Source organism: Roseovarius maritimus (assembly GCF_043355895.2).
GTDB classification, from domain to species: domain Bacteria; phylum Pseudomonadota; class Alphaproteobacteria; order Rhodobacterales; family Rhodobacteraceae; genus Roseovarius; species Roseovarius maritimus.
The window spans coordinates 112,337-224,407 of sequence record NZ_JBHFPF020000004.1 but is presented as its reverse complement, the minus strand read 5'-3'; the positions used below and the strand labels follow the sequence as shown (position 1 = coordinate 224,407).

The 112,071-nt window shown below is 63.9% G+C and carries 106 protein-coding genes and 2 tRNA genes (2 of these 108 only partly in view); 45 read left to right on the top strand and 63 right to left on the bottom strand.

Translation table 11 applies throughout. The annotated features are described in order from the left end of the window. Positions 1-1,244 carry the 5' portion of an argininosuccinate lyase gene (argH, locus tag ACEWPM_RS10670; RefSeq protein WP_393962024.1) on the bottom strand. Its footprint begins 148 nt before the window's first position, so the window shows 1,244 of its 1,392 coding nt (coding positions 1-1,244); the start codon lies at positions 1,242-1,244; its stop codon lies beyond the left edge, outside the window. 21 nt (positions 1,245-1,265) lie between these two features. On the opposite strand from argH, the gene ACEWPM_RS10665 reads away from it, so the two are divergent. From ACEWPM_RS10665 to ACEWPM_RS10650, 4 genes are all read left to right on the top strand, one after another. Further along, positions 1,266-1,877: a TlpA disulfide reductase family protein gene (locus tag ACEWPM_RS10665; RefSeq protein WP_393962025.1), complete on the top strand. Its 612-nt coding sequence runs from the start codon at positions 1,266-1,268 to the stop codon at positions 1,875-1,877. A gap of 95 nt (positions 1,878-1,972) precedes the next feature. Beyond that, entirely contained in the window at positions 1,973-3,136 is a 1,164-nt protein-coding gene (locus tag ACEWPM_RS10660; RefSeq protein WP_393962026.1) for an alpha-hydroxy acid oxidase, read from the top strand. Positions 3,137-3,215: 79 nt separating this feature from the next. Next, positions 3,216-3,881, top strand: a complete 666-nt coding sequence (locus tag ACEWPM_RS10655; RefSeq protein WP_393962027.1) for a DUF998 domain-containing protein — start codon at positions 3,216-3,218, stop codon at positions 3,879-3,881. 3 nt (positions 3,882-3,884) lie between these two features. Beyond that, positions 3,885-4,394, top strand: a complete 510-nt coding sequence (locus ACEWPM_RS10650) for a DUF421 domain-containing protein (protein WP_393962028.1) — start codon at positions 3,885-3,887, stop codon at positions 4,392-4,394. 13 nt (positions 4,395-4,407) lie between these two features. Here ACEWPM_RS10650 and ACEWPM_RS10645 read toward each other — a convergent pair whose 3' ends face one another. Continuing rightward, complete coding sequence (locus tag ACEWPM_RS10645; protein ID WP_393962029.1) at positions 4,408-4,902, bottom strand: GlcG/HbpS family heme-binding protein; 495 nt, start codon at positions 4,900-4,902, stop codon at positions 4,408-4,410. Between the two features lie 70 nt (positions 4,903-4,972). After that, the gene (gene uraH / locus ACEWPM_RS10640) at positions 4,973-5,365 is read right to left on the bottom strand and encodes a hydroxyisourate hydrolase (RefSeq protein ID WP_393962030.1); all 393 of its coding nucleotides are present in this window, start codon (positions 5,363-5,365) and stop codon (positions 4,973-4,975) included. Between the two features lie 346 nt (positions 5,366-5,711). Here uraH and ACEWPM_RS10635 point away from each other — a divergent pair, with 346 nt between their 5' ends. The 7 genes from ACEWPM_RS10635 to ACEWPM_RS10605 all read left to right on the top strand — a co-directional run bounded on the left by ACEWPM_RS10635 (position 5,712) and on the right by ACEWPM_RS10605 (position 14,218). Further along, positions 5,712-6,380: a 50S ribosomal protein L25/general stress protein Ctc gene (locus tag ACEWPM_RS10635; RefSeq protein ID WP_393962031.1), complete on the top strand. Its 669-nt coding sequence runs from the start codon at positions 5,712-5,714 to the stop codon at positions 6,378-6,380. A gap of 164 nt (positions 6,381-6,544) precedes the next feature. Further along, positions 6,545-7,246 (top strand): aminoacyl-tRNA hydrolase, encoded by a 702-nt coding sequence (pth, locus tag ACEWPM_RS10630; protein WP_393962032.1) that lies wholly within the window; start codon positions 6,545-6,547, stop codon positions 7,244-7,246. 27 nt (positions 7,247-7,273) lie between these two features. Then, positions 7,274-7,651, top strand: coding sequence for a DUF2237 family protein (locus tag ACEWPM_RS10625; protein ID WP_393962033.1), 378 nt, complete (start codon positions 7,274-7,276; stop codon positions 7,649-7,651). Positions 7,652-8,191: 540 nt separating this feature from the next. Further along, on the top strand, positions 8,192-8,926 hold the full coding sequence (locus ACEWPM_RS10620; RefSeq protein WP_393962034.1) for a TetR/AcrR family transcriptional regulator: 735 nt from the start codon (positions 8,192-8,194) through the stop codon (positions 8,924-8,926). A 57-nt stretch (positions 8,927-8,983) separates the two neighbouring features. Then, a complete protein-coding gene (locus ACEWPM_RS10615) occupies positions 8,984-9,745 on the top strand; it encodes a SpoIIAA family protein (RefSeq protein WP_393962035.1) in 762 nt (253 codons plus the stop codon). 106 nt (positions 9,746-9,851) lie between these two features. After that, positions 9,852-11,090, top strand: a complete 1,239-nt coding sequence (locus ACEWPM_RS10610) for an efflux RND transporter periplasmic adaptor subunit (RefSeq protein WP_393962036.1) — start codon at positions 9,852-9,854, stop codon at positions 11,088-11,090. Continuing rightward, on the top strand, positions 11,087-14,218 hold the full coding sequence (locus tag ACEWPM_RS10605; protein WP_393962037.1) for an efflux RND transporter permease subunit: 3,132 nt from the start codon (positions 11,087-11,089) through the stop codon (positions 14,216-14,218). Before ACEWPM_RS10610 ends, ACEWPM_RS10605 begins: the two co-directional genes overlap by 4 nt. Before the next feature lie 90 nt (positions 14,219-14,308). Here ACEWPM_RS10605 and ACEWPM_RS10600 read toward each other — a convergent pair. Both ACEWPM_RS10600 and truA read right to left on the bottom strand, forming a co-directional pair. Then, positions 14,309-14,385 (bottom strand) — tRNA-Arg (locus ACEWPM_RS10600). A 42-nt stretch (positions 14,386-14,427) separates the two neighbouring features. Continuing rightward, positions 14,428-15,201 (bottom strand): tRNA pseudouridine(38-40) synthase TruA, encoded by a 774-nt coding sequence (truA, locus tag ACEWPM_RS10595; RefSeq protein ID WP_393962038.1) that lies wholly within the window; start codon positions 15,199-15,201, stop codon positions 14,428-14,430. A 158-nt stretch (positions 15,202-15,359) separates the two neighbouring features. Between truA and ACEWPM_RS10590 the strand changes: the two genes are divergently transcribed. From ACEWPM_RS10590 to ACEWPM_RS10580, 3 genes are read left to right on the top strand one after another with little or no spacing between them, the layout of a single operon-like run. Further along, a complete protein-coding gene (locus ACEWPM_RS10590) occupies positions 15,360-16,787 on the top strand; it encodes a YcjX family GTP-binding protein (RefSeq protein ID WP_393962039.1) in 1,428 nt (475 codons plus the stop codon). Further along, positions 16,784-17,239 (top strand): GNAT family N-acetyltransferase, encoded by a 456-nt coding sequence (locus ACEWPM_RS10585; RefSeq protein ID WP_393962040.1) that lies wholly within the window; start codon positions 16,784-16,786, stop codon positions 17,237-17,239. Before ACEWPM_RS10590 ends, ACEWPM_RS10585 begins: the two co-directional genes overlap by 4 nt. Continuing rightward, positions 17,236-18,249: a YcjF family protein gene (locus ACEWPM_RS10580; protein ID WP_393962041.1), complete on the top strand. Its 1,014-nt coding sequence runs from the start codon at positions 17,236-17,238 to the stop codon at positions 18,247-18,249. The genes ACEWPM_RS10585 and ACEWPM_RS10580 overlap by 4 nt, the downstream gene beginning before the upstream one ends. Before the next feature lie 112 nt (positions 18,250-18,361). Here the strand turns inward: ACEWPM_RS10580 and ACEWPM_RS10575 are convergent, their stop codons facing one another. Continuing rightward, positions 18,362-18,766, bottom strand: a complete 405-nt coding sequence (locus ACEWPM_RS10575; RefSeq protein ID WP_393962042.1) for a group III truncated hemoglobin — start codon at positions 18,764-18,766, stop codon at positions 18,362-18,364. 196 nt (positions 18,767-18,962) lie between these two features. On the opposite strand from ACEWPM_RS10575, the gene ileS reads away from it, so the two are divergent. From ileS to rpsA, 5 genes are all read left to right on the top strand, one after another. After that, complete coding sequence (gene ileS, locus ACEWPM_RS10570; RefSeq protein ID WP_393962043.1) at positions 18,963-21,962, top strand: isoleucine--tRNA ligase; 3,000 nt, start codon at positions 18,963-18,965, stop codon at positions 21,960-21,962. A 104-nt stretch (positions 21,963-22,066) separates the two neighbouring features. After that, on the top strand, positions 22,067-23,230 hold the full coding sequence (locus ACEWPM_RS10565) for a trans-sulfuration enzyme family protein (RefSeq protein ID WP_393962044.1): 1,164 nt from the start codon (positions 22,067-22,069) through the stop codon (positions 23,228-23,230). A gap of 104 nt (positions 23,231-23,334) precedes the next feature. Next, positions 23,335-24,345, top strand: coding sequence for a PAS domain-containing protein (locus ACEWPM_RS10560; protein WP_393962045.1), 1,011 nt, complete (start codon positions 23,335-23,337; stop codon positions 24,343-24,345). A 166-nt stretch (positions 24,346-24,511) separates the two neighbouring features. Further along, a complete protein-coding gene (gene cmk, locus ACEWPM_RS10555; protein WP_393962046.1) occupies positions 24,512-25,123 on the top strand; it encodes a (d)CMP kinase in 612 nt (203 codons plus the stop codon). A 132-nt stretch (positions 25,124-25,255) separates the two neighbouring features. Further along, positions 25,256-27,019, top strand: a complete 1,764-nt coding sequence (gene rpsA / locus ACEWPM_RS10550) for a 30S ribosomal protein S1 (RefSeq protein ID WP_393962047.1) — start codon at positions 25,256-25,258, stop codon at positions 27,017-27,019. A gap of 72 nt (positions 27,020-27,091) precedes the next feature. On the opposite strand, the gene ACEWPM_RS10545 is transcribed toward rpsA, so the two are convergent. The 7 genes from ACEWPM_RS10545 to ACEWPM_RS10515 form a co-directional block, all read right to left on the bottom strand. Further along, a complete protein-coding gene (locus ACEWPM_RS10545) occupies positions 27,092-28,015 on the bottom strand; it encodes a calcium/sodium antiporter (protein WP_393962048.1) in 924 nt (307 codons plus the stop codon). A 140-nt stretch (positions 28,016-28,155) separates the two neighbouring features. Beyond that, positions 28,156-29,034: a dimethyl sulfoxide reductase anchor subunit family protein gene (locus ACEWPM_RS10540; RefSeq protein WP_393962049.1), complete on the bottom strand. Its 879-nt coding sequence runs from the start codon at positions 29,032-29,034 to the stop codon at positions 28,156-28,158. A gap of 1 nt (position 29,035) precedes the next feature. Then, positions 29,036-29,791 carry a 4Fe-4S dicluster domain-containing protein gene (locus ACEWPM_RS10535; RefSeq protein ID WP_393962050.1) on the bottom strand — a complete coding sequence of 252 codons (756 nt, stop codon included), beginning with the start codon at positions 29,789-29,791 and terminating at the stop codon, positions 29,036-29,038. Next, positions 29,788-29,979 (bottom strand): hypothetical protein, encoded by a 192-nt coding sequence (locus tag ACEWPM_RS10530; protein ID WP_393962051.1) that lies wholly within the window; start codon positions 29,977-29,979, stop codon positions 29,788-29,790. Before ACEWPM_RS10530 ends, ACEWPM_RS10535 begins: the two co-directional genes overlap by 4 nt. Continuing rightward, positions 29,976-32,825 (bottom strand): molybdopterin oxidoreductase family protein, encoded by a 2,850-nt coding sequence (locus tag ACEWPM_RS10525; protein WP_393962052.1) that lies wholly within the window; start codon positions 32,823-32,825, stop codon positions 29,976-29,978. The genes ACEWPM_RS10530 and ACEWPM_RS10525 overlap by 4 nt, the downstream gene beginning before the upstream one ends. 128 nt (positions 32,826-32,953) lie before the next feature. Next, entirely contained in the window at positions 32,954-33,532 is a 579-nt protein-coding gene (locus tag ACEWPM_RS10520; RefSeq protein WP_393962053.1) for a DUF1523 family protein, read from the bottom strand. Between the two features lie 11 nt (positions 33,533-33,543). Continuing rightward, positions 33,544-33,810 (bottom strand): hypothetical protein, encoded by a 267-nt coding sequence (locus tag ACEWPM_RS10515; protein ID WP_393962054.1) that lies wholly within the window; start codon positions 33,808-33,810, stop codon positions 33,544-33,546. A 191-nt stretch (positions 33,811-34,001) separates the two neighbouring features. Between ACEWPM_RS10515 and ACEWPM_RS10510 the strand changes: the two genes are divergently transcribed. Then, complete coding sequence (locus ACEWPM_RS10510) at positions 34,002-34,454, top strand: NUDIX hydrolase (RefSeq protein ID WP_393962055.1); 453 nt, start codon at positions 34,002-34,004, stop codon at positions 34,452-34,454. Between the two features lie 181 nt (positions 34,455-34,635). Here ACEWPM_RS10510 and ACEWPM_RS10505 read toward each other — a convergent pair whose 3' ends face one another. Continuing rightward, complete coding sequence (locus ACEWPM_RS10505; protein WP_393962056.1) at positions 34,636-35,844, bottom strand: aminopeptidase P family protein; 1,209 nt, start codon at positions 35,842-35,844, stop codon at positions 34,636-34,638. A gap of 145 nt (positions 35,845-35,989) precedes the next feature. Between ACEWPM_RS10505 and ACEWPM_RS10500 the strand changes: the two genes are divergently transcribed. The 3 genes from ACEWPM_RS10500 (at position 35,990) to ACEWPM_RS10490 (ending at position 39,731) form a co-directional block, all read left to right on the top strand. Beyond that, positions 35,990-36,997: a P1 family peptidase gene (locus ACEWPM_RS10500; protein WP_393962057.1), complete on the top strand. Its 1,008-nt coding sequence runs from the start codon at positions 35,990-35,992 to the stop codon at positions 36,995-36,997. A 69-nt stretch (positions 36,998-37,066) separates the two neighbouring features. Continuing rightward, positions 37,067-38,170: a transporter substrate-binding domain-containing protein gene (locus ACEWPM_RS10495; protein WP_393962058.1), complete on the top strand. Its 1,104-nt coding sequence runs from the start codon at positions 37,067-37,069 to the stop codon at positions 38,168-38,170. 91 nt (positions 38,171-38,261) lie between these two features. Further along, complete coding sequence (locus tag ACEWPM_RS10490; RefSeq protein WP_393962059.1) at positions 38,262-39,731, top strand: NAD-dependent succinate-semialdehyde dehydrogenase; 1,470 nt, start codon at positions 38,262-38,264, stop codon at positions 39,729-39,731. An 84-nt stretch (positions 39,732-39,815) separates the two neighbouring features. On the opposite strand, the gene ACEWPM_RS10485 is transcribed toward ACEWPM_RS10490, so the two are convergent. The 6 genes from ACEWPM_RS10485 to ACEWPM_RS10460 all read right to left on the bottom strand — a co-directional run bounded on the left by ACEWPM_RS10485 (position 39,816) and on the right by ACEWPM_RS10460 (position 46,041). Then, complete coding sequence (locus tag ACEWPM_RS10485) at positions 39,816-40,283, bottom strand: Hsp20 family protein (protein ID WP_393962060.1); 468 nt, start codon at positions 40,281-40,283, stop codon at positions 39,816-39,818. A gap of 138 nt (positions 40,284-40,421) precedes the next feature. Beyond that, positions 40,422-41,174 (bottom strand): trypsin-like serine peptidase, encoded by a 753-nt coding sequence (locus ACEWPM_RS10480; protein ID WP_393962061.1) that lies wholly within the window; start codon positions 41,172-41,174, stop codon positions 40,422-40,424. A 44-nt stretch (positions 41,175-41,218) separates the two neighbouring features. Then, entirely contained in the window at positions 41,219-42,037 is an 819-nt protein-coding gene (locus ACEWPM_RS10475) for a trypsin-like serine peptidase (protein ID WP_393962062.1), read from the bottom strand. Positions 42,038-42,098: 61 nt separating this feature from the next. Beyond that, complete coding sequence (gene glcF, locus ACEWPM_RS10470) at positions 42,099-43,427, bottom strand: glycolate oxidase subunit GlcF (RefSeq protein ID WP_393962063.1); 1,329 nt, start codon at positions 43,425-43,427, stop codon at positions 42,099-42,101. Beyond that, positions 43,427-44,548: an FAD-binding protein gene (locus ACEWPM_RS10465; protein WP_393962064.1), complete on the bottom strand. Its 1,122-nt coding sequence runs from the start codon at positions 44,546-44,548 to the stop codon at positions 43,427-43,429. Before ACEWPM_RS10465 ends, glcF begins: the two co-directional genes overlap by 1 nt. A 53-nt stretch (positions 44,549-44,601) precedes the next feature. Beyond that, entirely contained in the window at positions 44,602-46,041 is a 1,440-nt protein-coding gene (locus tag ACEWPM_RS10460) for an FAD-linked oxidase C-terminal domain-containing protein (RefSeq protein WP_393962065.1), read from the bottom strand. Between the two features lie 110 nt (positions 46,042-46,151). On the opposite strand from ACEWPM_RS10460, the gene ACEWPM_RS10455 reads away from it, so the two are divergent. Beyond that, positions 46,152-46,523 carry a hypothetical protein gene (locus ACEWPM_RS10455; RefSeq protein WP_393962066.1) on the top strand — a complete coding sequence of 124 codons (372 nt, stop codon included), beginning with the start codon at positions 46,152-46,154 and terminating at the stop codon, positions 46,521-46,523. A 21-nt stretch (positions 46,524-46,544) separates the two neighbouring features. On the opposite strand, the gene ACEWPM_RS10450 is transcribed toward ACEWPM_RS10455, so the two are convergent. Genes ACEWPM_RS10450 through ACEWPM_RS10435 form a run of 4 tightly spaced genes read right to left on the bottom strand, consistent with a single transcriptional unit; the run spans position 46,545 to position 53,252 of the window. Next, on the bottom strand, positions 46,545-48,587 hold the full coding sequence (locus ACEWPM_RS10450) for a hypothetical protein (RefSeq protein WP_393962067.1): 2,043 nt from the start codon (positions 48,585-48,587) through the stop codon (positions 46,545-46,547). Beyond that, positions 48,584-51,331, bottom strand: a complete 2,748-nt coding sequence (locus ACEWPM_RS10445) for a DUF4159 domain-containing protein (RefSeq protein WP_393962068.1) — start codon at positions 51,329-51,331, stop codon at positions 48,584-48,586. The genes ACEWPM_RS10450 and ACEWPM_RS10445 overlap by 4 nt, the downstream gene beginning before the upstream one ends. Then, positions 51,328-52,218, bottom strand: a complete 891-nt coding sequence (locus ACEWPM_RS10440; protein ID WP_393962069.1) for a DUF58 domain-containing protein — start codon at positions 52,216-52,218, stop codon at positions 51,328-51,330. Before ACEWPM_RS10440 ends, ACEWPM_RS10445 begins: the two co-directional genes overlap by 4 nt. Then, positions 52,218-53,252: an AAA family ATPase gene (locus ACEWPM_RS10435; RefSeq protein WP_393962207.1), complete on the bottom strand. Its 1,035-nt coding sequence runs from the start codon at positions 53,250-53,252 to the stop codon at positions 52,218-52,220. The genes ACEWPM_RS10440 and ACEWPM_RS10435 overlap by 1 nt, the downstream gene beginning before the upstream one ends. A gap of 71 nt (positions 53,253-53,323) precedes the next feature. On the opposite strand from ACEWPM_RS10435, the gene ACEWPM_RS10430 reads away from it, so the two are divergent. Together ACEWPM_RS10430 and ACEWPM_RS10425 are read left to right on the top strand one after the other, a co-directional pair. Beyond that, positions 53,324-53,908, top strand: coding sequence for a DUF1285 domain-containing protein (locus ACEWPM_RS10430; RefSeq protein ID WP_393962070.1), 585 nt, complete (start codon positions 53,324-53,326; stop codon positions 53,906-53,908). A 133-nt stretch (positions 53,909-54,041) separates the two neighbouring features. Continuing rightward, the gene (locus tag ACEWPM_RS10425) at positions 54,042-55,427 is read left to right on the top strand and encodes an aminotransferase family protein (RefSeq protein WP_393962071.1); all 1,386 of its coding nucleotides are present in this window, start codon (positions 54,042-54,044) and stop codon (positions 55,425-55,427) included. A 155-nt stretch (positions 55,428-55,582) separates the two neighbouring features. Here the strand turns inward: ACEWPM_RS10425 and ACEWPM_RS10420 are convergent, their stop codons facing one another. From ACEWPM_RS10420 to ACEWPM_RS10405, 4 genes are all read right to left on the bottom strand, one after another. Next, entirely contained in the window at positions 55,583-56,188 is a 606-nt protein-coding gene (locus ACEWPM_RS10420; RefSeq protein ID WP_393962072.1) for a hypothetical protein, read from the bottom strand. Between the two features lie 33 nt (positions 56,189-56,221). Then, on the bottom strand, positions 56,222-56,356 hold the full coding sequence (locus ACEWPM_RS10415) for an aa3-type cytochrome c oxidase subunit IV (protein WP_393929410.1): 135 nt from the start codon (positions 56,354-56,356) through the stop codon (positions 56,222-56,224). 90 nt (positions 56,357-56,446) lie between these two features. After that, positions 56,447-56,902, bottom strand: a complete 456-nt coding sequence (locus ACEWPM_RS10410) for a DUF6173 family protein (RefSeq protein ID WP_393962073.1) — start codon at positions 56,900-56,902, stop codon at positions 56,447-56,449. Then, positions 56,899-57,969, bottom strand: coding sequence for an MBL fold metallo-hydrolase (locus ACEWPM_RS10405; protein ID WP_393962074.1), 1,071 nt, complete (start codon positions 57,967-57,969; stop codon positions 56,899-56,901). Before ACEWPM_RS10405 ends, ACEWPM_RS10410 begins: the two co-directional genes overlap by 4 nt. A gap of 85 nt (positions 57,970-58,054) precedes the next feature. Here ACEWPM_RS10405 and ACEWPM_RS10400 point away from each other — a divergent pair, with 85 nt between their 5' ends. Next, positions 58,055-58,996 carry an L-threonylcarbamoyladenylate synthase gene (locus ACEWPM_RS10400; protein ID WP_393962075.1) on the top strand — a complete coding sequence of 314 codons (942 nt, stop codon included), beginning with the start codon at positions 58,055-58,057 and terminating at the stop codon, positions 58,994-58,996. Between the two features lie 3 nt (positions 58,997-58,999). On the opposite strand, the gene ACEWPM_RS10395 is transcribed toward ACEWPM_RS10400, so the two are convergent. From ACEWPM_RS10395 to ACEWPM_RS10380, 4 genes are all read right to left on the bottom strand, one after another. Beyond that, a complete protein-coding gene (locus ACEWPM_RS10395; protein ID WP_393962076.1) occupies positions 59,000-59,197 on the bottom strand; it encodes a Trm112 family protein in 198 nt (65 codons plus the stop codon). After that, positions 59,194-59,838: an LON peptidase substrate-binding domain-containing protein gene (locus ACEWPM_RS10390; protein ID WP_393962208.1), complete on the bottom strand. Its 645-nt coding sequence runs from the start codon at positions 59,836-59,838 to the stop codon at positions 59,194-59,196. Before ACEWPM_RS10390 ends, ACEWPM_RS10395 begins: the two co-directional genes overlap by 4 nt. Positions 59,839-59,901: 63 nt before the next feature. After that, a complete protein-coding gene (locus ACEWPM_RS10385) occupies positions 59,902-60,816 on the bottom strand; it encodes a tetratricopeptide repeat protein (RefSeq protein ID WP_393962077.1) in 915 nt (304 codons plus the stop codon). A 137-nt stretch (positions 60,817-60,953) separates the two neighbouring features. Further along, complete coding sequence (locus ACEWPM_RS10380; protein WP_393962078.1) at positions 60,954-61,742, bottom strand: exodeoxyribonuclease III; 789 nt, start codon at positions 61,740-61,742, stop codon at positions 60,954-60,956. Between the two features lie 314 nt (positions 61,743-62,056). On the opposite strand from ACEWPM_RS10380, the gene ACEWPM_RS10375 reads away from it, so the two are divergent. Continuing rightward, the gene (locus tag ACEWPM_RS10375; RefSeq protein ID WP_393962079.1) at positions 62,057-62,422 is read left to right on the top strand and encodes a hypothetical protein; all 366 of its coding nucleotides are present in this window, start codon (positions 62,057-62,059) and stop codon (positions 62,420-62,422) included. A gap of 172 nt (positions 62,423-62,594) precedes the next feature. Here the strand turns inward: ACEWPM_RS10375 and ACEWPM_RS10370 are convergent, their stop codons facing one another. Further along, positions 62,595-63,281 carry a response regulator transcription factor gene (locus ACEWPM_RS10370; RefSeq protein WP_393962209.1) on the bottom strand — a complete coding sequence of 229 codons (687 nt, stop codon included), beginning with the start codon at positions 63,279-63,281 and terminating at the stop codon, positions 62,595-62,597. 179 nt (positions 63,282-63,460) lie between these two features. Between ACEWPM_RS10370 and ribA the strand changes: the two genes are divergently transcribed. After that, positions 63,461-64,564: a GTP cyclohydrolase II gene (gene ribA / locus ACEWPM_RS10365; RefSeq protein ID WP_393962080.1), complete on the top strand. Its 1,104-nt coding sequence runs from the start codon at positions 63,461-63,463 to the stop codon at positions 64,562-64,564. Between the two features lie 66 nt (positions 64,565-64,630). Here ribA and ACEWPM_RS10360 read toward each other — a convergent pair whose 3' ends face one another. The 3 genes from ACEWPM_RS10360 to ACEWPM_RS10350 form a co-directional block, all read right to left on the bottom strand. After that, positions 64,631-65,365 (bottom strand): glutamine amidotransferase, encoded by a 735-nt coding sequence (locus ACEWPM_RS10360; protein WP_393962081.1) that lies wholly within the window; start codon positions 65,363-65,365, stop codon positions 64,631-64,633. Next, a complete protein-coding gene (polA, locus tag ACEWPM_RS10355) occupies positions 65,362-68,157 on the bottom strand; it encodes a DNA polymerase I (protein WP_393962082.1) in 2,796 nt (931 codons plus the stop codon). The genes ACEWPM_RS10360 and polA overlap by 4 nt, the downstream gene beginning before the upstream one ends. A gap of 90 nt (positions 68,158-68,247) precedes the next feature. Beyond that, positions 68,248-68,427 carry a zinc-finger domain-containing protein gene (locus ACEWPM_RS10350; RefSeq protein WP_393962083.1) on the bottom strand — a complete coding sequence of 60 codons (180 nt, stop codon included), beginning with the start codon at positions 68,425-68,427 and terminating at the stop codon, positions 68,248-68,250. A 75-nt stretch (positions 68,428-68,502) separates the two neighbouring features. Between ACEWPM_RS10350 and ACEWPM_RS10345 the strand changes: the two genes are divergently transcribed. Next, positions 68,503-69,432: an ABC transporter ATP-binding protein gene (locus ACEWPM_RS10345; RefSeq protein ID WP_393962084.1), complete on the top strand. Its 930-nt coding sequence runs from the start codon at positions 68,503-68,505 to the stop codon at positions 69,430-69,432. A gap of 4 nt (positions 69,433-69,436) precedes the next feature. Then, entirely contained in the window at positions 69,437-69,805 is a 369-nt protein-coding gene (locus tag ACEWPM_RS10340; RefSeq protein WP_393962085.1) for a cupin domain-containing protein, read from the top strand. Here ACEWPM_RS10340 and ACEWPM_RS10335 read toward each other — a convergent pair. The 3 genes from ACEWPM_RS10335 to ACEWPM_RS10325 form a co-directional block, all read right to left on the bottom strand. After that, positions 69,797-70,150 (bottom strand): antibiotic biosynthesis monooxygenase family protein, encoded by a 354-nt coding sequence (locus tag ACEWPM_RS10335; RefSeq protein WP_393962086.1) that lies wholly within the window; start codon positions 70,148-70,150, stop codon positions 69,797-69,799. The two genes, ACEWPM_RS10340 and ACEWPM_RS10335, sit on opposite strands and share 9 nt — an antisense overlap. Continuing rightward, positions 70,147-70,527 carry an HIT domain-containing protein gene (locus ACEWPM_RS10330; RefSeq protein WP_393962087.1) on the bottom strand — a complete coding sequence of 127 codons (381 nt, stop codon included), beginning with the start codon at positions 70,525-70,527 and terminating at the stop codon, positions 70,147-70,149. The genes ACEWPM_RS10335 and ACEWPM_RS10330 overlap by 4 nt, the downstream gene beginning before the upstream one ends. Positions 70,528-70,648: 121 nt before the next feature. Then, entirely contained in the window at positions 70,649-72,226 is a 1,578-nt protein-coding gene (locus ACEWPM_RS10325) for a DUF5928 domain-containing protein (protein ID WP_393962088.1), read from the bottom strand. A 149-nt stretch (positions 72,227-72,375) separates the two neighbouring features. Here ACEWPM_RS10325 and ACEWPM_RS10320 point away from each other — a divergent pair, with 149 nt between their 5' ends. Further along, entirely contained in the window at positions 72,376-73,194 is an 819-nt protein-coding gene (locus ACEWPM_RS10320; RefSeq protein WP_393962089.1) for a sulfotransferase family protein, read from the top strand. Positions 73,195-73,454: 260 nt separating this feature from the next. Here ACEWPM_RS10320 and ACEWPM_RS10315 read toward each other — a convergent pair whose 3' ends face one another. Together ACEWPM_RS10315 and nth are read right to left on the bottom strand one after the other, a co-directional pair. Beyond that, positions 73,455-74,441 carry an adenosine kinase gene (locus ACEWPM_RS10315; RefSeq protein WP_393962090.1) on the bottom strand — a complete coding sequence of 329 codons (987 nt, stop codon included), beginning with the start codon at positions 74,439-74,441 and terminating at the stop codon, positions 73,455-73,457. Further along, positions 74,438-75,082 (bottom strand): endonuclease III, encoded by a 645-nt coding sequence (gene nth, locus ACEWPM_RS10310; protein WP_393962091.1) that lies wholly within the window; start codon positions 75,080-75,082, stop codon positions 74,438-74,440. Before nth ends, ACEWPM_RS10315 begins: the two co-directional genes overlap by 4 nt. A 108-nt stretch (positions 75,083-75,190) precedes the next feature. Here nth and ACEWPM_RS10305 point away from each other — a divergent pair, with 108 nt between their 5' ends. From ACEWPM_RS10305 to ACEWPM_RS10275, 7 genes are all read left to right on the top strand, one after another. Next, positions 75,191-76,027, top strand: coding sequence for a methylated-DNA--[protein]-cysteine S-methyltransferase (locus ACEWPM_RS10305; RefSeq protein ID WP_393962210.1), 837 nt, complete (start codon positions 75,191-75,193; stop codon positions 76,025-76,027). 121 nt (positions 76,028-76,148) lie between these two features. After that, entirely contained in the window at positions 76,149-76,817 is a 669-nt protein-coding gene (locus ACEWPM_RS10300) for a YiaD family glycine zipper/OmpA-like lipoprotein (protein WP_393962092.1), read from the top strand. Between the two features lie 66 nt (positions 76,818-76,883). Then, entirely contained in the window at positions 76,884-77,351 is a 468-nt protein-coding gene (locus ACEWPM_RS10295) for a GNAT family N-acetyltransferase (protein ID WP_393962093.1), read from the top strand. A 59-nt stretch (positions 77,352-77,410) separates the two neighbouring features. After that, positions 77,411-78,517: a 3-isopropylmalate dehydrogenase gene (gene leuB, locus ACEWPM_RS10290; RefSeq protein WP_393962094.1), complete on the top strand. Its 1,107-nt coding sequence runs from the start codon at positions 77,411-77,413 to the stop codon at positions 78,515-78,517. Between the two features lie 90 nt (positions 78,518-78,607). Continuing rightward, a tRNA-Pro gene (locus tag ACEWPM_RS10285) sits at positions 78,608-78,684 on the top strand. Between the two features lie 84 nt (positions 78,685-78,768). After that, positions 78,769-78,975 (top strand): tRNA-specific adenosine deaminase, encoded by a 207-nt coding sequence (locus ACEWPM_RS10280; protein WP_420768018.1) that lies wholly within the window; start codon positions 78,769-78,771, stop codon positions 78,973-78,975. 45 nt (positions 78,976-79,020) lie between these two features. Continuing rightward, the gene (locus ACEWPM_RS10275; RefSeq protein WP_393962096.1) at positions 79,021-79,263 is read left to right on the top strand and encodes a tRNA-specific adenosine deaminase; all 243 of its coding nucleotides are present in this window, start codon (positions 79,021-79,023) and stop codon (positions 79,261-79,263) included. Here the strand turns inward: ACEWPM_RS10275 and ACEWPM_RS10270 are convergent. The 7 genes from ACEWPM_RS10270 to hemP form a co-directional block, all read right to left on the bottom strand. After that, complete coding sequence (locus ACEWPM_RS10270; protein WP_393962097.1) at positions 79,242-79,511, bottom strand: cytochrome C oxidase subunit IV family protein; 270 nt, start codon at positions 79,509-79,511, stop codon at positions 79,242-79,244. The two genes, ACEWPM_RS10275 and ACEWPM_RS10270, sit on opposite strands and share 22 nt — an antisense overlap. 2 nt (positions 79,512-79,513) lie before the next feature. Then, positions 79,514-80,071, bottom strand: a complete 558-nt coding sequence (locus tag ACEWPM_RS10265) for a cytochrome c oxidase subunit 3 family protein (protein WP_393962098.1) — start codon at positions 80,069-80,071, stop codon at positions 79,514-79,516. A gap of 53 nt (positions 80,072-80,124) precedes the next feature. After that, positions 80,125-81,195, bottom strand: a complete 1,071-nt coding sequence (locus ACEWPM_RS10260) for a DUF1513 domain-containing protein (protein ID WP_393962099.1) — start codon at positions 81,193-81,195, stop codon at positions 80,125-80,127. 4 nt (positions 81,196-81,199) lie between these two features. Further along, a complete protein-coding gene (locus tag ACEWPM_RS10255; protein WP_393962100.1) occupies positions 81,200-82,216 on the bottom strand; it encodes an imelysin family protein in 1,017 nt (338 codons plus the stop codon). Then, the gene (locus ACEWPM_RS10250; RefSeq protein WP_393962211.1) at positions 82,217-83,698 is read right to left on the bottom strand and encodes a di-heme oxidoreductase family protein; all 1,482 of its coding nucleotides are present in this window, start codon (positions 83,696-83,698) and stop codon (positions 82,217-82,219) included. It abuts the gene before it with no gap. Between the two features lie 207 nt (positions 83,699-83,905). After that, on the bottom strand, positions 83,906-85,168 hold the full coding sequence (locus ACEWPM_RS10245; protein ID WP_393962101.1) for an imelysin family protein: 1,263 nt from the start codon (positions 85,166-85,168) through the stop codon (positions 83,906-83,908). Positions 85,169-85,200: 32 nt separating this feature from the next. Further along, positions 85,201-85,368: a hemin uptake protein HemP gene (hemP, locus tag ACEWPM_RS10240; RefSeq protein WP_393962102.1), complete on the bottom strand. Its 168-nt coding sequence runs from the start codon at positions 85,366-85,368 to the stop codon at positions 85,201-85,203. A 406-nt stretch (positions 85,369-85,774) separates the two neighbouring features. Between hemP and ACEWPM_RS10235 the strand changes: the two genes are divergently transcribed. Next, complete coding sequence (locus ACEWPM_RS10235) at positions 85,775-86,782, top strand: 2-hydroxyacid dehydrogenase (RefSeq protein ID WP_393962103.1); 1,008 nt, start codon at positions 85,775-85,777, stop codon at positions 86,780-86,782. On the opposite strand, the gene pbfA is transcribed toward ACEWPM_RS10235, so the two are convergent. The 4 genes from pbfA to ACEWPM_RS10215 are packed head-to-tail and all read right to left on the bottom strand — an operon-like array spanning position 86,773 to position 92,080. Beyond that, positions 86,773-88,140 (bottom strand): (R)-1-hydroxy-2-aminoethylphosphonate ammonia-lyase, encoded by a 1,368-nt coding sequence (pbfA, locus tag ACEWPM_RS10230; RefSeq protein ID WP_393962212.1) that lies wholly within the window; start codon positions 88,138-88,140, stop codon positions 86,773-86,775. The two genes, ACEWPM_RS10235 and pbfA, sit on opposite strands and share 10 nt — an antisense overlap. A gap of 53 nt (positions 88,141-88,193) precedes the next feature. Beyond that, complete coding sequence (gene phnY, locus ACEWPM_RS10225; RefSeq protein WP_393962104.1) at positions 88,194-89,642, bottom strand: phosphonoacetaldehyde dehydrogenase; 1,449 nt, start codon at positions 89,640-89,642, stop codon at positions 88,194-88,196. Further along, positions 89,642-90,886: a phosphonoacetate hydrolase gene (gene phnA, locus ACEWPM_RS10220; RefSeq protein ID WP_393962105.1), complete on the bottom strand. Its 1,245-nt coding sequence runs from the start codon at positions 90,884-90,886 to the stop codon at positions 89,642-89,644. Before phnA ends, phnY begins: the two co-directional genes overlap by 1 nt. A gap of 15 nt (positions 90,887-90,901) precedes the next feature. Further along, complete coding sequence (locus tag ACEWPM_RS10215) at positions 90,902-92,080, bottom strand: 2-aminoethylphosphonate--pyruvate transaminase (RefSeq protein WP_393962106.1); 1,179 nt, start codon at positions 92,078-92,080, stop codon at positions 90,902-90,904. 120 nt (positions 92,081-92,200) lie between these two features. Here ACEWPM_RS10215 and ACEWPM_RS10210 point away from each other — a divergent pair, with 120 nt between their 5' ends. Beyond that, positions 92,201-93,064, top strand: coding sequence for a LysR substrate-binding domain-containing protein (locus ACEWPM_RS10210; RefSeq protein ID WP_393962107.1), 864 nt, complete (start codon positions 92,201-92,203; stop codon positions 93,062-93,064). Here ACEWPM_RS10210 and ACEWPM_RS10205 read toward each other — a convergent pair. The 9 genes from ACEWPM_RS10205 to rpsT all read right to left on the bottom strand — a co-directional run bounded on the left by ACEWPM_RS10205 (position 93,061) and on the right by rpsT (position 106,416). Beyond that, positions 93,061-95,073, bottom strand: a complete 2,013-nt coding sequence (locus ACEWPM_RS10205) for a putative 2-aminoethylphosphonate ABC transporter permease subunit (protein WP_393962108.1) — start codon at positions 95,071-95,073, stop codon at positions 93,061-93,063. The two genes, ACEWPM_RS10210 and ACEWPM_RS10205, sit on opposite strands and share 4 nt — an antisense overlap. Positions 95,074-95,076: 3 nt before the next feature. After that, positions 95,077-96,192 carry a putative 2-aminoethylphosphonate ABC transporter ATP-binding protein gene (locus tag ACEWPM_RS10200; protein WP_393962109.1) on the bottom strand — a complete coding sequence of 372 codons (1,116 nt, stop codon included), beginning with the start codon at positions 96,190-96,192 and terminating at the stop codon, positions 95,077-95,079. A gap of 89 nt (positions 96,193-96,281) precedes the next feature. Beyond that, on the bottom strand, positions 96,282-97,301 hold the full coding sequence (locus ACEWPM_RS10195) for a putative 2-aminoethylphosphonate ABC transporter substrate-binding protein (RefSeq protein ID WP_393962110.1): 1,020 nt from the start codon (positions 97,299-97,301) through the stop codon (positions 96,282-96,284). Between the two features lie 195 nt (positions 97,302-97,496). Then, positions 97,497-99,170 (bottom strand): Na/Pi cotransporter family protein, encoded by a 1,674-nt coding sequence (locus tag ACEWPM_RS10190; protein ID WP_393962111.1) that lies wholly within the window; start codon positions 99,168-99,170, stop codon positions 97,497-97,499. A gap of 218 nt (positions 99,171-99,388) precedes the next feature. After that, entirely contained in the window at positions 99,389-101,806 is a 2,418-nt protein-coding gene (gene gyrB, locus ACEWPM_RS10185) for a DNA topoisomerase (ATP-hydrolyzing) subunit B (protein ID WP_393962112.1), read from the bottom strand. A 96-nt stretch (positions 101,807-101,902) separates the two neighbouring features. Beyond that, positions 101,903-103,006 carry a DNA replication/repair protein RecF gene (gene recF / locus ACEWPM_RS10180; RefSeq protein ID WP_393962113.1) on the bottom strand — a complete coding sequence of 368 codons (1,104 nt, stop codon included), beginning with the start codon at positions 103,004-103,006 and terminating at the stop codon, positions 101,903-101,905. 44 nt (positions 103,007-103,050) lie between these two features. Next, the gene (gene dnaN, locus ACEWPM_RS10175) at positions 103,051-104,169 is read right to left on the bottom strand and encodes a DNA polymerase III subunit beta (protein ID WP_393962114.1); all 1,119 of its coding nucleotides are present in this window, start codon (positions 104,167-104,169) and stop codon (positions 103,051-103,053) included. Between the two features lie 127 nt (positions 104,170-104,296). Continuing rightward, the gene (dnaA, locus tag ACEWPM_RS10170; RefSeq protein ID WP_393962115.1) at positions 104,297-105,667 is read right to left on the bottom strand and encodes a chromosomal replication initiator protein DnaA; all 1,371 of its coding nucleotides are present in this window, start codon (positions 105,665-105,667) and stop codon (positions 104,297-104,299) included. Positions 105,668-106,152: 485 nt separating this feature from the next. Further along, the gene (gene rpsT / locus ACEWPM_RS10165; RefSeq protein ID WP_393929311.1) at positions 106,153-106,416 is read right to left on the bottom strand and encodes a 30S ribosomal protein S20; all 264 of its coding nucleotides are present in this window, start codon (positions 106,414-106,416) and stop codon (positions 106,153-106,155) included. Positions 106,417-106,661: 245 nt separating this feature from the next. Between rpsT and ACEWPM_RS10160 the strand changes: the two genes are divergently transcribed. Continuing rightward, positions 106,662-107,735: a Hint domain-containing protein gene (locus tag ACEWPM_RS10160; RefSeq protein WP_393962116.1), complete on the top strand. Its 1,074-nt coding sequence runs from the start codon at positions 106,662-106,664 to the stop codon at positions 107,733-107,735. On the opposite strand, the gene ACEWPM_RS10155 is transcribed toward ACEWPM_RS10160, so the two are convergent. Beyond that, positions 107,698-108,474, bottom strand: coding sequence for an enoyl-CoA hydratase (locus ACEWPM_RS10155; RefSeq protein WP_393962117.1), 777 nt, complete (start codon positions 108,472-108,474; stop codon positions 107,698-107,700). The two genes, ACEWPM_RS10160 and ACEWPM_RS10155, sit on opposite strands and share 38 nt — an antisense overlap. 82 nt (positions 108,475-108,556) lie before the next feature. Next, positions 108,557-109,408 carry a bifunctional DNA-formamidopyrimidine glycosylase/DNA-(apurinic or apyrimidinic site) lyase gene (gene mutM, locus ACEWPM_RS10150; protein ID WP_393962118.1) on the bottom strand — a complete coding sequence of 284 codons (852 nt, stop codon included), beginning with the start codon at positions 109,406-109,408 and terminating at the stop codon, positions 108,557-108,559. A 160-nt stretch (positions 109,409-109,568) separates the two neighbouring features. Between mutM and ACEWPM_RS10145 the strand changes: the two genes are divergently transcribed. The 3 genes from ACEWPM_RS10145 to ubiB all read left to right on the top strand — a co-directional run. Continuing rightward, positions 109,569-110,423, top strand: coding sequence for a hypothetical protein (locus ACEWPM_RS10145; protein ID WP_393962119.1), 855 nt, complete (start codon positions 109,569-109,571; stop codon positions 110,421-110,423). 90 nt (positions 110,424-110,513) lie between these two features. After that, the gene (gene ubiE / locus ACEWPM_RS10140; protein WP_393962120.1) at positions 110,514-111,257 is read left to right on the top strand and encodes a bifunctional demethylmenaquinone methyltransferase/2-methoxy-6-polyprenyl-1,4-benzoquinol methylase UbiE; all 744 of its coding nucleotides are present in this window, start codon (positions 110,514-110,516) and stop codon (positions 111,255-111,257) included. 3 nt (positions 111,258-111,260) lie between these two features. After that, positions 111,261-112,071 carry the 5' portion of a 2-polyprenylphenol 6-hydroxylase gene (gene ubiB, locus ACEWPM_RS10135; protein WP_393962121.1) on the top strand. 725 nt of this gene lie beyond the right edge of the window, so the window shows 811 of its 1,536 coding nt (coding positions 1-811); it begins with the start codon at positions 111,261-111,263; its stop codon lies off the right edge, out of view.

The following is a 112,071-nucleotide window of genomic DNA, read 5'->3' as shown; positions in this document are numbered from 1 at the left end:
TCCTCAAGGCTCAGATCCGGCAGGTCGCAGCCCTTCTTCTCGGCTAGCGCTACCAGTGATCCGGTGACGTGATGCGCCTCGCGGAAGGGCATGTTCAGCACCCGCACCAGCCAGTCGGCCAGATCGGTCGCGGTGGAGAACCCTGTCGCTGCGGCGGCCTCCAGCACTTCGCGGTTCGCGCTCATGTCGCGCACCATGCCCTCCATCGCGGCAAGGGCCAGCATGAGGTTGTCGGCGGCGTCAAAGACCTGCTCCTTGTCCTCCTGCATATCCTTGGAATAGGCCAGAGGCAGCCCCTTCATCACCAGCGTCAGCGCGACATTGGCGCCAAAGATGCGCCCGATCTTGGCGCGGATCAGCTCGGCGGCATCGGGATTCTTCTTTTGTGGCATGATGCTGGAGCCGGTCGAGAAACGATCTGACAGCGCCACGAAACGGAACTGCGCCGAGGACCAGATGACCAGCTCTTCGGCCATGCGGCTGAGATGCATGGCGCAAATGCTGGCCGTGCCCAGAAACTCCAGCGCGAAATCCCGGTCGCTGACAGCGTCGAGCGAATTGGCGCAGGGCCGGTCAAAGCCCAGCGCCTCTGCCGTCATGTCCCGGTCGATCGGAAAGCTGGTTCCGGCCAGCGCGGCGGTCCCGAGAGGGCATTCGTTCATCCGCGCCCGCGCGTCGCGCACGCGGCTGAGGTCGCGGGCGAACATCTCGACATAGGCCAGCATATGATGGCCCCATGTTACCGGCTGCGCCACCTGCAGATGGGTGAAGCCGGGCATGACCCAATCCGCGCCCGCCTCGGCCTGCGACACAAGCGCGCGCATCAGCGCCTCGAGCGCCGTCTCGCAGGCATCCAGCTGATCACGCACCCAGAGGCGGAAATCCGTCGCCACCTGATCATTGCGCGAGCGGCCCGTATGAAGGCGGCCCGCAGGCTCGCCCACAATCTCCTTGAGGCGCGCCTCGACATTCATGTGAATGTCCTCCAGCGCCGCCGAAAAGACGAAATCGCCCGCCTCGATCTCGGCCAGAACGGCATCCAGCCCTTCCGTCATCGCGCGTGCATCACTATCTGTAACGATGCCTGTGGCCGCCAACATGGCAGCATGGGCCTTCGATCCGGCGATGTCTTGTGCCGCCATCCGCTTGTCGAACCCGATCGAGGCGTTAATTGCCTCCATGATCGCATCGGGTCCGGCGGCGAAACGGCCGCCCCACATCTGGTTCGAGGTTTTGTCTGCCATGCCTGCCCCTTCGGAGGTTTTATGCGTCTGTCACGTTCCACTCTGCTTTATCCCGCCGCTGCCCTCGGTGCAATCGCGGCAGGCCTTTTCATCGCCCTCGGAGGCGTGGCGGATGGGGCAGGCACCGCCCCGGCACGCGATTACTCGGCCCTTGCCGCCGGTCTGGACGGCGACATGAAGAAGCTGAATTTCCATGAGGAGCCCAAGGCGATCTCAACCGCGAGCTTCATCACCGAAGACGGCGGCGAGGCCACGCTGGCCGATTATGAGGGCAAGTATATCCTGCTGAATTTCTGGGCCACCTGGTGCGCGCCCTGCCGCAAGGAAATGCCGATGCTATCCGAGCTGCAGACCGAATTCAGCGGCGAGGGTTTCGAGGTGGTCACCTTGGCCACAGGGCGCAACGCGGTGCCCGCCATCGAGGGCTTCTTTGACGAGATCGGCGTGACCAATCTGCCGATGCACCGGGACCCCAAGCAGCGTGTGGCGCGCGACATGGGCGTTCTGGGCCTGCCGATCACGGTCATTATCGATCCCGAGGGGCGCGAGGTCGCGCGCCTTCAGGGCGACGCGCATTGGAGCAGCGACAGCGCCAAGGCACTGATCTCGGGGCTGAACGCCGCGCCCGAGTGAGGCACCCCGGATGTTTGCATAAATATCCGCGCCCATTGCGGGCGGGGTATTTCTGCCGCTAAGACAGTGTGCATACGCACTGCCGGAGGCGCATCATGCCCGTGATCACCAATATCCAAGACCTCAAGGACATCTACCGCCGCCGCGTGCCGCGCATGTTCTACGACTATTGCGAATCGGGCAGCTGGACCGAGCAGACCTTCCGCGCCAACACGAGCGATTTCAACGAGATCCTGTTGCGCCAGCGCGTCGCCATCGACATGGCCGGGCGCAGCACGGCCAGCCAGATGATCGGGCAGGACGTCTCGATGCCCGTCGCGCTCGCGCCGGTAGGTCTCACCGGCATGCAAAGCGCCGATGGCGAGATCAAGGCCGCCCGCGCCGCCGAGAAATTCGGCGTGCCCTTCACGCTCAGCACCATGTCCATCTGCTCGATCGAGGACGTGGCCGAGAATACCGAGAAGCCGTTCTGGCTGCAGGTCTATACGCTGCTCGATGACGACTACATGCAGCGCCTCTTCGACCGCGCCAAGGCCGCCAAATGCTCGGCAGCGATCATCACGGTTGATCTGCAGATGCTGGGCCAGCGCCACAAGGATATCAAGAACGGCCTTTCCGCCCCGCCCAAGCTGACGCCGCGCAGCATTGCCAACATGGCGACCAAGGCACGCTGGGGCCTCGAGATGCTGGGGACCAAGCGTCGCAGCTTCGGCAATATCGTGGGTCATGTGAAGGCGGTCAAAGACCCCTCCGATCTGGCGACCTGGACCAACGAGGCGTTCGACCCCTCGCTCGACTGGGACCGGATCCGTCAGTTCCGCAAGATGTGGGACGGCCCGCTGATCATCAAGGGCATCATCGACCCGCGCGATGCCAAGGAAGCGCTGAATGTCGGAGCCGACGCGATCATCGTCAGCAACCATGGCGGGCGGCAGCTGGATGGCGCGCTCAGCTCGATCCGGGCGCTGCCGCAGATCATGGACGCCGTGGGCGACAAGATCGAGGTGCATCTCGACAGCGGCATCCGCTCGGGTCAGGACGTGCTGAAGGCGCTCGCGATGGGCGCGACCGGCACCTATATCGGCCGCGCCTATATCTATGGCCTCGGCGCGATGGGCGAGGCGGGCGTGACCCGTGCGCTTGAGGTGATCCACAAGGAGCTGGACGTCTCGATGGCCTTTTGCGGGCACCGCGACATCCGCGGCGTGGACCGCGATATCCTGATGATCCCCAAGGGGTTCTCGGACGGCTGGGAATAGGCCGCCCGCGCCGGCACCGGAACGATCCCCCCGCCCCCGCGTTATCCGCCATTACGCAACTCATAAGGGGAAGATCATCATGCCGACCAAGGGCACGCCTCAGGGCCGCCTTGACATTGCCCCGACGAGTGAGCGGCCTTGGCTCCTGATTGTTTGCGGGCTTCTGGGCCTCGGGGGATGCGCGTCCCTCATCATCGGCACGCTTGTCGCGCCGATCTACGTGCCGAACCACGACTGGATCTCGGACACGATCAGCGATCTGGCGGCGGGGCGCTGGGAAATCCTGATGGATGTCGCCCTCTACGGCTTTGCCGCTGGGCTCATGGCCACGGCGCTCGCCGCCGCGCACGCGCATCTGGGCAAGGCCGGATGGAGCGTCGGCGTCATGTCCCTCAGCCTGCTGGCGGCGGCCGTTGTCATCATCGGCGCGCGCAACGAGTATGGCGACAACGACAATGAGGGTGTCGTCGTGCATATCTACATCGTCTACGCGATGGGCGCGCTCTTTGCGCTGCTGAGCGCCGTGATGCAGGCCGGGCTCCGCACTTCGGGCCATGTGCGCGCGGGGTGGTGGATCATCGCGCTTGGCATCGGCTGGGTGGTGATGTCACCCGTCTTCCTGATGTCCGCGACCTCGGTGGATGGTCTTCTGGAGCGTATCCTCGGGCTGTTTGCATGCGGCATGGTAACTGTTTTGTCTCTGGTCTTCCTGCGGCGGGGCATGCACAGCCGCAACGAGGTGTAGCGCATGGAATACGTCGCCATCATCGGGCAGACCCTTCTCGCCGTGGTCGCGGTCATCGTGCTGGCCCGGTTCAATGGGCTGCGCTCTTTTTCCAAGATGTCGAGCTTCGATTTCGCGCTGACCATCGCTGCGGGCTCGGTTCTGGCCACCATGATGACCAGTGCCAAAACGCCTTGGCCGGGTCTCGTGGCTCTGGTAACGCTCTTCGCGGCGCGCTTTGTCATATCGCTGCTGCGCGAGCACTGGAGGCCGGTCAAATGGCTTACGGACAACACGCCGCTGATGCTATACTACGAAGGCGAGCTTTTTGAGGAGAACCTCACCCTGGCACGCGTGACCGAGGACGAGTTGCGAAGCAAGCTGCGGGAGGCAAATGCCATACGCGAGGGCTGCGTGCGGGCGATCGTTCTGGAAGCAACGGGCGATGTCAGCGTCCTGCATGGCGAAACGCTCGACACCGATCTGCTGAAGGGGGTGTCATGGGGCCGGGTTACGCCGCCCCCATTGGAATGACGGTGAGGAACGATCAAAGGCCGACATTCTCAATGGCCTGAACGGCACATGCCTCGTCATTCGCCGAGCCGCCGGCACCCGCGACGCCGACCGCGCCGATGGTTTCGCCATCGACCGTGACAGGCACACCACCCCCCAGCAAAAGCAGTTCGGAGACCGTATTGAGGTTCCGGGAGGCCGGATCATCCGCCGCCCGCTGACCCAGCGCACCGCTTTTCGACTTGGTCGAAAGGGACGTGAAAGCCTTGCGCTGCGCAGCCACGGTATTATGCGGGCCGACATTGTCGCCGCGCTGCAAGGCCACCAGATTGCCGCCGCGATCAACGACAGCAACGACGGCATTCTGATCAATCTCGGCGCAGGCCGCGATTGCTCCGCTGGCCAACTGGTTGGCCAGTTCCAGCGAGAGGGTCTTCTGGCTGAGCACCCCGCCATCCCGCGCCAACGCCATGGGCGCTGTCAGGCCCGCGATTGCAGCAAATGCGCCTGCTTTAAACAAACTGTTCATCTTGATCTCCTTTAAGGACGCGTTCCGGAATAGTGGCGCCCGGCGCTGGCCGGGCGCTGAATGCGGCGGCTCAGTTGCCCAGATACGTGGAATAACCAAAGGGATTGATCAGGATCGGGATGTGGTGATGCTCGCGCTCGGCGTCCTGGATATGGAACGTGACGCTGATCTGCGGAAAGAACGGATCATCCCCCAGCGCCTCATAGCCCGACACATCGAAATTCAGACGATACAGCGCAACTTCGGTTTCGATGCCAAAACCTTTGACGCGCCCGTTTTCGGCGGTCTCGCCGCTGCCGATCTGCGTCCATTCGCCGTTTTTCTGCATCTCGAGCGTGACAGGGATGCCCGCGCCGCCGGTGCCGGTCGTCGTGTTCAGAACGTGTGTCGACAGATCGCCAGCAAGGGCGGCACCGGATAGCGACATCGCTGCGCCGGCGATGAGCAGTGTTTTGGAAAGCATGGAAATTCCTTTCTTTCGGACACCCCAGACGAGGGCACGCCACGTAGCCCGCCACCAGCCGGACTGGCCCGTTTGCAACAAGTCTCCGGCGTTCAGAGACGGTGATATGATTAGGCTTTCGGCCAAGTCCGCAGGACGCCATCCTGCTCTGGCCAGGGGCTGACCTAACCGATCGCGCCGCGCCGACAACAGCGCTGCGCGCTTTGCTTCACCGGATCACGCCGATATGACTCGGCGTGAGCAACGGAATCGCCCTTCACATTGCCCCGCAGATCCTCTATGCGGGCGGCTTCACGCGGGGCTACAGCCTTGGAGGAGCCCCGCCCTTATCTTATGGAGACTACACATGGCTGGAGAAATTCCTGATCTTCACGCCCAGGAACGCACGGGGACAGGCAAGGGCGCCGCTCGTGCCGCACGCCGCGAGGGCATGGTTCCGGGTATCGTTTTTGGTGGTGACAAAGATCCGCTGCCTATCAACATCCCTTTCAACGTGCTGCTCAAGCGGCTCAAGCAGGGCCGTTTCAAGTCGACCCTGTTCAACCTGAAGGTCGAAGGCCAGGAAGACGTGCGTGTCATCTGCCGCGACGTTCAGCGCGATGTGGTCAAGGACCTGCCGACGCATCTGGACCTGATGCGCCTGCGCCGCACGACCAAGATCAACCTGTTCATCCCGATCGACTTTCAGAACGAGGAAGATTGTCCGGCGATCACCAAGGGCGGCGTCATGACGACGATTCGCGGCGAAGTCGAGCTGCTGGTGACGGCAGGCGACATCCCCGAGACGCTGACCGTGGACCTGAGCAAGCTGGAGAATATCGGTGACACGATCACGATTTCCGATATCGAGCTGCCCCAGGGCGCAGAGCTCGTGATCAAGGATCGCGACTTCATGATCTGCAACGTCTCGGCCCCGTCGGCCCTGAAGTCCGACGCCGAGGAAGAGGACGAGGCAGCCGCTGACGAAGTCCCGACGATCGAGCAGGAAGACGACATCCCGCCGGCCGACGAGTGATTCCGGCCGCGTCCGACATGGGCGTGGGAGAATGCAGCAACGCGGCGCCGGTTCCGGCGCCGCGTTTTGTCATCCGGTGAATGCCTCGGCGGGCCTCCGATCTGATTGATCGCACGGCCCCGAACGCGTAGGTTCGCCAGCGAGACAGATCCGAAAGGCACCCCATGCTGATTTTTGCAGGGCTGGGCAATCCCGGCGCGAAATACGCCGGGAACCGGCACAATATCGGCTTCATGGCGCTGGACCGGATCGCGTCGGATCACGGGTTTGGCCCGTGGAAGGCCCGGTTTCAGGGGCAGACCGCCGAAGGCAGGTTGGGCGATAATAAGGTTCTGCTTCTCAAGCCCGAGACCTTCATGAATCTCAGCGGCCAGTCCGTGGGCGAGGCTATGCGCTTTTTCAAGCTGGAGGCGCCGGACATCACCGTCTTTCACGACGAAATCGACCTCGCCCCCGGCAAGGTGCGCGTCAAGGATGGTGGCGGTCACGCGGGGCATAATGGCCTGCGGTCGATCCATCAGCATATCGGGCCGCATTACACCCGTGTGCGCATGGGAGTCGGGCATCCGGGCCACAAGGATGCCGTGCCGGGATACGTCCTGCATGATTTCGCCAAGGCCGATCAGGACTGGCTGGATGACGTTCTGCGTGGCTGCAGCGACGGCGCGCCGCATTTGGCGGCGGGCGACAATGGCAAGTTCCAGAATGCCGTGGCCCTGCGCACCGCGCCGCCGCGCTCTTCCGGCGGGACGAATGGCAAGGCGCAGAAACCGGCCGCCCCTGACCCCGCGCCCAAGCCCGAGCCTGAACCCCAGCCCGAGGACACCCGCAGCGCCTTGCAGAAACTGGCCGACAGGTTTCGCTGACGGTCTCGCCAAGAAAGGGACGATACGATGGAAAAAGAACCTTCAGTGAACGTTCTGGGCACCGCTCTCAGCCCGTGCTCGTCGCGCGACCCGGTCACCGGTTTCTTTCGCGATGGCCATTGCAACACCTGTGCCGAGGATCGCGGCAGCCACACCGTCTGTGCCGAGATGACCGCCGAATTTCTCGCTTTTTCGAAATATGTCGGAAATGATCTCAGCACGCCCAGGCCGGAATTCGGCTTTGCCGGATTGCAGCCGGGGGATCAGTGGTGCCTGTGCGCGGCGCGCTTTGCGCAGGCCCATGACGAGGGTTGCGCGCCGCGCGTCCACCTTGCCGCCACACATCAGCGCGCGCTCGATATCGTGCCTCTTGCTGTCTTGCGCCTCCACGCATCCGACGGCTGATCGGCCGGCAAGTCCCCCTTAAAGGAGCCTTGTTCAAAGCCCTGGACATTTGCGAGGCTGAACAGCAACAACCCAGCCATCGTGGCCGTCACGTCGGGCGAGCTGACCGCAGTCAGAGACCACGCAATCGCGAAACCGAAGATCATCACGAAGGTGATCGCCCAATCTTGGAACCGATCGCGCTTTCGCACGTCTAGGCTATGACAACCTCGCGCACCCAAAGTTGACGGCTCAACCGTGCCGTCATCCGTATCGGCCGACCGGCATCCATCGCACCGTTTTGTAATCTTCTGCAAAGCAGCCGAGCCGCTCTGGGTCTAGCACTGAGGTCACCGAGCAGGCCGCTCCCACGTGGCTCCGGGTAGAGCTCGCCAGAGTGACAAACTTCAATACAGGCGGTTGGTCAGCAACGTTTGCCTGGCACCCAAGCGCCGGGTCATTTCCATGAAAAGCGCCGTATTGGCCTGCGACCGGGAACTTATCTTGAAGATCACCGTTCATGTCCTACATACCGACCGTCGGTTGGTAACAGGAGGCGATATGTCGGATAGCGTGAAAATCCCGGTCAAACAGGCATCCAAGCGCACGCGCATGGCGCCGGAAATGCGGCGCGCGCAGCTTCTGGATGCGGCGCAAGGGCTGTTTTTTACCCGCGGCTGGGATGATGTGACGATTGCCGATGTGCTGTCCGAGGCCGGAATTTCCAAGGGTGGCTTCTATCACCACTTCACCGCAAAGGAGGACCTTCTCGATGGCGTGGTCGAGCGTTTTACCCATGAAGCCCTAGCCGCGGCAGATGTCGCCCGCGCCGAGACGACAGGCGATGCGCTGAAGCGGTTCAACGCGTTCCTGGCCGAGTCGAGCCGCTGGAAGGCCGAACGTGGCCAGCAGATGAAATTCTTCCTCGATGCCATGCTGCAACCGGGCAACGACATCCTGTTTCAACGCATCTCGAATGCCTCCACCGCCGCGGCCAAGCCGGTGCTGCGCAGCATGATTGCGGATGGCGTGACCGAAGGGTGCTTTGACGTGCCGGATATCGACCTTGTCACCGAGACGATCCTGGCCTGTTCGCATGGCCGCCGGCCGGTGATCGAAAAAGCGATCCGCGCCGCCGAGGCCGGGAAGCTGTGCGAAGGGGCGAAGATCCTCGATGACCGGATGGTTGCCGAGGGGGCGCTGATGGACCGTCTTCTGGGGCTGCCGATGGGCAGTATCGCGCTCTCCAATCCGAAGGAGTACCGACTCATGCTGCAGGCCATCGTGGATGGCTGAGACGTGTTGGAATCGCAGCAGGCCCCGATCCAAAACTGAAAACGGAAAGGATACATCATGATCACGGTCAAGGAATTGAAGCCCAATGTGTACGAGCTGACGCTGGAAGGCGTGCTGGAGAAATCCGACATCGAGACAATGGAGCGCGAGTTGACACCGGCGCTCAAGGGGGACGGCCCGCTGGGCCTGATCGTGCGCGCCGAAGGGTGGAGCGATATCACCGCAGACGCCATTGCCGAGGACATGAAGTTCGAATTCGGCCTGCTGGCCCAATGGTCCAAGGTCGCCCGGATGGCGCTGGTCAGCGATCTTCAGGCTTTCGCGGCGCTGATGAAATGGGTGGACCCGATCCTTCCGATGATCGAGATGAAAAGCTTTGGCAGCGACGGTGTGGCGGCGGCCGAGGCGTTCGTATCGGACCTGCCTGCCAAGACAGGTGCCGGGTCCGGCCGCGGTGCGACTCTTCTGTCCGACGGCTCGGACGGGGTGATCGCCTACGAGATCGACGGCCCGATCACGGCCGAGGACTTGGACAAGGTGATGGCGCCGCTTGAGCCCTACCTCAAGGGCGACAAGAAGATCGACCTTCTCGTGCGAATCAAGAGCTACGAGGGTTTTGATCCGTCGATCCTGACGGATGGCTCCTTCATGGGGTCCAAGATCGGGGCAATCTCGCATGTGGGTCGCTATGCCATTATCGGCGCGCCCGAATGGATGGCCACGATGGTCGGCTCGGTCGGGGCGATCATGCCCTTCGAGATGCGCATGTTCGATCATTCCGAAGAAGATGCCGCCTGGGCCTGGGTTCGCCGCGCCTGACCACCCTTTCCGCCCGGCTCAACCATGCCGGGCGGCAGATCCCTCTGACCGCAATTCGGACCGGGCATGTGCCCGCACAGGGCACGTGTCCCAAGGAGATCATACGATGACCGAGGCCAATACAGACGGGCGTAGGCCCCTCTCGTTCGAGAGCGACAAAGGATCGGCCCGCTCCAGATGGGTGGCCGGCGGGCTTGCCGTCGCCGTCATCGGATGGATGGGCAGCGGTTATATCATCCCGTCCGACAGCGCGCCCGCGCCCTCGGGCGGCGCCGTCACGCGCAAGGCCGTCACCGTTGCGGTCCGCCGCTCGGTCGCCGAGCCGGTGCAGCAGGTCTTTGCCGCCGAGGGCCAAGCCCTGCCAGACCGCGACACCATGATCCGGGCCGAAACCTCAGGCCTGATCGCCGAGCTTCTGGTAGACAAGGGCGCCGAGCTGGAGGCTGGACAGGTCATCGCGCGGTTCGACACCGCCGCGCGCCTGTCCGACCTGACCCGCGCCGAAGAAGAGATGAGCCGTGCCCAGCGCGAATTCGACAACGCCAGCGCCCTGGTAGAGCGCGGCATCGCCACGGTGGACCGCGTGACCGAGGCGCGCGCGGCATTGGCCGCGGCCCGTGCCGGCGTGACCACAGCCGAGGAAGCGATCGAGAATACCGAGATCCGCGCGCCGTTTGCCGGACAACTCGAGGTGCTGGAAATCGATACGGGCGAATATGTCGCGACGGGCACCGAAATCGGCCGGATCGTGGACAACACGCCACTCACGATCCGCATCCAGATCCCCCAGCAGGCGCGCGGCGACATCGAGGTCGGCCAGAGCGCCGAGGTGTCCTTTATCACAGGTGCCGCGGGCCGCGGCCAAGTCACGTTCGTCGGCACCAGCGCAGATGCCGAGACGCGCACCTTTCTGGCCGAGGTCGAGGTGCCCAATGAAGGCGGTGCGATCCCTGCGGGCATCAGCGCGCAACTGCGCATCCCCACGGGCGAAATGACCGCACATTTCGTGTCCCCCGCCATCCTGTCGCTGGACACTGACGGAACGCTGGGGATCAAGACAGTGAACGACCGAAACGTGGTGGAATTTCACCAGATCGACATCGTGCGCGCGCAGACCGATGGCATCTGGGTGTCGGGCCTGCCCGATGAGGCGCAGATCATCTCGATCGGTCAGGGTTTCGTCAATGATGGCGAGGCGGTCGATCCGCAGCCCGAGAGCGGCGTTGAGGCGGCAGATCAGCAAGAGCCGGTGCCCGGCGCGCCGGATGTTCAGTCCGAGACAAAGGCCAGCGGCCAGATCACCATGTCCGAAAACGGCACTGATGGCACGGAGACGACCCAATGAACGGTATCATCGACGCGGCCTTCAGCCGCAGCCGCGTGGTGGTCATGGCCCTGATCATGATTCTCGCCGTGGGCACCTATGCCTATGTCACGATCCCAAAGGAATCGTCGCCCGAGATCCCGATCCCGATCTTTTACATCTCGACCACGCTCGACGGGATCTCGCCCGAGGATTCCGAGCGCCTGTTGGTCGAGCCGATGGAAACCGAGCTGAGCGCAATTTCCGGTCTCAAGCAGATGATCGCGAATGCCGGCGAAGGCTATGCGAGCCTGCAACTTGAATTCGACCCCGGTTTCGATGCCGACGACGCGCTGGACAAGGTCCGCGAGGGGGTTGACCGCGCCCGGCCCGAATTGCCCGAGGATGCCACCGACCCGGTCGTGACCGAAATCAACACCGCCCTTTTCCCCATCCTCACCGTCATCCTGTCCGGCCCCGTGCCCGAGCGCACGCTCAATTCGCTGTCCGAGGATCTGTCGGACCGGATCGAAGGCCTGACCGGCGTGCTTGAGGTCGATGTGGGCGGCGCGCGCGACGAGCTCTTGGAAGTTCTGATCGATCCCACCGTCTTTGAGACCTACAATATCAGCTTCGAAGAATTGATCAGCCAGATCAATCGCAACAACCGCCTGATCGCGGCGGGCGCCATCGAAAACGGCGCGGGGCGCATCGTGCTGAAGGTGCCGGGCCTCATTGAGGATGCCGAGGACGTCATGAACCTGCCCGTGAAGGTGCGCGGCGATACCGTCGTGACCTTCGGCGACGTGGCCACGATCCGCCGCACCTTCGAGGACCCCACCGGTTTTGCCCGCATCGACGGTCAGCCGGCGCTGGCGCTCGAGATCAAGAAACGGTCCGGCGCCAACATTATCGAGACCGTCAGCGCCGTGCGAGGCCTGATCGAGGAAGCCAAAGCGGACTGGCCCGAGAGCGTCGATATCAGCTACATGCAGGACGAGAGCGAGCAGGTCGAGACCATGCTCAGCGATCTGGAGGCGAATGTGATCGCCGCCGTGATCCTCGTGATGATCGTCATCGTCTGGGCGCTGGGCATCCGCTCGGCCCTTTTGGTGGGCCTTGCCATTCCGGGCGCCTTTCTGGCGGGCGTCACGGGGCTCTGGTTCATGGGCTACACGATGAACCTCGTCGTGCTCTTTTCGCTGATCCTCGTAGTCGGGATGCTGGTCGATGGCGCCATCGTCACGACCGAGCTGGCAGATCGTCGCCTGCAAGAGGGCGATGCGCCGAAAGCTGCCTATGCGTTCGCCGCAAAGCGGATGGCTTGGCCCATCATCGCCTCCACCGCGACAACGCTGTCTGTGTTTTTTCCACTGCTGTTCTGGACCGGGACCGTGGGCGAATTCATGAAGTTCCTGCCGATCACGGTCATCCTGACCCTGACTGCCTCGCTTTTCATGGCGCTGATGTTCATCCCCGTGGCCGGCGGCCTCATCGGCAAGAAGCCGCCCCAGTCCGCCAAGGACAAGGCCACTCTGCACGCGGCCGAGAAGGGTGATCCGCGCGATCTGGGCGGGTTTACCGGCGGCTATGTCAAACTGCTGCAATTCGCAATCCTGCGCCCCTGGGCGACGTTGCTGATGGCAATTTCCTTCCTGCTCGCAGGCTTTGGCGCCTATGGCCAGTTCGGCAACGGCATCAGCTTTTTCCCGTCGATCGAGCCGGAATTTGCGCAAGTGCAGGTGCGCGCCCGCGACAATTTCTCGATCTTCGAGAAGGACACGCTGGTCCGCCGGGTCGAGGAACGGCTCTTTGACTATGACGAGATCGCGTCGGTCTATGCCCGCTCGGGTGGGTCGAATCAGGATGCGGCGGATCTGATCGGCACGGTCCAGATCGAGTTCACCGAATGGGACACGCGCCGAGCCGCTGCGGTGATCGGCGAGGAAATCCGCGCCGACATGGCGACCATTCCGGGCATCGACGTTCAGGTACAAACCGCCTCCTCCGGCCCCTCGGCGGGCAAGCCGATCAATCTGCGCATCCGTGCGCGCGCCCCCGAGGCGCAGGCCGACGCGGTCGAGAAGATCCGCGGCGCGATGACCGATATCGGCGGCTTTACCGATGTGACGGACACCCGCCCCCTGCCGGGCGTCGAGTGGCGCATTTCGGTCAATCGCTCCGAGGCCGCGCGTTTCGGCGCCGATGTGTCGACCCTTGGGCAGGCCGTCCAGCTGCTGACGCGCGGCATCACCGTGGCCGACTACCGCCCCGACGGCGCCGATGGCACGGTCGATATCAACGTGCGTTTCCCCGCAGATGAGCGCACGCTGGAAGAGCTTCAATCCCTGCGCGTGCCGACCTCCACGGGCCTTGTGCCCATCTCGAACTTCGTGACGTTCGAACCCAGCCCCCGCAGTGGCACCATCACCCGCGTCGATCAGCGCCGCGTCATCACCATCGAGGCCAATGTCGCCCCCGGCGTGCTGGTCAACGATCAGGTCACAGCGCTGCAATCGGCCATCGGCAATATGGCTCTGCCGGACGGTGTCGAGGCCAGTTTTGCGGGCGAGGCTCAGGACCAGACGGACTCGATGATCTTCCTTGCCGGGGCCTTTGTGACCGCCATCATGCTGATGTTCATCATCCTCGTGATCCAGTTCAACAATTTCTACCAGGCCTTCGTCGTCATGAGCGCAATCATCTTTTCCATCGCGGGCGTCCTCTTTGGCCTCATCGTCACGGGCCGCCCGTTTGGCGTGGTCATGGGCGGCATCGGGGTGATCGCGCTGGCCGGGATCGTGGTGAACAACAATATCGTGCTGATCGACACCTATAATGATCTGAAGAAGGCCGGCCTCTCACCGCTCGAGTCAGCCCTCAGAACCGGCGCCCAACGTCTGCGCCCCGTGGTGCTGACCTCGGTCACGACCGCGCTGGGCCTCATGCCCATGGTACTCGGCGTGAACCTCAACTTCTTCACGCGCGAAATCGTTTATGGCGCGCCGTCCACGCAATGGTGGACCGAGCTCAGCTCGGCCATCGCCGGCGGGCTGGTGATCGCGACCGTTTTGACCCTGATCGTGACACCCGCCATGCTGATGCTGGGCGAGAAAATCGCGCGCCGGGCACAGCCAGCAGGCAAGGCTGCCACCGAACAACCGGCCTGACGCCTCGTTGCGCGAGTCCTGCGCGAAAATCAGCCGCTCTGCCTCTGGAAGGTTGCAGGGCGGCGGGGCTTTGCCACGCGTCAATGCATCTGGCGATCCCTCGAGGACTCGAACCCCGAACCTGCTGATTAGAAGTCAGCTGCTCTATCCAGTTGAGCTAAGGGACCGCGCGGCCCTTCTCTAGCGCCGAGGCGCGCCCAGCGCAAAGGCTAATCCGCGCCGAAAGGCTCCTCAGGATAGCCTACACCGGCAAGGTAGAGCCCCTGGGGCGGGCAGACTGGCCCGCAGGCCGCGCGGTCCTTCGCATCGAGCGCTGCGCGCACGTCGCCCGACGTCCACGCACCGCGCCCCACACGCTCAAGTGTGCCGACGATACTGCGCACCTGGTTGTGCAGGAAGGACCGCGCGCGCAAGCGAAACTGCAACTCCGCGCCGCCCGGCCCTTGGACACGGTCGATCCGGATCTCATCCAGAGTCTTGACCGGGCTGGCCGACTGGCACATGGCCGACCGGAACGTGGTAAAGTCATGCAGGCCGATCATATGCGCGGCGCCCGCGCGCATCGCATCTTCGTCCAGATCGTGCGGCACCTGCCAGACCAGCCCCTTGTCATGTGTCACCGGTGCGCGCCGCATCACGAGGCGAAAGAAATAGCGCCGCTCCACAGCAGAAAACCGCGCGTGCCAATCCGCTTCCACCTCGGCGCAATCGACGATGGCCACCGGCTCAGGCTTCAGATGATAATTCAGCGCTTCCATCAGTCTGAAAGGCGCCCAGGGCTTCGACAGATCGCAGTGCGCCACCTGCCCCAGCGCATGCACGCCCGCATCGGTGCGCCCGGCGGCGGCGATGGTGTGCGGCCCCGCCTCCAGCCGCGTCAGCGCATCCTCAATCGCGCCCTGAATGGATGGCTGGTCGCGCTGGCGCTGCCAGCCCGCGAAGGGAGCCCCGTGATACTCGACTTTCAAAGCAAATCTCGGCATGGCGCCCGACTTACGCCAAATGCTGGCCCTGTGAAAGCGCTCGGGGCTTTCACCGTTCTATAAATACGCTCGCCGAAGGCGATCCGGACCCTTCCACTGGAATCCAACCGATCCCGCGGTTATCTATGAGCGCAAGGCATTACGGAAAGGGCCGCGCATTGGGCATATCGAACCTGGCAGACGGCCTTACCCGCGGGGCCGAGCGAATCTCCGGCACCGTTTCCGAGACGTTTTTCGAGCCCGTGATCCGCATCGGCGTGACCGGCCTTGCCCGCGCGGGCAAGACGGTATTCATCACCTCCCTCGTCGCCAACCTGCTGGAGCGGGGGCGCATGCCCGGCCTTGCCGCCGCGGCCGAGGGTCGCATCAGCGCCGCCTTCCTGCAGCCGCAGCCCGACGATACGGTGCCGCGCTTCGATTTCGAGCATCACCTCGATGCGCTGACTGCGCCGGTGCCGCATTGGCCCGAAAGCACCCGCACCATATCCGAGCTGCGCCTCAGCTTGCGCGTGCGTCCCACCGGCCTTTTGGCGGGACTGTCCGGGCCGCGCACGGTGCATGTCGATATCGTGGATTATCCCGGCGAGTGGCTGCTGGATCTCTCCCTGATGGAGAAATCCTACACCGAATGGAGTGCCGCCGCGCTGGAGGCGATGCAGCGCCGCGACATCGCCGCAGAGTACCTTGCGCACGAGGCCGTCGCCGATGGCGCGGAAACCTGGGAAGAGCCGCAGATCAGGGCGCTGGCCGAAAGTTTCACCGTCTATCTGCACGCGGCGCGCAAAAAGGGCCTCAGCGGCATCGCGCCGGGCCGGTTCCTGTTGCCGGGCGACATGGCTGGATCGCCCGCGCTGACCTTCGCGCCAATGCGGAGGCCCGAGAGCCCCGCGCGCCGCAGCCTCTGGCGCGAGATGGAGCGGCGCTATGACGCCTACAAATCGCAGATCGTCGCTCCATTCTTTCGCGATCACTTCTCAAAGATCGATCGGCAGATCGTGCTGATCGATGCGCTGGAGGCGATCCATGCGGGGCCGCCCGCTGTGGCCGATCTACAAGACACGATGGCCGATATCCTCAGCGCCTTTCGCCCCGGTCGCAACGCGTTCCTCAGCCGCATCTTCTTTGGTCGCCGCGTCGAGAAGATCCTCTTTGCCGCGACCAAGGCCGATCACCTGCACCATTCGCAGCATACCCGTCTGACCGCCTTCATGGAGGCGCTGACGGGCGAGGCCCGCGCGCGTGCCGATTTTCAGGGCGCACAGACCGCGTCCCTGGCGCTGGCCTCGCTGCGCGCGACGGTCGAGGAAGTACGCGAGCATGAGGGCGAGCACCTCGATTGCGTGCGCGGCACGTTGCAAAACCCTGACGGATCGCGCGGCAAGGAGGCGGCCTTCTACCCCGGCGCGCTCCCCGACAGCCCTGCCAGCCTGATCGCCTCGGCGCGTCAGGGGCATGACACATGGCTGGACCGTGACTACCAGATCATGAAATTCGCGCCTGCGAGCCTGCAGCTGAAACCGGGCATGGGCCCGCCCCATATCCGCCTTGACCGCGCGGCACAGTTCCTGATCGGGGACCGGCTATGAACGCCCCGGCGCCCTTTCGCGCGCGCATGTGGCACGTGCCGCAGATGGCCGCGATCCTTTGGGGGTTTGGCCGCCGCACGGCTTGGCTGCCGCGTGTGCGCCCCTACCGAACGGATCTGCGCGTGATGGCGCGGATCACACGGGCGGGATGGGTGCGCGTGCTGCATGACATGCGCGGGCCTGCCGCCTTCATCGCGCGCGATGGCACGCAGGTCCATGCGCTTTACGTGCACCCGCGCGCACAGGGTCGCGGGCTGGGACGGGCGCTATTGGATGATGCCAAGCGCGCGGCGCCCAAGCTGGAGCTGTGGGTGGCCGAGGCCAACGAGACCGCGCGCGCCTTCTACACTGCGCAGGGCTTTGCCGAGACTCGGCGCAGCGACGGCGCGGGCAATGACGAGCGCCTCCCCGATATCCAGATGCTCTGGCAGAGTGAAAGGCGCGTTCAATGACCCGCCCCAAAGGCCCCGTTCTGTTCGATCTCGATGACAGCGCCCCCCGCGCCACTCCGTCCGAGGCGCCCCCGGTGCCCGACCCGGATCTGCCCGAGTCGCCATATGGCAACCCACGGGGCGCCGCGATGCAGACCGCTGCGGTTCTGGCCGCGCGCCGCCCGTCGCGGATGGCGCGGCTTTTCTGGGGGCTGGTCGGCACGCTTCTTGGCGTGGCGATCTCGCTGGCCGCTTGGGATTTCGCCACCGGCCTCATCGCGCGGGTGCCGATGCTGGGCTATGCGGTCACCGCGCTCATCGCCGCGCTGCTGATCGTGCTCATCGTCATCGCGATACGCGAAATGGCCGCCTTTGCCCGGCTTGGCCGGATCGACACTCTGCACCGCCGCGCCGATGCCGCCCTCGCGTCCGAGGATCTGCTCGCCGCCCGCGCGCTTACCGATGATCTGGTCGCGCTTTACAAAGGACGTGAGGATACCCGCTGGGGTCGCACCCGGCTGGCCGAGCAACGGGGCGATCAGTTCGACGCGAGTGCGCTTCTGGCGCTGGCCGAGGCCGAATTGCTGACGCCGCTCGATGCCGCAGCGTTGCGGCAGGTCGAGGGCGCGGCGCGGCAGGTCGCCGCCGTCACCGCGCTGGTGCCGCTGGCGCTGGCCGATGTGATCGTCGCACTCAGCGCCAATATCCGCATGATCCGCCGCATTGCCGAGATCTATGGCGGCCGCTCGGGCACGCTCGGCAGCCTGCGCCTCACCCGTGCGGTGATGACGCATCTCGTGGCCACCGGCGCCGTGGCCGTGGGCGATGACGTGATCAGCTCGGTCGCGGGCGGCAGCCTTCTCAGCAAGGTCTCGCGCCGCTTTGGCGAGGGCGTCGTGAATGGGGCGCTAACCGCGCGTGTCGGCGTCGCCGCCATGGAGGTCTGCCGCCCCCTGCCCTTCTCGACCGGCAAGCGCCCCAAGGTGCGCCGCATCATCACCACGGCGCTCAGCGGGCTCTTTCCCAGCTAAAGCGTTTCGCCGTTAACCTGAGATATCAGATAAAAGGCGATACGCGCGCAACATTGATGCGCGTCGCGCGGGTATCGCGAAAATCAGTGATTCAGGTTTTCCGCGAAACGCTTTAGCGCAGGTTCGGCACCCCGCCCTGCGGCGCGCGCATCTCCAGCCCGATTTTCAGAGCGCGCCCGATCCGGTGTGCCAGCGCCGACCAGCGCCGCGCCGTCTCCTCGGGCAACTCCTGCATCAGCACAGCGTCGAACAGGTCAAGCCAAATGGCGAAATGATCACCCCTCACGTCGCCCGCTTGTTTATGCACCATCATCGGATTGCCGTCATAGGACCGCTCGCGCAGGATGGCATTGGCCCAGAAGCGCGTGATCTTCTCCTCATGCGCCGGCCAGTCGCTGACATGCGCGGCAAAAACCGGCCCCAGCACAGGATCGCGCCGAACCTGCGCATAGAACCGCGCGACGACGCGCGCGATGTCCTCGCGGCTTACCTCGAATTGTGCCAACGGGTTCGTCATATGCCGCCTCTCCTTTCGCCCTCTGGACGCGGGGCCGCGCCGCCCCTATAACGCCGCCATGATGCGTTTCATTGCGATCATCATTCGAATTACATGCCCGGCGCTCTGAGACCTGAGCCGCCGGGAAGAAGGCGTTCGAGCCATTCGCGCCGCCCCCTCATATCCTGCCCAAGACCCGAGATAAAGGACGCCCGAAATGTGCGCCGACACCGTTGATACAACGCCCGAATACAAACATACGCTGAACCTGCCGCAGACCGATTTCCCGATGCGCGCCGGCCTGCCCAAGCGCGAGCCCGAATGGCTGGCCCGCTGGGAAGAGATCGGCATCTATGACCGCCTGCGCGAGAAGGCAGAGGGCAGAACGCCTTTCACCCTGCATGACGGCCCTCCCTACGCCAACGGGCATCTGCATATTGGCCACGCGCTGAACAAGATCCTCAAGGATATGGTGGTGCGCAGCCAGCAGATGATGGGCTTTGATGCGCGCTACATCCCCGGCTGGGATTGCCACGGCCTGCCCATCGAGTGGAAGATCGAAGAGCAATACCGCGCCAAGGGTCTGAACAAGGACGAGGTCAACATCGTCGATTTCCGGCAGGAATGCCGCAAGTTCGCCGATGGTTGGATCGACATCCAGCGAAATGAATTCAAGCGCCTCGGTGTCACCGGCAACTGGGAAAAGCCTTACCTCACGATGGATTTCCGCGCCGAGCGGATCATCGCGGAGGAATTCCAGAAGTTCCTGATGACCGGCACGCTCTATCAGGGGTCCAAACCCGTGATGTGGTCGCCCGTCGAGAAGACCGCGCTGGCCGAGGCGGAGGTGGAATATCACGACAAGGAAAGCTTCACGATCTGGGTGAAGTTCGAGGTCTTGCAGGGCGTTGACAATGGCGATGGGAAACTTTGGCCTCGCGAATTGGCGTCAGGACGAGCATACGAGCGCACTCCTCAAGCAGCCTCACCTGACCTAATCGGCGCCAACGTCGTTATCTGGACCACCACCCCCTGGACCATCCCGTCGAACAAGGCGGTCGTCTACGGCGCCAACTACGAATACGGCCTCTACGAGGTCACGGACACGCCTGACGAGTGCTGGGCCGCCCCCGGCGACCGCTTCCTTCTGGCCGACAAGCTGGCGGGCGAGGTGTTCAAGCGGGCCCGCCTCGACGAAGGCATGTGGAAACGCGTGCGCGGTGTCACGTCCGAAGAACTTTCGCATCTGTCGCTCAAGCACCCCCTCGCCGGCGCGGACGGCTCCGAAGGCGAATGGGACCAGCCCCGCGATTTCCGCGCAGCCGATTTCGTCACCGACGAGGAAGGCACGGGCTTTGTCCACTGCGCGCCCTCGCACGGCATGGAGGAGTTCGAGCTCTACCGCGATCTCGGCCGCCTGCAGGAGGTCATCACCTATAACGTCATGGACGATGGCAGCTTCCGCGCGGATCTGCCCTTTTTCGGCGGCACCTTCATCCTCGACCGCAAGGGCAAGGAGGGCAACGCCAACAAGGCCGTCATCGACAAGCTGACCGAGGTCGGCGGCCTTCTGGCGCGCGGCAAGATCAAGCACAGCTACCCCCACAGCTGGCGCTCCAAGGCGCCGATCATCTATCGCAACACGCCGCAATGGTTCGCCGCCATCGACCGCCCCGTGGGCGACGGGCAGGACACTTACGGCAAGACGATCCGCGAGCGCGCGCTGACCTCCATCGACGAGCTGGTGACATGGACCCCGCAAAAGGGCCGCAACCGCCTTTATTCGATGATCGAGGCGCGCCCCGACTGGGTGCTGTCGCGCCAGCGCGCCTGGGGCGTGCCGCTCACCTGCTTTACCCGGAAAGGCGCCAAGCCCACTGACGAGGGCTTCCTGCTGCAAAACGAGCAGGTCAACGCCCGCATCCTCGAGGCCTTCGAGGCCGAGGGCGCGGATGCTTGGTACAAGGACGGCGCCAAGGAGCGGTTCCTGGACGGCATCGTCGACCCCGAAGACTGGGACAAGGTCGACGACATTCTCGACGTGTGGTTCGATAGCGGCTCCACCCACGCGTTCGTGCTGCGCGACCGCGAGGACGGCTCGGAGGACGGGCTGGCCGATCTCTACCTGGAGGGTACCGACCAGCATCGCGGCTGGTTCCACTCGTCCATGTTGCAGGCCTGCGGCACGATCGGCCGCGCGCCCTATCGCGGCGTGCTGACCCATGGCTTCACGCTGGACGAGAAGGGCAACAAGATGTCCAAATCGGTCGGCAACACGGTCGCCCCCGAGGACGTGACCAAGCAATACGGCGCCGATATCCTGCGCCTCTGGGTTGCCCAGTCGGACTACACTGGCGATCTGCGGATCGGACAGGAAATCCTCAAGGGCGTGTCGGACAGCTACCGCCGTATGCGTAACACGATGCGCTACCTTCTTGGCGCGCTCGCGCATTTCGAGGAATCCGACCGGATCGAGCCTTCGGAGATGCCGGAGCTCGAGCAATGGGTTCTTCACCGCCTGGCCGAGCTGGATACGCGCGTGCGCGAGGGCTATGCCGCCTATGACTTCCAGGGCGTGACGCAGGCGCTTTTCAACTTCTGCACGCTGGACCTTTCGGCCTTCTATTTCGACGTGCGCAAGGATGTGCTCTATTGCGACGGCGACAGCACGCGGCGCCGGGCCGCGCGCACCGTGCTCGACCTCTTGTTCCATCGCCTCACCACATGGCTTGCCCCCATCATGGTCTTCACGATGGAGGAGGTCTGGCTCGAGCGTTTCCCCGGCGAGGGCTCGTCCCTGCACCTGCACGACATTCCCGAGACGCCGCAAATCTGGCTGAACCCGGACCTCGCCGCCAAATGGGCCGGTATCCGTCAGGCTCGCCGCACTGTGACGGCGGCGCTTGAGGTCGAGCGCACCAACAAGGTGATCGGCTCCTCGCTCGAGGCGGCGCCGCTGGTGCATGTCACGGATAGCGGGCTGCGCGAGGCGCTTCAATCGGTGCATTTCGAGGATGTCTGCATCACCTCGGCGATCGGCATCCGCGAGGGCGATGCCCCCGAGCAGGCCTTCCGCCTGCCCGAGACCGAAGGCATCGGCGTCATCTTCCGGAAGGCGCCCGGCGAGAAATGCCTGCGCTGCTGGAAGATCCTGCCGGATGTCGGCACGCACGAGCACCTCGGAACTTGCCAGCGCTGCTCCGACGCGCTGGACTGATACGAAATACCGGGCGCGGAGTTTCCCTTTCGCGCCCGGCTTCATCTTGGCAAAACACTCACGCCGAAGGCGTCTCGCCCGGCCATGTCCGCAAAGGCCAGATCATGCCCCAAGACCGCCGCAACATGCCGCTTTCACCGGCCACCCGCCTCGCCCAGGCGCTCCACCATGTCGAGGAACGCACCGGCGCCGTCACCCCCTCGATCCAGCCTTCCTCGACCTATGCGCGCGGCGCCGATTACGCCGCCCGCCAGCCCTATATCTACCGCCGCGACGGCAATGAGACTACTGAGCTGGCCGAGGCCGTCATCAACGATATCGAGGGCGCGGCCTCCACGCTCCTTTTCGCGTCTGGGATGTCGGCGGCCAATGCGGTGCTCGAAGCGTTGCCGATGGGCGCGCATGTCGTGGCGCCCGGCGTCATGTATCACGGCGTCCTGCACCAGCTGCGCAAGCATCATGCCAGCGGGCGGCTTCAGGTCGATTTCCACCCGGCCGGCGATCTGGACGCGATGCGCGCCGCGATGCGCCCCGGCCAGACCGCGCTCGTATGGGTCGAAACGCCCAGCAATCCCGACTGGACCGTCACCGACATCGCCGCCGCCGCTCAGATCGCGCATGCCGCGGGCGCGAAACTGATCACCGATTGCACCGGCACGCCGCCGCCGGGCTGCCGTGCGCTCGATCACGGCGCCGATATATCTTTTCACTCGGCCACCAAATACATGAACGGGCATTCCGACGTCACCGCAGGCTCGCTCGCTGTACGTGAGGTGGGCGAGATGTGGGACGAGATCACGTCGATCCGCACCCTTCACGGCACCGTCCTGCACAGCTTCGATGCGTGGCTTCTGGTGCGCGGCATGCGCACCCTCATGCTGCGCGTCGAGCGGCAGACCGCCAGCGCGCTGGCCATCGCCAAGCACTTCGAGGGGCATCCCCTGCTGCAATCGGTACTCTATCCCGGCCTGCCCGCGCATCCGGGCCATGACATCGCACACCGCCAGACCAGCGGCATGTTCGGCGGCATGCTCTCGATCATCACCAAGGGGGGCGAGCAAACGGCTATCGACACCGCCCGCCACAGCCGCCTTTTCTACCCCGCCACGTCCCTCGGCGGTGTTGAGAGCCTGATCGAACATCGCAAGACCGTCTCGGGCCCCGGCTTTGACGTGCATCCGAATCTTCTGCGCCTTTCGATCGGCATCGAGGATCCGTCTGACTTAATCACGGACCTGGAACAGGCGCTTGCCCTCGCGGAAGGCTGACGGCGCCGGGAACAAAGCACGCACGCACCGGTGCTGCATCGCTTGCACCGGCAGGACGCTTCATCATATAAGATCAGACTTGCTAACTGAATTGGCCTGCCGGAATGTCACTCGATCTCAAGGATGTTGTCAGTCTCTCTCCCGAGACGATCCGCGAAAACGATGTTTTCGCCCATGCCATCAAACATAGCCGCCTGCCCCTTTGCATCACCGACCCGACCAGGCCCGATGAACCGATCGTCTTTGCCAATCAGGCGTTTTGCGATCTTACCGGCTATGACGAAGAAGAGTTCATCGGTCGGAACTGCCGGTTTCTGCAGGGGCCCGAAACCACTAGCGAAAGCGTGGAGGCGATCCGCGTCGCCATAGCTTCGCGCGAGGTGGCGATGATCGAGATCGTGAATTATCGCAAGAATGGCGAGAAATTCATCAACGCGCTTCAGATCGGTCCGATCTACGACGAAGAGGGACAGCTGATCTTCCGTTTCGGCTCGCAACTGGACGTCTCCGAGGCCCGCGCCAAGGAGCGCCGCGAGGCCGAGTTGCGCACGTCGGAATTGCTGCACAGGCTCAAAAATATCGTCAACGTGATGAGCGTCGTGATCAAGATGACCGGGCGCACGGAAACCGATCCCGAGGAATACAGCGAAAAGGTCATCGAGCGTCTTGTCGCCCTCGGTCAGACCCATTTCGACACTCTCACCAGCACCCGGCCCAGCCAGCTGAAATTCGAACATCTGGCGCGCACACTCCTGCTCGCCTATGCTCCGCTGGGTGAGCAGCAGGTTCGCTTCAGCGGTCACGATGTCGACCTGACCGGTGACATGGTCACGTCGCTGACGCTCTTGCTGCATGAACTGGCGACGAATTCAGTCAAGCATGGCAGCCTTGGAAGTGAAACGGGGCGGGTCGATCTATCATGGTCCCTGACCGAAGCGGACGAGTTTCAAATGGTCTGGCACGAGGTCGGCGGCCCCGAGGTCACGCCCCCCACAAGGGAGAGCGGCGCGGATATCGTCTCCAAGCTGATCGCCGCATCGAATGGTGCGCTTCACTTCGATTGGCTGACGGACGGTCTGGTCGTGACCCTGAACCTCCCGATGGACGAAGGCTAGGCTACGCGCGCTACCCGGAACCGCCGCGACCCGGCTTTTTCTCGATAGAAAACCCCATGGCCCGCCGCCGCCGGCACGCAGGCGATTCATATTTTTCAGCCACGCTTGAGGCCGGAGCAGCGTTGCAGTACCCATGCAGCGGACGCAGCGGCAAAGGCATTGGGCTATGGCATTCACGATCGCGATCGACGGTCCGGCAGCGGCGGGCAAGGGCACGGTCGGACGCAGGCTGGCTGCGTATTTCGGCTTTGCCCATCTCGATACCGGGCTGCTCTATCGCGCGACTGGACGGCGCATGCTGGACGGCGAGGGCGCGGTCGAGGCGGCGCGCGCGCTGCAGCCAAAGGACTTGGAAGCGCCAGATCTGCGCACTCCCGAAGTCGGACAGGCTGCCAGCCGCGTCGCCGCAATCCCCGAGGTGCGCCAGGCGCTTGTCGATTTTCAGCGGGCCTTCGCGGCGCGCGCGGGTGGCGCCATTCTGGATGGGCGCGATATCGGCACTGTCATCTGCCCCGATGCCGACGTGAAGCTCTACGTGACCGCGTCGGACGAGGTGCGCGCAGCGCGGCGCTTGGCCGAGCTGACCGGCACCGGCCACGATGTCACCTATGAGTCCGTGCTGGCCGATCTGCGCCAGCGTGACGCCCGCGACAGCGCCCGCGCCGCCGCGCCACTCAAACCCGCCGAGGATGCCGTGCAACTCGATACATCGCGCCTGACCATCGAAGAGGCCGTGGCCGCCGCCATCGCCGAGGTCGAGCGCGTCCAGCAGGGCTAGGCCCCCGCCTGCCCTTGCCAATCAAGCAGTTTACCCGTATACGCGCGCCTGTCACCAAGGCGATACCTATCGCGATTCCGAAAGTACCCGAGCAGGGCCCGGCTTCCCCCGCGGCCTCTTTCGGGTTTTCGCATGTTGCCTGACCAACGAAACCCCAAGACCGGCGGAGACAACCGCACGGCCCGAAAAACCCATAAAGGAACCCGAGACCACATGGCTCAAGATACATCTATGGAGGAATTCGAAGCCCTCTTGAACGAAAGCTTCGAAATGGACACGCCCGAAGAGGGCACAGTCGTCAAGGGCAAGGTCATCGCTGTCGAAGCGGGCCAGGCCATCATCGACGTAGGCTACAAGATGGAAGGCCGCGTCGATCTCAAGGAATTCGCGAACCCCGGCGAGCAGCCCGACATCAATGTCGGCGATGAAGTCGAAGTGTTCCTGCGCTCTGCCGAAAACGCGCGTGGCGAAGCCGTCATCAGCCGCGAGATGGCGCGCCGCGAAGAAGCATGGGACCGTCTGGAAAAAGCATATGCCGCGGAAGAGCGCGTCGAAGGCGCCATCTTCGGCCGCGTCAAGGGCGGCTTTACCGTCGATCTCGGCGGCGCCGTGGCCTTCCTGCCCGGCTCCCAGGTCGATGTGCGCCCCGTGCGCGACGCCGGCCCGCTCATGGGCCTCAAGCAGCCGTTCCAGATCCTCAAGATGGACCGTCGCCGTGGCAACATCGTTGTATCGCGCCGTGCGATCCTCGAAGAGAGCCGCGCCGAGCAGCGCGCCGAAGTCATTGGCAAGCTGACCGAGGGTGACAATGTCGATGGCGTCGTCAAGAACATCACCGAGTATGGCGCATTCGTCGACCTGGGCGGTGTGGACGGCCTTCTGCACGTTACCGACATGGCATGGCGCCGTGTGAACCACCCCTCCGAGATCCTGTCGATCGGCGAGACGGTCAAGGTGCAGGTGATCAAGATCAACAAGGAAACCCACCGCATTTCCTTGGGCATGAAGCAGCTGCAGGAAGATCCGTGGGACATGGTTGCCGCCAAGTACCCGCTGGAATCGACCCATACGGGCCGCGTCACGAACATCACCGATTATGGCGCGTTCGTCGAACTGGAGCCCGGTGTCGAGGGTCTCGTCCACGTCTCGGAAATGTCCTGGACCAAGAAGAACGTGCATCCCGGCAAGATCGTGTCGACCAGCCAGGAAGTCGAAGTCATGGTCCTCGAGATCGACCAGGCCAAGCGCCGCGTGTCTCTGGGCCTCAAGCAGACCATGCGTAACCCGTGGGAAGTCTTTGCCGAGACGCATCCCGAGGGCACCGAGGTCGAGGGCGAGGTCAAGAACATCACCGAATTCGGTCTGTTCATCGGCCTCGAAGGCGAGATCGACGGCATGGTTCACCTTTCGGACATCAGCTGGGACGAGCGTGGCGAGGATGCGATCCAGAACTACCGCAAGGGCGATATGGTTCAGGCGGTCGTCTCCGAAGTCGACACCGACAAGGAGCGCATTTCGCTTTCGATCAAGAACCTCGGCGGCGACAAATTCGCCGAAGCGGTTGGTGGCGTGAAGCGCGGCTCGATCATCACCGTGACGGTGACCTCGATCGAGGATGGCGGTATCGAAGTGGAATATGAAGGCATGAAGTCCTTCATCCGCCGCTCCGACCTCAGCCGTGACCGTGCCGAGCAGCGCCCGGATCGCTTCAACGTGGGCGACAAGGTTGATGTGCGCGTGACCAACGTCGATGCCAAATCGCACCGCCTGGGTCTGTCGATCAAGGCGCGCGAGATCGCGGAAGAGAAAGAAGCCGTCGAGCAGTATGGCTCGTCCGACTCGGGTGCATCGCTGGGAGACATCCTTGGCGCGGCGCTGAAGTCCGACAAGGACTGATCTGCCCCACGGTTTGAATTTCGAAAGGCCCCGCAGGAAACTGCGGGGCCTTTTCGTTTACTCGGGATCGCGTCAACCCTGCGCGGCGATGATGTAGCCGATGTAGGCGATCAGCATCGCTACACCCATCACGCGCCCGATCACCGGGCGCAGCAGCAAGAGCGCGGTCAGCGCCAGTGAGGCGGCGATCATCACCGGCAGGTCGAAGCCCAGAAAGCGCGGCGCCACCGGAATGGGTGATATGACTGCCGTCAGGCCGAGAATGCCCAGCACGTTAAAGACGTTCGAGCCGATCACATTGCCGATGGCGATGGCCGATTGGCGACGAAAGGCGGCGATCACCGAGGTCGCCAGCTCGGGTAGCGAGGTGCCCACGGCCACGATCGTGAGGCCGATGAACGCCTCCGACAAACCGAACCCCTGCGCGATGGCCACCGCGCCATCCACCAGAAACCGTGCGCCCAGCATCAATGCGATCAGACCGCCCACCAGCCAGAGCCCGGCGCGTAGGGCGGGCATGGGCGGCGGAAGGCCCGCCTCCTCGTCCGGCACCGCATCGCCGGGCTGCAGATAGGCCCAAGCAAGGTATCCGGCCAGCGCCATGACCAACACTGCGCCCGGCAGACGCCCAACCTCGCCCAGCGCCAGGATGGGCACCAGCGCCAGCGCGGCGCCCACCATCACCGCTGTGTCGCGGCGGAGCGTCGCCCCCGATACCGTGATCGGCCAGATCAGCGCCGTTGTGCCCACGATCAGCAGCACATTGGCGATGTTGGATCCCACCACGTTGCCCAGCGCCACATCCGGCACGCCTCTCAGCGCGGCATCCACGGACACCAGAAGCTCGGGCGTGGAGGTGCCGAAGCCGACCACCGTGAGGCCGATCAGCAGTGGCGAGATGGCCATGCGCCGCGCCAGCCCGACACTGCCCCGCACCAGCGCGTCGCCGCCCAGAAAAAGGCCGATGAGGCCGAGGGCGACGTAAAGATAATCCATGATGGCTCCGTTCAAGTACTGGTGATCGCTTGCAAGTGACAACGCGCCGCGTCGTCTGCAAGGCCCGGTGGAAAATGGATATCCCGCGCTTCAGGCATGATCGGGGTCGAGTATTTTCGGAAAGATGAAAGAGAAGCTACTCAGGCCTGCCGCTCGCCGTAGTAGAGGCCGACGACATGTTCGGCCTCGGCGAAAAAGAGCCAGCGCGAGGCAGCGATGCCGGCGATATGGCTGATGACGGCGATCGCCGCCGTGATATGGCCGCCCGGCAGCCCGAGAAGCATCACCGGCAGCACGTAGCCCAGCGTCAGCGCGATGAGCCGCAGCTTTTGCGCATGACGGCGACCCACCACATGCACGAATTCCCGCAGGAGGTAGTTAGTGCCGGTGTGGGGCGGCTCGAACGCGCGCGGTGTGCCGATGGCGCCAAGGCCCGTGGCGGTTCTCAGGGTCGTGCCCGATCGCGCAAGCGCCCCGTCGCCGCGCACCCACCATGCGATCTGAACGAGCGCCGCGATGGGCAGCAGGATGATGGCCAGCGTCACCTGTCCGGCCATGAGCGCGCCGCCTGCCAGAGAGATCGACAGGTAGAGCGCGGGCGTCAACCATGTATGCCAGCGCGGCACCGGACGCATCTGTGTGTAGATCATTGAGGTGGTGAAGGTGACACCAACGCTGAGCGCCGCGCCAAGCCAGCCAACGGGCGCCCAGCGCTGATCGAAAAAGACGAGGCCCGCGCCGTAAAGCGCCATGATGACAAGCGCCGCCACCGCCACGCAAGCCTCGCGGCTGAGCCAACTGGTGCGCCATTGGGTGAACGCCTTGAGTGCACGCTCGGGGTGGCCGAGATGGAAGGTGGAGGCGATGAGGCCGCCGACGGCGAGCAGGTAGGCGACAGCGAAGAAGATGAAGCCCGACCATCCGGTGGGGACGATCACGCCGCTGCCCAGCCAGAAGAGGAGCCCGAAACCAAGACCCGAAAGCGTGGTGAAGATGATGACGGAGGCAGCAGGATGCATGTCAGAGCTTCGAGAGCGCGCGGTCGAGCCAGGCGACAAAGCCTTTCGGCTCGGTCAAGGGCGTGTCGAGGAAGGGGGCGAGAATATCGGTCAGGGGCGCCTGATCGTGCTGGTCCCGCGGGCGGGGTGGCAGGTATTTGTTGACCGGTTTGGTGCCTTGCTCGGGCATCAGGTCGAACCCGCCACGCTCGGCTGTGAGACGGCTGACATGGCTGTCCGGGTCATTGAGGTCGCCGAAATGGCGCGCACCGGCGGGGCAACTGCGCACGCAGGCGGGGACGCGGTCCACTTCGGGCAGGTTCTGGTTATAGATGCGGTCAACGCAGAGGGTGCATTTTTTCATCACGCCTTCCTCTGCGTCCATTTCGCGCGCGCCGTAGGGGCAGGCCCAGGCGCAGAGGCCGCAGCCGATGCAGTCGGTCTCGTTGACCAGTACGATCCCGTCCTCGGCGCGTTTATAGCTGGCGCCCGTCGGGCAGACGGTGACGCAGGGCGCATCCTCGCAATGCAGGCAGGATTTGGGGAAATGAACGACCTGCGAGGTGCCCTCCTCGGGCTGCACCTCGTAACTGTGCACGCGGTTGAGAAACGTGCCCGTGGGATCCTCGCCATAGGGGCGCTGGTCACTGAGGGGGGCACCGTAATTTTCGGTGTTCCAGCCTTTGCAGGAGATGACGCAGGCATGACAGCCGACGCAGGTGTCGAGGTCGATCACGAGGCCGAGTTTGCGCGGTGAGGGAGGCGGTAGCGAAGTCATGTGCCGGCTCCTGTTGCGCTGGCGGACCGGGGCGCTGCCCCGGACCCCGGGATATTTCCCGCAAGAAGATGCTGGACGGGCCGCCCAGCTGCATCGTCGCCCCAGGTGGCGATGAACCAGATGAAGGACCCGAGGACCAGCGCCACAAAAAGCAGGATCGCAAGAAGGGTGCGCTGTGGTCCACTCATGACCCCGCCTTCCATGCGAGAGTTTCGGGACCCTGACCGACGGGGGACGCCTGGGCCGGAAAGATGGGATGCGCCTCGGACGGAGCGGGCACCTTTTCGAGGCGCACACGCAGGTCAAACCACGCGGCCTGGCCGGTGACGGGGTCGGAGTTGGACCAGCGCAGTCCGTCCCCTTTGAGCGGCAGCAATTCGTGGATGAGGTTATTCAGGAGGAATCCCTTGGTCGTTTCGGGAGCTTTTTCCCTGAGCGCCCAAGCGCCCTTGCGTTTGCCGATGGCATTCCATGTCCAGACGGTATGTGGATTGAGCGCGGCCATGTGGGCCACGGGCACGGTGATCTCGCCATGGGCCGAGGTGACACGCGCCCAGTCACCGTCCTTGAAACCGTGCTCTTCGAAAAGACGGGTCGGCAGGTAGAGCGGGTTGTGTCCGTGAATCTGGCGCAGCCAGGCGTTCTGGCTGCCCCATGAGTGATACATCGCCATGGGCCGCTGCGTGAGGGCGTGGATCGGGAATTCGGCCTCGTCCACATGGCCGTCTTCCAGCGCCGCATGCCAGATGGGTAGCGGGTCCATCGTGGCCTTGATACGCTCACGCAGGTGACTTGGCGGCTGGTGGTCGCCATGCCCCTCGGCGGCCAGTTGAAAGCGACGCATCGGTTCGGAATAAAGCTCGAATATATAGGGTTGGGGCGTGTCGAAGAGGCCGGTGCGGACGGCCCAGTCCTGGTAGGCCATGTTCCACGGCTTGTAGTATTGCGCCTCTTCGGGGATGTTCTGGATGCAGAAGCCGCCGTTCTCGATATAGGTATCGAGCTGCGCCTCGTTGGGGGTGCCGCGCCCGTGGGTCAGGCCGTTCTCGCCCATGCGCCAACCGGCAAGCGGACCGATCCCGGGCTTGCGCTCGTGATGGGTGATGTAATCGGCATAATCGGCGTAGCGCGCGCTGCCGTCCTCATTGACAAATCCCGGCAGCCTGAGCCGCGCGCCGAGATCGCAAAGCACGGACTGAAAGCCGCGCACGTCGCGATCAGGCGTGACTACCGGCCAGCGGATGGCGTCGGCTGCGCCGTTCGGCTCGCTGATTGGCCGGTCGAGGAGCGAGATGCAATCGAAGCGTTCGAGGTAGGTCGTATCGGGCAAGATAAGATCGGCATAGGCGACCATCTCGCTGCTATAGGCGTCCGAGTAGATGATACGCGGGATGATGTACTCGCCGGTCTCATCCGTATCGGTCAGCATCTGTATCACGCCCGACGTGTTCATCGACGAGTTCCATGCCATGTTCGCCATATACAGGAAGAGCGTGTCGATCTTGTAGGGATCGCCCGCATGGGCATTCGAGATGACCATATGCATCAGGCCATGCGCGCTGAGAGGGTTCTCCCACGTAAAGGCCTTGTCGATGCGTGCGGGGCTGCCATCGGGCCTCAGGCAGAGATCCTCGGGGCCGGCAGGGTAGCCCAAGTGCGGGCCGTCGAGCGGCTTGCCGGGGGTGCTGCGCGAATGCGGCTTCGGATGGGCATGCGCCGGCTTGGGGTATGGCGGCTTGAACCGCATGCCGCCGGGCACCTCGACGGCGCCCAGCAGAATCTGCAGCATGTGCAGCGCGCGGCAGGTCTGGAAGCCGTTGGAATGGGCCGAGATGCCGCGCATCGCGTGAAAGCTGACGGGGCGGCCCGTCATGGTCTGGTGTGTCTCGCCGCGGAAATCGGTCCATGCGCGGTCTAGCGTGAAGAAGTCGTCAAATGCCACGCGGGCCAACTCAGCGGCGATTGACTTGATCTTCTGTGGGGTGATGCCGCAACGCTCGGCCACCGCCTCGGGCGTGTATTGCGGATCAAGGTAGCGCTCGGCCATCAGGTGCATGACCGGCCGGTGCGTTATCCCTGCCGCACGGTGGGTCGCGTGCAGATCGGGGCGGATACCCTTAGCGTCGAAGGCGGCCAGCTTGCCGGTGTTGCGGTCGATCACCTGCGGTTTGCCATCCGCATCGCGCAGAAAAAGGCCATGCTCGGGGGATTTGGGATCGCTGTTTATCAAAACCGGGGCGTTGGTGTAGCGTGCGAGGTAATCGAGATCGATCCGGCCCGTGCGCATCAGCTCATGCACCAACGCGAGGATGAAGAGCCCGTCAGTGCCCGGCGTGATGCCGACCCAATCATCGGCCACGGCGTTATAGCCAGAGCGGACCGGGTTGACTCCGATGACGCGCGCGCCCCGCGCTTTGATCTTGCCGATCCCCATTTTGATCGGGTTGCTGTCATGGTCCTCGGCCACGCCAAAGAGCATGAAAAGCTTGGTGTGCTCCCAATCGGGGCTGCCGAATTCCCAGAAGGCGCCGCCCATCGTGTAAATGCCCGCCGCTGCCATGTTGACTGAGCAAAAGCCGCCATGGGCCGCGTAATTCGGTGTGCCGAAATTCTGCGCCCAATAGCTGGTGAAGCTCTGCGACTGATCGCGTCCAGTGAAAAACGCCAACTTCTCGGGCGCCTCGGCGCGCAGGGGGGCAAGCCATTCGGTTGCCAGCGATAACGCCTCGTCCCAGCCAATTTCCTCAAATTCGCCCGATCCGCGTGGGCCGACGCGCCTCAAGGGCGCGCGCAGGCGGGCGGGAGAATTGTGCTGCATGATCCCGGCGCTACCCTTGGCACAAAGGACACCCTTGTTCACAGGGTGATCGCGATTGCCCTCAATATAGGCGACCTTTCCGTCCTTCATGTGCACGTTGATGCCGCAGCGGCAGGCGCACATATAGCAGGTGGTCTTGCGCACCTCGTCCGAAACGGGCGGGCTGAGGTCGAGGTCAGGCTGGCGTTGCGTCACGGCGGGCGTCGAGCCTTTCATCTGGGGCGCCGCGCGGCAGAAGCGGCTATTGGTCAGCCTGATCTAAGCAGACCCGGCCCGCTCTTGTCACGGCCCTTCTGCGCAAGCAGTGGCCGAGGCGGGAACGGCGAAGGGATGACGCTTGGCGATCACCCCCAGCCTTCAGTGAATTCATCCACCTTGCGCTGCTCGCGTCGGGCACGAAACTTGCGCCAGCGCGCCCAGATGCCCCAAACGAAGGCCGCCAATACCGTCAGCAGGATGATGTTGAACCAAGGGATGATGCGCGCGTCCGGCCCCGCGACCGGTTTGACACTCACGGCATTGGGGTAAATCGACAGGAATTCGTTGCGCCAGCCGTAATGCGTGATCGACACCCATTGCGCGACGCTCGCGCTGCGGGTCGAGACAAGGTCGGACGCCTCAGCCTGTAGGTTGGCCGTGTCGAACTTGAAATAAGGCGGCCAGCCCCAGCCGGTATCCTCGTTGCGGTAGATCATCGGCTTTCCATTCTCGAGGAAAGTCTGGATGAAAAATACGTCGCGGTTGGTCGGCGCGCCAGTCTCGGTACTGGGGGGATTGGCCCAGAAGAACGGGTACTCGAAATCCTCGCGGGTCTCATACGTGTCGGTAATGCGCACAATATCATGCTGCGGCAGAGTGTAGTGCAGAAAGGCCAACATGACCGTCCAGAACACACCCCAGAAAACCCATTTCACATAGACCATTCGGGCCCCCCTCAGTTGAAATTCGTCAGGTAGACGATAATCGCCACCACCGTTACCGGCACCACGTAAACGCCTAGGATCAATTTTCGACGCAGGGACGCGTCATATTCTTTCAGACCCGCATCGACAAAGGCGTCCTCGTCGCCCGGCTTGCCCGCAATCAGCCACTCCGCCTCCAGCTTGCCCCGTCGCACCCGGCGCGAATAGATCGACAGCAGAATGTAGATCACCGTCAGGATGATCCCGCCGACAAGGACCAGTTTCAAGAGTGCGACCATGATGCGTGCCCCCGGCTGCGATATGCCTTTGTATGGCGGATCGGGAGGATATGGAAACATCATGTGGTGCGGCGCAGAGCGGTAATGTCGGCGCCGAGCCCGACTTGCAAGACTGCTGCAGTGCCGCCAATGTCTGCTTTACGGGAAAATGAATAGACGCGCCCACGGTCTGCGCGTGAAAGGACGCTCAGATGAACATTGAGTGGCAAAGGGCTGCCGCATATGTGGTCGCGATTGATCTGGAATATCGTATTTTGCTGACTAAATTTGAAAAACCTGGCCACCCTAAATCGGGTGCGTGGACATTGCCGGGTGGTGGCATGGAATGGGGCGAGCAAGCGAGCGAAACTGCGATCCGTGAGGTAAAGGAAGAAACTGGTCTAGAAGCGGAGATAGGGCCCTTACTTGGTGCACAATCAGAGTGGATTGAAGCAAGCGCGTCCGAGTGGGGACAACCCGGTCTCGCACTCCGTTTGATTTTCAAGGCTCGCAATTGCGCTGGAGCGCTCAAGAAAGACTTCAGTGACGATGACACTACGGTGGCCGCCGCTTGGTTCAGGGTGGAAGACGTCCATAGACTGAACAGGGTTGAGGTTGTGGACTTTGGCATTGCCCTAAATTCCGAGAGGGGACTTGCAGACTGATCGCTGGCGATGTCAGCAAGCAGAATTTCACCCCATATCAATGAGGGTCAGTTTTGTCCCGTATGGCGGCCGCTCGCTCGCTTACGTCTCGCCTTGCACGCCCCCTCCCCCCTCGTGCAAACGCTCGCAAAAAAGGGCGGCCCATCACAGGCCGCCCATTGCACATCTTCGGCGTCTGGCCTTAGCCGACGACGTTGAATTCCGGTCCGTAGGGATAGCCGGTGATATCCTCGTTGCCATCCTCGGTGATGATCAGAACGTCATGCTCGCGGTAGCCGCCTGCGCCGGGCTGATCGTCGGCGATGGTCAGCATCGGCTCCATCGAGATGACCATGCCGGGCTCCAGCACTGTGTCGATATCTTCGCGCAGTTCCAGACCCGCCTCGCGACCGTAGTAATGCGACAGGATGCCAAAGCTGTGGCCATAGCCGAAGGTGCGGTATTGCAGCAACTGACGCTCTTCGAGGAAGTCGTTGATCTTGTGCGTGACCTCCGCGCAGGAGACGCCGGGCTTCAAGAGGCTCATGCCGTATTCATGCGCGGCCACGTTCGCCTCCCAGACCTTGAGCGAGGCGTCATCGACCTCGCCCACGAACATGGTCCGCTCCAGCGCGACATAATAGCTTGAGATCATCGGGAAGGTGTTGAGCGACAGGATATCGCCCCGCTCCAGCTGGCGCGCGGTCACCGGGTTATGCGCGCCGTCGGTATTGATGCCTGACTGGAACCAGACCCAGGTGTCGCGGTATTCCGCATCCGGGAATTCCTTGGCGATCTCCATCTCCATCGCGTCGCGTCCCGCCATGGCGACGTCGATCTCGCGGGTGCCGACCTTGACGGCATCCTTGATCGCATAGCCACCCACATCGGCCACCTTGCAGCAGCGGCGAATCAAATCCAGCTCCGCCTGGCTTTTCGCCATGCGCTGCACCATTGTGGTAGGCGCGATGTCGACCGATTTGGACGGCTTGAGGAAGCTGTCCAACTTCGATTTCTGCAGCAGCGTCAGGTGGTCGCCCTCATAGCCGATCACCTTCCCCTCGCCGGAGACGGACAGGATCGCACGCCAGTAATTGTCGCGCTGCCAGTCGGTATAGGTGATGTTGTCGCCGTGGCTGCGGCGCCAAGGCTGGCCCGCGTCGATGCCCGCCGAGATGGTCACGTCCTGATCGGCCGTGACAACAAGGCCGTAGGGACGGCCAAAGGCGCAATAGAGGAAACCGCTGTAATAGGCGATATTGTGCATCGAGGTGAAGACGGCGACATCGACACCCAGATCGGCCATGCGCGCGCGCAGCCCTTTGAGGCGAGCCTCGTATTCGGCGGCCTCGAACTGGAGGGGCGCCTTTTCACCATTGTGAAAGCGGTACATTTCAGGACGTGCAGTCATAGTGAGCCTTTCCTTGACAGAAAGGTCCCGGCGTTCAGGACTGTTGGGATATGCGGCCTGGGCCCGTTGTGCGCGGGCGAGCGGCGCCACCGCTCCGGCTGAAGCTGTTCTTGCCGATCTCGCGGATTTTGGCAAGATGTTTTGCATGATGGATCAATTCTCTTCGGGCGGGTCCGGCCCGCTGAACCTGATCACCGATGTCGCGGGACTGCGTGTCGGCAATGCCTCGGATATCGGGATCAACACCGGAGTGACGGTGCTGACCGCCGACGTGCCCTTTACGGCAGGGGTGCATGTCATGGGCGGCGCGCCCGGCACGCGCGAGACGGATCTGCTGGCTCCCGACCGGACCGTGCAGCAGGTCGATGCGCTGGTGCTTTCGGGCGGCTCGGCCTTCGGGCTCGACGCGGCCTCAGGCGTGGCGGACGCCTTGGCCCTCCAAGGGCGCGGCTTTGCGGTGGGCGATTCGCGTGTGCCCATAGTGCCGGGAGCGATCCTGTTCGATCTGCTGAATGGCGGAGACAAGAATTGGGCCGAGAACCCTTACAAGGGCCTCGGAGCAGAAGCCCTGGCAGCGGCGGGCACCCGGTTTGATTTGGGTAGCAGTGGCGCGGGCACCGGCGCGCTGACGGCAACGCTCAAGGGCGGGCTTGGCTCAGCCTCCTACGTTTTGCCTTCGGGCCACACTGTCGGCGCGCTCGTCGCGGTCAATGCGCTGGGATCGGCCACCGTTGGGACAGGCCCGCATTTCTGGGCCGCCCCGTTCGAGATCGGACGCGAGTTCGGCGGGCTGGGCGCGGCGCAGGACTATGGCGACGTTCACGCGCCGCCCACCAAGATGGGCGGCGGCAACACCACAATCGCAATCGTCGCCACCGACGCGGCGCTCGATCAGTCACAATGCACGCGCCTCGCCACATCGGCGCATGATGGGATGGCACGCGCGCTGCTTCCGTCGCACACGCCGATGGACGGCGATCTGGTCTTTGCCGCCAGCACGGGCGCCCGGCGCCTCAAAGACCCAAGCGAGGCGATGATGCTGGGCCATGCCGCCGCAACCTGCCTTGCACGCGCCATAGCGCGGGCTGTATGGCTGGCGCGGCCCGCCAATGGTGATACTGTGCCCTGCTGGAGCGATCTTCACGGGCGATGACGCATGAACCAACTCCAGAGCGGGCAAGTTTTACCCGTTGTTCGACGAATTGATACGGAGCCTGACGACTTGCCAAGATCCCAACTGCGCCGCCTCACCGCCTGTCTCATCCTTCTCGCCACGAGCATCCTTTCACCGCTAGCCGCCGCCTCCCAGGAGACCGCTGCCGAGGACATCGAGGCCCCGTTGATCGTGGCCACCAAGACGACCCCTCCCTTCGCCTATATGGGCCCTGGGGATGAATGGACGGGGATCGCCATCGACGTGGTGGATGCCGTCGCCGCCGATCTGGGCCGCACCGTCGTATGGCGCGAGGATACGCTGGAGGGTATGCTGGACTCCGTCGAGGCCGGCACCTCCGATGCCGCCGCTGCGGCCATCACGATCACGCCGGCGCGCGAGGCAAATCTGGATTTTACCTTTCCGTTCTACACGACCGGCCTCGGCATCGCGGTAGACCCCGAGGCCGGAAGCGGCTGGATGCAGGTGCTGCGCAACTTCTTCACTTGGCAATTCGCGGTCGCCATCGCGACGCTGTCGGCGGTCCTTCTTTCGGCGGGTGCTGCTGTCTGGGCCTTTGAGCGAGGCCATAACGAGGAGTTTCCCAAGGACGCGGCGCGCGGACTTGGCGACGGGTTTTGGTGGGCCGCTGTGACCATGACGACCGTGGGCTATGGCGACAAGGCGCCGCGCAGTCTGGGCGGGCGCATCGTCGGGCTGATCTGGATGTTCACCTCGATGCTGATCGTCGCCAGCTTTACCGCCGCGATCGCGGCGTCCCTGACGGTGGGCAGCCTTGGCAATCCGATTCAGAGCGTCACGGATCTCAGCGACGTGCGCGTGGGCGTCATCGACGGCACCACCGGCGCCGATGAGATGATCGCCCGCCGGGTGCGCATCGCGCGCTATGACGATGTGGCCGAGGCCTTCGACGCGCTGCTTGCCGGTCATGTCGGCGCAGTGGTGCATGACCGTCCGTTGCTGCAATGGGTGGCCTTGCAGGAGTATGAAAGCGAGGTGCGCGTGCTGGAGGATGCAGTGGGGCGGCAGGATTACGGCATCGCCCTTCAGGCCGACTCGCCCCTGCGCGAGCCGATGAATCAGGCCCTGCTGGAGTATCTGCGCGGCAATCGCTGGGCCGATGTTCAGAACAGATATCTCGGCAATAACTGACGCCTATGGCCGCCAAACGCGCCCAAGGCTGGACAAGACCGGCGCAAGGTGCTTTGGCTTGCGCCAAAATCAACCCGAAAGGATGCATGACATGAGCACGACAGATCTCAAATCACTGCTCAAGGACCCCGGCCTCTTGGCCGACAAGTCCTATGTGAATGGCGAATGGGTCAGCGGCGACAAGACGTTCGACGTGATGAACCCCGCGCGCGGCGATGTCATCGCGCAAATGGCCGATCTCAGCCGCGATCAGGTGGCAGATGCCATCGCCGCCGCCGAGAAGGCCCAGAAGGAATGGGCCAAGTGGACCGGCAAGGAGCGCGCGGCGGTCCTGCGCAAATGGTTCGACCTGATGATGGAGAACCAGGACGATCTGGGCACCATCATGACCGCCGAGCAGGGCAAACCGCTGGCCGAGGCCAAGGGCGAGATCGCCTATGGCGCGTCTTTCGTCGAGTTCTTTGGCGAAGAGGCCAAGCGCGTCTACGGCGAGACCATCCCCGGCCACCAGCGCGACAAGCGCATCATGGTCATCAAGCAGCCCATCGGCGTTGCGGCCTCGATCACGCCCTGGAACTTCCCCAACGCAATGATCACGCGCAAGGCCGCGCCCGCGCTGGCCGCGGGCTGTGCCTTTGTCGGTCGCCCCGCTGCCGAGACGCCGCTGAGCGCCACCGCCCTGGGCGTGCTGGCCGAGCGTGCGGGCATCCCCGCGGGCGTTTTCAACATCGTGACCTCCTCGCGCAGCTCGGACGTGGGCAAGGAGTTCTGCGAGAACCCCGCCGTGCGCAAGCTGACCTTTACCGGCTCGACCGAAGTGGGGCGCATCCTGCTGAAGCAGGCTGCCGATCAGGTGATGAAATGCTCGATGGAGCTGGGCGGCAACGCGCCCTTTATCGTGTTCGACGACGCCGATCTCGATGCCGCCGTCGAGGGCGCGATCATGTGCAAGTTCCGCAACAACGGCCAGACCTGCGTCTGCGCCAACCGGATCTATGTGCAGGCCGGCGTCTATGACGCCTTCGCCGAGAAGCTGAAGGCGGCGGTCGAAAAGCTGAAGATGGGCGACGGCATGGAAGAGGGCGTGAACCTCGGCCCGCTCATCAACAAGGACGCCATCACCAAGGTGCAGGAGCATGTCGCCGACGCCAAATCCAAGGGCGGCACCGTCATTCTGGGCGGCGGCGAGCCTGCGCAGCGCGAAGGCAACTTCCTGCCCCCCACCATCATCACCGGCGCGACGCAGGACATGCAGTTCGCCACGGACGAGACGTTCGGCCCGCTCGCGCCGCTCTTCAAGTTCGAGGATGTGGATGACGTGATCGCGATGGCCAATGACACGATCTTCGGCCTTGCCAGCTATTTCTACGCCAAGGATCTCAGCCGCGTCTACAAGGTGGCCGAGGCGCTGGAATATGGCATCGTTGGTGTGAACACTGGCATCATCTCGACCGAGCTTGCCCCCTTCGGCGGCGTCAAGCAGTCGGGCCTTGGCCGCGAAGGCAGCCATCACGGCATCGAGGATTACCTTGAGATGAAATACATCTGCATGTCGGTCTGAGAAAATTCCCTGAAGTCTCGTTCCGATTTTCTTCTTCAAAGAAAATCATGCGCCCCGCCGGTCCTCCGGCGGGGCGCTGTCGTTTCAGTTCACCGACTTCGCGTCGATCGCATCCTTGTCCGCGCTCTTGCGGCTCTCGATGGCGATGCGGCGGGGCTTCAGCGCCTCGGGGACTTCGCGCACGAGGTCGATATGCAGCATGCCGTCCGCATGGGTCGCGTTCAGCGCGCGCACATGATCGGCCAGCTGGAACCGCCGTTCGAAGGCGCGGGTGGCGATGCCGCGATGCAGATAGGTGCGCTCTTCGCCGTCATCCGCCTTGCGGGCCGAGACGATCAGCGCGCCCTCGCGCAGCTCGACCGACAGATCATCCTCGGCAAAGCCTGCGACAGCGATCGAAATGCGCCACGCATCCTCGCCGGTCTTTTCGATATTGTAGGGGGGATAGGTCGGCTGCGGCGTATCCGCAGTCAGTACGCGGTCCATCATGTCCGCGATCTGGTCAAAGCCGACAGTGGCCCGGTAAAGCGGGGCCAGATCAAAGTTTCGCATGGGTCATCCTCCATTGAGCGATACCATTATGAAATGCCTTCCCATATGGGACAGGCGGTCTTTGCGCGGACCCGTGAGGCGTCCGGCAGTTATTATTTGGGAGAGGCTGAGCCCCGTTTCAAGACCTGCGGCCAGGCTTCATGGCTTGGCGAATTTCGCCCCTGAGGCACCGCCGCCCTGCCCCGTTTCGATCCGGCGTGGGATCGTTCCGGCCGAGCGCGGTGGCTTGCGCAACTCGCGCTTCAGCTCTTCGACGATGGCTGGCAGCGCCATTCCATAGGCCACATCATCCGCACCCGCCGAGATCAGCGACACGATCCGCGCCCGCTGGCCCCGCGCCCGTGCGAAAACAGGCGCCCCGGATGACCCGAAAGTGACGTCGCAATCGAAGGACATCAGGCCCTGCCCGACGCCGGTGATGCCGCAATCGCGCTGCCACGACAGCGCCGCATCGCGTCCCCGTCCATAGCTGACCACACTGACGCGCAAGCCGGTCTTTGCCTCCGCCCCGGCCAGCACGAAGGGGCTAGCCACCGCGGCGGGGATGGGCGCCGCCAGCTTCAACAGGGCAGCATCATGGCGGACCATGTCGGCGGTCGTGCGGCGCGCCGGGCTATAGGCGGGATGCGCCGCGATCCGGACAATACCGCTTTGCGATATGAAGGCATCATCGCGCAGCCCCGCGCGAAAGGTGATCCGCTCGGGCGCGATCAGAGCGCCCGCCTCGTCATAAACGCAATGCGCGGCCGTCAGCACCAGATCAGGCGCGATCAGCGATCCGGTACAATATCCCTTGCCCTCCAGGTCCAGCCTGCCGACCGCCTCCCAGCCAAAGAGATCCTCGCGATCCGTCAGGCGGATCAAGCTGCTGGCTGGCGCGGCAGATGCCATCAACAGGCCGCCCAAGATGAGCGCGGTTATGCCCGCCAGTCTCCTCACGGCTTGGCGAACTTGGCCCCGGTGTTGCGCACCTGGCCGACCTCGGCCATGAACGGGCCTGAGCCTGCGCGCCCGCCCCGTCCGGCGGCCAGCTCGGCTTTGAGCACTTCCAGTGGCAGTTGCAGCTGCGTTCCCAGAGACACCTTCTGACCCTCGACCTCCGCCATGGCCGACACTACTGACACGACGCGCGGCGCGCCGCCATCGAAGGTAAAGATCGGCGCGCCCGAGCTGCCGTAATCCACGTCGCAGGACATCACCAGCACACCTTCCTGCCGGGCCATCACGTCGCAGACCTCCTGCAGGGATGGCGCATCCGAGCGTCCACGCGCATAGCTGACGACACCCACGCGCTGCCCCGGCTCGGGGCGCTCATCGGTGGCGAAGGGCGCAACGCGCGCGTTGCGAATGGGGTGGCGCAGCTCCAGCAGGGCCACGTCGTTGCGCACCCGCTCGGCCGCGACCTCGCCGTCCTGGACGTAGCTGGGATGAACCACGGCCCGCCGGACCCAGCGATAGGCCGAGGCGCGCCCGTTGCGCCAGCCTGCCAGAAACTCGATCTTTTCATGGTCGAGACGCAGGCCCGTGTTGCTGTCGAAAAGGCAATGCGCCGCCGTCAGAACCAGATCGGGCGCGATCAGCGCCCCGGTGCAAAATCCCCGCCCGGCCAGTTCCAGCCGCCCCACGGCTTCCCAGCCGCGCCCGTCATCGCCAGTATCCAGACGCTTTAGCCCGGCCTCCTGCGCATGCCCCACCACCGGCGCGCTACCGAAGATCAGGCCCAGCGTCAGGGCGGTCGTTAGGATGCGCAGCATAGGGTCTCCGGCACTAGAGGGGCAGTCAGCTTAGGCAGGTAGCAACGGTTTAGGGCAGAATTTAGGCGTCTTGAACGTTTCGGCGCAAATCGGGCACGCGTTCGGCATCACTCAGGGTGGGGGGCACCGGGCCGCCGGTCGCCCAGTCCAGAAGCTCGACGGTATGTACCATCGGGATATCCGTTCCGCTGCCGATCTGGATCATGCAGCCGATATTGCCTGCCGCGATCACGTCGGGCGCGCGCGCCTCGATTGCCGCTACCTTGCGCGCCTTCAACTGCTTTGAAATTACAGGCTGCATCAGGTTGTACGTGCCGGCCGAGCCGCAACACAGGTGACTCTCAGCAGGCTCGACCACGTCGAAGCCGGCCTGGCGCAACAGGTCCTTGGGATAGGTCTTGATCTGTTGGCCATGCTGCAGCGAGCAGGCGGCATGGTAGGCCACCGTCAACCCCTTGGGCGCGCCTTCGGGCAGGTCCAGCTGCATCAGTAGTTCGCTGACATCCATCGCAATGCCCGATACCCGCGCCGCATCCTCTGCCAGCGGATCATTACGGAACATATGTCCATAATCCTTGACGGTCGTGCCACAGCCCGAGGTATTGATCACGATCGCATCGAGGCCGCCGCCGTCCATCTCGGCGCTCCAAGCACGGATGTTTTTCGCCGCCGCCTCGTGGCTCTCGCCGGTCTTGCCCATATGATGCACCAGTGCGCCGCAGCAGCCCGCGCCCTTGGCCACCACCACGTCGCAGCCGAGCCGCCTCAGCAGGCGGATGGTCGCGTCGTTGATATCGGTGTTCAGGGCCTTTTGCGCGCAGCCCGTCATCAGCGCCACGCGCTTGCGCCGCGGCGCATCCGCCTCGTGCGTTTGCGGATCGTCATTGCGGCTGACGGGCGGGATGCGCTTCGGCGCCATCTCCAGCATTGCGCGCAGGCGGGCATCGGGCATCAGCCGCGCGAAAGGCCGCCCCATCTTGGCCCCCAAAAGGGCCAGCCGAAAGCGCCCCGGATAGGGCAGGATCCGCGCCAGCATCCAGCGCAGCGCGCGGTCGGACCAGGGCCGCTGGTAATTCTGGTCGATATAGGCGCGCGCATGATCGACCAAATGCATGTAATGCACGCCAGACGGGCAGGTCGTCATGCAGGCAAGGCAGGACAGGCACCGGTCGATATGCTTGACCGTCTTGGCGTCTGGAACGCGGCTGTTCTCCAGCATGTCCTTGATCAGGTAGATGCGGCCACGTGGGCTATCGAGTTCATCGCCAAGGATCTGATAGGTCGGGCAGGTCGCCGTGCAGAACCCGCAATGCACGCAAGCACGCAGGATCTGGTTCGAGCGTTCGACATCCGGATCGCTCAGTTGCTCGGGCGTGAAATGCGTCTGCATCAGGCGGCTCCTTTCCGGGGGGCCATGAGGCCCGGATTGAAAAGGCCGCGCGGATCGAACCGCGTCCGCAGCCCCGCCTCAAGCGCCGCGACCGGCGGGGATGCGGGGTGGAAAACGCCCAGCCGCGCCTTGGTCTCCGGCGCCGCCCGCATCAGCGTTGCGTAACCGCCGAAATCGCCCAGCGTCGCGCGCAAATCGAACCCTTCGGGCACGCGCAACCAGATCAGGCCACCGCCCCAGTCATAGACCGCCTCGGCGTCCGGCACCCGCGCGGCCAGCGCCGGTCCCTCGGTGGGCCGCGCCGAGACGCGCCAGACATCCCCGCCGCCCTTCAGGGCGGTGACGTCGCGAATGCCCTCCCATAGCGCCACCCCCTCCTCGATCAGGTCCCAGGATCCGAATTCAGACAAAAGCGCCTGAAGCCGCTTGGCACGGTAGGCGACCGACGCTTCAAAACCTTCAAGCCGCAGCAAGGTGCGCGGCGTTTCCACCGCCACATGCGCGGCGCCCGATACTTCGAAGGGCGATCCCAATGCCCGCGAAAGCGCCGCAACGGCGCGCACGTCCTCCAGACCGTCCAGCGCCAGCGTCACCGACGCGCGCGGGATCGGCATCACCTTGAGCGATACCTCGGTCAGCACGCCCAGCGTCCCATGGCTGCCTGCCATCAGCTTGGTCAGGTCGTAGCCGGTCACGTTCTTCATCACGCGCCCGCCATTCTTGACGATGCGTCCCGCCCCGTCGACAAACCGCACGCCCAGCATGAAATCACGGCATGCGCCGACCGCAATCCGGCGCGGCCCCGAGACATTGGCCGCCACGACGCCGCCGATCGTCGGCACGCCCTCGGTGCCAAGCAGCGGGCGGTGATCCATCGGCTCGAAGGCCAGCCTCTGACCGTCTCGCGCCAGTGCCTCCTCAACCTCGGCCAGCGGGGTGCCCGCGCGCACCACCAGCGTCAGTGCCCCCGGCTCGTAGAGAGTGATGCCGGACAGCCCGGCCGTCGACAGAACCTGGCCCGGCGCCGCGCCAAAGCCGCGCGTGCCGCCACCTTTGATGGCCACCGACCCCTCGGCCTCTGCCACCATCCGCGCCAGTTCTTCTTCGGTTTCGGGACGCATCACGTTCTTCTTGCCTCAAATATCCAAAAGACGCCTGCCACGGGGCGCAGGCTCTATTCCGCCGCCATCCGCCGGGCTGCACTCACGCCCAACGGAAACACCTTGGCCGGGTTCAGCAGCCAGCCGGGGTCGAACACATCCTTGACCGCCATCTGGATATCGAGATCCTCGGGCGCGTATTGATAGCTCATCAGATCGCGCTTTTCGATGCCAACGCCATGCTCACCGGTCAGGCATCCGCCCACCTCGACGCAGAGTTTCAGGATCTCGGCGCCCAGATCCTCGCATTTCTCCTGCTGGCCGGGCGTGTTGGCGTCATAGACGATCAGCGGGTGCATGTTGCCATCGCCGGCGTGAAAGACATTCCCCACCAGCAGGCCGAATTCTTCGCTCAACTCGCCGATCCGGCGCAGAACGAAGGGCAGTTGGCTGACCGGAATGGTGCCATCGAGACACATGTAGTCGCCCATCTGCCCCATCGCACCGAAGGCCGATTTGCGCCCCAGCCAAATCCGCGCCGATTCCTCCGTCGATGCGCTCTCGCGCAGGTCCACTGGGTCATGACGGCGCGCAATGTCCAGAATGATCGCCAGCTGCTCGTCGATCTCGGCGGGGCTGCCCTCGACCTCGATAATCAGCAGCGCTTCGCAATCGGGATATCCGGCATGTGCGAACGCCTCGGTAGCGCGGATACAGGGGCGGTCCATGAATTCGATGGCAACGGGCAGAACGCCCGCCTTGATGATGTCGGACACACAGGCGCCCGCAACCTCGTTGCTGCTATAGCCGATCAGCACGGGGCGCGCGCCCTCCGGCTTCGGCAGGATACGCAAGGTCGCCTCGGTCACGACGCCCAGCTGCCCCTCCGAGCCGCAGATGAGACCCAAGAGGTCCAGCCCGCCCGCATCCAGATGCGCGCCGCCGATCTCGGTCACCGTGCCATCCATCAGAACCATCGTGACGCCCAGAAGATTGTTGGTGGTCACGCCGTATTTGAGGCAATGCGCCCCGCCCGAATTCATCGCGATATTGCCGGAAATGGCGCAGGCCAGCTGGCTGCTTGGGTCGGGCGCGTAGAAAAATCCGTGCTCTTCCACCGCGCCGGTGACGGACAGGTTCGTGCGCCCCGCCTCGACCCGGATGACGCGGCTGTCATAATCCGTCTCCAGCACCTCGGTCATGCGCGCGGTGCCCAAAATCACGCAATCGGCGGTGGGCAATGCGCCGCCGGCGAGGGATGTACCCGCCCCGCGGGGCACCACCGGCACGCCCATCTCGTGGCAGACGCGCAGCGCGGCCGACACCTCGGCAGTCGAACGCGGCAGGACAGCGGCCAAGGGTGCACAGTGATAGGCGGCCAGCGCGTCGCATTCATAGGCCCGGGTTTCGGCGGGATCCGAAATGACGGCATCGGCGGGCAGAATCGCGCGAAGGCGCGCGACGATGCGATCCTTGGCAGCGATGATGGCCGCGTCTGGGGCTGGCATATCCATGAGATGTCCTCCTAAGAGTCACGGTATTGTGCGCGCCGCACGGGCGCAAGACACGCGGTTGTCACAGGCGCGTGCGTGCGCGGGCCTCGCACCGGGTATAGAAGGGGCGCATGAAATCGATTCTCGCTCTCGCACTTTCGGCGCTTGTCGCCTTCCTTTCCCCTGTCGCGGCCCTTGCCGAACCGCCTGTCGTGACGGCGGCCTCTGCCCAGCGTGACGGCATGGGATGGCAGCTATCGGTCACGATCCGTCATGACGATACCGGCTGGGATCACTACGCCGATGGCTGGGACGTGCTGTCCGAGGATGGCACGGTGCTGGCCACCCGCACGCTCCATCATCCCCATGTGAACGAGCAGCCGTTTACCCGCAGCCTGCGGCAGGTCATGCTGCCCGATGGTACGCGGCGCGTCTACATTCGGGCGCATTGCTCGCACGGCGATATGTCGGAGCGGCTCACCCCGGTCGACCTTCAGTTCTGACACAAGCCGATTGGCAATCGGTCAGCGCCGCCCCTCGCGCAGCCAAGCCCCTGTAACCAGCGCAGCGATCAGCGCCAGAACCAGCCAGGCGGGCAAAAGCGCGATCTGCGTGACCGAACGCGTCTGATACGCGCCGCGCGGCGTGATTCCCAGCCAGCCGCGCCCGGCGGCGGGGCGGCCCTCGCGTACCTCGCGGATGGCTGGGATGCCGCCCTCGATCGCGCGGATGCCGCCGCCGGTCCCCTCGATCAGCGGCTCCAGTGCCTCGCCGGTGGCGATGGTTTGCTCGAATTCCAGCGGCGCGGCGGGGCCGAGGCCAATCACCGCGCTCTGATCGCCACTGGAGAGGCGATAAAGGCCGATCTGCGGCCCCTCGAAAATGGCCTCGAAGCGACCGGGCGAGACTTCCTCCAGCGGCAATGTAACCTCGGCGCCGTCCGGCCCGGTGATGGTCACGTCCTCCACCTCGTCGCCCAGCGAGCGGCGGACGATGCGCATGGTCTGGCCCGTCGCCTCGGCCCAAAGCGCCTCTTCCTCAAGTTCCGGCTCCTTCATCATCCAATGGGCAAGGCGACGCAGCAGCTCCAGCTGCGGCCCGCCCCCCTCATAACCACGATTCCACAGCCATGCGTGATCCGAGGCCAGCAGCGACACGCGCCCCTCGCCCACGCGGTCCAGTATCAGAAGGGGTGCATCCTCGGCGCCCGACATCAGCACATCGCCGGTCGGCTCCGCGACCTCGATCTGGCGCAGCCAGCGGCCCCATGGTCCGTCATGCATCTGCGTCAGCCCTGCCGTGACCGGGTGACGCGCCCCCAGATCGGAGACCTCCGGGCGATACGCCTCGCTCATCACGCGGGCGGTGGGCGCCGCGGGCACGATCGCCTCCAAAGGAGAGCGATAGAGACTGTTCGCCCCGGCGAAATCTGGCCCGGCGGCAAAAAGGACGGCGCCGCCCTTTTGCACGTAGTCGGCCACGTTATCGAGATAGAGCGCAGGCAGGATGCCGCGCCGCTTATAGCGATCAAAGATGATCAGATCGAAATCGTCGATTTTTTCCAGAAAAAGCTCGCGCGTCGGAAAGGCGATCAGGCTCAGCTCGTCCACCGGGACGCCGTCCTGTTTCTCGGGCGGTCTGAGGATCGTGAAATGCACCAGATCGACCGAGCTGTCGGATTTCAAGAGGTTGCGCCATGTGCGCCCGCCCGCATGCGGCTCGCCCGAGACCAGAAGGACGCGCAGCCGGTCGCGCACACCGTTGATCTGGACCAAGGCGGTATTGTTGCGCGCGGTCAGTTCGCCGTCGCCCTCGGGCGTGACGAACTCCAGCACGTTGCGCCCGCCATGGGGAAGCGCAAGGGGCAACTCGATCGGGCGGCCCACGGGCACTGTAAAGCGCTGCGGCGTCTCGCCATCGACCGAGATGTCCAGCGGCACCTCTGCGTCGCCGGGCGCAGCGCCGCTGTCCTCGATACGCAGGGTCAGCGTGATTTCCTCGTCCAGAATGGCAAAGGCCGGTGCGCCATCGACGATCAGGCGGCGGTCCCAATCCACCTCGCGGCCTGTGTGGACAAGGTGCAGCGGCGCAGGCAGGCCCGGCGCACGCTCCAGATCATGCAGCCGCCCGTCGCTCAGCAGGAACATACCGGCGATACGACCCTGCGGCTCGCTTGCCAGCGCGTCCGAGAGAGCTGTCATAAGCTGCGTGCCGCTGTTGTCGGCGCCATCGGCCACTTGCACGCGCCGCACCTCGACGCCGCGCGCGGCCAGCCGTGCCTCCAGCGTCTCGGCCGCCTGCGCCGTCATATCCGCCCTGTCGGCCAGTTGCTGACTGGCGCTGGCATCTTCGACCAGAATGGCGATGTCGGTCAGATCCTCGCGATCCTCGCGGCTGAGGCTGGGGCCCATCAGCGCCGCCAGGATGACCAGCGCACCGGCGCCCCGCAGCGCCCAGCCCGAAAGGCCGCGCCACGCCGCCAGCGTCAGCGCTGTCAACGCCATGCCAGCCAGCGCGGCGATCAGCCAGACCGGCAACGCCGGATCGAAGACAATCTCGCTCGTCATTGGCCCAGCCTGTCGAGTAGTGCAGGCACATGGACCTGGTCGGATTTGTAATTGCCGGTCAGCACATGCATCACCAGATTGACGCCGAAGCGATAAGCCATCTCTCGCTGCCGCTCGCCCGCATAGCCGCGCCCGACGGGCAGCATCGCGTTGCCGTTCTCGTCCACCGCCCAGGCCGAGGCCCAGTCATTGCCGCCGATCACGACAGGCGTCACACCGTCGTTGAGATTGCGGAAGGGCATGCCAGGCGCTGCTTCGGCATCCTCGGGCGACGCCTCGACCCAGACAGGGCGACCTGAATAGCGTCCCGGGAAATCCTGCAGAAGGTAGAAGCCGCGCGTCAGCACATGATCGCTCGGCACCGGCTCCAGAGGGGGGATATCCAGCGGTGCGGCGATCCGTTGCAGCATCGCCCCATTGGCCGAGGACGCGCCGAAGCCTGCGATATCGGCGTCGCGCGTGTCAAAGAGGATCATTCCGCCGCTGCGCAGATACTCATTCAATTTCGCATAGGCGGCATCCGAGGGGATGGGCTGCGCGGGCGTGATCGGCCAGTAAAGCAGCGGAAAGAAGGCCAACTCGTCGGTTTCCAGATCGACGCCCTGCGGAGATGCAGGCTCGACCGTGCTGCGAAAGAACAGCGTTTGGCCCAGCCCTTCGAGGCCCGCCGCCGCCAGATCATCCGCCGCCGCATCACCGGTGATCACATGCGCCAGCGTCACTTCGCTGGCCAGCGCCTCGGGCGGGCGGGCCTGCGCGGCGGAGGGGTCCGGCAGCAGCAGCGCCGCCGCCAGAAGTGCAGCGGCGCGCGCGGGCAAAAGGCGCCCCGAGAGGCCCAGCGAGGCGAGGATATCGGCGCTGAGCAAGATCAGCGCAGCAGCGAGGAGCCAGCCCGCCAGAGGCGTCTCCTCCTGCCGCTCCAGCCCGATCACGTTCGCGCCTGCGGGCCATGCGGCAGGGGTCAGAACGTCGCCTGCGGCGATCACATTGCGCGCGATACGGCGATCCTCGCCCTCGTAAAGGCCGGGACGCAGATCGGGGCCAAGGGCATCCGACAGCAGCACCTCGCCCGCGACGCCGGGCAGGGTATCTCCGCTGCGGAGGATACCATAGCCGTCCAGCACCTCGGACGGTTGCCATGTGGTGCCCGCCAGCTCTTCAGGCGCGGGCGTGCCGTCATTGTCCGACACCGCCAGCCGCTCCAGCATCTGCACGAAAAGGCCCGAGAGGGGCAGGCTGCTCCACTCGGCATTGGCGGTGACGTGAAAGAGCACGACCTGCCCCTGCCCGATCCGCTTGCGCGTGACCAGCGGCGTGCCGTCGCTCAGCTGCGCGATCACGCGGTCGGCCAGTGTCGGATCAGGCTGCGCCATGACCTGCGCGGTGACGGTCACATCCTCGGGGATACCCAGCCCTGCAAAAGGGCCGTTCTCGGCAAAGGGGGCCAGCGATTTGGGCGCGCCCCAGCTCATCGCGCCACCGACGCTGCGGCCCCCGGCGCGCAGGCGCACGGGCATCAGCGGATCCTCGGACCCGCGCGAGACGTCGCTGGCCGCAAGGCGCGGCCCCGCAAAGCGCACCAGCGTGCCGCCCTCCTCGGCCCAGCTTTGCAGGCCCTCGGCCTCGTCCGGCGACAGCGTGGCGATATCGGCAAGGATGATAGCATCGGGATTAGCTGGCAGAACCTCCATCAGGGCGCCGGTCAGCAGATCCGCCGAGGGCCGCAAGGCGCGCTCGAGGTAGTGCAGCGGCGAGAGCAGTTCCAGCCCCTCGCGGTCCTCACGGCCCGCGATCAGCGCCACCTCGCGGCGGCCGAGCGCATCGCCCACCAGTTGCACAGCGCCCGCATGGCCTTGCCCCGCGATCTCGAACCGGGTGAGGCGCGCGCGCAGTTCGGACGGAAGGCTGAGCGTGCCGGTCGCTTCGCGTGCGCTATCCTCAAAGGTGATCGGCAGGGTGGCCAGAACGCGCGGGGCGCCTGCCGGATCGCGCCCGTGGGCCAGAACCTCGATCTGCCGCGCGGCGCCAGGCGCAAGGCGGTGTGCCGTTAGCTCCAGCGCGCCGCCGTCGCTCTGCGGTGGCGAGAGCGTAACAAGGGGCGCCGCACCCTCGCGAATGGTGACATCGCCCCGCGCCTCCAGCGCCGAGAGCAGCGCGGCCCGCCCGCCCCGCTCCAGCCCATCCGACAGCCAGAGCGTGTCGAATGGACCGTCGGGCAGCAGCGCGGCGGCGCGCTCCATCACCTCCGCCGTCGGCGCCCAAGGCGCGGGCGCCAGGCCCATCAGACGGCTGCGCCACGCATCGGCGGCCTGAAAGGCAGGCGCCTCGGGATCGCTCAACTCTATCACCGCGGCAGTGCGCCCGTCGCGCCCCGCCTCGGCCAGAACGCCGTCCAGCAGGGCGCGCGCGGCGCGATCGTCACGCGCGGCGGCCCAGCTGGCATCTAGCGCGATCAGCAGGGGGCGGTCGCCCCGCGCCGCATCGTCGCTCCGCGGGTTCAGGACCGGCCCCGCCAGCCCGATGATGACCGCCGCCAGTGCCAGCATCCGCAGCAGCAACAGCCACCAGGGCGTGCGATCCGCCGCGCTATCCTCGTCCCGCAGGCCCAGCAGCAGCGCGACACCCGGAAAGCGCCGCCGGACCGGCGCGGGCGGCACCGCGCGCAACAGCACCCAGAGCACCGGGAGAAGCGCCAGCGCGATCAGCAGCCAGGGCGCGGCAAAACCGATGGCACCGATGGTCATCGCGCCCCCTCGCCCAGCATCCGGTAGAGGTGCAAGAGCGCCGACTGCGGGCTGGCATCGGTGTGATGGCAGGCATAGACCCACCCGGTCGCCCGGCAAAGACTGCGCAACGCATCCTTTCGCGCCGCCAGCCGCTCCAGATACCGCTCGCGCAGATCGCTGGCCTTCAGCGTCTCATGTGCCAGCGTGCCGCCAATGGATTCAAATATGGCGCGGCCACGATAAGGGAAACTCTCTTCGGCAGGATCCAGAATCTGAAGCAGAACGCCGCCCACACCCCGGTCGGCCGCTTCGCCCACAGCGCGCTGCACGGCGTCCAGATCACCGAGGAAGTCGGATATGAAGAGCGCCCGCGCCCGTGGCGGCAGGCCGCGTGCGTTGGGCGCGGCATAGTCTTCGCTACCCTCCGCCCCGGTTAGAATCGCTGCCAACCGCGCGATCTGGGCCGCGCCGCGGCGCGGAGGCAGAGCGTGCCCCGAAAGGCCCACACGCTCGCCGCCACGGTCCAGTACGATGGCGGCGGCCAGCGCCAGAAGCTGCGCGCGATCCGCCTTTTCCGGCAGCGCGGCATCGCTGGTAAAGCGCATGGAGGCGGCAGGATCGACCCAGAGCATTACGGTCTGCGCGATCTGCCATTCCCGCTCGCGCACGTATTCCACATCGCTGCGGGCCGAGCGACGCCAATCCACTTGGCGGCGCTGATCTCCCTCCTGCACCGGGCGGTACTGCCAGAAATCATCGCCCAGCCCGGCGCGCCTGCGCCCATGCTCACCAAGCAGGACCGCCCCCGCCAGACGATCCGCCCGCGCCAAAAGCGCAGGCAGGCGCGCAGCCTCGGCCTCGGCTCGCGCGCGCAGATCGGCAGCCGGAAGGGCGGCGGTTTCCATCACGCGGCGGCGGCGCGCGTGTGGCCCAGATCGGCCAGCGTATCCGCGATCAGCGCGCTCAGGCTGTCGCCTCGCGCCCGCGCCGCAAAAGTCAGCGCCATGCGGTGGATAAGCACCGGCTGCGCCATGTCGATCACGTCCTCGGCGCTGGGGGCCAGCCGCCCTTGCAGCAGCGCGCGCGCCCGCACCGTCAGCATCAGCGCCTGCGCCGCGCGCGGGCCGGGGCCCCATGCAACCCTTTCTTGTACGCGCGGCGATGCGCCCGGCTGATCCGGGCGAAAGGCGCGGACAAGATCGAGGATCATGTCCATGATCCCCTCACCCACCGGCATCCGACGTAGCAGCGCCTGCGCCGCGATGAGTTCCGACGCGGTAAAGACCGGCTCGGCCAGATCCTCGGCGGCGCCGGTGGTGGCCAGCAGGATGTCGCGCTCGGCATCGCGGTCAGGATAGGGCACGTCGATCTGCACCAAGAAACGGTCCAGCTGCGCCTCGGGCAGCGGATACGTGCCCTCCTGTTCGATCGGGTTCTGCGTTGCCAGCACATGGAACGGCGCCTCCAGCGAGCGGCTCTCGCCCGCGACGGTCACCTGCCGCTCCTGCATGGCCTGCAAGAGGGCCGACTGCGTGCGCGGGCTGGCGCGGTTGATCTCGTCCGCCATCAGAAGCTGGCAAAAGATCGGGCCGGGGATGAACTTGAACGCACGGCTGCCATCCGCCCCGGTCTCCAGAACCTCGCTGCCGAGGATATCGGCGGGCATCAGATCGGGCGTGAACTGCACGCGGCCCGTGTTCAGGCCCATGACGACGCCCAGCGTCTCGACCAGGCGCGTCTTGCCGAGGCCCGGAAGGCCCACCAGCAGGCCGTGCCCGCCGCTCAGCAGCGCGGCGAGCGAGAGATCCACCACCCGCTCCTGCCCGATAAAGCGCCGCGCCACCTGCGCGCGCGCCTCTGCCAAACGCGATTGCAGCGCGTCGATATCGGCGACAAGGTCGGCGTCATTGGGGCCGGGCTGGCTGTCGGCGCTCTGCATCATGGAAATTCTCCGGATTGGGCTATAGTCTAACACTGAGTGTATAGCGCATGACAAAAATGGCAAAAGCAATGAGCGACCATCCGATCACGACCCCGTCAGCAGACGGCATCGCCGCCGCCGCACAGGCTGCCACCAAGGGCCGCAAACTGCCCCCGGTGCATGACTGGAATCCGCCCTTCTGCGGCGATCTGGACATGCGCATCGCCCGTGACGGCACGTGGTTCTACCTCGGCACGCCCATCGGGCGGCACGCTCTTGTGCGCCTCTTCTCGACCATCCTGCGGCGCGATGGCGATGATTACTTCCTTGTCACGCCCGTGGAAAAAGTGGGTATCACCGTCGAGGACGCGCCCTTCGTCGCCGTCGATTTCGACGTCGAAGGGTCCGGCAAGGACCAGCGCATCACGTTTCACACCAACGTGGATGACAGCGTCATCGCCGGGCCGGACGCCCCGATTCGCGTGGTCCGCGACGAGGAGACGGGCGAGCCGTCGCCCTATGTCCTCGTGCGCCACAACCTGGAGGCGCTGATCGACCGCAAATCCTTTTACCGGTTGGTGGATATCGGCGCGCATCACGAGGGCTGGTTCGGCCTTTGGTCCGGGGGCGTCTTCTTCGGCTTCATCCCCTCGAACGAGTTGACAGACGGCTGAAACGGCGCCGATTTCGCGCGCACGCCAACGCCTCTCTGGACTTATCCCCGAATCGCGGGTCAAGGTGCTATGATGGATCAATAGCCCTGCCCCGGCCGTGACGCGCCGGGCCGCATCTCGATGGAGGACAGACATGGACGGCAAGTTTCAGGACAACGATATCGACAAGGTCGTCGCAGCCGACCGCGCCCATGTGTGGCATCACCTCAGCCAGCACAAACCCTACGAGACGTCCGATCCGCGGATCATCGTCGAAGGCAAGGGCATGCGCGTCTGGGACCAGAAGGGCAAGGAGCATATCGACGGCGTGTCGGGCGGCGTCTGGACCGTGAATGTCGGCTATGGCCGCGAGCGCATCGCCAATGCCGTGCGCGACCAGCTGGTCCAGCTGAACTATTTCGCGGGCTCCGCGGGCTCGATCCCCGGCGCGATGTTCTCGGAGAGGCTGATAGAAAAGATGCCGGGCCTCACCCGCGTCTATTTCACAAATTCCGGCTCCGAGGCCAATGAGAAGGCATTCAAGATGGTCCGCCAAATCGCGCACAAGCGCTATGGCGGCAAGAAGCACAAGATCCTCTTCCGCGAGCGCGACTATCACGGCACCACCATCGCCTGCCTCTCGGCCGGCGGCCAGCCCGAGCGCAACGCGCAATACGGCCCTTTCACCCCAGGCTTCGTCGAGGTGCCCCATTGCCTCGAATACCGCGCCCAATGGGATCTGGAGGGCGAGGAATACGGCCTTGCAGCCGCCAACGCGATCGAAGAGATCATCCTGCGCGAGGGCCCCGACACCGTCGGCGCCATCTGCCTCGAGCCTGTGACCGCCGGCGGCGGCGTCATCGTCCCGCCCGAGGGCTACTGGCCCCGCGTGCAGGAGATCTGCCGCAAATACGACGTGCTCTTGCATATCGACGAGGTCGTCTGCGGCGTCGGGCGCACCGGCACCTGGTTCGGCTATCAGCATTACGGTATCGAGCCCGATTTCGTGACCATGGCCAAGGGCGTCGCCTCGGGCTATGCCGCCATCGCCTGCTGCGTCACGTCCGAGCGTGTTTTTGACATGTTCAAGGAGAATGCGTCCGATCCGATGGACTATTTCCGCGACATCTCGACTTTCGGCGGCTGTACGGCTGGCCCGGCGGCAGCGCTGGAGAACATGAACATCATCGAAGAGGAAGGCCTGCTGGAGAACACAATCCAGATGGGCGACTACATGCTCGACCAGCTGCGCGACCTCAAGGACAAGCACAAGGTCATCGGCGACGTGCGCGGCAAGGGCCTCTTCCTCGGCGCCGAGCTGGTCAAGGACCGCACGACCAAGGAGCCTATGGACGAGAAATCCGTCGCTGCCGTCACCGCAGATTGCATGGCGCAGGGCGCCATCATCGGCATGACCAACCGCTCACTGCCGGGCCTCAACAATACGCTCTGCTACTCGCCCGCGCTGATCGCCACGAAAAGCGATATCGACGAGCTGATCACCGCTACCGACAAGGCGCTGACCAAGGTCTTCGGCTGATCTGAAACCTCTGCCGCCCCTCCGGCGCGGCAGAGGTCAGCCGATCCTTCATCTTGGCAAAAATACTCCAGCCGGAGGCACCAACGCGGCAACCGGCACGAAAAAAATGACGCGCAACCCCCGCTGCGCGCCATTCTCTTGTGTCTCAAGAAAATTCAGACCTTCGACGGGTCCCAAGCGGCCAGAACCTTGGAATTGTCGTCGCTGTCATATTCGTACAGCACTTTTTCTGTCACGCCCGGCAGCTTGCCGAACTCCTCGGCCAAAGCTTTCGGGAACCAAGTCTGGCTGATCTGGCCCGGAAATATCTGCGCAAGGATGCTGGACGTGCTGCGCGAGCATTGCGCCTGCGGCACCGGACCATAGGCTTGGGCCAGCGCCATCGCCTTTTCCGCCTGCGCGGGGGTCACGTCGAGTTCCTGGATCTTGACATGGAATGTCTTGCGCGCGTGAAACCGCGTGTAGACATCCGCGATGCCCGGCGTCACACCAAAAATGACGTCGTGGCGCTCGGGGATCGTCTCGTGCTTGAACGAGCCGGCGGGGTCCCAGATGATCCGCTGCGAGCCATTGATCATCAGCGACGTATGCGCGCCCGCCCCGGAAGTGTTGTTCAGCATGGTGAACAGCGTCAGGCGCGGCGGGCCGTCATGGCGATAGGCAACGCGCGTGATCTCGTCCTTGGTGGCCCAGACGCCCGGCGGCGCCGCACAGCCCGCAAGGGCCAAAATGGCGCAGAAGGCCACGATCATCGCGCGCATGGCGTCACTCCCAAAGACTGCATCCGCTGCCGCTTAGCTGTTGACCAGTGCCATGAAGAGCAGAACGCAAACCGCAAAAATGGCAACACGGGTCGCCCATTTCACAAAAGCGTCGAACGTCTTTTCGTGGTCCTTGATATCCATCTCGCCGTGCTCGTGGTCCGCCATCAGTAGTCCCGTCCTATACATGCCGATTTTTTCGGCTGATTACTTTATTTGCAGCGTGCTGTCACCCTCAAAGCGGGGCGCGGGCACGCCTCACGACTTTTCAAGATCCGCAGCCAGTCGAAATCCAATCCGTTCCGGCTCGGCCTGCGCCCGCGGCTTGGGCAACGCTCGCAGAATGACGCTCAGTTGGCTGACATGCTGCACCAGCTGGGTTTTGCCGCCCGCCGCATCGCTGCCGTAGAACGTCACGATATCTGGGTCGAAATATCCCATACCCTCGATCTTGAGCACACCAGCATCGCCGCCGACAAAGCCCATTGCGACCTCATGCTCGTTATCCAGCGTTTTCTCGAAATTCTGGATATAGAGGATCAGCCGCTCATACGCCCATTCGGCGGAGCTCTTCTCCTCGACGGGTTTGGACTTCATGCTGCTGGGCGCAGCGGCGGCAGGGCTGGAATGGCCCTTGTCCGTGTGTACCTCGTGGCACCGCGGCAACGCGTCGGCCTCGGCGGCTTCGGCGGTGGTCATGATCTCGTCGCTCACATGCGGTCTCCCCTGCGGTGCCACAGCCATGCGCCGTCCTCGCGACGACGGCGTGTGATCCGGTCCAGCTTATGCAAGTGGTTCAGATGTGCAACCGCCTCGACCAGCGCGAGGCCGTATGTGCCCGCATCGATACGGCGCTTGAAGAGCGGGGCAAAGCATTCAGCCGCCGTGCGCGGCTGCTCCAGATGCGCCTCCAGTCGGGTCAGTGCGCCGTGGTGATTCTCGATCAGTTGCCGCATCCGCAGGGGCAGCCCGGTGAAGGGCAGCTTGTGACCGCCCAGCACCAGGTGATCCGCGCGCGCATGATCTGCCAGCCGCCCGCATGCCTCCAGCCATTCGGCTACCGGGTCGGCCTCGGGCTCGGTCGGGTAGACGCCGAGGTTGGGGCTGATCGACGGCAGGATCTGATCTCCGGCAAGGACCAGGTTGCACTCGCGGCTCCACAGGGTCAGATGCTCGGGGGCGTGACCGTTGCCGATGCGCACATCCCAGGTGCGCCCCGCCGCACGCAGGGTGCCTCCCTCTTGCAGGCGCGTATAGCCCACCGGCAAGGGGGCGCAGCTATCGGCGAAATTGAAGGGCCGCGCATCCTTGCGCTCGGCGTAGATCTGCGGATCCATCCCTGCGCTGCGCCAGTACGCCAGCGCCTGCTGCGTCGGGCGGTCTTCGGCATCGAGGATCAGCATGCGCGCCATCAGCCACGCGGTACGCGTGGTGATCAGTTCGGCCCCGAACCGCTCCATCAGCCAGCCGGCCATTCCCACATGATCGGGATGGTGATGCGTGACGATCACCCGCCGTACCGGGCGGCCCTTCAGCGGACCGGCCAGCAGCGCCTCCCAGAGGGCAATGGTGCGGCGCGAATGGACGCCGGTATCGACGACCGTCCAGCCGTCGCCGTCCTCCAGCGCATAGATATTGACGTGATCCAGCGCCATCGGCAGAGGCAGGCGCATCCACAGAACGCCCGGCGCCACCTCGGTCGCGGTTCCTTCCTCGGGCGGCTGGGCCCATGGATAGCGGATGCCGCCTTCGGCCTGTGTCTCGGGGTCGGATCGGGTCATCGGGCCTCCTTGGCAATCGGGCGGCTGCGCTGTAGTCACGGGTTCAGCCATTCCTATCCCCTCCGCGCCAAGGATCCCAGCCATCATGCAGACCCGCGAGCTTGCCACCGACGCCGCCGGGATCGCCGCCGCCGCTGCGCTGATCGCTGAGGGCCAGCTGGTCGCGATGCCGACCGAAACGGTCTACGGCCTTGCGGGTGACGCACGCAATGGCACTGCCGTCGCCCGCATTTTCGAGGCCAAGGGACGGCCCAGCTTCAACCCGCTGATCGTGCATGTCCCCGATATCGAGACGGCCCGGCGCTACGCCGTCTGGAGCGATGAGGCAGACCGCCTTGCGCAGGCCTTCTGGCCCGGCCCGCTGACGCTGGTCCTGCCGCTGCGGGGCGGCTCGGGCCTCTCGCCCCTTGTCACAGCAGGTCAGAGCAGCGTGGCCCTGCGCATGCCCGCGCATCCTGCCGCACAGGCCCTGCTGCAGGCCAGTGGCGCCCCGCTTGCCGCGCCGTCGGCCAATCCGTCGGGACGTATCAGCCCGACCCGGCCCGGCCACGTGCGCGCCGGTCTGGGCGGGCGCATTGCGGCCATTCTGGATGGCGGTGCCTGCGATGTAGGCGTTGAGTCGACTATTCTGGGCCTCACCGGCACGCCCACTTTGCTACGGCCCGGTGGCCTGCCCGCCGAAGCGCTCGAGGCCGCCCTCGGAGGCCCTCTTGCGCTGCACACGGCAGGGGACCAGATAACCGCACCGGGCCAACTCACATCGCATTACGCACCGAGGGCGACGTTGCGGCTGAATGCCGATACTGCGCAAAGCGGCGAAACGCTGCTGGGGTTTGGCGGCACGAAGGGTGCCGCGCTGGATCTGGCGATCTCGGGCGATCTGATCGAGGCGGCCGCAAACCTCTTTGACCATCTCCATCAGCTCGACAAGGACGGCGCCAAGGCTATCGCTGTCGCCCCCATCCCCGAGACAGGACTTGGCCGCGCGATCAATGACCGCCTGCGCCGGGCTGCCGCGCCGCGCTAGGACCTAGTCCAGCGCGCGCGCCTCGCTGGTAAGAAGGATCGGAATGCCCGCCCGGATCGGGAAGGCCATGCCTGCCGCCCGGCTGATCAGCTCATTCGCCTTGGCATCGTATTCAAGCCGCTGATGTGTATGGGGACAGATCAGGGCCTCCAGCATCCGCCGGTCAAAGGCGGGCCCGCTCTCCTGGATCTCATCGCTCATTGCATCATCCCCTCGTCATCTCCGCCGCGCATGGCGAATTCGATCAGCGTCAGCAAGGTCTCGCGCCGCGTGCTCAGAGATGGCGCCTCTAAAAGCGCCTGCTTGTCCTCCGGCTCGAACCCGAGAAGCATCGACAGAGAGTTTATCAAAAGTTCGTCATCCGCTTCCTTGAGGCTGTCCCAGTCGGTTTGCAGGTCCTGCGCCTTAAAGAATTGCGCCAGCGACGCCAGAAACGCATCGCGGTCGAACGCGGGGTCGGCCTCCTCGCCGCCCTGGTCCCGCTCGAACCCTGTCCAGGAAACACGCGCGCGGCGGTAGGGCGTGAACCCCTCGATCTCCTCCAACAGACGAAAACGCGACACGCCGGCCAGCGTCAGCATATAGCGGCCATCCTCGGTCTCGGAGAACTGCGTGACCCGCCCAACACAGCCGATGCTTTGCAAACCCGGCCCCGCGCGGCCCGGCACCTTGTTGGGCTGGATCATGCCGATCAAACGCTCGGGCGTTTTGAGAGCATCTTCCAGCATCGCGAGGTAACGCGGCTCGAACAGGTGCAGAGGCAACCGCGCCCGAGGCAGCAGAAGCGCGCCGGGCAGCGGAAAAATCGGAATGATGTCCGGAAGGTCGATCTTGCGTGTCATGGCCATGCATCTAGCCCGCCCGGCAAACCCGGCAAGCGCGGCCAAATGCCCATGCGCCTATGCTCACGCAAAGATCAGGGAGCTCAGTTTGCGCCGACCGTTCAGCACCACCGGATCGTTCGGCTTGAGCGCATCGAACACGGTGAAGAGCTGCGTCTTGGCGGCTTCGTCATTCCATTCCCTGTCGCGGCGAAAAAGCTCGAGCAGATGGTCGACCGCTTCGGCGCTGCGCCCCTTGGCGGCCAGCGCCTGCGCCAGATCGAACCGCGCCTGGTGGTTGTCCGGATCGGCCTCGACAGCGGCCTCCAGCTCGGCCACGGGGCCCGCATCCTCGCCCTGCCGGGCAAGGGCCAACTGCGCATGGGCGGCCTCGATCTCGGGCTTGCCATGCAGGTCGGCGGGCGCGCCGTTCAGCACCGCTTCGGCCTGGTCCAGATCGCCCGCGGCGATATGTGCGCGCGCCATTCCGCCAAAGGCAGCGGCATTGGTTTCGTCCTCGGCTGCGATGGCGGCGAAGACCTGCAGCGCGCCGGCGGCATCTCCAGCTTCCAGCATCTCGTCGGCGGCGGTAACCGCCTCAGCCAGACCTTCGTCCTCACCGGCGGCGCCGCCCGACGCCTCAATAACCCGCGCGACAAAGGCATCCAGCTCGGAGGCGGGAACATTGCCCTGAAAACCGTCGATCGGCTGGCCCTGCCAGAACGCATAGACGGTCGGGATGGATTGTACCCTCAACTGACCCGCGATACCTTGATTCTCGTCGACATTCACCTTGGCCATGCGCACCGCGCCCTTGGCCTTGGTCACCGCCGCCTCCAGTGCAGGGCCCAGCGTCTTGCACGGCCCGCACCACGGCGCCCAGAAATCGACGATCACCGGCACGGTCTGTGACAACTCCACGACCTCCGCCATGAAATCGGCTTCGGATACGTCCTTGATCAGGTCGGTTGCGGGGGCCTGGCCACCAAGTTCTATCATCTCGTCTCGCCTCGCTCGCTGAATTTCGCGTTGCCTCTTAAATGGCCCGGCGCCCCCGGCGTTGCAAGGCCCGCCGCACCGCGCCCAGGCCGGCTTTCACACTTCCGCGAATGCTGCGGGGGGTGAGCCCGCCACGGTCAAAGATCGAAAGTGGCAAAGACCGGCGCGTGGTCGCTGGGCTGCTCCCACCCGCGCACGGGGCGCAGGATGCGGCTGGAATGGCCCGCGGCGGCGATATCGCCGGTGGCCCAGACGTGATCGAGGCGGCGCCCCTTGTCGGCAGCATCCCAATCCTTGGCGCGGTAGGACCACCAGCTATAAAGCTGTCCGTCGGGGATATCGGCGCGTGTCACGTCGCGCCAATCGCCCGCCTCCATCGCCTCGTTCAGATGCTCCACCTCGATCGGCGTATGGCTGACCACCTTCAAAAGCTGCTTGTGGCTCCAGACATCATCCTCGCGCGGCGCGATGTTCAGATCGCCCACCAGGATCGAGCGCGCGACGCGCTCGCCTCTGGCCCAGTCGCGCATCTCTGTCAGGTAATCCAGCTTTTGCCCGAATTTCTCGTTCACCTCCCGGTCGGCCACATCGCCCCCGGCGGGCACGTAGAAATTGTGGATGGTCACGCCATTCTCCAGCCGCCCCGCAACATGGCGCGCATGGCCAAGGCCCGCGAAATCATGCGCGCCCACATCCTCGATCGGCAGCTTCGACAGGATCGCGACGCCGTTATACCCCTTCTGCCCGCGCGCGATCATGTGGGTATAGCCCAACGCGGCAAAATCCTCGGCCGGGATCTTGTCGACCGGGCTTTTGCATTCCTGAAGGCACAGGACGTCCGGCCCCTCTTCGGTCAAGAGCTTGCAGACCAGCGGCGCCCGCAGCCGCACCGAATTGATGTTCCAGGTGGCAAGGGTGAAAGGCATGGGGCACGCTCCGGTCATTTGAGATGCGCGGACCCTATGCGCAGGGCGCGCCCGCGTCCAGCCGCCTGCCCGGTGGAGCCTTGGGAACTGGCCCCCGCCACGGCCCGTTTCACGATCATGTCCAGAAACCTAACTTCGAAGATATAATGTGACCCTTTGCATAATCCCTGGCCGCCCTCCTGCTGGTCGCCGCGCCAGCGGCCGCGCAGCAGACCGATGGCACGGTCACAAACACGCTCGACCTGAAGGAGCGCACCTGGAACGTCGTAGGCGTAGATGCGCCCGATCCAAGCGCATGGAGCGAAACGGAGGATATGCTGAATGTCCGCATCGTCGCCATTCCCGGTGCCGTAGCGGGAGCGGATGATTCCACCGAAACACTGACGCTGAACTTCACGGCGCATACGGCTGGCACATCGCCGATGGCCGAAGATCTGACCGTCACGCTGACCGGCGCAGGCGACGTTGGAACTCTGAACGCGGCTCCGGCGAATACCGACATCACGGTCAACGCGCTGAGCATCGAGGGCACCGATATGGTCGTCACCGGCAGCTTCGTCGCGGTGCTCAGTGAAGGAAATGACACCGAGCTTGTTTCGGCGGATCGCGACGGCGCCGTAACGATGGATGGCAATTTTCAGGCGACCATCCAGCAGCAGGGAAGCGAGAGCGTAACGTGACCGAAACGCATCTTCGCACCACGCATAAAAAAGACCCCGGCCAAAGCCGGGGTCAGTCCAACAGGGAGGTGCATATGATACATCCGTATATGCGAACGGTTGAGGCGCAGCGCAGGCTGCTGCTAGACAGTTAACACGTAGTCAGGGCGCCCGGTTCCTGAATTTCTTTGCGTCACGGCATCAGGCGATATCCGCCACTTTCCGTAACCAGCAGGCGGGCGTTCGACGGGTTCGGTTCGATCTTCTGGCGCAAGCGGTAAATATGCGTCTCGAGCGTGTGGGTCGTGACCCCCGCGTTATATCCCCAAACTTCGTGAAGCAGGGTATCGCGCGCCACCACGCCATCGGTCGCGCGATAAAGAAACTTGAGTATATTGGTTTCCTTCTCGGTCAGACGGACCTTGCGTCCGCCCTCGTCCACCAGCATCTTGAGCGCCGGTTTGAAGCTGTATGGCCCAAGCTGAAAAACGGCATCCTCGGATTGCTCATGCTGGCGCAATTGCGCACGTATGCGGGCCAAGAGGACGGGAAATTTGAACGGCTTCGTTACGTAGTCGTTCGCGCCCGCATCAAGGCCAAGGATGGTGTCGGCGTCGCCGTCATGTCCGGTCAGCATAACGATCGGGCTTTTCACGCCCTGCTTGCGCATCAGACGGCACAGTTCGCGACCATCGGTGTCAGGCAGGCCGACATCCAGAATGATAAGGTCATAGTTGGAGTCGCGGGCATGTGTCATTGCCTCGGCACCAGTCCCGGCCTCGAACACGTCGAAATCCTCGGTCATGACCAGTTGTTCGCCCAGCGCCTCGCGCAGGTCCTCGTCATCATCGACAAGCAGGATCTTCTTGAGTTGTGCCATCATGGTCTCCTCGCGTTTTATTGATCCTGAGATGAGCGCGCGATGCCCGCGCGGCAAGAAATGCGTCATCAGGATCACGGCCAAGTGTAGGAAAGCCGGCTTTTGTTTCATTTTCCGGCGCAGTTTCATTTCCCGGCGTAAACGATTAGATGAAGGTAAATCCCGAGAGCCGCGTTTCAATGAGCCTGCAACCCGACATCATCCACCTGCTGGCCCGCGCCCGTGCGGACCTCGGCATGGGCCTGCCCGTCGCCCTGGCGGGTAGGCAGGGCGGCGCTATCGTCGCTGCGGCCGAGACACTGGAGGCGCCCCGCTTTGCCAGTCTGCGCGCGCTGGCCGAGCAGAGGGCCGCGCCCCTGTCGCTGACCGTTACCGCCCGCCGGGCCGAGACGCTCAAGGCGCGCGCCTATGATGGCGATCTGGCCCGCATCATCTTGCCGCGCAGCGCAGATCTGGCGTGGGTCCACGCCACCGCCAGCCCCGAAGACGACCTGGCCCATCCCATGAAGGGACCGTTCCAGACGATGCGCGGCGGCGACACCGGCCTCCACCGTCTTGCCCTGTCACTGGCCAAGACGGCGCGGCTCCTGCCCGCCATGCTGGTCCTGCCGCTCGATGATGCCGCTGCCGAGGCACGCAGCGCCAACCTGACGATCCTGCCCGCCGAGGCGGCCGAGGCGGCGATGCGCCTTGCCAGCCCCCCTCGCAACGTGGTCAACGCCCGTGTTCCACTGGCCGCGAGCCATGCGGGCCGCGTCCATGTCTTTCGCCCCGAGGATGGCAGCGAAGAGCACTATGCGATCGAGATCGGCAATCCGCCACGCGACGCGCCGGTTTTGGCGCGGCTGCATTCGGCCTGCTTTACCGGTGACGTGCTGGGAAGTCTCAAATGCGATTGCGGCCCGCAGCTGCGCGCCGCCCTTGCGCAGATGGGCGCCGAGGGGGCCGGGGTGCTGCTCTATCTCAATCAGGAGGGGCGCGGTATAGGCCTTGCGAACAAGATGCGCGCCTATAGCCTGCAGGATCAGGGATTCGACACGGTCGAGGCCAATCACCGACTGGGATTCGAGGATGACGAGCGCGATTTTCGCATCGGCGCCGGCATCCTGCGCAAGATGGGTTTTGGCGCCGTGCGGCTGATGACGAACAATCCCGCCAAGATCGACATGATGCGCCGCTCGGGCGTGGAGGTGGCCGAGCGTGTGCCGCTGATCGTGGGCGAGACCGCGCAGAACAGGGGCTACTTGGCCACCAAGGCGCGCAAATCGGGTCATATGCTGTAGCGGCTGGCGGCGCGCCCTTGAGTATTTTTGCCAAGATGAAGCTGGGGGGCGGCCCCGTGGAACCGCTCAGCCGTAGCGGCGAATGAAGTTGCGCAAGATCAGCTCGGGCGCATGGACATTGGCGGCGCGGCACATCGCGATCAGAGCGCCGGCAGTCTCAGGCGGGAAATAGCCGTGATGCTTGTAGATCTCTATGCGCTCTTCAAAGACGCGCGCATCGGCTTCGGGGTGGAACTGTGTCGCGTAAACATGGCTGCCATGGCGCACCACCTGAAAGGGGCATGTCGGTGACGCGGCGAGGTGCACGCAGCCATCAGGAAGGTCCTCAAGTGCCTCCTTGTGGCCGACGAAGGCGTCGAAACGGTCCGGAACGCCGGCCATCAGCGGATCTGCCCGGCCCGCCTCGGTAAGCGTGCAATCGGCGGTTCCCACGGGCTCGCCATAGCGGCCCTTGCCGACGGGGCCGCCCAGATGCTTGCCCAGAATGCCGATCCCGTAGCAACAGCCGAGGAAGGGAATGTCGCGCCCCGTGATCTGCGGCATGAGGGACATGACGGCATTTTCGATCCGGGCATGCTCGGGGCTTTTCTCGTCAGGCGCATCGCTGACGCAACCCGGCCCGCCGCCGACGATGACGCCGGCATAGTCGGCGGGGTCAAGCGCGTCCGGCAGCGGCTCGGCATCCAGACGGATGCGGTGGGCGCGGGCCGCCTCCAGCCCGCTCTTTTCCAGGAGCGCCGCGAACTCGGCGTCGGACGCGTCCCGCTCCGGGCGCAGTTGCAAGATCAGAAACCGCTTCAATGCGCCTCGGCCCAGTTGGCGCCCTGCCCGGCATCCGCCGTGAGCGGCACACTGAGCTTGACCACCGGCTCGGCGGCGTCCTCCATCACGTCACGGGCAGCTTTGATCACGTCATCGACGGCGCCCTCCTCGACCTCGAACAAAAGCTCGTCATGCACCTGCAAGAGCATCTTGCAGGGCAGCCCCTCGATGGCGTCCGGCATGCGGATCATGGCGCGGCGGATGACATCGGCGGCGGTGCCCTGAATGGGCGCGTTGATCGCCGCCCGCTTGGCGAAACCGGCGCGCGGGCCCTTGGCGCCGATCTCGGGCGTGTGGATCTTGCGGCCGAATAGCGTCTGAACAAAGCCGTGCTTCTTTCCGAACTCCACGGTATCATCCATATAGGCGCGGATGCCTGGGAAACGCTCGAAATAACGGTCGATGAAACCCTGCGCCTCGCCGCGCGGGATGCGCAGGTTGCGGGCAAGGCCGAAGCCGGAGATGCCGTAGATCACCCCGAAATTGATTGCCTTGGCCTGGCGGCGGATTTCGGGGGTCATCTGATCCATCGGCACGTTGAACATCTCGGAGGCGGTCATCGCGTGAATGTCCTGCCCATCGCGAAACGCCTCCTTCAGCGCGTCGATCCCCGCCACATGCGCCAGGATGCGCAGCTCGATCTGGCTGTAGTCGAGGCTGACCAGAACGCGGCCCTCGGGCGCAACAAAAGCCTCGCGAATGCGGCGCCCCTCCTCGCTGCGCACGGGGATGTTCTGCAGGTTCGGATCTGACGAGGCGAGGCGACCGGTGTTGGCCCCCGCCTGCATGTAGGACGTGTGCACGCGCCCTGTCTCGGGGTCGATATGGTCCTGCAGCGCATCCGTGTAGGTCGATTTCAGCTTGGAGATCTGGCGCCAGTCCAACACGCGGGCGGGCAGCTCATGCTCGGTCGCCAGATCCTCCAGCACGTCGGCGCCGGTAGCATAGGCGCCCGTCTTGCCGCGCTTGCCACCATCGAGGCTCATCTCGTCGAAGAGAATCTCGCCCAGTTGCTTGGGACTGCCGACGTTGAACTTGCGCCCGGCCAGCTCGTGAATCTCCTCCTCCAGCTGCGCCATCTTCTGCGCGAAGGCGCCCGACATACGGCTCAGCACATCGCGGTCCACCTTGATCCCGTTTCGCTCCATATGGGCGAGCACGGGAACCAGGGGCCGCTCCAGCGTCTCGTAGACGCGGGTCACTTGCGCGCGGTGCAGCTGCGGCTTGAGCACGGTCCAGAGGCGCAAAGTGATATCCGCATCTTCGGCGGCGTATTTCACGGCGCTGTCCACCGGCACGCGGTCAAAGGTGACGGCGGATTTCCCGGTGCCGAGCAGCGACTTGATGGGGATCGGCGTGTGATTCAGATACCGCTCGCTCAGCGCGTCCATGCCGTGGCCGTGCAGGCCAGCGTGCAGCGCGTAGGAGATCAGCATCGTGTCGTCGAAGGGCGACACCTCGATCCCGTAGCGCGCCAGAACCTTCGCATCGTACTTCATGTTCTGGCCGATCTTGAGGATCGACGCGTCCTCCAGAACCGGCTTCAGCGCGGCCAGCGCGTCCTCCAGCGCCATCTGCCCCTCGGCCAGCGCGGCACCGCCGAAAAGATCGCCCTCCCCCTCGCCCTTATGGGCCAGCGGGATGTAGCAGGCCTGCCCGGGCTGCGTGGCCAGCGACACGCCCACCAACTCGGCCTGCATCTCGTTCAGCGAAGTCGTCTCGGTATCGACGGCGACATAACCCTGCGCGCGGATCTGCTCGATCCAGCGCTCCAAAGCGGCCATATCCTGCACATGCTCGTATTTCGACGGGTCTATCTCGGGCATCTCGGGCGCGCCGGTCTCGGGCGCATCCTGCGGCGTGTCGTCTATCTCGGGTGGCTCGGCACCCATCGCCTCGGCGATGCGCTTGGTCAGGGTGCGGAACTCCATCTCCGCCAGGAAGCCCAGCAGAACCTCTGGGTCCGGATCGCGCACTTCCAGATCATCAAGGCCGAAATCGAGGGGCGTGTTGCAATCGAGCTGCACCAACTGGCGCGACAGGCGGATCTGGTCGGCATGGTCGATCAGCGTCTGGCGCCGCTTGGGCTGCTTGATCTCTTCGGCGCGGGCCAGCAGCGTATCCAGATCACCGTATTCGTTGATCAGAAGCGCCGCCGTCTTGATCCCGATGCCCGGCGCGCCCGGCACGTTATCCACCGAATCCCCGGCCAGCGCCTGCACATCCACCACGCGGTCCGGCCCGACGCCGAACTTCTCCTCGACGCCCTCTACGTCGATCAGACGGTTCTTCATCGCGTCCAGCATCTCGACCCCGCCGCCGACCAGCTGCATCAGATCCTTGTCGGATGAGATGATCGTCACGCGTCCGCCCGCTTCGCGCGCCTGCACCGACAGCGTGCCGATGATATCGTCGGCCTCATAGCCCTCAACCTCCTTGCAGGCGATGTTGAACGCCTCGGTCGCGCGCCGGGTCAGCGGGATCTGGGGGCGCAGATCCTCGGGCATCGCCTCACGGTTGGCCTTGTAGTCGGAGTAGAGTTCGTTGCGAAAGGTATGACTGCCCTTGTCAAAGATCACGGCCACATGCGTCGGCGCATCCGAGCCGTTGTTCCCCTCGACATAGCGCTGCAGCATGTTGCAAAAACCGGACACCGCCCCGATGGGCAGCCCGTCGGATTTGCGCGTTAGCGGCGGCAGCGCATGATAGGCGCGAAAGATGAAAGCCGAGCCGTCGATCAGATGCAGATGGCACCCTTTTCCGAATGACATGGCGATGCCTCCTGCGTGACGCGCCTCAGGTGTTTTTTCTTGGTCCAAATACCCAAATCCCGGCCTTTCAGCCAGCGGGCAGGCAGGTGGTTACACCTTACCCTCGAAATCGCGGTGGATCATCTTGCAGTCGCAATAGGGACACTCGACCCAGCCGCGATCCTTTGGAATCTGCAGCCAGACGCGCGGATGCCCAAGACCGGGCCCGCTGCCGTCACAGGCGATGCGATACTCGTCCACGATTCGCGTCTCTGGCGGTTTGGTCACCATCTGGGCGTTTCCTTTTGCCGGCACTTCCACTACCCCGTGTTTATGATGGAATGGTACGGCAGGGGCAAGGGCACCATGGTAGCGAATGCGATCGAAATACGCGGCCTGCGCAAGACATATGGCGGGACCAAGGGTGCACCGGAAAAAGAGGCGCTGAAGGGAATCGACCTCGATATCCCGGCAGGCTCGGTCTTTGGCCTGCTGGGGCCGAACGGCGCGGGAAAATCGACGCTGATCAACATCCTCGCGGGTCTCGTGATCAAGACGGCGGGCGAGGTCACGATCTGGGGCTTCGATCAGGATGTGAACCCACGGCAAAGCCGCGCAGCCATCGGCGTCATGCCGCAAGAGCTGAACCTCGATCCCTTCTTCACGCCCCGCGCCGCGCTTGAGGTTCAGGCAGGCCTCTACGGTGTGCCGAAATCGCAGCGCCGCAGCGACGAAATTCTCGCGCTGGTCGGCCTCGAGGACAAGGCGCATGCCTACGCACGCACCCTTTCGGGCGGGATGCGCCGTCGCCTTCTGTTGGCCAAGGCGCTGGTGCACAGCCCCCGTATCCTCGTGCTGGACGAGCCGACGGCAGGCGTTGATATCGAGCTTCGCCAGATGCTGTGGGAGAATGTGCGCCGCCTCAATGACGAGGGCATGACGATCATTCTGACGACCCACTATCTCGAAGAGGCCGAGCAGATGTGCGACGAGATCGCCATCATCAACCACGGCGATCTGGTGGCGCGCGACAGCACCACGAACCTCTTGGCGCAACTCGACACGCGCAGCATGGTCATCGTCCCCGATGGCGAGGTTCAGACCCTGCCCGAGGCGCCCGGCATCGAGGTGACGCGCCGGGACGGCGGGGCGCTCGCCTTCAGCTACAGCGCGGGCCAGGTCAGCGCCGAGGCGGTACTGGCCGCCGTGCGTGAGGCCGGCATCCGCATCCGCGACGTGCGGACCGAACAGGCGGATCTGCAGGACGTCTTTCTGGAACTGACCCGGAGCCGGTAAGGCCATGACGCGCAAGCCACATTATATCCGCGCCTCCGATTGGGGCGATGCCAGCGGCCTCTGGAAGGGTCATATCGAGGGGCGTGATCTGGACACGGGCGTCACCGTGCTCTTTTTCTCGACCGATGAGGTCTGCAACGGTCCATCATGGCACGTCCACCCCTATGACGAGGTGTTCATCGTCCGGAAGGGCCGCGCGCGCTTTACGATCGGTGCGGACAAGATCGACGCCGAGGCGGGCGATGTCCTTATGGGCCCGGCAGGCGTGCCGCATAAATACGAAAACCTCGGCCCCGGCCCTCTGGAAATGACGGATATTCACCTGAGCGACCGCTGGATTCAAACCGATCTGGACGACCCCGAGCTAGTCTAGGCTGCGCCCCTCGGGGCCGGAATAGGCCCGCTCGACCCGCGCGACCCGCAGCTGATAATGCGCATACCAGCGCGCGATCCCGAATTTCTGCGCTGCGACATGCTGCGCCTCGGCCTTCCACGCGGCGATGTCGGCTTCGCTGCGCCAGTAGGACACTGTAATCCCGAAGCCATCTTCGCCTCGCACCGACTCTGCGCCAAGGCAGCCGGGCTGCTCATGCGCCAGCGCGAACATCGCCTCGCCCATCGCGGCATAGCCCGCATCGTCCTGCGACAGCAGATTGGTGAAGATCACCGCGTAATAGGGCGGCTGGGGCGTTCGGGCAAAGCCGGCGGCGGCACTCACCGCTTGGCCAGAAGCCCGCCAAGGGGCCGCCCGCCCAGCACGTGCATATGCATATGCGGCACCTCTTGCGAGCCATGCGGCCCCGCGTTGGAGATCACGCGAAACCCGCCCGCCTCATCCGCGCCATGCAGGTCCGAAACCCGACAGACCTCGCCGATGGCACGGGTAAAATCCGCGATCTCGGCATCGCTGGCCTCGGCGGCGAAATGGTCATAGCTGACATAGGCGCCCTTGGGTATCACCAGCACATGCACCGGCGCCTGGGGCGAGATATCCTTGAACGCAAGGCTATGCGCCGTCTCCAGCACCGTGTCATTGGGGATCTCGCCGCGCAGGATCTTGGCAAAGATGTTCTGGTCGTCATATGCGTAGGCCATGTCGCCTCCTCAAAGCGTTTCACCCTAAACTTCAGGCGCCACTAAAGGCGAAACGCGTGCAACGTTCAAGCGATGCAAGTGTTTTGCGAAAGCCTGTGATCCAGGGTTTTCGCAAAGCGCATCAATCGGCAAAAAGATGGTCGGTGCGGGCGATGCTCAGCGCCTGATCTTGCCCGATGCTCAGGAATTTCGAGATCGGGATGGCATTTTCCTCGTCGCTGTCCATCTCGCGCATGATGTAGTGATGCTCAAACTCGGCATCGCGGATCTTGTCGCTCTCGAATGTCGTCTCGCCGCGGATCGTGGGCAGGAGCCGCTCCAGCGTCTCGCCCGAGGTCTGCTCACCCGCGAGGCCGACGCGCATGGCGTGGCCGATCAGATAGTCATCGGTAAAGACACACTGAATTTCCAGAAGCCGCGTTGTCGAGCGGTCGCCGCAGAAATCCTCGAGCAGATCAAGATTGCCGGGGTCCATGCAGACGATCATCCGGTCGGTGTCGTGATAGTCGAACAGCATCCGCATGAGCGCCCGGCGGTGGCGCGTGCGCTTGCCCAGACTGGCCTGAATGCCGCCCAGATCGGGCAGGTCCGTGCCCTCTTCGTTGAAGAGATACTCGGTCGCCGGCACGTTCGTCACCTGCCGGATGCGCTGCAGCAGGCGCTTGGCAACGTGCCATTTCTTGCACACGATGATCATCAGCTCACGGTGCCGGCCCAGCGTGCTCTCGGTCTCCCAAAAGCGGCTGGCAAAGCGGCGCCCGATCCGGCCCCGCCCGGTCAGGAATTTGAAGAGGCTGCGCCCCTCGTTGGAGATCTTGAACTCGGCCTCGCCATCCGAATAAAGCGCGGCCAGCCGTGCCTTCAGCTCGGTCGCCTCGGGGCTGATCTTTCGCGCAAAGAGGAAATCCTGACCAAGCAGCAGATCATAATGGTCGTTGTAGAATGTCTGCGGCATTCCGTAATCGGTGAACATCAGGAATGTCAGCGTGCGCGTTCGTATCTCGGCCTCGGGCACGATATGGCGCACGAGGGTCTGGAAGAACGTCTCATCCGGGATCCACGTGGTGCGGAAGAACCGCATTACGTCGCGCCGTTGCCGCGTGAAATCCAGAATCCACTCAATCGTGCGCCGCCGCAGGCACCACCACTGACTACCGATCTGCACCTGGATGTCGCGCGGAATGTCGCGGCCAAGACCCAGCCGCTGCTGGAGATGAAAGGATGTGTCGAACAGCCACTTGTGTTTGCGCTCGTTGAAGAAATGACGGTAGATCAGCCGCTCTTCCTTCATGCCGGTCTTGATCCAGTCGCTCTCGAAATAGTCGAAACTCTCGATGTAATCGACATCCTCGGCGTCAAGAAATTCATGTGCATAGCGCGCGGACTTGATGGCGGCGCAATCGCCCGACAGCATGTAGAAATGCGTGGCGCGCGGAAAGGCCCGCGCGGCCGCCTCGACCGCCAGCAGCGTCGCCTCGACAAGGCTCCACTCGCCCCAGCCGCATTTGATACGTTTCCTGGAAAAACAGACATTGGGATTGCCTTCCAGCGCCGTCTTGATCTGCTGGAAATGCGCAGGGTTCGCCCGACCGTCAAAATGGATCGAAATGCAATCGCCCGCTGCCGTCAGCATCTCGGCCTGAGCGATGATGGCCGCCGGATCCTTGTGGCACAAAAGTATGTAGGCAATTTTCGCCATATGGGAAACAGACTACCCCTTGTTCCGCAGATTGTTTACAGTGATAATCGTGAACTCGCGTTGATGAAACCGCAATAATCCTGTTTTATCACGATAAAGAAAAATAAGTCCTGAACGGGACATCAGAGGTTAGGCAAAGGGCGGCGATCATGGGATTTCCCGGCACTTGGATGACGACCAGCGAAAGCGTGGTCTATCGTGTGGTGCCGAAATGCGCCTGCTCGACTATCGGCCAGATCATGTATTATTCGGATCACGGCGAATTCTTTGACGGGGATATCCACGACGCCAAGGGCGGCATGCATAAATGGGCGCTCGATGAAAGTCAGCCCCTGATTTCGGCCAATGTCAAATCGCACGAGTCCTACGCCTTTACTTGTGTACGCAACCCCTACACGCGCATCCTCAGCAGCTTTTTCGACAAGATCTGCGGCATCCAGCGCAACGGCAAACGCTACCGGGGCAAGCTGGTCCCGCTTCTGGTGCAGAAATACGGTATCGAGGTGGGCGGCGACGATGGCAAACAAGAATTCGACCAGATCGCCAGCTTTCGCCGTTTCCTGCTGTTCGCGCGCGACACCATTCGCTGGCGTCGTCCGATGGAGCCTGACATCCACTGGTCCGCGATGTCGGGTCATGTCAGCACCTTCATCGTCAATGGCGGCACCTATGACCGTATTTTCTGGACCGAGGCGTTCAACGAAGGCATGCAGAATGTGCTGGCCGCGATTGAAACGCCTCACAAGGTTGACCTGAAGACGATCCCTCGCTTCAACGAGTCCGAAGGCCACGGCCCCAAACGCGCCCACCCGGTCGAGGATTATTTCGACGATCTGTCGATGCATCTGGTCTACGAGATCTACAAACAGGATTTCGAACTATTCAAATACGACTTCGCCGATCCGTCGAACAAGATGCCGACGGGCGAGATCGACCTTGACGAGGTCCATGCCAAGCTGGGCGAGTGATCAGCGCCGCCGCGCCGGTTAAACCGGCGGAAATTGGGTATTTTCACCAAGAAAAGCCACTAAGGCTTTCTTAACCTTCTGCTGTCATGCTGAGAGGCGCGGTACAGGCTGGGGAGCCGATGACCGCCCAAGGAAAAGCCGCGCCCCGCACCGGTTTGCACCTGCGACAGTCGGGCCGACGCCGGAACGGGGCGCGCACCCGTGCTTCGTCTTGGCAAGAAATACTCAAATCTACACGGGGCTCAACGCGCAGGCGACGATCAGATCAGCCCTTCAGCCGCAAAGAGCGCCTTGACGTCCGTCTCGGGCCGCGCGCCATAATGCGCGATGACTTCGCCGGCCGCGATGCAGCCCATACGCCCGGCCACGTGCAGCGGCGCTCCGGTTGCGAGGCCGTAAAGGAAGCCGGCAGCGAACTGGTCGCCCGCGCCAGTGGTGTCCAAGGGGGCGATATGGGTCACCGGCACGTCGATGCGCGCGTCGCCTTGGCGGATGATCACCCCCGCGCCCGAGCGGGTGCACACGACAAGGCCGGTATCCTGCGCGGCGCGGTCCAGCGCTTCGTCCAGCTGGCGGGCCTCGTAGAGCGAGGCCCATTCATGCTCGTTGCCGATGACGTAATCCAGATCGCGGATCAGCGCTCGGAAGTCTTCCCGATGCCGGTCGACGCAGAAAGGGTCGCTGAGCGAGATCCCCGCCATGCCCCCCGCCGCACGGCAAGCGGTGGCGGCGGCGGCAAGCGCGGTCTTGCCCTCGGGCTTGTCGAAGAGATAGCCCTCAAGCAGCAGGAGCCCCGCCTCGTCGGCAACGCCCGTGGGCACGTCATTTGACGTCAGCTCGGTCGAGATGCCCAGATACGTGTTCATTGACCGCTCGCCATCTGGCGAGACGAAGATCATGCAGCGCGAAGTGGGCAATTCGCCCTCGACAGCCGGCGGATTGACGAACTCGGCGCCGAGGCGCGTCAGGTCATGCGCGTAGCTCCGACCCAGCTGGTCGTCGCGCACGCGCCCGACAAAGCCGGTCTGCAGCCCCAGCGCAGCCAGCCCGGCGATGGTATTGGCGACCGATCCACCGGCGCTCTGCGCGCGATTTTCCATCGCGTCATAAAGCACCTCGGCGCGATCCGCGTCGATCAACTGCATCACGCCCTTTTCGATACTCATGCTGTCAAGAAAGGCATCGTCGCTGCGGCAGATAACGTCGACGACGGCGTTTCCGATGCCGATGGCGTGGTATTTTGTCATTGGGTCTTGTCCTCGTAGGGGCATAAATCGCGGATCAGGCAGGTGGGGCACATGGGTTTGCGCGCCTTGCAATGGTAGCGTCCGTGCAGGATCAGCCAGTGATGCGCATGGTTCTGAAAATCGGCGGGGACGTTATCCTCCAGCGCACGCTCGACCGCGACGACATCCTTGCCGGGGCAGATTCCGGTGCGGTTGCCAACGCGAAAGATATGCGTGTCGACCGCCTGCGCGGGCAACCCCCACCACATGTTCAGCACGACATTGGCGGTCTTGCGCCCCACTCCCGGTAGCGATTGCAGCGCAGCGCGCGAATTGGGCACTTCGCCGCCATACTCGTCGACCAGGATCTGGCTCAGCTTCATCAGGTTTTTTGCCTTTTGGCGGTAGAGGCCGATGGTTTTGATATGCTCGGTCACACCTTCCAGCCCCAGATCCAGCATCTTTTGCGGGGTGTCAGCCACGGCAAAAAGGCCGCGCGTCGCACGGTTCACGCCTGCATCCGTTGCCTGCGCGCTCAGCGCGACGGCCACCACCAGTGTAAAGACGTTCACATGCTCAAGCTCGCCTTTCGGCTCGGGCTCGGCCGCGTGGAAACGCTCGAAAATGGCGCGGATCGTATGATAGTCGAGTTGCTTGGCCATAGTGCCGCCCGTAATGGCGCGAATTGCGACAATGCGCAACATTCGGGTCGCGGCAGGGGTGCCCGGCGCCTAGATTGGAGGCAAGCCGAGAGGAGACCTGCCATGACCATGCCAGCAGATCAAAGTTATCACTTCAACGTCATGCGCCGCGCGATCGAGGTGATCGACGCGGGCGGGCCGGGCATGAAGCTGGAGGCGCTGGCGGCCGAGATGGGCATGAGCGCCGCGCATTTTCAGCGGCTTTTTTCCAACTGGGCGGGGGTGTCACCCAAGCGCTATCAGCAGTACCTGACGTTGGGCCATGCCAAGGCGCTGCTTTGCGCACGGCACACAATGCTGGAGGCGGCGGACGCGGCTGGCCTGTCGGGCACCGGGCGGCTGCATGATCTGTTCCTTAGGTGGGAAGCGATGAGCCCCGGCGAATTTGCGCGCAAGGGGGCGGGTCTGACCGTCTATTGGGGGTGGTTCGACAGCCCCTTCGGTCCCGCACTGGTGATGAGCACGGATCGCGGCATCTGCGGAGTCGGCTTTGCCGCCGAGGCGGGGCGTCAGGCCACGATGGACGACCTGACCGGACGCTGGCCGCAGGCGACCTTCGTCGAGGATGCCGAGCGGCTGCGCCCTTGGGTGCTGCAAGCATTCCGCGCAGAGCGGAGCGAAACCGCGCCGCTTCACCTCATCGGCGCGCCCTTTCAGATCAAGGTGTGGGAGGCGCTGTTGCGCATCCCTTCGGGCCATGTCACCACCTATAGCGACATTGCTGGCGCCATCGGCCATCCCAAAGCCGTGCGCGCCGTGGGCACCGCGGTGGGGCGCAATCCGATCAGCCTTTTGATCCCTTGCCACCGCGCCTTGCGCAAATCAGGCGGGCTTGGCGGCTATCACTGGGGCCTGCCGGTCAAGCGCGGCATCCTGGCATGGGAGGCCGCGCGTGCCGAGGCGTGAGGCGCGTGCGCGGATTGCTGCCGATTTTCATGGAAAACTGTATTGGGCATCCCGCCTTGCCTGCCTATAGTCGCGCCAAGCCCGTGTATCAGCGGGCACGTAACAAGAGGCTATTTCCAAGATGATCCGAGCGAGAAAACCCATTCTTTGCGTGGCCGGCGCCGCGCTGATGCTGACCGCCGCCTGCGAAGGCCCCGGCAACCTGCAGGGCACGGGAACTGCCCCGAACCGCACCCAACAGGGCGCGCTGATCGGCGGCCTTGCAGGTGCCGTGACCGGCGCTGCCGCCAGCGACAAGTCCGGCAAGGGCGCCCTCATCGGCGGCGCGATCGGCGCGCTGGGCGGCGCGGCCATCGGTAACGCGCTGGACAAGCAGGAAGCCGAGCTGCGCCGCGATCTGAACAACGACCGCGTGCAGATCACCAATACCGGCGACCGCCTGATCGTGACCCTGCCGCAGGATATCCTCTTTGCCGTCGACAGTGCGGAGGTAAACGGCGCGCTGCGCGGCGATCTCTTTACGGTCGCGGAAAGCCTGCGCAACTATCCCGGCAGCACCGTACAGGTCATCGGACATACCGACAACTCCGGCTCGGCCGCCTATAACCAGAGCCTCAGCGAACGCCGCGCCAATTCCGTCGCGGCTGTGCTACGCGAGGGCGGCGTCGGCGGGGCCCGCATCAATGCATTCGGCCGGGGCGAGGATCAGCCCATCGCATCCAACCTGACGGCAGAGGGCAAGGCGCAGAACCGCCGGGTCGAGATCGTCATCCTGCCGAACCCCCGATAACAAAAGTGCACGAGGCGGTATAATCCCCGCCTCGTGCGCCCTGCCCCTATGATCACGATCCTGCGCATGCGCCCCGGCGACGCCGGCGCCCTCACGGCGCTGATGCACCGCGCCGTGCATGACGGCGCTAGCGCAGATTACTCCCCTCGCCAATTGCACGCATGGTCCCCCGCGCCGATGGAGCCGGGCGCATTCCTTGCGCGCCTCGCCGATGGCCGCGCCGTCTGGGTCGCGTTCGGCGCCGATGCACACGCTTGCGGCTTTGTCGAATTGACGTCGCGCGGGCATATCGACCTCTTTTATTGCCATCCTACTGGCACCGGGACCGGCCTCGCACTCTATGCTGCGCTCGAGCAGGAGGCGCTGGCGCGTGGCCTGCCCCGCCTGACGGTGGACGCCAGCGAGGGCGCGCGCCGTTTCTTTCTGCGCGCGGGTTTTGCTTGCCACGGCAGGCGCAGCGTCTCGCGCGGTGATGTCCCGCTTCACAATTACGCCATGTCCAGGATACTCGGCGCGGGCGCTGCGCTTTCTTGACGCTAGAGCCCCTTCGCTATACCCGATTGCCCAGCGAGATCATGCAAAGGACGCCCCAGATGAGCACCCCTTCCCTTCTTATCCTGGCCGGTGACGGCATCGGCCCCGAGGTCATGGCCGAGGTCACCAAGATCATCGACTGGTATGGCGCCAAGCGCGATATGCCGTTCGATGTCAGCGAGGATCTGGTCGGCGGCTGCGCCTATGACAAACATGGCACGCCCCTGACCGACGAGACGATGGCAAAGGCGCAGGAGGTGGATGCCGTTCTGCTGGGCGCCGTGGGCGGGCCGAAATACGACGATCTGGATTTTTCGGTGAAGCCCGAGCGCGGCCTCTTGCGCCTGCGCAAGGAGATGGACCTGTTCGCCAACCTGCGCCCGGCGCAGTGCTTTGACGCGCTGGCTGACTTCAGCAGCCTCAAGCGCGATATCGTCGCGGGCCTCGACATCATGATTGTGCGCGAGCTGACCTCGGGCATCTATTTCGGCGAGCCGCGCGGCATCTTCACCGAGGGCAATGAGCGCGTCGGCATCAATACCCAGCGCTACACCGAGAGCGAGATCGACCGCGTCGCGCGCGCTGCTTTCGAGCTGGCCCGCCGCCGTGGCAACAAGGTCTGCTCGATGGAGAAGGCCAACGTGATGGAGAGCGGCATCCTCTGGCGCGAGGTCGTGACCAAGGTCCATGCCGAGAGCTATCCCGATGTTGAGCTGTCGCACATGTATGCCGATGCAGGTGCGATGCAGCTTTGCCGCAACCCCAAACAGTTCGACGTCATCGTGACCGACAACCTCTTTGGCGATCTTCTGTCGGACGCCGCCGCGATGCTGACCGGCTCGCTTGGCATGCTGCCCTCGGCCAGCCTTGGCGCGCCAATGGCCAATGGCCGGCCCAAGGCGCTTTACGAGCCGGTGCACGGCTCGGCCCCCGATATCGCGGGTCAGGGCAAGGCCAACCCGATCGCCTGTATCCTCAGCTTTGCCATGGCGTTGCGCTATTCCTTCGATCAGGGCGCCGAGGCCGACAGGCTGGAGCGCGCGGTGGAAAAGGTGCTGGCCGACGGCGCCCGCACGCCCGATCTGATGGGCCCCGATGGCGGCACGCCCCTGACGACGGCCCAGATGGGTGATGCCATAGTCGAGGCGCTGAACGCCAGCCTCTGAGACCACTTCAGGCGCCGGGCCACCCGCCCGGCGCCGCGCATTTGAGGGATTGCAAAGCGCGCCTCCCTCGTCTATCCGTCGCGCCACGGTCGGGCTGTAGCGCAGCCTGGTAGCGCACCTGCTTCGGGAGCAGGGGGTCGGAGGTTCGAATCCTCTCAGCCCGACCAGTTTTCCCAAAATCCTCCTCCTGCCGGAACCGGGCGCGCCCCGCGCCGGTTGGCTTTCATGCCGCCCCCGTGAGGAGAGACATGATGCCCAGCCGCACCGATCATCTGAACCGCTGCATCGAATTGGCCGAAGAGGCGCTGGAGGCCGGGGACGCGCCTTTCGGGTCGGTATTGGTGGATGCGGACGGCCAGGTACTGCGCGAGGCGCGCAACCGCACGCAGACCAATGACGCCACAGACCACCCCGAGATTGCCCTGGCACGCTGGGCCGCGCAGAACATGACGCCCTAGGCGCGCCGCGCGGCGACTGTCTATACATCGGGCGAGCATTGCCCCATGTGTTCGGCCGCGCATGGCTGGGCCGGGCTGGGGCGCATCGTCTTTATCCACTCGACCAGCCAACTGACCGAATGGATGGCGGAATTCGGCGCCGAAAAAGGCCCCGTGACGCAGCTGGGCATCGACAAGATCGTGCCAGGCGTCGAGACCGAAGGCCCGATCCCCGAACTGGCCGGGAAAATGCGCGCACTCCATGCCCGCGCACAGGGTGCAGCGGATCAGAGCGACGGGATCAGGTAAAGCCCCAGCGCCCCCAGCATAAAGAGCGTGAGCGACAGGTTGAAGCCGCGTCGCCATGACGGCGCCTCGGACAGCCCCAAATAGCGAGACAGGATTACGCGTGCCTTCATCAGCGCCAGAAAAAGCACGATACCGCCCGCGATGCGCGCGTCATAACCGGCGGTGATCGCGGCGGCGGCAACGGTGCTGACACCGCTCAGGATCAAGAGCGTCAGCCACGCGCGGGTGAGGATATCGGGGCGCTTCATCCTCATGCCAGAAGATAGATGATCGGGAAGAGCAGCACCCAGACCAGATCGACCATATGCCAGAAGGCGGCCCCCATCTCGATATTGTCCGGCGCGTCGCGCCACGCGACCAGCAGCAAAAGGATGATCCCCGCCACGACATGGGCCGCGTGAAAGCCGGTCAGCAAGTAGTAGAACATGAAAAACGGATGGGTGTCGTAATTGATGCCCTCGGCGGCCTTGCTGGCATATTCGGCGCCCTTGATGACCAGAAACACCGCCCCCAGCATGGCCGCGCCCACAAGGGCAAGCCGCGCGGCACCCCTGCGGGCGACTTGCCGCAGTTGCAGCGCTCGCGCGGCCAGGTATCCGCTGGTGATCAGGACAACAGTGTTGAGGGCCGCGCCGGTTCGGTCAAGATGCTGCTGGGCCTCCGCAAATCCCGCAGGGTCCGTCAGGCGCACCGACAGGAACGCGCCCAGACCCGCGCCAAAGACCAGAAGCTCGCTGATGATCAGCACCCAGATCAGCAGATCGCCGGGCAATTCGTCCAGAATACTTGTCTCAGCCTGCCCGTTCATGGCAGCACTCCTTCGATCGGCGCGTCATCCGCGCGCTGCGCGGGCGCGGTATTTCATAGGGCGACGAGGTGATTGTCCCACATCAGCGCGGCATGCATCATTTTGCTTGGGCCGCCTGCCCCGAGCTGCCAAAGATCCCCGGTGCCCGACGCTACCAAGAGCCCGCCGGGAGAGGGTGCGACACCGCAGGCGTCCGCGATAGGTTCGCTGCGCTGATAGTGCGCGCCGGACGCGCTGTAGGTCTGAACCAGCCCGCCACGCGGCGAGGTCACCGCGACCTCGTGCTGGCCGGCGGCAAAGGCAACGCTGCCGACATAGCCCTGCATGGCGCGCAGGTGCTGCTCGGGCGCCTCGCAGAGGCGGATGGCGGCGCCGCGCCGGTGCAGGCCCAGCAGCGCGCCGCCGTCGTCACCGCCCTGCCATTGCAGTCCGAAGGCCACTTCGCCGCCATGCGACACGGCGATATGCCGGACCGAACCCTTGTGCATGTCGGCCGGCAGCGCGACGGTTTCCACCAGAGCGCCGTCTTCGATGTAACTGAGATTGGGCTGCATGACCGCGATGTTCAGCTTGGTCCGGCCCGTGGCAGGGTGCGTTTCGATCCCGCCATTCGCCACGACCAGCGTATCGCTGCCCGGCATGCGCCGCACTTCGTGCGGGCCGGTCCCGCCGCTGGCGAATTCGCCTGCGCGGGCATAACCGTGATCCGCGTCCCAGATGCCGATCACCCCGCGCGCCGCCTCGTAATCATTCTCGGCCGTGTAGAGCCACCGGCCATCCAGCGAGAACGCGCCATGACCGTAAAAATGACGCCCCTCAGGCGCTGTCAGCTCGGCCTTTTGCTGTCCCGCGGCGCAGTCGATTACCACGGCAAAGGTGCCGGGACGGCGGGCGAAAGCGACCGCCTCGGGCCGTTCGGGATGGGCGGCGGCGGCGTGGCCGCGCCCCGGCAGAGGGATGCGAAACCGCAGCCCCATATCCGCGCCGATCCCGCAAAGTACGAAGCCGCCCCCGGGCAGCCCAGCCGCCGATAGCCAGCGGGGTGCGCCCGCATCGGCCCAAGTTGCGGCGGGAGCCAATCCCGTCGCCAACAGCCCCGCCAGAAAGCCCCGCCTGCTGGTCACCGGATCAGTCCCCGTCCATCGAGTTGAAGCCCGAGGCGACGCCCAGCGCGGGGCCCAGATCGTCGCGCACGATGTCGCGCACGCGGTCAATGGACTGCTGCAGCGATTCGACCCGCAGCCGCGAGGTGGGTTCAGACACACCCGCAAAGACCGGATCCTCCAGCTTGTCCGCATCTGCGCGTGCGGCGCTGAACGCCTCGTTCAGGCGGGCGCGCAGGCCCGGATCGCGCTGGGCAAGGATCGCCGCCAGATCGTTCAGCGAGGTCAGCGACAGCGCGACATTGCGCAAGGACCGCCCGGCGCGCCATGCCTCGGCCTGCTTCGGGCGCGGCTTGTCGAAGGTGCCCAAAGGGCGGCCCAGTCGCGTGTCCGAGGTGAATTCCAGCCCGTATGTCAGCGCCTTGAAGAGCTCCTGCAGCGCTTCGGCCTCGCCGCGATAGGGGCTGCCGTCGCCCGGATTGGTCATCTTGTCGGCATAGCCGCCCTGCCAATCGGCCAGGATCGCATCGGCAAGATTGGCGATATCGGCGGTCATGACCCGCATCAGATCACAGCGATACTGCGCATCGCCCAGCGACTGGATCTCAGGATCGAAGAGCATCATCTCCAGCGCATAATACCCGCGTGCCGCGATGGACACGTCGCTATAGGCCTCGGCGCTGGTCACAATCGGATCCGCGTCCGTGATCAGCGTGCGCAGGGCGCGTGGCGTGATTCCGCGCGTGTCGGGCCAGAAGGCCAGCGCAAAGGCGCGATCATCCACTTCGCCGGGGCCGAAACGCAGATGGCTGACAGCGATCCAGGCATCGAAAGCGGCGTCATAAGCCTCGCGCAGCTTGGGCGCGGTCACATCGCAGGTTTGCGCGCTGGCCTCCTCGAGGCTGTGCGCGCTGTCCGACAGCGCCTCGTAACGGGGCAGGATATGACGCTGGGCCGCGTCGCGCACCGGGTTGGCGGTGCCTTGCGCAAGGACGGCGGCGGGCAGCAGCAGAGCAAGGGCGAAGGTGGCAATGCGGATCATTCAAAGGCTCTCCAGATAGGCGATCAGGGCGGCGCGATCAGCAGGGTCCATCTGCGTAACGGTATCGCGCGCTGTCTGCGCCTCGCCGCCATGCCACAGAATCGCCTCCAGCAGCGAACGGGCGCGCCCGTCATGCAGGAAGTAGGTGTGTCCGCTGACACGTTCCGTCAGACCGATACCCCATAGCGGCGGCGTGCGCCACTCACGCCCGGTAGCGCGCGCCTCCGGGCGGTGATCGGCCAGCCCCTCGCCCATGTCATGCAGCAGCATATCCGTATGCGGCCATATCAGCTGAAAGCTCTGCTCGGGCTGGCCCTCCAGCCGGTGGGTGACGAATTTGGGCCTGTGGCAGGAGGCGCAGCCGGTCTCGTGAAAGACCTGCTTGCCGCGCAGCACCTGGAGATTACCGACGTCGCGGCGGGCCGGCACGCCCAGATTGCGGCTGTAGAAGGTGACAAGGTCCAGCCCGGTATCATCCACCTCGAATACACGCTCGTCCCCATCGCCATGGGGCGCGGTCTGGCAGGCATCCTGAATGGTGGTGCATTCCCCGAACGGGTCGCCAAAGATCGGATTTGAGATGCCGATATCGCCCGCAAAGGCCCCCGCGCTCTGCTCGCGCACAGTGGCCACCCCAGCCTTGAGGCCAAAGCGGCCCAGCATCGGCATGTCGAACTCGGACGACCAGACGATATTGGCGCGCCCTGAAATGCCGTCACCATCCGCGTCATCCGGGTCCGCGTCCGCGATGATATCCGCCGCGGGAATCGCCTCGAGCAGGCCGAGGCCGATCATCTGAGGCGCGACGCGCGGGCTGAGCATCGCCTGCGGGTGTAGCGGTCCATAGCCCAGATCGGCGGCCGTGTAGGTGGGCGCGCGCAGGCTGGCCATCTCGCCGCCCGAGAGGGCGACGGGTATCTCTTCATAGGTGATTTCAAGGCGGTATTCCGCAGGGATGCCCGGCAGCGCGAAGTCCTGCAATTGCGTGCCGTAAGTCGGGTCGGGCGCGGTGCCCAGATACTCTTCGATCTCGCTGATACGGGCGGCCTCGTCGGGGATCGACACGCGCAGGAACATCGAGATCGCAGTATCCTCGGGGCCCTCGGGCGGGTGGCCGCGCCCGTCCTTGATATGACAGCGCTGGCACGAGCGCGCGTTGAAAAGCGGCCCGAGGCCGTCCGAAGCCAACGTCGATGAGGGCGACGAGACCCAGATCTTGCGAAAGAGGCCATTTCCGACCTTGAACTGCAACTCACCGTCGAAAGAGATATTTCCGGACGGGTCGGAAAACGCATCGGCGGTTTCGCGCACGCGCACGGTGGCGCCCCCAGCGGGCAGCTCCTCGAACCGCTCGGGCGCGGTGAAATCCTCGGCCCGGCGGGTCACATCGGCGATGCGCGCCGCCTCAGCGGGTGTGCGCGCGACGATCGGCAGATGCGGCTCGTCCAGCGGGCCAGCTGTGGCGGCGCCCGCCAATCCCATGCCAGCCAGCAAGAGGGCGACGGCCCGCCGATAAGGCCAGCCGGGCCGCGTCCGGGTCAGAGGCATTGGGGTGCGCATGTCTGTCGTCATCCACTTTTCGAACCGGAGCGCATTGCTGTTCGGCCCGGTCGATAGGCCGTCACGCACGCAACCTCAACACCTTGCGGGGCGTTTCCGGACAAGGTCCTTCAATGCCCGTGCGAGTCTTTACTGAAAGACCGCGCCCGGATCGTCGAGGCTGTCCGATCCGGCAAAGGCGATATTCCCCAGATCGAGCGCGTCCACGATCCGCTCGATCGTCTTGGTCTGCGCGATCAGCCCGTCGACACCGCCCATGATCAGCGCCTCGCCCGCATCGTTGCCGCGCGCCAGCATCTGGTCGTAGGAGGTGCCCGCCTCGGCAGCCACCTTGATCGCACCCAACGCGCGCATCGTCGCCGCCAGCCTGGCCTGCATCTCGGCATCCAGCGCGGGATCGATCCCGGCGGTCAGATCGGCCAGCGACGGGCCCGAGACGGTGCTGCCATCGGCGCGCGTGTAGCTGCCCAAGTAAACATTTTGCACACCCAGCCCGTCATAATAGTGGCTGTTATGCGTATTGTCGGAAAAGCAGTCATGCTCTTCCTCGGGATCATTCAGCATGACGCCAAGGCGCATCCGCTCGCCCGCCTGCTCGCCATAGCTGAGGCTGCCCATGCCGGTCAGCATGGCCGAGATCCCGGCATTCTCGTTCTTGGTGACGGCTTCGCGCGCAGCACCGCCCTCGGCCCATTGCTGCGCCATCCAGTCGAGGTCCGAGACCAGCAACTCCGTCGCGGCTGCCAGATAGTCAGCCCGGCGCGCGCAATTGCCGCCCGTGCAGTCATCGCCTGCCGCGAAGTCGGTCCAGGGACGCTGGCCCGCGCCATGATCGGTCCCATTCAGATCCTGCCCCCAGAGCAGGAACTCGATGGCGTGATAGCCGGTGGCGACATTCGCCTCGACGCCATCCGCCTCGTGCAGCGTGTCCGACAGCAACTCGGGCGTGATGTTGCTGGCATCCACCCTCTGACCCGACAACTCGAAACTGGGATTGGCCACGACATTCAGCGCCTTAAGTCCGTTCTCGTCGGATGCACCGCCATAGGCCGCGTCGACATAGTCGATCAGACCCTCGTCCAGTGGCCAGGCATTCACCTGCCCCTCCCAATCATCGACGATCGCATTGCCAAAGCGGAACACCTCGGTCTGCTGATAGGGTACGCGTGCAGCCACCCATGCCTTGCGGGCGGCGGTCAAGGCCTGCGGCGAGGGCGCGTCGATCAGGGCCTTGATCGCATCTTGCAGGCGGCGCGCGGTGGCAGCGCTGTCGGCATACCCGGCGGCGGCGATATCGGCATAGGTGTCCAGCACCTCGGATTTCGTTGCGGCCGTTGCGGGCACGGCCAGCGCAATGCCAAGGGTAGTCGCGCCCAGAAAGAGACGGGTCATGGTTGGGTCCTTGTGTCGTGTTTGCAGGATGCTCATTTGGTCAGAATCAACTTGCCCGCGCGCGTGATGCGCAGGTTATAGACCTTGTCCTCGTAGACAATCCGAGCCTGATCGCCGCCCAGCACGAGATGGCGGGCGTCATAGGTCGGCAGGCTGTCTGCACTGTAATCGATCTGGATTGTCGTGGGTTGATGGGTCATCTCAAGGCCTCCTGCGGCGCGTAAACACGGTCGAACATCCACTCAAGCGTCGCACTCTGACATTTGGCCCCATCGCAGAACTCCTGAACGAATTCGGATGCGTCGGAACGCAACGCGTGATCCGCTTTGGGGTTAGGCGGGAATGGTGTCTGGTCCTGCATGGCGCGCGTCCTGCTGGTTGAACTGATTCTGGCCGGCGCAGGCGCGAATTGCGTTTTCGCAAGGGAACTCCACGTCCAGCCGGTAGCACAATCAATTTTCTGAGTGAATTTATCAGGTATGTCAACCTGACTTTTTTAGTTGGAAATATTTGACTTACTGCACGCCGCGCCGCTGACGAAGCTTGTTTTCTTCACTGGGCGTGAAACGTTACGTTGAGATCACCATTACCTTTAGGATAAATCCCATGAAGATCGTGCGGACCGACGCCGAGTTGCAGACACCTATCACCGACGCCGAATTGCGTGCATCAGGCCACGAGCTAGTCACCCTGCCCGATGGCGTGGATGAGGACAGCCTCATCGCGGCGCTGCAGGACGCAGACCTTCTGCTGATGTGTTACACGCCCATCACAGCGCCCATGATCGAGGCGGCGTCCCGTCTGCGCGGCATCGTCAAGTACGGTGTGGGAATCGACGCCATCGACATTCCCGCCGCAAGGGCTCGCGGCATCACCGTGGTGAATATCCCCGAATATGCCGAAGAAACGGTGGCAGAGGGCGCTTTTGCCCTGATGATCGCGCTGGCAAAAAAGCTGATCCCGCTGGACCGCCAGATGCGTAGCCAAGGCTGGGCCTGGCCCGAGCCGCGCTGGATGGGCCGGGACATCGCGGGCAAGACCGTCGGCATCGTCGGTTTTGGCAAGATCGGGCGCAGCATGGCGCGCATGTGCGCACAGGGATTTCGCGCCGATGTGGTGTGCTACAGCCCGCACACCCCAGCCAGCGACATGGCGGTCGCTGGCGTGCGCCGGGCGCAGACCCTGCCCGAGCTTCTGGCGCAGAGCGATGTTATCTCGATCCACTGCGTTCTCAATGACAGCACCCATCATATGATCGGAGAGGCCGAACTGCGCGCCATGCAGCCCCACGCGCATCTCATAAACGTCTCGCGCGGGGCCATCGTGGACGAGGCCGCGCTGCTGCGCGCGCTGCAGGAGGGATGGATCGCGGGCGCCGGCCTCGATGTGTTCAGTGACGAGCCTTTGCGACGGACAGGCCACATGATCAGCCCGCTCTTTGAGATGGAGAACGTAATCCTGTCGCCGCATCTGACCTTCTACACCGCCGAGGCGATGGAGCGGCTGGAACGCGAGATCCTGGAACGCTGCGCCGAACTGATCGAAGGGCGCCCCGTGCTGATCAAATCCGCCGATCCGCGCCTGGCAGATCAACCGGGCGCGCGTTATGCGTGAGCGGCGGCGTCCAGAACAGCCGCCACGACGATCTCCAGCGCGCGGTCCAGATCGACCTTTAAGATCGTCAGGGGCGGTGACAGGGTTAGCACGCAGCCCTGACTGATCTTGAAGCTGAGACCCGCTTCGAGGCAGGCATAATAGATCCCCTCGGCCAATGCCTGCCCCATCTCCTTGGTGCCCCGGTTCTGCACGATCTCAACCCCGAACATCAGGCCGCGTCCGCGAATGTCGCCGACGATGCGGCACCTCTCCAGCCGGTCGCGCAGAAGGGTCATCGCATAGTCGCCCAGTTCGGCCGAGCGCTCGACAAGGTTCTCGTCCTCGATGATTTCCAGCGTGGTCAGCGCGGCGCGGGCAGTCACCGGGTTTTTCTCATGTGTGTAATGGCCGATGGCAAAATCGCCGCAGACATCCAGGTCGCGCCGCGCCACGCAGGCGGCGATTGGCAATATGCCCCCGCCCAGCGCCTTGCCCAGCGTGACGATATCGGGGATCACATCATCATGCTCGAAGGCGAACATGCGCCCCGTCTTGCCAAGGCCGGTCGGAATCTCGTCGAGGATCAGGAGCGCACCATGCCGGTTGCACGCCTCGCGCACCGATTTCCAAAATCCGGGCGGCGGCACGTAAGGAACAGCCCGCATCGGCTCGGCGATGACAGCAGCCACGTCGCCTTCGCGCTCGAGCACGTATTCGACCATCTTGGCGCAAGCCAGCCCGCAGACATCCGGCCCCGCATGATTATAGGGACAGCGGTAGCAGGCGAAAGGCGCGACATGCTCGGCCCCCGGCATGAGCGGCCCGGCGATATGGCTGCGAAAGGTCGCCTCGCCGCCCACTGATGCCGAGCCCATGCCGGCGCCGTGGAACGCATCCCAGAAACTGATCGTCTTGAACCGCCCCGTCGCCGCCCGCGCGATCTTCAGCGCGACCTCGTTGGCGTCGGACCCGCCGGTGGTGAAGAGCGTCTTGCCCAGATCGCCCGGCGCGATCTCGGCCAGCTTCTCGGCCAGCCGCACGGCAGGCTCGTTGGTAAAGCGGCGCGGAGCGAAGGGCAGCTCGTCCATCTGCCGGGCGATCGCCGCCTTGAGGCGCGGATGCCCATATCCGATATGGTGCAGCGAGTTGCCATGAAAATCCATGAAGCGCCGCCCATCCAGATCCTCGATCCAGATGCCCTCCGCCTTGGCGATGGTGCTGACGCAAGGGCTGCTGAGGCTTTGATGCAGGAACGCATCGGAGTCGCGCTGCAAAAGCGGCGCTGAGCGCGGCCCGATGGATTTCTTGAGCCAAGCCTGCCGTGCGTCCGATGTATTGGACTCGCCTTCGGTATGATACATGCGCCGCTCTTTCATCGTGGTGAAAATACTCACGCCGAAGGCGAAGATTTTTCAGCGAAAAATCCTGGTCACCCCGGCCAGGGCAGCGAATAGGTCTTCACGTTGGTAAAGAACTTCATCGCCTCGATGACACCTTCCTTGACGCCGTTGCCGCTGTCCTTGATCCCGCCAAAGGGCGACATCTCGATGCGGTAGCCCGGCTGCTCCCAGATGTTGCAGGTGCCCACGTTCAGCCCGTTGATATACCCAATCGCCCGGGTCAGATCGTTGGTGCAGACGCCCGAGCTGAGGCCGAAAGGCGTGCCGTTCGAGATCTTCATCACCTCGGCATCGTCATCCGGCACACGCACGATAGGGATGACGGGACCAAAGGTTTCGTCCATCACCAATTCGCTGTCATGCGGCACATGATCGACCACTATGGGCGGTAGCAGCGCGCCGCGCCGCTCTGGATGGTAGAGAATTTTCGCCCCCTGCTCGCCCGCCTCGATCACGCGGTTCTCAAAAATCTCGGCGGCGCGTGCGTGGATCACGCAGCCCAGCTCGGTTTCGGGGTTCATCGGGTCGCCGAACTTGATCTTCTTGGCCTTCTCCAGCACCAGTGGCACGAAACGATCCGCAACGCTTTCCTGCACCAGGATCCGCTTGATCGCGGTGCAGCGCTGGCCGGAATTGCCAGTCGCACCTGCAACGGCGATGACCGCGGCCTTGTCCAGATCGGCATCCGGAAGGTCATTGCATACGATCAGCGGATCGTTCCCGCCCAGCTCCAGCGCCTGGCGCTTGTAACCCGCCTTCGACGCGATCATCTTGCCCACCGGCACGCCGCCGGTGAAGGTGATGATGTCGATATGCTCGTTCACGATCATCTCGTCGCCGATATCCTGCGGCCAGCCGGTGACGATCTGGAACATCTCGGGCGGCAGACCGGCCTCATAGAGGATTTCGGCCAGCGCGATGGCGGTCAGCGGCGTCAGCTCGGTCGGCTTGCACACCATGCAATTGTTCGTGGCAATCGACGGCGCGATCTTGTGGCTGACCATGTTCAGCGGATGGTTGAAGGGCGTGATCGCGGAGATCGCGCGCACCGGCTCGCGCATTGTGTAGATCTTGCGCGCCTTCCCGTTATGCGTGAGATCGCAGGAGAAAATTTCCCCATCATCCACCAGCGCCTGCGCGGCGGCGAATTGATAGACATCCTGCGCGCGTTTCGTCTCGTAGATCGCGTGCTGGTGGCAAATGCCCAGTTCCAGCACCAGCCATTTCGCCAGATACTCTCGCCGCTCGCCAATCAGCTCGCCTGCACGCTTGAGGATTTCGCTGCGCTCGTATCGTGTCAGGCTCGGCGTGTAGTCCGCCGCGATCTGGAATGCGCGGCGCGCATGTTCGGCCTTGCCTGCCGGCACAGAGCCAACGACCTCGTCGGTATATGGGTAGCGCACCTCGATGATATCATCCGCAAAGACGATCTCGCCGCCGATGCGCATCCCCTCATGGCGCTGATCCGCCTTGTCCATCACTGCGCCGCTGCCGTGGTGGCCACGAAGAACGCGTCGAAATTGCGCAGTTCGGGTGCTGTGCTCAGGTCGATCTTGCGGTTGACGATGAAAGGCACTTCCTGCTCGGTCAGGCCGCCATGGCTGCGCAGCGGCTCGTTCAAGGCGGCCAGATCGTGGCGATGCTCGGACGTGCCGATCGTCATGTTCTCGGTCGAAATCATGACGATGTCGCCGATGCGGTCGGCGGGCAGGTCATAGCGAGCGACGGCATCCTCGCGGCTGATGACCTCCAGCAGTTCGTCATGCTTTTGCAGCCGCGCGATAATGTCGGCGCGATCCGCGCCCTCGGGCAGGTAGGCGGTGGCAAAGCCGCCCAGCGCGCCGTGGTGAACGACATAGGGGTCGGTTATGGGCAGAATCACGCGCGCCGCGGCCTCGCCCAGCCACTCGTCCATCAGGTCCTGCACATAGATCACCTGCGGATCGCCATTCGCGTCATGCTTGGGTTTCATCCCGTGATCGGCGGTGACGACAATGGCGGCGCCCATATCGTCGAGCTGGCCCAGATAGCCGTCGAACATCTCGTAGAACGCCTTGGCCTCGGCCTGATCCGGTGAATACTTGTGCTGCACCCAGTCGGTGGTGGTCAGATACATCACGTCCGGCTTCCACTCGCGCAAGAGCTTGACCCCGGCGGCAAAGACGAACTCCGACAGCTCGGCCGAGTAGACCTCGGGGCGCTCCATGCCCAGCCACGCGGCGGCATTGTCCTGCCCATGCTCGGCCTTGGTGGAAGTGTCCGACTTCTCGGCCGAAAAGCACAGCGCGCGGTCCTCGTCGAACTTGAGGCCAGCGCCCAAGAGCGCGCGCAGCTTGTCCTTGGCGGTGACGATGGCGACGCGGGCACCCGCCTCGTAGAATTTCGAAAACACCGTCGGCGCGCGCAAGAAACGCACGTCGTTCATCATCACCTCCTCGCCCGTTTCCGGCTCATAGAGGAAGTTGCCGCAGATCCCATGGACCGATGGCGGGCGACCCGTGGCGATGCTGAGATTGTTGGGGTTGGTGAAGGACGGGATCACCGAATGCGCCAACCTGTCGGTGCCCGTCTCTTTCATGCGCGCGAGGTTTGGCATCAGGCCATCTGCGATGGCCTTGTCCAGATATTCCGGCTCGCACCCGTCGAGGCAGATGGCGATGGCGCAGGTCTTGGGCGCGGGATAGGTGCGGTCATTGGCGGTGACGGATTTCGTAATGTGCATGTGTATTCCTTGACTTCAGGCGGCCAGCTTGGCGCGTTCTTCCAGCGCGATGGCCGGCGGGCGGGCGTCAGCGACGCCCATTTCTTCCAGCGATGCGGCGGCGGCATCCACCACCCGGCGCATCACATGCTCGTCCATCTGACCGATACAGCCGACGCGGAAACTGTCCACGACCGTCAGCTTGCCGGGATAGATGATGAATCCCTTTTCCTTCATCAGCGCATAGAAGCGGTCAAAGACGAAGTTTTCATCCTCAGGGCAAAAGAATGTGACAATGATCGGCGACAGCCAGCGGTCCTTGAGCAGCGTCTCGAACCCGAGGCCGCGCATCCCCTCGACCATCACATCGCGGTTGCGAGTGTAACGCGCGCCGCGCCCCTTTATGCCGCCCTCTGCCTCATGCGCACGCAGCGCTACCAGAAACGCGGCGACCACATGCGTCGGCGGTGTAAAGCGCCACTGCCCGGTCTTTTCCATATGCGCCCATTGCGCATGGATATCGAGGCTGAGCGAATGGGACCGGCCCTTGGCCGCCTCGATCTCGGCCTTGTGCGCGATCACGAAACCGAAGCCGGGCACGCCCTCGATGCATTTGTTGGCGGAGGAGACGAGCGCCTCATACTGGATCTCGGATGGCCTGAGCTCGATCGCGCCGAATGCTGACATCGAGTCTATCAAGAGCTTGCGGCCCGCAGCGTAGACAGCTTTCGAGATTTCCTCGATCGGGTTCAGGATGCCGCTCGATGTCTCGCAATGGATGGCGACGACATGGGTGATGGCGGGATCATCCGCCAGGATCTGCGCCACCTCATCGCCGCGCGGCGGCAGGTAGTCGCCCTTGTCCAGCAAGGTGAAATCGCGCCCCAGATATTCCAGCGTCTGCGCCGAGCGTTTGCCATAGGCGCCATTGGCCAGAACCAGCGCCTTGCCGTCCCGCGGGATGAAGGAGGCCAGCATCGCCTCGACCGCGAAAGTGCCGCTGCCCTGCATAGGCACGCAGTCGAACTCTTCGGCGCCCTTGCCCAGCATTGCCAAAAGGCGGCTGCGCATGTCGCGGGTCATGGCGCGAAAATCATCGTCCCAGCTGCCCCAGTCGCGCAGCATCGCCTCCTTGACGGCGCGCGAGGTGGTCAGCGGGCCGGGGGTCAGCAGGTAGGGCTCGCCCAGATGGGGAGGATCGAGAGGGGCGGTCATAGCGCGAGGCTCCGGAATGGCGATATCAAATCCACGATTGCCGGATGGGCACCCATATGTAAAATTGCAATAATCAATTAATGCATAGGCCGAACCTATGCTGGGAAAAAGGACCGCCCCATGCGCCACAGCCAGTTGCGAGCGTTTCACTACGTGGCCGCGATGGGCGGTTTTTCCCGCGCCGCCGAGGCGCTGTTTCTGACCCAGCCCGCCATTTCTGAGCAGGTGCGCAAGCTGGAGCAGACGCATGACGTCCTGCTTTTCCACCGCGAGCGCAAACGCGTGCGCCTGACGGAGGCGGGCGAGCATCTGTTCCTGCTGACCAAGCAGCTTTTCGAGGTCGAGCAGCGCATCGCAGATTACATGACGGAAACCCGCGCCGCCGCCGAGGGTGAGTTGCGCATCGTGGCCGATAGCGCGCATCACGTGATCGACCTGCTGGGTCGTTTCAGGCAGCGCTATCCCGGCGTGACCGTATCGCTGCGCAGCGGCAATACTGAGGAGATCCTGGCCGAATTGCGCAGCTACAATGCCGAGATCGGCGTCATCGGAGATGCGCCCTCGGGGCCGGACATGGAGATGCTGGACCTGAATGAGACGCCCATCATTGCCTTCGCCGCCAAAGGGCTGCTCGACGATCCTGCCGCGGGAATGACTCTGGCGGAGGCGGCGCAACATCCGCTGATTCTGCGCGAGGCAGGCTCGAAAACGCGCGCAAGCCTTGAAGAGGAGGCGGCGAAGCAGGGGCTGGCCATGTCGCCCGCCATCGTCGCCGAGGGGCGCGAGGCGGTGCGCGAGATCGTCGCGTCGGGCGCGGGCATCGGCTTTGTCTCGCTGGCCGAGTTCGGACATGACACGCGGCTGGTGCAGATCCCGCTGAACGGCGTCGATATCCGCATGCGCGAAACCATCGTGCATCTGGGCCAACGCCGCGAGGTGCGGGTGATCCGCGCCTTCATGGAGTTCGCGCGCCCTGCCTCCTAGCGGGTGCGCCAGGCCTGCGTGCGCCCCAGAATGCCGCGCGATGCGATCAGGTGCAGGATGCGCGCGGTGGCATTGGTGTAGAAGATCATCATCCCCATCGCCGCCGCCGGGGCGATATCACCCGCATCATCCATGTTCAGCACCGCGATGGACGCGAGCGCCGTGTCGGTCGAATAGAGGAACACCACCGCCGACACCGTCGTCATCGCGTTGACAAAGAGGTAGATCGAGATATCGAGGATCGCCGGCAGGCAGACGGGCACGGTGACCCGTGCAAAGAGCTTCATCGTCGGCTGTTTGAGCGAGGCCGAAACGGCTTCGAATTCGCCATCCATCTGCTTGAGCGCGGTGACGGCGGTCAGGTGCGAGACGGTGTAGAAATGCGTCACGGTCGACACGACGAGGATGATCATCGTGCCGTAGATCACGTTCAGCGGGTTCTCGGGGTTGTTGAAGAAAAAGATATAGGCAAGTCCCAGCACCATCCCCGGGATCGCCATGGGCAGCATGGCAAAGCCCTGAAAGATCGCGCGCCCGGTTTTGAACCCCTTGGATTTCTCCACCAGATAGGCGCCAAAGAAGATGACAGCGGTGCCGATCACGGCGGTCAGAAGGCCTAGCTGGATCGAATTGTAATACGCCTCCCAGCCGCCGCCATCCATGCGGTTGAACTGGAAATTCCTCAGACTGAGGCTGAGGTCATAGGGCCAGAACCTGACCAGCGCGGCGAATTGGCAGACCGCGAGGATGCCCACGATGAAGATCCCGACGAGGCTGCAATAGATCAGGAACAGACGGTCCATTTTCGCATCGGGCTTGGGCTGGAACGGGACGGAACGGGCCGAGAGCGACGATACCTGCCGCGCCTGCACCATCCGGTCGATCGCGAAGGCCAGGATTGCCGGGATCACGAGCACGACCGAGACGACCGCACCCATCTCGAAATTCTGCTGGCCGATGACCTGCTTGTAGATGTCGACCGCCAGCACGTTGAACTGCCCACCGATCACCTTGGGCAGGCCGAAATCGGTAATGACGAGGTTGAAGACCACAAAGGCCGCCGAGATCAGGCCGTAACGCGCGCCGGGGATCGTTACCGTCCAGAATGTACGCCACGGGCTGGCACGCAGCGATGTGGCGGCCTCATACAAACGTGCGTCCGAAATGGCGAGCGCGGTCGAGATGATGATGAACGCATGCGGAAAGGTGAAGAAAACCGATCCGATGATGATGCCGATCGGCCCATAGATCGACGCGCCAAAAAGCAGCTCCTTGAGCATGCCCTGATTGCCAAAGAGATAGACCAGCGCGATCCCCGGCAAGAGCGACGGGACGAGGATGGGCATCATCGCGATCAGGCGAAAGAGGCCCTTGAACCGCATGCAGCTGCGGTTCAGCGCATAGGCGAACCAGAAGGCAAGCCCGACCGTGATGACCGTGCTGACCGCCGCAATCCAGAGCGAATTCTTGATCGAATTGGACAAGGCGGGGGTTGAGAAATATTCAGTAAAGTTGCTGATCCCGCGCGATTGCACGGGGCGCAGCGACACGCGCCGGAACGTGTTGCTGTCCAGCTGCTGCCAGTCCGTTCCGGTATAGAGTGTGGAGCCGACGAGGTATCGTCCAGCGTCGCTGCTGTTGCGGATGCGGTATTCGACCGGGCTGCGAAAGCTGAAATCAGGAAAGAACGCCGTGACGCCAAGGCGGCCGTCGGAATTGGTATTCAGATCATCCGGAGTGTAGGCTCCGCTGGCCTCATTCAGCTCCGCGCCGGTCAGGACGGTGCCGTCGAACGTGCCGTCCTCGTCGCTGACCTGAAATTCATAGGCCGACAAATCAAAGCGATAGGTCGACAGAGATTTCGAGAACATCACGTAGAGCGGCATCACCAGCGTAACGATCAGGTAGAGCGCGATCACGATCATGCCGGCGCGCATCAGGATGTCATCATGGCTGAGCTTGCCGCGGATCGCGGGGCCTGCGGGCATCTGGGCGCGGGTTGCGTTCATGCCCTAGCCCTCGTTCGCAGCAAAGACCATGACGCGGCTCTTGGGCAGTTCCACCATCATGTTGCGGCCCTCGCCCAGCTCCAGCCGGCGCACGGCATTCATGGAGAAATTGGCATAGAGTTCGCCCTCACCGAAGCTGCTGCAGGTCAGGCGGCAGCGCCAATAGGAGCCGAGGAATTCCATTTCGGTCACGTCGACATCCAGCGTATTGGCCTGCGTTTCCACTTCGCCCGAGGCGTCCGCCTCGGCGCCGTGGGGGATCACGTCCTCGGGGCGGATGGCGACGATCACGGCCTCGCCAGGCGCAAAACTGTGCGGCGCGGTTTTGATCACGGCATCGCCGCAGCGCACACGGCCCGGCCCGTCAGAGATGGCGTCGAAATGGTTCATGTCACCGATAAAGCCTGCGACGAAGAGCGTGCTTGGATGGCGATAAACCTGCGTCGGGGTACCGATCTGTTCGACCCGGCCGTGGTTGATGACGACGATCCGGTCCGCCATCGACAGCGCCTCCTCCTGATCGTGGGTCACCATGACGGTCGTCACGCCCAGCTTGCGCTGCAGTTCCTTGATCTCGTGGCGCAGATGGACGCGCACCTTGGCGTCAAGCGCCGACAAAGGCTCGTCCAGCAGCAGAAGGCCAGGGTTGGTGGCAATGGCACGGGCAAGCGCGATGCGCTGCTGTTGACCGCCCGAGAGCTGGGCGGGATACTTCTTACGCTGTTCCTCCAGACCGACAAGATCCAGAAGCTCGCTCACGCGGGCGTCGATCTCGGGTTTCTTGCGGCCTGTATTTTCAAGGCCGAATGCGATGTTACGCTCGATCGTGAGGTTCGGGAACAGGGCGTAGGACTGGAAGACAATGCCAAAGTCGCGCTCGGACGGCGGCAGGTTCGACACATCGCGCCCGCCTTGGTGCACCTCTCCGCGCGTTTGCAGATCAAGCCCCGCGATGGCGCGGAGCAGCGTGGTCTTGCCGCAGCCTGAAGGGCCCAGGAAACACACGAACTCGCCCTCGTCTATCTCAAGTGATACGTCGCTGAGCGCAAGGAAATCGCCGAATGATTTCCATAGGTTGTCGATCTTTAGGTAAGAGTTGGCTGCGGTCGCCTCGGTCAATGCGCGCGTCCTTGCGGTGAGAGTGGTATCGATGGGATCACCGAAAATTAGGGGCAGCGCCAGGCACCGCCCCTTGTCGGAAGGATGCTTTACTTTGGCTCGGATTTGCCGTCGTATCGCTTTTGCCATTCTTCCAGGATACGTGCCCGATTGTTCGCAGCGAACTCGAAGTCATTATCAATCATCGCGTCGGTCAGACCTTCGGGGAAATACTCGACCGGCTGCGCGATACCGTCTATGGCGACGACGGCGTAGCCGACGTTATACATACGCATCGCGTCCTCAGTGATCGTGAAATCAACCAGCTTTTGCGCCGCTTCCGGCGAATCGGTGCCGGCGACGATCGCGGTCGCTTCCATGTCCCAGCCGACGCCCTCGCTCGGCACGATGATCTCGATGGGCGCGCCGTCGCCCTTGGACTTGGCACCGCGGAACGCAAAGGAAATGCCGATCGGGATCTCGCCGGACGCGGCCAGCTTGCACGGCGCCGATCCCGAATGGGTGTAGCGCGCGATGTTGTTGTGCAGGCCATCCATATAGGCCCAGGCCTCTTCCTCGCCGAAAATCTGCAGCCAGCTGGACACGTCAAGGAAGCCGGTGCCCGAGGAGTTCGGGTTCGGCATGATGACGTGGCCCTCGTATTGAGCATCCGTCAGGTCCTTCCAAGAGGTCGGCATCTCGAGGCCCAGCTTTTCTCCCTCGACCGTGTTGAAGCAGACCGATGCGACCCAGGCATCCATGCCGACCCATGCCGGGGGCGTGTCCTTATCGACGAATTTCGGGTTCAGCTTGTCCACGCCTTCGGGCGCGTAAGGCTCCAGCATGCCTTCGGACTTGAGCAGCAAAAGCGACGTGGCCGCGAGGCCCCAGATCACGTCGGCCTGCGGATTGTCACGCTCGGCCAGAAGTTTGGCGGTGATGACGCCGGTGGAATCGCGCACCCAGTTGATGGTGATATCAGGATGAACCTCGTTGAACTTTTCGGCGTAGCGGGCCAGATCCTCGGCCTCGACGGCGGTATAGACGGTCAATTCCGTCTCGGCAGCGGCGGCGCTGGCCAACAGGGCTGCGGTCAGCGCGGGCAATGCGCATGTCAGTTTGAAATTCATTGTCTTCTCCACTGTATTGGGCGAGCCAAGTGCTCGCATATATCTGCACGGCCTTCTTAGGACCGCTGTGAAACAAGACTGTGACAGATTGCTGCACATGAATAGTCTAATTAACCTATCACTTCATAGGCTGACCTTATGCATCCGAGCGGTGGGATGCACCCCAACCGCACACCTCGGCGCACGCGATGCGCATCACGCGTCCTGATCTTCTTCCATGTTCCGGATCAGGCGCGTCTCAAGCAATTGGCCGTTGCGATAGAGGATCGGATAGGCCACCGACGAGATATGGCCGTGCATGTCACGCAAGGCGCGCAGCGTTTCCAGATGCACATCACTCGATGCAAAACTGTCGGTGCGCCCTTCTGACAGGCGCTGAAGATGGCGCTTGCGACTGCGCCGCTCTTCCTGCTTGATCTCGCCTTTCTCCAGCACCAGAAGGCGCGCGCTCTCCAGATCGTCCGAGATCAGGACGTTGCTGGCCAGCTTGAAATTGGCGCGCACCGCCTCGAACATATGCACCAGCTCGGACCAACCCTCGCTGGATAATTCCACGCGCTCGTCACGCTTCTCAGCGATGATCGTCAGAAACTGGCCGGCCACCAGATCGCCCGCCGCCTCCAGCCGGATGGCATATTCCATCAGGCTGCGCACGGTCTTGGCCTCGTCCTTGGTGTATTTATCCATCGGGATGTTCGCGACATAGCGGCGAATGCCCAACAGCGCGGCATTTACGGTGGCGTCCTTCACCTTGATCGCGCGCATGCGGGCCCGGTCGCCATCCTCGTAGAGAGACTGGATCGGCAGATACATCCGCTCGACCAGGCCCATCATGCGCAAAAGCTCGCGCTTGAGGCTGGCGATGGCCATTTGGGGCATATCCAGCACATCGGGGTCCAGAACGCTGATCTCGTCATGCTGGTCCGGTGCGCCCTGCGCTGCATTCGGCAGCATCGCCGTCATGGGCCGCACGAGGGGCCGGCAGAGCGGTAGCGCTATGATCAGAAGCGACAGGTTGAACGCGATATGCGCGTAGATCAGCGATTGCTCGGGCGAGACGATCATCAAGAGCGCCGGATCAAGGCCAAGGTTGATCACCAGCAGCGCGGTCAGTGCCCAACTGCCGCGCAACGCCATGTTGGCCAGCGGGATGCGGCGGCCCTCGGCGCTCATCCCTCGCGTCAGGTAGACCGGGATGCCCGCACTGCCGAGGTTCGCGCCCAGCACCAACGACAGGCCAGCGGCGAAAGGGATTGCCCCTATATGCACGAGCGTCACGCACATCAGGATCGCCGCAACGCTGGAATGCATCACAAAGGCCAAAACTGCCCCCACGATGAAGGCCGTGATGAAATCCCGGTCGAGGTAATCGGCAATGGCGGGCAAAAACGCGCTGTCCTTGATCGGCTCAACCGTCTCGCGCAAGAGCTGGAGCGCTATGAGAATGAAGGCAATGCCCATCAGGATGCGCCCTGCCTGCCGCCACTTGCGTCCCTCGGTCTTGATGAAAAGCCAGCCTCCGACAGTAAGCAGCAGCGGCACCAGCCAATCCAGCCGGAACGACAGCACCTGAATGATCAGCGCCGAGCCAAGGTCGCCACCCAGCACCACCGCCAGACCGGCGGGAAAGGCCAAGTACCCCGCCGCAGCAAAGCCCGAAGTCAACAGCGCGACCGCCGCCGAGCTTTGCAGGATCAGCGCCAGCATCACACCCGTCGCGCCCGAGCCGATCAGGCTGCCGCTCTCGGTCAGCCAGCGCTGGAATTGCGCACCGAAACTGCGCTCGATCCCGGTACGCACCATACGCACCGCGAAGAGCAGCAGCATCGTCGCCCCGGCGAGGTTCAGCAGAAAGGTGAGGATTGCCATGCCCTAGCCGCGCCCGCCAAATTGAGCGCATGTCAGAGATGCATGTGGCCGTCTATCGGTCATTTCTGTGTCTTTATGCCCGTCAAAGAGGCTACAAACCACAAATCACGCAGTTATCCCAGCCGAATATGCGCCGCGCGACTCGCCGCAGAGGTTCTGCCCTATCGGAACCAGCCGTGACGGAGCGACGCGGCTGCGTTGCAACCTATTGGAATTTATCAGAAGTCCAGATTTTCCACGCTTAGCGCGTTTTGCTGAATAAATTCGCGCCGCGGCTCGACTACGTCGCCCATGAGCTTGGTGAAAAGATCGTCGGCTTCGGCGACGTCATCCACTTCTACCCGCAAAAGCGTGCGTGCCTCGGGATCCAGTGTCGTCTCCCACAGCTGATCGGGGTTCATCTCGCCCAGACCCTTGTAGCGCTGCAGCGACAGGCCCTTTTCGCCCTCTTTGAGAATGGCATTCAGAAGGTCCATCGGACCGTAGATCATCTCGGTCTTGTCCTTGCGCATCAGCGTTGCAGGCAAATTGTAGACGTCCTGCAGGTGCTCGGTAAAGCTGCCCGTGCGCTTGGCCTCGCCGCCCCGTAGAACAGGACCGTCCAGCGTGCGCACCTCTTCGACACCGCGCAGGATACGCGCAAGGCGGATACCGTGATCCTGCGTGATCCGGCCCTGCCAGCCACGCTCGTATTCCAGCGCGATCAGATTCAGACGCTCGGCCACCTTGTCGGCCACGCCCTGCAGATCGCCCTCGATCGCGCCGGGGGCAAAGGCACCCGCAATCGCCGCCTGCTCCAGGATGTGGCGCGGGTAGTGCGTTGGAAAAGCCTCCAGAACGCGGCGCAGTTGGCGGGCATTATCGACGACGCGTGCCAGATCCTGACCCGCGATATCCTCGCCATTGCCCTGCCGCAGGGTCACACCGTCGACACCCTGATCGATCAGGTAGTTCTCCATCGCGGCCTCGTCCTTGAGATAGACCTCGGACTTGCCGCGCGTCACCTTGTAAAGAGGCGGCTGCGCGATATAAAGATGACCGTTTTCAATAAGTTCCGGCATCTGGCGATAGAAGAACGTCAACAAGAGCGTGCGAATATGCGCGCCATCCACGTCGGCGTCGGTCATGATGACGATCTTGTGGTAGCGCAGCTTGTCGATGTTGAATTCGTCGCGACCGATTCCGGTGCCCAGCGCCATGACAAGGTTGCCAATCTCCTGACTGCCCAGCATCCGGTCGAACCGCGCGCGCTCGACGTTGAGGATCTTGCCCTTGAGCGGCAGGATCGCCTGAGTGCTCCGATCGCGCCCTGTCTGGGCGCTGCCACCAGCCGAATCCCCCTCGACAAGGAAAACCTCGGTCTTGGTCGGGTCCTTTTCCGAGCAATCCTTGAGCTTGCCGGCAAGGTAATTCACATCCATCGCCGATTTGCGCCGCGTCAGCTCGCGCGCCTTGCGCGCCGCCTCGCGGGCCAGTGCGGCCTCGACGATCTTGGAGGTGATGATCTTGGCCTCGTTCGGATTTTCCTCGAACCACTCGGCCAGCTTTTCGGACACGAGGTTTTCGACCGCCGGGCGCACTTCGGACGAGACCAGCTTGTCCTTGGTCTGGCTGGAAAATTTCGGATCCGGCACCTTGACGCTAAGCACGCAGGTCAGCCCCTCGCGCGCATCGTCGCCAGTGAAGTTGACCTTCTCCTTCTTGGCGATACCGCTCGATTGCGCGTAATTGTTGATGGTCCGCGTCAGCGCACCGCGAAAGCCCGCCATATGCGTGCCGCCATCGCGCTGAGGGATATTGTTGGTAAAGGGCAGCACCGTCTCGTGATAGCTGTCATTCCACCACATCGCGACTTCGACGCCGATATCGTCCTTCTCGCCGGTGATGAAGATCGGATCGGGCAGCATCGCCGTTTTGTGCCGGTCGAGATATTTGACGAATTCGCGCACGCCGCCCTCGTAAAAGAGCTCGCTCTCGCGCGGCTCCTCGGGGCGCTCGTCGCGCAGGAGGATGCGCACCCCGGAATTGAGGAACGCCAGCTCGCGCAAGCGCTTCTCCAGCGTGTCGAAACTATAGGCGAGGTTGGAGAATGTCGTGGTCGAGGCAAGGAACCGCACCTCGGTGCCCTTACGGCCATTCGCGGGGCCGACGACCTCCAGATGTTTGACCGTATCGCCCCGTTCGAAGCGTGCGATATGCTCCTTGCCGTTGCGCCACACACGCAACTCCAGCCAATCGCTGAGCGCGTTGACCACGGACACGCCGACGCCGTGCAGGCCGCCCGATACCTTGTAGGAGTTCTGATCGAATTTTCCGCCAGCGTGCAGCTGGGTCATGATGACCTCGGCCGCGCTCACGCCCTCTTCCTCGTGGATCGCCACGGGGATACCGCGCCCGTTATCGCTGACTGATACCGAGCTGTCGCCATGGATCGTCACCGTCACGCGGTCCGCATGGCCTGCCAGCGCCTCGTCGATGCCGTTATCGACGACCTCGTAGACCATGTGGTGCAGGCCCGAGCCATCATCGGTATCCCCGATATACATGCCCGGACGCTTGCGAACCGCGTCCAAACCCTTGAGAACCTTGATAGAATCGGCGCCATATTCTTCTGGCGCAGCCACAGCCTCGGACATCCGGAATTTCCCTAGTAATTTTGTTGTTTTATAGGGGTTTCAGCGGGGGTTGTCACGCAGCTATACGCTGATTTCCGCCCGGCGTCGCTGCGATGTTCACAGTGCCGCGACCTGCGAAATTCCATCCGTTTCCGTGACCTCGATATGCTGCGCCCGGTTCCCGAGTTCGGTGAACAGCTCCGGCCCTGTCCCGGTCATCCAGGCCTGTGCGCCCAGCGCGCAGATTTCGTCATAAAGCGCGGCACGCCGCCCTGCATCCAGATGCGCGGCCACCTCGTCCAGCAGCAGGATCGGCGGCGCGCCGAACGATTTGGCCAGCGCCCGCGCATTCGCCAGAATCAGCGATACCAGCAGCGCCTTCTGCTCGCCAGTGCTGCAATCGCGGGCTGGCACGCCCTTGGCCGCATAAACGCCGTGGAGGTCCGCCCTATGCGGCCCCACCAACGTGCGCCCGGCCATCAGATCGCGAAACCGGCTTTCGGCCAATGCGGCGCGGTAATCCTCGGCGCTGCCGGGCATCTCGCCATCCGTCGCTGTCAGCTCGAGCTCGGCCACCGGAAAGGCCGTCTCGGCCTCGGCCTGCGCGGCGTGCAGCTCCTCCAGCGCCGCGCGCCGGCCCGCGTCGATCTCGGCGCCCCGCGTCGCCATCTGCGCTTCCAGCGCCAAATACCAATGCGCGTCACGCACCTGATCCTTCAGCAGGCGGTTGCGCTCGCGCATCGCCTTATCAAAGTCGAGGACGGCCTCGGCATGCGACGGCAGGAAACTCATCGTCACGCGGTCCAAAAAGCGCCGACGCCCTTCGGCCCCTTCGATCCAGAGCCGGTCCATCGACGGCACCAGCCACAGCACCCGCGCCAGCCGGCCCAAGGCCAGTTGCGGCGCCGCCTTGTCGTCGATCCGCAATTGGCGCGCGCTGCCCTCCTCGGCCCAGATATCGACCTCGTGAACCCGGTCCAGCGAATGCAGCAAGCCCGACACCTTCCAACCCAGCGCCTCGGGACGCCGCATCATGTCCTGCGCCGCTGCCCGCCGCATGCCCCGCCCCGGCGAAAAGAGCGACACCGCCTCGATCAGATTGGTCTTGCCGGCCCCGTTCGGTCCATGGATCGCGACTGGCCGTGCATCGAGCGACAGCTTTGCTGATTTATGCGAGCGGAAATGCGAAAGGCGAAGGGATGACAGATAAAGCTCCGTCATCCCTTTACTTTCATTTTGCTAGAAATACTCAAATTTGCGCGTCGTCACACGCGCATCGGCATGACGACATAGACCGCGCTCTGATCATTCCCCTCGCGCATCAGCGTGGGATCGCCCGCAGAATTAAAGAGAAACACGGCATTCTCGCGATCCACCTGGCTGGCGATCTCCAGCAGATATTTCGCATTGAATCCGATCTCGAGCCGCTCGTCGCCATAGGCCACGGCCAGCTCTTCCTCGGCGGCGCCGCTATCGGGCGCGTTGACGCTTAGGATCAGACGGTCCTCGTCCAGCGCCAGTTTCACGGCGCGGCTGCGCTCGCTGCTGACGGTCGCGACACGGTCGACGGCCTTGGCGAATTCGGCGGCGTCCACTTCCATCTTGCGCGTGTTGCCCTGCGGAATGACACGGGTGTAGTCGGGGAAGGTGCCGTCGATGACCTTGGAGGTCAGCGTGATGCTGGGCGTGGCAAAGCGGATCTTGGTCTCGCTGACCGACACGGCGATCATCATGTCGTCATCGTCCAAGAGCTTGCGCAGCTCGCCCACGGTCTTGCGGGGCACGATCACACCCGGCATTTCTTCGGCGCCCTGGGGCAACTCGGCGTCTATGCGCGCCAGACGGTGGCCATCGGTCGCCACGCAGCGCAGGACCTTGCCGTCCTCGCCGGTCGCCACATGCATGTAGACGCCGTTCAGGTAATACCGCGTCTCCTCGGTCGAAATGGCGAATTTCGACTTGTCGAACAGGCGACGCAGCACCGGCGCCTTCGCCGAGAAGTTGCTGGCGTATTCCGAGGAAGCCATGACCGGGAAATCTTCCTTGGGCAGCGTCGCAAGGTTGAAATTGGATCGACCCGCCTCGACCGTCAGGCGACCCGAAGTACCGTCATCGGCCAGCGTGACCAGCGCGCCGTCGGGCAGCTTGCGCACGATTTCATGCAGCGTCACCGCCGAAACAGTTGTCGCGCCGGGCCGCTCGACCTGCGCGTGCGCCTTGTCGCTGACCTCGATATCGAGGTCAGTGGCACGAAAATTCACCGTATCGCCCTCGGCCTCGATCAGCACGTTCGCGAGGATCGGGATCGTATTGCGACGCTCGACGACTGACTGCGCCTGACTGACCGCCTTGAGCAAGGTTCCGCGTTCAATGCTGAGCTTCATGCCCATTCTCCCTTAAACGTGCCGGCGCCGTGCCGGGACTGGCACGGTACCGAAACCGCCTTGCGGCGCAAGTTGTTTATTGGGTTTCTGATCGGGAATTCCCAAGCGGTCAAGCCCTGCCCGCGCCTCACGCCTCCAGCGCGCGGCGCAGCAGGTCGATATCCTCGGCGATCTGGGCGTCTGCATTTCGCAGCTCGTCGATGCGGCGTACGCCATGCATGACCGTCGTATGGTCGCGCCCGCCAAAGCGGCGCCCGATTTCCGGCAGGCTGCGCGAGGTCATGTGCTTGGCCAGATACATCGCCACTTGGCGCGGGCGGGCAAAGACGCGCACGCGCTTGGGCCCGATCAGATCGCTGAGGCGGATGTTGTAATGGTCCGACACCTGGCGCTGGATTTCTTCGATAGTGACTTGGCGCTCGCTGCTACGCAGGACGTCCGCGAGGCAATCCTGCGTCAGCTCCATCGTGATCTCGTGCCCGACCAGCGAGGCGAAGGCAAAAAGTCGGGTCAGCGCCCCCTCCAGAACGCGGACATTCTTGGTGATGCGCATCGCAAGGAATTCCAGCACGCCATCGGCCAGAACGAGGCCGGGATACTGCGTGCGGTAATACTCGACCTTGGACTGCAGAATGCCCAGGCGCAGCTCGTAATTGGTGGGATGCAGATCGACGACGAGGCCGCATTGCAGGCGCGACTTGATCCGCTCTTCGAGGTTCTCGATCTCGCCGGGTGCGCGATCGGCCGAGATGATGATCTGCTTGCCGCCATCGACCAGCGCGTTGAAGGTGTGAAAGAATTCCTCCTGCGTGCTGTCCTTGCCGGCGATGAACTGCACGTCATCGACCATCAGCACGTCGACCGAGCGGAACATGCTCTTGAAATCCATCATCTTGCGCTCACGCAGGGCCGAGACGAAGCGGTACATGAACTGCTCTGCCGAAAGGTAGACGACATTCAGTTCGGGCTGGCGCTGCGACAGCTCCCAGGCGATGGCGTGCATCAGGTGCGTCTTGCCGAGGCCAACGCCGCCATAAAGGAAGAGAGGGTTGAACGTGACCGGCCCGCCGCTGGCGACGCGCTTGGCGGCTGCATGGGCCAGTTCGTTCGGCTTCCCGACGACGAAGGTGTCAAAGGTAAAACGCTTATCCAGTGGGGCTGCGGCCACGCTACTACCTTGCTGGGACGCGGTGTCGCGAGAGTCTTTTGCGGGCTGCGCAGAGGCGCGCGGCGCAGCAGCGGGGCGGCTGGCCTGATTGGCGGGCACACGGAAATGCACGCGGCGGATCTCGGGCGAGATGCTCTTGGCGTGGTACAGGATCTGATCGCCATATTTCTGAGACACATAGTTGCCGACAAAGCTGGTCGGAACGGCAAAGGTCGCCACGCCCTCATCGACATGGGACAGTTCCAGCGGTTCGATCCAACTCTTGTAGTTGCTCTTGCCGATCGTCTTCAAAAGGTCCTGCTTGAGTTGACCCCATTGATCTTTTGTCATGCGTTCCTGCTTCCGCGGCTTTTATCGTTTCAGTTCCCGCGCAAAGGTCGCCCCGGACCCCTGCACGAACGAGCGCGATACGCCACTTGAAAACAAACCACGGCCATCCCGCCGGACGAGGGTCCGGCAGATGCATCCGTCCAGTAACAGACGAACGATGACACGACGTGCCAGACGCGACGAGGTGGATTTGATCCGCCAAACCGCGACTGACGCCGGTATGCTTTATTTGGACATGCCGGGTTGCCCCGAAAATATTTTCCCGTGGCTACAGCCCCCCAAAGGCCCGCCACCGGAATCAGCCTGTCCCCCCAAGCGTGAATCGCAGGCTCAAGTTAGCAAGGTGCTGCGCGCTGCGGCAACCTATCTTATGCCTTGACTCTGATTTTGCGTGAAAAGAATCTGCGCGCCTCAAAAAATGCCACAGAAACGCAAAAAGCGCCCCATCCGGGGCGCTTTTTATGAATTAAAAACAGGTTGTTAACTTAGCTAATGGCGTTAACGCGGCTGGACAGGCGCGACATCTTGCGCGACGCCGTATTCTTGTGGAACACGCCTTTGGTGACGCCGCGCATCAACTCGGGCTGGGCCGCGCGCAGGGCTGCCTCGGCGGCAGATTTGTCACCCGATGCAATCGCTTCTTCGACCTTGCGCAGGTAAGTGCGGATGCGCGAGCGACGGGCCTTGTTGACGGCCAAGCGTGTTTCATTCTGACGTGCGCGTTTTTTTGACTGAGGCGTATTTGCCATGAGAATCTTGTCCTTGATCTGGTTCGGTATCGAATTTTAATGCGGACGGTACCAAACCCAAGTCTCCGACCGGGCCGAAGGTGATTCTTGCCTGAGCGGGCATCGCGCGCATGTATAGCGGGGTCTAATAAGGCGAAGGCCGCCCGAATGCAACCATCGTTATTTCCGTCCCTGCCACGGCATCTTCGTAATCACGCCCGATTTGCGCGCTATTCGTTAAATTGCTTAACAAATTGGATGCCTTGATGCCGGTCAACACGATCTACACCCTCGCTGCCTCGCAAATCTCGGTCTCGGGGGGCGGACAGTTGTCGGGCATCACCCAAGGCGATGGGACGCACTTGGCCGGGCGGACCATTACGCTGAATTCAAACGCTTGGGACTCAATCGACGTTTTTGACAGCACGGGCGATACCAGCTTTGACGATAGCGACACCTCCCAGAGCCTGAGCGGAGCGCAGACACTCAATGGCACGTCCTTTGCCAATGGCGCGCGCGTCGAGGCCGAGTACGAGCTGACGCTGCGGGACCCCGACGGCAATGAATACACGGTGCTCGGCTTCAACATCAATGAGCCGGGCGTGACCTCTTACGCCACGGTCGAGGGGCTGGCCTTCGTCGGCGGTGTCGGCGGCTTCCCCCCGATCGGCATTCCACTTACTGTGATCGGCACGGGCGAAGGGCCCAGCTATGCCTATTCGGCGCTGGCGACACCGCCCTGTTTCACCGGCAGCACGCTGATCGATACGCCACATGGCCCCACCCCGATCGAGGATCTCGCCGCAGGCGATCTGGTGATCACCGCCGATCACGGCCCGCAGCCGATCACATGGGTACGGCGCGTCTGGCTGCCCGCCGCCGTGCTGGCCCGCCGCCCCGAGTTTCGTCCGATCCGAATCGCCAAAGACGCCTTCGGGCGCGGCACACCCTACCGGGACACCGCGCTGTCGCCACAGCACCGTGTGATGGTTGGCGACTGGCGCGCGGCTCTCTTCTTCGGTGAGGATGAGGTGCTGGTCGCTGCCAAGAAACTTGTCAACGATGTCACGGTCACGGTCGATCACAACGCCGGGGAAGTCAGCTACTACCATCTGGCATTCGAGCGTCACGAGATAATCTGCGGCGACGGTCTGATGAGTGAAAGCTATCTGGCCGCCAGCCATGATGCGCTGGAAACGCGCCGAGAACTTCTGGCGCTCTTCGATACTCCGCGCGGCGACACGCCCACCGCGCGGGTCTGTGTGACTGGCCCCAGCGCCGAATTGCTGAGGCCGACCCCGCCTATTTGTCGCGGAACTGCGCGGACCGCTTTTCCTTGAAGGCGGCCATGCCTTCGGCCTGATCCTCGGTTGCGAAGAGAGAATGGAACACGCGCCGCTCGAACAAAAGGCCTTCCTGCAGCGTCGTCTCGTAGCTGCGGTTCACGGCCTCCTTGACGGCCATCACGGACATCATGGATTTCTCGGCGATCTTGCCGGCGGCGGAACGCGCCTCTTCCTTCAGCTTTTTCACCGGCACGACGCGGCTGACCAGCCCCGCGCGCTCGGCCTCTTCGGCATCCATGAAACGGCCCGTCAGGTTCATGTCCATCGCCTTGGATTTGCCGATGAAGCGGGTCAGACGCTGTGAGCCGCCAAGCCCTGCCATGATCCCCAGGTTGATCTCGGGCTGGCCGAACTTGGCGGTATCGCTGGCGATGATGAAATCACACATCATGGCCAACTCGCAGCCACCGCCCAGCGCATAGCCTGAAACGGCGGCAATGATCGGCTTGCGGATGCGGGTGATCGCATCATGCTGCGCGCCAAAAAAATCCTCCGAGAACATTTCGACAAAGCTCTTGTCCGCCATCATCTTGACGTCCGCCCCGGCGGCGAATGCCTTGTCCGAGCCGGTCAGGATGATGCAGCGTACCTTGTCATTTGCCTGCGCCTCCCGAAGCGCATCCACCAGCTCATCCAGCAGCTGATCGTTCAGCGCGTTAAGGGCATCGGGGCGGTTCAGGGTAATTTCGGCGACGTGGTCTTCTACTTCGACGATGATCGTCTCATAGGCCATGAAATCTGCTTTCGCTTGTTTCTGTCAGACGGGCAGTCTTACCACCCCGGCGGGCTGGATCAACCGAATCTTGAAGGGTGCGTCACCGCTGGCACTTGGCGCAGTAAAAGCTGGAGCGCCCGGATTGCACAACGCGCGCAATGGTTCCGCCGCAGTCCGGACGGCGGCAGGGCTGACCCTCGCGATCATAGACGTCGAACCGATGCTGGAAGTATCCCAGCTCGCCATCCGCCCGGCGAAAATCGCGCAAGGACGATCCGCCCGCATGAATCGCATCGCGCAGGACGTCCCGGATGATCGGCACCAGTGACGCCGCGCGCTTTGCCCCGATGTTGCCCGCCCGCCGGCGTGGCGAGATGCCCGCCCGGAAAAGCGCCTCGCACACATAGATATTGCCCAGCCCCGCGATCAGGCGCTGATCCAGCAGCGCCGATTTGATCGGTGTGTTCTTTCCGCGCAGCGCCTGCACCAGATAGGCCTCGTCAAATGCGTTCCCCAAGGGCTCGGGGCCCAGCTTGGCCAAAAGGGGGTGGGCGTCGGCATCCGCCGTGGCAAAAAGATCCATCGCGCCAAAACGTCGCGGGTCGTTGAAGGTGACGCGCGCGCCGCTTTGCATGTGAAAAACTACGTGATCGTGCTTTTCGGCCGCGGGATGCTCGTGCACGAACTGGCCAAGCGGATCGCCCGAGATCAGCATCCGGCCCGACATGCCGAGATGGATCAGCAGCGTCTCGCCCCCCGCCAGATCGACAAGAATGTATTTCGAGCGGCGCCGCAGCGCCAGCACATGCTGCCCCCTGAGACGCTCGGCCATGTTCTCGGGAAAGGGCCAACGCAGGTCCGGCCGGTTCACATCCGCGCGGGCGATGACCCCGCCCTCCATCACCGGCACCAGGCCACGGCGCACCGTCTCGACTTCGGGCAATTCGGGCATGCTTCTTCCTCGGATGGCGGATCCACTCGGCGTTTGCGGGCGCATATACAAGGTCCGAGGCCCGCTTGGAATGCCCGATTGTCGACGCTTTACTGCCTTAGTGACACCGTCTGCATGGCCACAACCTGTGGCTTGCGATGACTTTTAAGGGCTCCAGACGATGGCGATATTTCGGTTGTTTCTCCTATCGCTCGGCGTGGTCCTGACCGGGGTTGCATTGGTCGGCGCTGCCGTGATTTTCAAAGGCCAACAGGCCGCACAGGCTTCTTCCGCAGCGATGCCGGTTGCGACTGCAGCGCCGGAACCGGGCGAGTTTCGCGAGACCAGACGCACCGATTTCCGCATCCAACAACTCAGCACCTATGAGTTCGCCCCTTCGGAGGCGACGCGCCAGCTTGCCAGCAAACGCGCAGCCTGGCGCGGCCCGAACCGGCGTGTATGGTACGAGGTCGCTCCGAAAAGGACAGGCCCCTCTACGCCGCTGGTGATCCTGCTGCATGGCGCCGGACGCGACGGTCTGTCGCTGATCGAGATGTGGAAGGATGTCGCGGCGCTCGAGGGCCTCGCGCTGCTGGCCTTGGACAGCATCGGCTCCAGCTGGCGGCTTGAGGATGCCGATCCCGCCTTTCTAGTCAGCCTTGTGGACAAGATGGTGACGGATCACGGCATCGACCCGGCCCGCATCTATCTATTTGGTCATTCCTCTGGAGCGTTCTACGCGCAATATCTCCTGAACCGCGTGGACGGTCCATGGAGCGCTGCGGTGCTGCATGCCGGATATGCATCCCGGAACGCCTTGCAGAGGCCCGAAACGCCCAAGCCCTACCGGCTCTATCTGGGCGCGGAGGACCACATCTTTTCGGTCGAGACGGCGCGCGCGCTGGGCCGCGACCTAGCCGAGGTTGGCCATGACAACGAGCTGATCGTCATTCCCCGGCACACGCACTGGCTCTATCAGGTGGGTCCGCAGATCGCCGCAGATGCCTGGAGTTGGCTGGATTCGCTGTCGCAATGATGCCGGGTGCCAGATAAGCGAAGAACGCCGCATTGTGTCTGCGGCGCTGCGCCCTATAACAAGAGGCGACCCCGGCGCAAGGCAAGAGCAATGAGCGAAAACACCACCCATTTCGGATTTCAGGACATTCCCGAGGATGAGAAGGCGGGCCGCGTGCGCGGCGTCTTTGGCTCGGTTGCCAGCAAGTATGACGTGATGAACGACGTCATGAGCATGGGCATCCACCGCGTCTGGAAGGATGCGATGATGGACTGGCTGGCGCCCCGGCCCGGCCAGCGTCTGCTGGACGTGGCAGGCGGCACCGGCGACATCGCGTTTCGGTTTCTGAAACGCGCGGGCAGCGGCCATGCCACCGTGCTGGACCTGACCGAGCCGATGCTGATCGAGGGGCGCAAGCGGGCCGAGGCCGAAGCGATGGCCGGTAGCCTCGATTGGGTGGTCGGCGACGCGATGGCCCTGCCCTTCGAGGACAACGCCTTCGACGTCTACACGATCAGCTTTGGCATCCGGAACGTCACCCGCCCGCAAGAGGCCCTAAACGAGGCCTATCGCGTGCTGCGCCCCGGCGGGCGCCTGATGGTGCTGGAATTCAGCCAGATCCCGAATGACATGATGCAGAAGGCCTACGATCTCTACAGCTTCAACATCATACCGCGCATGGGGCAGGCGATTGCCGGCGATCGCGACAGCTATCAATATCTGGTCGAATCCATTCGCAAATTTCCCGATCAGGAGACATTTCTGCGCATGGTCCGTCAGGCCGGGTTCGCGAACGCAAAGTATCGCAATCTCAGCATGGGCATTGCCTGCCTTCATTCCGGCTGGAAAATCTAGCCTATGCGCGGTCCGCACAATATCATCCGCCTGATCCGCACAGGCGCCACTCTCGAACGCACGGGCGCAATGGGCGTCATAATGGATGCGATGGATGCGCCGCCGCTGGTGCGCGGCACGCTGCGCTGTCTTGCCTGGCCGTTCAAATGGCTGGGTGCCAAGGGCGATCCGGCGATGCCGCCCGCACCGCGCGCGCTGACTGCACTTGGGCCTGCCTATATCAAATTCGGCCAGATCCTGTCGACGCGGCCCGATCTGGTGGGTACCGATCTGGCCCAGCAGATGCGGATCCTGCAGGATAAATTGCCGCCTTTCCCTGTCGAGACAGCCAAGGCGGCAATCGAATCCGAGCTGGGTGCGCCGGTCGAAGACTTGTTCGACGATTTCAGCCCGCCCGTTGCCGCCGCCTCGATCGCGCAGGTGCACAAGGCCCGCCTGCGCGCGACCGGCGAGGCCGTCGCCATCAAGGTGTTGCGCCCCGGCATCGAGCGCGCGTTTCGCGTGGATATCGACGCGTTCTACTTCGCCGCAAATATGATCGAGTTGCTCTCGGCCTCTTCGCGCCGGTTGCGGCCCACCGATGTCATAGCCCATTTCGAAGGCGTCGTGATGGGCGAGTTGGACCTGCGGCTCGAAGCCTCATCCGCGTCTGAATTTGCCGCCAATACCGAGGGCGACAAGGGGTTCGAGCTTCCCGGTATCAAGTGGGATCTGTCCAGCCGTCGCGTGATGACGATGGAATGGGCCGATGGCGTGCCGCTGGGCGATAATGACGCCATCGACGCCGCCGGGCATGACCGCCGGGTGCTGGGTG

Excerpts from the sequence above, each read along its gene's own strand:
- ACEWPM_RS10665 (WP_393962025.1), top strand. The coding sequence starts at position 1,266 with ATGCGTCTGTCACGTTCCACTCTGCTTTATCCCGCCGCTGCCCTCGGT.
- ACEWPM_RS10660 (WP_393962026.1), top strand. The coding sequence starts at position 1,973 with ATGCCCGTGATCACCAATATCCAAGACCTCAAGGACATCTACCGCCGC.
- ACEWPM_RS10655 (WP_393962027.1), top strand. The coding sequence starts at position 3,216 with ATGCCGACCAAGGGCACGCCTCAGGGCCGCCTTGACATTGCCCCGACG.
- ACEWPM_RS10650 (WP_393962028.1), top strand. The coding sequence starts at position 3,885 with ATGGAATACGTCGCCATCATCGGGCAGACCCTTCTCGCCGTGGTCGCG.
- ACEWPM_RS10645 (WP_393962029.1), bottom strand. The coding sequence starts at position 4,902 with ATGAACAGTTTGTTTAAAGCAGGCGCATTTGCTGCAATCGCGGGCCTG.
- uraH (WP_393962030.1), bottom strand. The coding sequence starts at position 5,365 with ATGCTTTCCAAAACACTGCTCATCGCCGGCGCAGCGATGTCGCTATCC.
- ACEWPM_RS10635 (WP_393962031.1), top strand. The coding sequence starts at position 5,712 with ATGGCTGGAGAAATTCCTGATCTTCACGCCCAGGAACGCACGGGGACA.
- pth (WP_393962032.1), top strand. The coding sequence starts at position 6,545 with ATGCTGATTTTTGCAGGGCTGGGCAATCCCGGCGCGAAATACGCCGGG.
- ACEWPM_RS10625 (WP_393962033.1), top strand. The coding sequence starts at position 7,274 with ATGGAAAAAGAACCTTCAGTGAACGTTCTGGGCACCGCTCTCAGCCCG.
- ACEWPM_RS10620 (WP_393962034.1), top strand. The coding sequence starts at position 8,192 with ATGTCGGATAGCGTGAAAATCCCGGTCAAACAGGCATCCAAGCGCACG.
- ACEWPM_RS10615 (WP_393962035.1), top strand. The coding sequence starts at position 8,984 with ATGATCACGGTCAAGGAATTGAAGCCCAATGTGTACGAGCTGACGCTG.
- ACEWPM_RS10610 (WP_393962036.1), top strand. The coding sequence starts at position 9,852 with ATGACCGAGGCCAATACAGACGGGCGTAGGCCCCTCTCGTTCGAGAGC.
- ACEWPM_RS10605 (WP_393962037.1), top strand. The coding sequence starts at position 11,087 with ATGAACGGTATCATCGACGCGGCCTTCAGCCGCAGCCGCGTGGTGGTC.
- truA (WP_393962038.1), bottom strand. The coding sequence starts at position 15,201 with ATGCCGAGATTTGCTTTGAAAGTCGAGTATCACGGGGCTCCCTTCGCG.
- ACEWPM_RS10585 (WP_393962040.1), top strand. The coding sequence starts at position 16,784 with ATGAACGCCCCGGCGCCCTTTCGCGCGCGCATGTGGCACGTGCCGCAG.
- ACEWPM_RS10580 (WP_393962041.1), top strand. The coding sequence starts at position 17,236 with ATGACCCGCCCCAAAGGCCCCGTTCTGTTCGATCTCGATGACAGCGCC.
- ACEWPM_RS10575 (WP_393962042.1), bottom strand. The coding sequence starts at position 18,766 with ATGACGAACCCGTTGGCACAATTCGAGGTAAGCCGCGAGGACATCGCG.
- ileS (WP_393962043.1), top strand. The coding sequence starts at position 18,963 with ATGTGCGCCGACACCGTTGATACAACGCCCGAATACAAACATACGCTG.
- ACEWPM_RS10565 (WP_393962044.1), top strand. The coding sequence starts at position 22,067 with ATGCCCCAAGACCGCCGCAACATGCCGCTTTCACCGGCCACCCGCCTC.
- ACEWPM_RS10560 (WP_393962045.1), top strand. The coding sequence starts at position 23,335 with ATGTCACTCGATCTCAAGGATGTTGTCAGTCTCTCTCCCGAGACGATC.
- cmk (WP_393962046.1), top strand. The coding sequence starts at position 24,512 with ATGGCATTCACGATCGCGATCGACGGTCCGGCAGCGGCGGGCAAGGGC.
- rpsA (WP_393962047.1), top strand. The coding sequence starts at position 25,256 with ATGTTGCCTGACCAACGAAACCCCAAGACCGGCGGAGACAACCGCACG.
- ACEWPM_RS10545 (WP_393962048.1), bottom strand. The coding sequence starts at position 28,015 with ATGGATTATCTTTACGTCGCCCTCGGCCTCATCGGCCTTTTTCTGGGC.
- ACEWPM_RS10540 (WP_393962049.1), bottom strand. The coding sequence starts at position 29,034 with ATGCATCCTGCTGCCTCCGTCATCATCTTCACCACGCTTTCGGGTCTT.
- ACEWPM_RS10535 (WP_393962050.1), bottom strand. The coding sequence starts at position 29,791 with ATGACTTCGCTACCGCCTCCCTCACCGCGCAAACTCGGCCTCGTGATC.
- ACEWPM_RS10530 (WP_393962051.1), bottom strand. The coding sequence starts at position 29,979 with ATGAGTGGACCACAGCGCACCCTTCTTGCGATCCTGCTTTTTGTGGCG.
- ACEWPM_RS10525 (WP_393962052.1), bottom strand. The coding sequence starts at position 32,825 with ATGAAAGGCTCGACGCCCGCCGTGACGCAACGCCAGCCTGACCTCGAC.
- ACEWPM_RS10520 (WP_393962053.1), bottom strand. The coding sequence starts at position 33,532 with ATGGTCTATGTGAAATGGGTTTTCTGGGGTGTGTTCTGGACGGTCATG.
- ACEWPM_RS10515 (WP_393962054.1), bottom strand. The coding sequence starts at position 33,810 with ATGGTCGCACTCTTGAAACTGGTCCTTGTCGGCGGGATCATCCTGACG.
- ACEWPM_RS10510 (WP_393962055.1), top strand. The coding sequence starts at position 34,002 with ATGAACATTGAGTGGCAAAGGGCTGCCGCATATGTGGTCGCGATTGAT.
- ACEWPM_RS10505 (WP_393962056.1), bottom strand. The coding sequence starts at position 35,844 with ATGACTGCACGTCCTGAAATGTACCGCTTTCACAATGGTGAAAAGGCG.
- ACEWPM_RS10500 (WP_393962057.1), top strand. The coding sequence starts at position 35,990 with ATGATGGATCAATTCTCTTCGGGCGGGTCCGGCCCGCTGAACCTGATC.
- ACEWPM_RS10490 (WP_393962059.1), top strand. The coding sequence starts at position 38,262 with ATGAGCACGACAGATCTCAAATCACTGCTCAAGGACCCCGGCCTCTTG.
- ACEWPM_RS10485 (WP_393962060.1), bottom strand. The coding sequence starts at position 40,283 with ATGCGAAACTTTGATCTGGCCCCGCTTTACCGGGCCACTGTCGGCTTT.
- ACEWPM_RS10480 (WP_393962061.1), bottom strand. The coding sequence starts at position 41,174 with ATGGCATCTGCCGCGCCAGCCAGCAGCTTGATCCGCCTGACGGATCGC.
- ACEWPM_RS10475 (WP_393962062.1), bottom strand. The coding sequence starts at position 42,037 with ATGCTGCGCATCCTAACGACCGCCCTGACGCTGGGCCTGATCTTCGGT.
- glcF (WP_393962063.1), bottom strand. The coding sequence starts at position 43,427 with ATGCAGACGCATTTCACGCCCGAGCAACTGAGCGATCCGGATGTCGAA.
- ACEWPM_RS10465 (WP_393962064.1), bottom strand. The coding sequence starts at position 44,548 with ATGCGTCCCGAAACCGAAGAAGAACTGGCGCGGATGGTGGCAGAGGCC.
- ACEWPM_RS10460 (WP_393962065.1), bottom strand. The coding sequence starts at position 46,041 with ATGGATATGCCAGCCCCAGACGCGGCCATCATCGCTGCCAAGGATCGC.
- ACEWPM_RS10455 (WP_393962066.1), top strand. The coding sequence starts at position 46,152 with ATGAAATCGATTCTCGCTCTCGCACTTTCGGCGCTTGTCGCCTTCCTT.
- ACEWPM_RS10450 (WP_393962067.1), bottom strand. The coding sequence starts at position 48,587 with ATGACGAGCGAGATTGTCTTCGATCCGGCGTTGCCGGTCTGGCTGATC.
- ACEWPM_RS10445 (WP_393962068.1), bottom strand. The coding sequence starts at position 51,331 with ATGACCATCGGTGCCATCGGTTTTGCCGCGCCCTGGCTGCTGATCGCG.
- ACEWPM_RS10440 (WP_393962069.1), bottom strand. The coding sequence starts at position 52,218 with ATGGAAACCGCCGCCCTTCCGGCTGCCGATCTGCGCGCGCGAGCCGAG.
- ACEWPM_RS10435 (WP_393962207.1), bottom strand. The coding sequence starts at position 53,252 with ATGCAGAGCGCCGACAGCCAGCCCGGCCCCAATGACGCCGACCTTGTC.
- ACEWPM_RS10430 (WP_393962070.1), top strand. The coding sequence starts at position 53,324 with ATGAGCGACCATCCGATCACGACCCCGTCAGCAGACGGCATCGCCGCC.
- ACEWPM_RS10425 (WP_393962071.1), top strand. The coding sequence starts at position 54,042 with ATGGACGGCAAGTTTCAGGACAACGATATCGACAAGGTCGTCGCAGCC.
- ACEWPM_RS10420 (WP_393962072.1), bottom strand. The coding sequence starts at position 56,188 with ATGCGCGCGATGATCGTGGCCTTCTGCGCCATTTTGGCCCTTGCGGGC.
- ACEWPM_RS10415 (WP_393929410.1), bottom strand. The coding sequence starts at position 56,356 with ATGGCGGACCACGAGCACGGCGAGATGGATATCAAGGACCACGAAAAG.
- ACEWPM_RS10405 (WP_393962074.1), bottom strand. The coding sequence starts at position 57,969 with ATGACCCGATCCGACCCCGAGACACAGGCCGAAGGCGGCATCCGCTAT.
- ACEWPM_RS10400 (WP_393962075.1), top strand. The coding sequence starts at position 58,055 with ATGCAGACCCGCGAGCTTGCCACCGACGCCGCCGGGATCGCCGCCGCC.
- ACEWPM_RS10395 (WP_393962076.1), bottom strand. The coding sequence starts at position 59,197 with ATGAGCGATGAGATCCAGGAGAGCGGGCCCGCCTTTGACCGGCGGATG.
- ACEWPM_RS10390 (WP_393962208.1), bottom strand. The coding sequence starts at position 59,838 with ATGACACGCAAGATCGACCTTCCGGACATCATTCCGATTTTTCCGCTG.
- ACEWPM_RS10385 (WP_393962077.1), bottom strand. The coding sequence starts at position 60,816 with ATGATAGAACTTGGTGGCCAGGCCCCCGCAACCGACCTGATCAAGGAC.
- ACEWPM_RS10380 (WP_393962078.1), bottom strand. The coding sequence starts at position 61,742 with ATGCCTTTCACCCTTGCCACCTGGAACATCAATTCGGTGCGGCTGCGG.
- ACEWPM_RS10375 (WP_393962079.1), top strand. The coding sequence starts at position 62,057 with ATGCTGAATGTCCGCATCGTCGCCATTCCCGGTGCCGTAGCGGGAGCG.
- ACEWPM_RS10370 (WP_393962209.1), bottom strand. The coding sequence starts at position 63,281 with ATGGCACAACTCAAGAAGATCCTGCTTGTCGATGATGACGAGGACCTG.
- ribA (WP_393962080.1), top strand. The coding sequence starts at position 63,461 with ATGAGCCTGCAACCCGACATCATCCACCTGCTGGCCCGCGCCCGTGCG.
- polA (WP_393962082.1), bottom strand. The coding sequence starts at position 68,157 with ATGTCATTCGGAAAAGGGTGCCATCTGCATCTGATCGACGGCTCGGCT.
- ACEWPM_RS10350 (WP_393962083.1), bottom strand. The coding sequence starts at position 68,427 with ATGGTGACCAAACCGCCAGAGACGCGAATCGTGGACGAGTATCGCATC.
- ACEWPM_RS10345 (WP_393962084.1), top strand. The coding sequence starts at position 68,503 with ATGGTAGCGAATGCGATCGAAATACGCGGCCTGCGCAAGACATATGGC.
- ACEWPM_RS10340 (WP_393962085.1), top strand. The coding sequence starts at position 69,437 with ATGACGCGCAAGCCACATTATATCCGCGCCTCCGATTGGGGCGATGCC.
- ACEWPM_RS10330 (WP_393962087.1), bottom strand. The coding sequence starts at position 70,527 with ATGGCCTACGCATATGACGACCAGAACATCTTTGCCAAGATCCTGCGC.
- ACEWPM_RS10325 (WP_393962088.1), bottom strand. The coding sequence starts at position 72,226 with ATGGCGAAAATTGCCTACATACTTTTGTGCCACAAGGATCCGGCGGCC.
- ACEWPM_RS10320 (WP_393962089.1), top strand. The coding sequence starts at position 72,376 with ATGGGATTTCCCGGCACTTGGATGACGACCAGCGAAAGCGTGGTCTAT.
- ACEWPM_RS10315 (WP_393962090.1), bottom strand. The coding sequence starts at position 74,441 with ATGACAAAATACCACGCCATCGGCATCGGAAACGCCGTCGTCGACGTT.
- nth (WP_393962091.1), bottom strand. The coding sequence starts at position 75,082 with ATGGCCAAGCAACTCGACTATCATACGATCCGCGCCATTTTCGAGCGT.
- ACEWPM_RS10305 (WP_393962210.1), top strand. The coding sequence starts at position 75,191 with ATGCCAGCAGATCAAAGTTATCACTTCAACGTCATGCGCCGCGCGATC.
- ACEWPM_RS10300 (WP_393962092.1), top strand. The coding sequence starts at position 76,149 with ATGATCCGAGCGAGAAAACCCATTCTTTGCGTGGCCGGCGCCGCGCTG.
- ACEWPM_RS10295 (WP_393962093.1), top strand. The coding sequence starts at position 76,884 with ATGCGCCCCGGCGACGCCGGCGCCCTCACGGCGCTGATGCACCGCGCC.
- leuB (WP_393962094.1), top strand. The coding sequence starts at position 77,411 with ATGAGCACCCCTTCCCTTCTTATCCTGGCCGGTGACGGCATCGGCCCC.
- ACEWPM_RS10280 (WP_420768018.1), top strand. The coding sequence starts at position 78,769 with ATGCCCAGCCGCACCGATCATCTGAACCGCTGCATCGAATTGGCCGAA.
- ACEWPM_RS10275 (WP_393962096.1), top strand. The coding sequence starts at position 79,021 with ATGTGTTCGGCCGCGCATGGCTGGGCCGGGCTGGGGCGCATCGTCTTT.
- ACEWPM_RS10270 (WP_393962097.1), bottom strand. The coding sequence starts at position 79,511 with ATGAAGCGCCCCGATATCCTCACCCGCGCGTGGCTGACGCTCTTGATC.
- ACEWPM_RS10265 (WP_393962098.1), bottom strand. The coding sequence starts at position 80,071 with ATGAACGGGCAGGCTGAGACAAGTATTCTGGACGAATTGCCCGGCGAT.
- ACEWPM_RS10255 (WP_393962100.1), bottom strand. The coding sequence starts at position 82,216 with ATGATCCGCATTGCCACCTTCGCCCTTGCTCTGCTGCTGCCCGCCGCC.
- ACEWPM_RS10250 (WP_393962211.1), bottom strand. The coding sequence starts at position 83,698 with ATGGGATTGGCGGGCGCCGCCACAGCTGGCCCGCTGGACGAGCCGCAT.
- ACEWPM_RS10245 (WP_393962101.1), bottom strand. The coding sequence starts at position 85,168 with ATGACCCGTCTCTTTCTGGGCGCGACTACCCTTGGCATTGCGCTGGCC.
- hemP (WP_393962102.1), bottom strand. The coding sequence starts at position 85,368 with ATGACCCATCAACCCACGACAATCCAGATCGATTACAGTGCAGACAGC.
- ACEWPM_RS10235 (WP_393962103.1), top strand. The coding sequence starts at position 85,775 with ATGAAGATCGTGCGGACCGACGCCGAGTTGCAGACACCTATCACCGAC.
- pbfA (WP_393962212.1), bottom strand. The coding sequence starts at position 88,140 with ATGAAAGAGCGGCGCATGTATCATACCGAAGGCGAGTCCAATACATCG.
- phnY (WP_393962104.1), bottom strand. The coding sequence starts at position 89,642 with ATGGACAAGGCGGATCAGCGCCATGAGGGGATGCGCATCGGCGGCGAG.
- phnA (WP_393962105.1), bottom strand. The coding sequence starts at position 90,886 with ATGCACATTACGAAATCCGTCACCGCCAATGACCGCACCTATCCCGCG.
- ACEWPM_RS10215 (WP_393962106.1), bottom strand. The coding sequence starts at position 92,080 with ATGACCGCCCCTCTCGATCCTCCCCATCTGGGCGAGCCCTACCTGCTG.
- ACEWPM_RS10210 (WP_393962107.1), top strand. The coding sequence starts at position 92,201 with ATGCGCCACAGCCAGTTGCGAGCGTTTCACTACGTGGCCGCGATGGGC.
- ACEWPM_RS10205 (WP_393962108.1), bottom strand. The coding sequence starts at position 95,073 with ATGAACGCAACCCGCGCCCAGATGCCCGCAGGCCCCGCGATCCGCGGC.
- ACEWPM_RS10195 (WP_393962110.1), bottom strand. The coding sequence starts at position 97,301 with ATGAATTTCAAACTGACATGCGCATTGCCCGCGCTGACCGCAGCCCTG.
- ACEWPM_RS10190 (WP_393962111.1), bottom strand. The coding sequence starts at position 99,170 with ATGGCAATCCTCACCTTTCTGCTGAACCTCGCCGGGGCGACGATGCTG.
- gyrB (WP_393962112.1), bottom strand. The coding sequence starts at position 101,806 with ATGTCCGAGGCTGTGGCTGCGCCAGAAGAATATGGCGCCGATTCTATC.
- recF (WP_393962113.1), bottom strand. The coding sequence starts at position 103,006 with ATGACGGAGCTTTATCTGTCATCCCTTCGCCTTTCGCATTTCCGCTCG.
- dnaN (WP_393962114.1), bottom strand. The coding sequence starts at position 104,169 with ATGAAGCTCAGCATTGAACGCGGAACCTTGCTCAAGGCGGTCAGTCAG.
- dnaA (WP_393962115.1), bottom strand. The coding sequence starts at position 105,667 with ATGACAAAAGATCAATGGGGTCAACTCAAGCAGGACCTTTTGAAGACG.
- rpsT (WP_393929311.1), bottom strand. The coding sequence starts at position 106,416 with ATGGCAAATACGCCTCAGTCAAAAAAACGCGCACGTCAGAATGAAACA.
- ACEWPM_RS10160 (WP_393962116.1), top strand. The coding sequence starts at position 106,662 with ATGCCGGTCAACACGATCTACACCCTCGCTGCCTCGCAAATCTCGGTC.
- ACEWPM_RS10155 (WP_393962117.1), bottom strand. The coding sequence starts at position 108,474 with ATGGCCTATGAGACGATCATCGTCGAAGTAGAAGACCACGTCGCCGAA.
- mutM (WP_393962118.1), bottom strand. The coding sequence starts at position 109,408 with ATGCCCGAATTGCCCGAAGTCGAGACGGTGCGCCGTGGCCTGGTGCCG.
- ACEWPM_RS10145 (WP_393962119.1), top strand. The coding sequence starts at position 109,569 with ATGGCGATATTTCGGTTGTTTCTCCTATCGCTCGGCGTGGTCCTGACC.
- ubiE (WP_393962120.1), top strand. The coding sequence starts at position 110,514 with ATGAGCGAAAACACCACCCATTTCGGATTTCAGGACATTCCCGAGGAT.